This window comes from uncultured Acetobacteroides sp., from assembly GCF_963667355.2.
In the GTDB taxonomy this organism is placed as follows: domain Bacteria; phylum Bacteroidota; class Bacteroidia; order Bacteroidales; family ZOR0009; genus Acetobacteroides.
The window spans coordinates 3406884-3522226 of sequence record NZ_OY763328.2 but is presented as its reverse complement, the minus strand read 5'-3'; the positions used below and the strand labels follow the sequence as shown (position 1 = coordinate 3522226).

Below are 115343 nucleotides of genomic sequence, written 5' to 3'. Positions count from 1 at the left end.
CGATTCAAAAATAGGGAATCATATCAATCACCCAATAAAGAATCTACAACAAAAATGGAAAACACCCTAACAATTCTTATACCAATCAAGGATTATTTAGCTGTTTTGAGTTTCAAGTCCTTCTCTGAAATGATGAAATTGCCACTAACATATGGCCACTCAACCCCAAACGACTTATAGTGAAACCCTGCTTCGCTCTCCTTGCAGTAAACATTATCCACCCTATACTGGAAGATGCAAGTATCGCTCAATACGAGAAATCCATGTGCGAATCCTCGAGGGATGAATAGCTGTCGATGATTTTCGTCGCTAAGTTCGACACCAACATACTTCCCATAGGTTGGCGAACCTTCGCGAACATCAACCGCCACATCGTACACCTTACCAACAACTACTCTTACCAGCTTAGCTTGAGAAAATTCTCCAGTCTGAAGGTGCAAACCACGAAGCACTCCCCTACTCGACATCGACTCATTATCCTGAACCCAGTGAATCTTTCCAATATTCCTATTAAACTCGTCCTCCTTGAAGGATTCCATGAAGTATCCTCGATTATCGGCGAACGCTTTAGGTTCAACAATAAAAACTCCGGGGATTTCAGTCTCTATAAATTGCATTGCTTATAGTTGTAACTAATAAATTATTCCTGCAAGTAACCCTCTATGCGATTTTACTTCACTAAACGAAGAAGGTATTGCCCGTACTGATTTTTAGCCATTGGTTCGGCAAGCGTCTTCACCTGCTCGGCGCTGATATATCCTTTGTTGTAGGCAATTTCTTCGAGGCAGGCAACCTTTAATCCCTGGCGCTCCTCGATGGTTTCGATAAACTGGCTAGCTTCTAGCATGCTCTTGTGCGTACCAGTATCAAGCCAAGCAAAGCCACGCCCCATAAGTTCTACATTGAGCATACCTCTATTCAAGTATTCCTGGTTTACCGAAGTTATCTCGAGTTCTCCACGAGCCGAAGGTTTTACGTTTTTGGCAACCTGAATAACATCGTTAGTATAAAAGTACAATCCGACTACAGCGTAGCTGCTTTTTGGATCTTTAGGTTTTTCCTCTATGCTTAGCACCTTACCGTCTTTGTCGAACTCCACAACGCCATAACGTTCGGGATCGTTTACGTTATAACCAAACACAACGCTTCGGCGCTCCTTCTTCACAATCTCAACACTTCGATGAAGCATGCCCGAAAGTCCGTATCCGTAGAAAATGTTATCGCCAAGAACAAGGCAAACATCGTCGTTTCCGATAAACTCTTCGCCAAGAATAAATGCCTGCGCCAAACCATCTGGCGAAGGCTGCACCTTATACTGAAAGTTTACTCCGAATTGACTACCATCGCCAAGGAGTTCCTGGAAACGAGGCGTATCTTGGGGGGTAGATATAATAAGGATGTCGCGAATTCCGGCAAGCATTAGCACCGAAATGGGATAGTAAACCATCGGCTTATCGTAAATAGGAAGGAGTTGCTTCGATATCGTTTGGGTGATTGGGTAAAGGCGCGTTCCGCTTCCACCTGCGAGTACTATTCCTTTCATGTTTAGGCGTTTTTTTTATCGGTTAGTTCAACATGCACCTCAAGAGCTGCAAATGCGTGCAAAAGTACTCATATCTTTCGATATTGTCTTATGATAAATTACGTTTTCTACCCCAATCAAAAAAAAAAGCCTGATAGGATTGCTATCAGGCTCACAATATCGGACCTAGTGCTTAGCTAAAATTACTCTTGCACCTTCTTGTAGTCTAATAGGAACTGCGCCAAACCGCTATCGGTAAGCGGGTGCTTTAAAAGACCTAGGATTGCACTTAGCGGACAGGTTGCCACATCGGCTCCTACTTCTACGCAGTCGATGATGTGCTGGCTGCTACGAATGGATGCCGCAAGAACCTCGGTAGCGTACCCGTAAATGTTAAACATCTCAACGATCTTACCTACCAGTTCGACGCCATCCGAGCAGATATCGTCTAGGCGACCAACAAACGGAGAAACGTAGGTTGCTCCAGCCTTGGCGGCAAGAAGGGCTTGCCCTACCGAGAAGATAAGGGTGCAGTTGGTTCTAATCCCGTTCGAGGAAAAGTACTTTACTGCCTTAATGCCATCCTTGGTGCAGGGAACCTTAACCACGATGTTGGGATGAAGGTTAGCCAGCTCTTTGCCCTCGCGGATCATACCTTCGTAATCGGTAGCAATAACCTCTGCGCTAACAGGGCCATCAACGATGTTGCAAATTTGCACGTAGTGGCCCTTTACGTTCGCATCGCCCTTAATCCCTTCCTTAGCCATTAGCGATGGGTTGGTGGTTACGCCATCGAGCACCCCCAAATCGTTTGCCTCTTTTATCTGATCGAGATTTGCGGTATCAATAAAAAACTTCATTTCTTTTCTGTTTTGAGAGTTAAAAAAACACGTGAAACACGGCGTGCAAGATAGAAATTGTTTGAGCATCTCCGAAGGGAATAGGCGAATATTACGTTAACCGAATTTAAACACTCGCAACAGAATGCCTTCGGCAGAGGAGGTTCGGGGAGCTAAAGAAACCTCAAGTCGAGCGCATTTCTATCGGCTAAACGCTTAAAGTGGTACTTGGGGTAGCCCACCATCAGCGCGCCTACCACCATCTGCTCCTCCGACAGCCCAAGTAGGTCGTACACCTCCTTGTTATAGGCAGATGAGCACATCTCGAAGAAGCCAGCCCAGCAGGTACCCAACCCAAGCGTTGGGGCAAAGAGCTCGGCATAGGCAAGGCTAAACCGGGCATTGTCGCGTACAATAGGCATCTTGCGAGAACCTACGGCAACCACCAGGGCGGGCGCACCCCGAAAGATAACATCGGTACCCGTTTCGCGGCTGATGCTTATCAGGTTGCTGTACGAGCGCATCGAGGCGTTAACCTTCGACATCTCCGTGATCCAATCGAGCGTTAGCGCCGATAGCTTACCCAGAATTTCGCGCTTGTTGATTACCACGTACGATACGCTCTGGGTATTTCCACCCGATGGGGCGTAGTGGGCAACCTCCAGCAGGCGCGTTAGGTCGGCGGCGGCAACCTCCTTTTTCCGGTAGCTGCGAATAGATCGGCGCGAACGCAGGAACTGCTCAGCACGCTCGGAGTCGATGCCAAGAGTGGCGTCAATTGGCTTCTGGTTGGCAAGGGGGGTAAGGCTTAAGTCGAGCGCGCCAACTGGGCAAACCGCCACGCAATGCCCGCACCGGATGCAGATCTTGGCATTGGGCAGGGTTGGACCATCGGCGGTCATTACGATAATCCCCGAAGGGCATACATGCGAGCAGGCGCTGCACTTGGTGCAGCTGGAGGCTACGTTGAAGGTGTATTCCGATGCTGACATAGCTACTTATTTTACTATTATGGGAAGCAAAGATAGCTCAAATACTCATTGCGCTGCGGCGAGCACCCAAATTGTGATGGGCGAGAGAAAACGCGCTGCGGCGAGCACCAACCACCTGCTGGGGAACCTCGCCGCGCTGTGGTGAGTTCCAAATTGTGGTGGGCGAGAGAAAACGCGCTGTGGCGAGCACCAACCACCTGCTGGGGAGCCTCACCGCGCTGTGGTGAGCGCCAAATTGGGGTGGGCGGAAGAAAACGCGCTGCGGCGAGCACCAACCACCTGCTGGGGAACCTCGCCGCGCTGTGGTGAGTTCCAAATTGTGGTGGGCAAGAGAAAACGCGCTGCGGCGAGCACCAACCACCTGCTGGGGAACCTCGCCGCGCTGTGGTGAGTTCCAAATTGTGGTGGGCGAGAGAAAACGCGCTGCGGCGAGCACCAACCACCTGCTGGGGAACCTCACCGCGCTGTGGTCAGCTCCAAATTGGGGTGGGCGGTGGAAAACGCGCTGCGGCGAGCCGCATAAAACAAAACGCCCGAAGCAATCTTCGGGCGTTTAGCATATCAAAAAGGAATAATCTCCTATGGATACTTTGGGAACTTGTGGAAATCAGGCTTACGCTTTTCGAGGAATGCGTGCTTACCTTCCTGAGCCTCCTCGGTGAGGTAGTAAAGAAGGGTTGCATTACCGGCAAACTCCTGCAAGCCTACCTGTCCGTCCAAATCGGCGTTCATGCCCAGCTTAAGCATGCGAAGCGCCATTGGGCTGTGCTGCATCATGATTTGGCACCACTCTACCACCTCGTCCTCGAGCTTATCGAAAGGAACAACCTTGTTCACCAAGCCCATTTCCAGAGCCTCCTGGGCGCTGTACTGGCGGCAAAGCAACCATATCTCACGAGCCTTCTTCTGTCCTACGATGGACGCCAGGTACGACGAGCCCAATCCGGCATCGAAGCTCCCCACCTTAGGACCTGTTTGCCCGAAGATGGCATTCTCCGAGGCGATGCTTAGGTCGCACACAACGTGTAGCACGTGTCCACCACCAATAGCGTAGCCGTTTACCATGGCCACAACAGGCTTTGGCATCGAGCGGATTTGGCGCTGAACCTCTAGCACATTTAGGCGAGGTACCCCGTCCTTACCCACGTAGCCGCCAACACCCTTAACGTTTTGGTCGCCGCCCGAGCAGAACGCCTTATCGCCGGCGCCGGTAAGCACAATAACGTTGATCTGCTGATCTTCGCGGCAGATGTGTAGCGCATCGCTAATCTCGCTAACCGTGGTTGGGGTAAACGCGTTGTAGTAGCGTGGACGGTTGATGGTAATCTTAGCAATACCCTCGAAGTAATCGAAAAGAATCTCTTCGTACTCCTTAATGGTTGACCATTCTCTTTTCTCAGCCATAGTCGTAGCCTTTATTTAGTTTTTAAATATTCGAAATAGCCCTTATAAACCTCCGAGTTTAGCTCCGAAGGGGTAAATACCTCGAGCAGCATTGGCTTGTTGATGTTCTGATCCATTAGCGTAGCAAACGAATTCTCCAGCTCTTTTTCGTTGGATGCGGATAGGTACTCAACCCAAAACGCTCTTGCGATATTCTCAACCGACTGCCCATGGCGGTACTCGATGTGCTGCTCTAATGCCTCTGATCTTGATGGACCATCAATCAGCCTAAAGATGCCGCCACCGGCATTATTGATGACGATGATTCGAGCCTTGGGCGAAAGATACCGATTCCAAAGCCCGTTGGAGTCGTACAGGAACGAGAGTTCGCCCACAACCAGCAAAGACATCTTATCGTTTTTCGAGGCAAATCCAGCAAAGGTTGAAACAACGCCATCTATGCCGCTGGTGCCCCTGTTGCTGTACACATCAATATCATTTGATAGAGCGAATAGCTGCGCATAGCGCACCGGGGTGCTGTTTCCCAGATGAAGGCTAATCCCCGAGGGCATCCGCTCGAAGATGGTTTTGTAGACGAGCAAATCACAGTAAGGAATACTCTTTAAGTATTCCGCTCCTGCCGATTGAATACGCTCGCTACGATTAGTCCATATATCTTGATATTCCGTAGCGCCAACCTCAACTTTTGCTATTTCATTTACAAACGAAGGAGCATCGACATCAAGCAAATCGGTTAGCGACTGGTATGTATCAACCACATCGCAGCCAATACGCCAATGCTTTGAAGGCTGACACTTGCGAATAAGCTGCTTAAAGCGCTTCGACACGATGTGTCCGCCAATGGTTAACAGTATATCGGGCGCAAATTGAGCCTTTTCTGCTTCGGATAGCGACACCAGCACCTGCTCGAACTGCCGCACGCTAACTGCCGATGGCAAATTTGCTGTATGCTCGGCGATGATTACGGTATCACCACGCCTAGATAATTTCTCGATAGCACCTGCCATTTCTTCACTTGGAAGAAGCTGCCCAACAACCACCATTTTCTTGGTGAAGGTGCCCCATTCCTCGACGTATGCCGTGGGAACATCAGCCTTACCCTCCACCAGCCGAATTTTCCGAGCCAATGGGATAACCTCCTCGGTAAACTCGTATAGCGGCTCGGAGAGCGGGATGTTTACATGAACAGGACCTGCATCAATGCGGGTTAGAGCAACCAGCGCCTCGTTCACCAATCGGTTACACAACCAGAGATCTTCTGCGCTATGAATCTCGGGAAGCGTAACGCTACGCTTCACAAAGTTGGCAAGCACATTCTTTTGGTTGATGGTTTGCCCGTCAGCCTGCCCAACCCAGTGGGCGGGACGATCGGCAGAGATGACCATCAGCGGAAGCTTCTGGTAGTAGGCTTCGGCGGTTGCCGAGCTATAGTTGAGCAGCGCAGTGCCCGACGTGCAGCAAACTGCTACTGGCTTTTGGGTCTTAAGGATTAGTCCAAGGGCAAAGTAGGCAGCGCTTCGCTCGTCCACGATGGTGTAGCACGTAAGCTGTGGATGCTGGCTAAAGGTATGTATAAGCGGCGCATTGCGCGACCCTGGCGATAGAACCACATTGGTTACGCCATGCTCGAGCATGAGCGCCAAAAGCTGCTGAATACTTTTCTTGTTGGAGTACATTTAATCGTCTGCTTCTATTATTGATTGGAGGGTTCGAAGCTTATGGTTGGTTTCCATCCACTCCCTCTCGCCCACCGATTTGGCGGTGATACCACCACCTGCAAAAAGCGAGAACTGCTGCGCCTCCACCTTCATGCAGCGCAAATTTACGTATAATTCGGTTTCCTTGTTCGAGCGAACAACACCGGCAAAACCGGTATAGTACTCCCGATGGTGCTGCTCCGTTTCAGTAATGTACTGCTGCGCCTCCTCCTTGGGCAACCCACATACGGCAGGCGTTGGATGCAGCGTATCAACAAGAGTTCCGACGCCAACATTGCCATCCGCCGTAAACCTAAAGGTTGTTTTAAGGTGTACCACGTTACCAGCCTTTGCGGTTGCAGGGCCCTCTTTTTCCATTTCGACAACCCCGCAAGAGGTAAGACGATCTGAGATATAGTCGGTGACAATCTGCTGCTCCTCGCGGTCCTTTGCGCTCCATGTATACTCCGAAACACCTTCCGATACGGGCATTGTTCCGGCAAGCGCCATGGTTTGAAAGCATCCGGCATCTCCCTTAAGCAGAAGTTCCGGCGTAGCGCCAAGCCACAGACCCGATTTAGGCGCATTCACCAAGTAGGTGAAGGCTGAAAGGTATGCGTCTTTAGCGTTAAGGAAAACCTTACCGATGCTCTTTGCATGCCGATCGACAACCAGCTTACGCGACAGCACCAGCTTAGAAAAGCGACCTCCTTTCAGCTGCTCCATAAAGCGGCTAAAAGTGGCATTGTATATTTCGGATGTTGTAGAATGATCCGAACTATTCCCGTTCGAAACGACACCACCCGTTGGCTTCGAGATCTTATCAACAAAACCGCAGTAAATGCTCTTCGATTTAAACAGCAGCAGCGGTTTCTCGGAACTTAATATAAAAGGAGCAAATACAAAGCCGTCCTCTCCATCAAGATCGCTAAATGAACCCAACTCTATAGGAGCGCTATCTTCTACAATAAGCGTAGGCTCGGTGCTAAAAGGCAGGAAGTAGCAAGCAAAAGCAACTCCCCGAGCAATAAGTTCATCTAGTAAACGGGCATATTGAGTAGGTACAATAGACATCTATCTGCGTTCAATAATCATATTGGTAACACGTATTGATGAGATGAGGCGTTCGCCCTGAAACACATCAACGTTCCATAAATGGGTAGAGGCTCCCTGGTGAATTATGGTTCCAATCCCTTTCACCTCGCCATCGCGAGCACCCGAAATATGGCTGGTGCTTAGCTGCATGCCGCGAACATCACGGGTAGCATTATCAACTAAAAGGAAAGAGCCATGGCCGGCAATCGTCTCTGCAAGCGCTATGGTAGCCCCTCCGTGAAGTATCCCTACAGGCTGCATCGTTCTATGATCAACAGGCATCGTTGCCTCAACCCTACCCTTTTCGATTTTGGTGATTACTATGCCAAGATTCTCCATAAGAGTTCCCTTGAACGACTCGTTGATCTCTTCGAGCGAAGAATCAATGCTTATGCTCTTCATATCCATCTATTCGATTCCTTTTCGTTAACAAGGGAAATACGCCAACCGCCCTCACGTGATTGCAACTTGAAGGGCTTCCACCCTGTAAATTTAAGCGTGCCAAAAATAGCTCCTTGTTTTGAATAATTCTTTGTAAAAGATCAGATAATTGACAGAGGCAGCTTAGGGAAGCACGCCATTGGGTGGAAATAGCGAAGAAAAAGAGGGGTAAAACCAGCGGTAAGCCATCCGCTAAAACAAAGAGACGTGCCTGGTTGCACGTCTCTTTGTTAGTATCATAAATAATGGAAGGCTCTACTTGACGTAGAAGTCGATCATGCGCGAAATGGCCTGCTGGCAAACTGGGCAGAACCCATCCTTGGTGTTTACGCGCATCTGGCACTTGTCGATTGGGCGGTAAATGCCCTTAGCCATGTATCCGCCACCCTCGTAAACGCCCAGTTCGCGGGGCTTGTTGGGGTCGGCAATGGTTGGGATTGGCGTGCCCACTGGGAGCATAGACTTCCACTTGGCATCGAAGTTTACCAGCGTGGTGATGTTGGGCTCCCAAGGCTCCAACTTAAGGTTGTAGAAATCTTCGTAGGCGGTTTCGGAGTTAAAGTACTCGTCGGCTAAGCCGGCAAACGAGTGGCCGAACTCGTGGATCATCACCTCGCCCTTGAACTTGTTGTCCGACGATGCCATGGCGTAGTAGTTGTAGATTCCGCCGCCGCCGTAAACGTCGGTATTGGTTAAGATGAAGATGGCATCGGTAGGAACATCCCAAACGGCATCGCGCACCGCCTTGTAGTCGGATGTGGTGAGGTAGCGATCGGTTCCGAAGGTGTAGAAGGTGGAGGCAAGCGGCGTGCGGCTCCAGTAGCCCTTGCCGGGGTTGTCGGGACCTTCGGTTTCGGAGGGCGCCATTACGGCATAAACGTTGAAATCGCTCTTGCGCGACTTGTAGGGCTCGCGCTGGAACATGTAGTCGACCATTTCGCGAACGTCCTTTTCGAACTTCGCCATCTGCTTTTGGGTGTACCCTTCGGCTACGAATACCAGATCGACCCTCTTATCGGGGGTGCCGTTATCGAGGATCTTCTTCCGGGGGTAGCTGGGCTTTGCCTCGCGGCTGATGAACTTGCTGGTTGGGTCGATTGAGGTCTTCAGCAGCGAGGTCCAGCCGCCAGTGGTGCGGTTGCGCTCGAAGAACTCGACATCGACGATAGCCTTGGGGAAAGGCATGGTTACCACCTGCGGATAGGCGCGGGGCAGCACCTTTGCCTCGGCGGTAGTGCGCCACTCGAAGAAGAGGGTGCTAAACCCAACCTTGAAGATCTCCTTACCAGTAGCCTTGTCGTAGGCCTTAACCTGGTACTCGCCATACTCGAAGGGAGCCACCAAATTGGTGCGCGTACCCGCCCAGGTAGGCTCCTCGGAGTACTTGTCGATGTACACATGCTGCGCGGAGGCATCGCCTGCCAGCAGAAAATCAATCCGTAACGACTTATCCGTAAAGTAGCTACTATACGCATCCTGAGCCTTAACGGCTGGCGTTAAAAAGATGCAAAAGAACAAGAGTATGGCTTGGATTCTTTTCATTTTAATAATTTTGTAGAGAGTCTAAATGTAGGAAAAATATGAACCCGCAGACCCGCAGCGCCAAACATCTTTAAATTATTGCGGCTTGCATTGCGGGGAGCATACCACCATTGAAAAACAACTTAATCCGTATGAATTCGCTAGAAAAGCAGGCCCAAATTGCCACGCACCAGGGTGAGCATATCATCCATCGCCTTCAAGACCTCCTTTCGGGATGGGGGGTGCCCGAAAGCATCATCATCCATACCCGCGTGGCCATAAGCATCATCATCATTTTGCTGGTGGCCTACCTGGCCAAGAAGTTAACCGACTTTATCGTCCTTAGGGTTATCCACCAAGTAGCAGCAAAAACCAAATCGCTTTGGGACGACTTCCTGGTGGAACGCCACGTGTTTCGCCGGCTCAGCAACCTGATCCCTGCGCTAATTGCTTACCACCTGACCGAGGTGGCCCTTGCCGACTTCAGCCACACCTACTACGAGGTGATCCAGATGCTGATCCGGGGCTACTCCGTGTTTGTGGTTGCCTGGACGCTGGATGCCTTCCTGAGCGCGGCCAACGATATCTACAATACCACCGAAATGGCCAAGGATAGATCCATTAAGGGGTACATTCAAATCGGGAAGATCATTGTCTACTTCTTTGCAACCATCGTCATTGTGGGCATCCTGGCCGATAAGGACCCCGCCCGCATCCTCCTAGGCCTCGGCACCTTTGCCGCCGTGCTGATGTTGGTGTTCAAGGATACCATCCTGGGGCTGGTGGCCTCCGTGCAGCTCTCGGCCAACGACCTGGTGAAGATCGGCGACTGGATTGAGATGCCCAACCGCAACATCGACGGCAAGGTGATGGACATCAGCCTGACCTCGGTGAAGGTGCAGAACTGGGACTTCACCATCAACTCCATCCCCACCTACTCGCTGGTAACCGAGTCGTTCCAGAACTGGCGCGGTATGGAGCTGGCACAGGGGCGCAGGCTGAAGAACAGCATCTACATCGACGTGAACTCGGTGCGCCTCTGCTCCGACGAACTGCTCGACCGCCTGGCGAAGTTCCCCGTGCTGAGCGGCTACCTCCAGGAGGTGAAGGCCAACCTCCAGCACGAAACCGCGGCCGCCAACGGCGAGCACGGCATCGCCATTGGGGTACGCCCCTCGAACCTCAACCTGTTTAGGAACTACGTGGAGCTGTCGCTGCGCAGCAACCCCGACATCCACCAGGAGCTGAGCCTGCTGGTGCGCTACCTGCCCGCCATCGACAAGGGGGTGCCGGTGGAGTACATCTGCTTCTCGCGCAAGAAGGACTCCAACGAGTTCGAGAACGTGAAGGCAGGGCTGCTGGAGCACTTCTGGTCGGTGCTGCCCGAGTTCAACCTCACGCCGTTCCAGAACCCAACGGGGGCCGACTTTAGGCGGATGGCAGAGGTGCAGCAGTAGCCCTCCGGCGAAACCCATACGCCGCACTGGCGGCACACCACCGATCACCACACCATTAAATCATACGCTAAAATGACTAAGAACATCAACATGAAAATGCGCCTCGCCCTGCTGCTCGCCCTGCTATCATCGGGGGTAGCCGTTGGGCAAACGCTCCCCGTAGGCGATAAAGGAAAGGTGGCCTACACCACAACGCTCCAGGTGCCGCTGAGCAAGAAGGAGCTGGCCGCGAACGCCATGCAGTGGGTAGCCAAGGTAGCGGGCAACCCGGGCCGATGCGTCCAGCAGCACGACACCGCCACCGGCAAGATGCAGCTTGCGTCTGCCGAAAAGGCGTGCTCGATTAACGGAACCAGCGCTAGGGTTACCTTCTCGGCAGCCATAGCCTACGCCGAGGGGCAGTGCAGCCTAACGATCTACGACATCAAGTCGCGCACCTTTGGGAACTGCTTCCCCGTAAGCTACACCCTCGACGTATCGAAGAACCAAGCGCTAAAGGAGGCCCGTGCGAAGCTGAAGGCCGCCAAATCGGCCAAGGAGAAGAAGGAGTACCAGCAGCAGCTGGCCACCCTCACCCGCGAAATAAACGACTTCAACGCGCTATTCAACCGCTACCTCGATCGGTTTAAGGAGATAATGGCGAAAAAGAGCAACGCCCCAACCCCTGCCGCCCCCCAACCGGTGAGCTGAGCATCGGTTTTAGGCGCTAGATATTAGGTAAACACCTGTCGGCTTGGGCTGGCAGGTGTTTTTTGCATCGGTCAGCCTGCAATTTGCAGGGTACACCCTCCTTTTTGCAGCCTGAACCCTGCAATTTGCAGCCTATACTCTGCAATTTGCAGCCTGAACCCTGCTTTTTGCAGCCTCTACCCTGCTTTTTGCAGCCTCTACCCTGCTTTTTGCAGCCTACACCCTGCTTTTTGCAGCCTGAACCCTGCTTTTTGCAGCCTATACCCTGCAATTTGCAGCCTGCACCCTCCTTTTTGCAGCCTACACCCTGCAATTTGCAGCCTACACCCTGCATTTTGCAGCCTATACCCTCCTTTTTGCAGCCTGAACCCTGCTTTTTGCAGCCTGCACCCTGCTTTTTGCAGCCTGAACCCTGCTTTTTGCAGCCTCGACCCTGCAATTTGCAGCCTGAACCCTGCTTTTTGCAGCCTACTACCCTGCTTTTTGCAGCCTATCACCCTGCTTTTTGCAGCCTATCACCCTGCTTTTTGCAGCCTGCACCCTGGAATTTCGCCTTTAGGGCAAGCTCACCGCCGCATCCCCCTAAATTTCCCAAAGGGGACGTTGCGGCAGCTCAACCACCATGGGCAAGGGCGCCCTGCTCCCTATTCTCTACTCCCTGCACCCTATTCCCCACCCATTAGATTTGACTTAGGAAGCTCTACGGAGCTTTGTTTAGCACTTCGTTCCAACGAATTAATTATAAATTTGCCCCCCTGTAACGATATTCAAAATTGATGAAGAAGAATTGGTTCAATAAGAGCTACCTGGAGAACGAGTACGTGGTGCTCCTCTACCAGTTTGGCGTGCTGCTAACCCTGTACACCGTGTGCCGGCTGCTGTTCTACTGGTTTAACCTGGCGCTGTTCCCCAACGTGAGCTTCGCCGACCTGATGACCATCCTGCGCGGCGGCGTTAAGTTCGATATTGCGGGGCTGCTCTACCTCAACGCGGCCTACATGCTGCTGTACGTTATCCCCCACCCCTGGAAGTACCGCAGCGGCTACCAGAAGTTCCTGCGCTGGTGGTTCATCATCGTCAACTCGCTGGGGCTGGCCCTCAACGCCCTCGACTTTAAGTACTACCCCTTTATACTGAAGCGCACCACCGCCAGCGTGTACGAGATCCTCAAGCACGAGGACAACATGGTGACGCTCTCGTTCCGCTTTATGGTGGACTACTGGTACGTGTACCTGATCTTTGCCGCCCTGGTAGCGGCGCTGGTGTACCTCACCCGCAGGCCCAAGCCGCAGCCCACGCCCATCGGCAAGTGGTACTACGCCTACCCCTTTGCCCTGGCGATGCTGCTCATGTTTAGCGCCTTTACCGTTGCCGGCATCCGCGGCGACTTTAAGCATAGCACCCGCCCCATCACCATCAGCAACGCGGGCGAGTACGTAAAGTCGGCCGAGCAGGTGTACCTGGTGGTGAACACCCCCTTCTGCTTCATCCGCACCTTCGGCAACAAGTCGTTTACCAAGATGAACTTCTTTACTTCGGATAAGGAACTCGCCGAGGGCTTTAATCCGGTGATGAAGTACGACCTGCCCGCCCCTGCCCAGAAGAAGAACGTGGTGGTGATCATCCTCGAAAGCTTCGCCCGCGAGCACTTCGGCGCCTTCAATAAGACTTTAGATGGCGGAAAGTACAAGGGCTTCACCCCCTTCCTCGACTCGCTGGCCCAGCAGAGCCTGGTATTCCCCAACGCCTACGCCAACGGGCGCAAGTCGATTGATGCCATGCCCTCGGTGCTGGCCTCGCTGCCCGCGCTGGTGCAGCCCTACGTGATATCGGAGTACTCCACCAACCGCGTAAACACCCTCGCCAGCCTGCTCGACGGCGAAGGCTACGAGACCTCGTTCTTCCACGGAGCACCCAACGGCTCGATGGGCTTTTTGGCCTTCAGCAAGCTGGCAGGGTTCCAAAAGTACTACGGCAAGACGGAGTTCAACAACGATGCCGAGTTCGACGGCATGTGGGCCATCTGGGACGAGCCCTTCCTGAAGTACTGGGGCGCCCAAATGGGGCAGATGAAGAAGCCCTTCTTCACGGCGCTCTTCTCGGCCTCGTCGCACCACCCCTTTAAGGTTCCCGCCAAGTACGAGGGCGCATTCCCCAAGGGGCAAATCCCGCTGCACCAGTGCGTGGGCTACACCGACCACTCACTTCGCCTATTCTTCAACAGCATCAAAAATCAGCCCTGGTTTAAGAATACGGTATTCGTGATTACCGCCGACCACAGCGTATCGCCGGTGCACGCCGAGTACAAGACCAACGTTAACGCCTTTGCCATCCCGCTGATCTTCTACACCCCCGATGGCTCGCTAAAGGGCGTCGACAACCGCCTTGCCCAGCAGGTAGACATCATGCCAACGCTGATGAGCTACCTCGGCTACAGCAAGCCCTTCGTATCGTTCGGCACCAACCTGTTGGAGAAGAAGAACGACACCTTCGTGCTCAACTACATCGGCGACGCCTACCAGTTTATGATGGATGATATGGTGATCTACTTCGATGGGAAGAAAATAACGCAGGTGTTCGACTACAAGAAGGACCCCGCGCTCAAGAACAACCTCCTGGGTAAGGTCAATATCACCAAGTACGAAACCAAGATGAAGGCCGTACTGCAGCAGTACAACAACCGAATGATTGCAAACGACCTGGTGGCAAAGTAGGCCTCCAGCGCATCCAGCACACTACCATACGAAGAAAGGGCCAACTCTCATTAGAGTTGGCCCTTTCTTCGTTCCACCCCTAGGCATTACTACCTAGCAGCAATGCAGCAACACCCCGCATTACCGTTAAATACACGTTAATTGTTATTAGTGTAACACAAGATTAGCCTCAGCTAATTATATTTGAAATGGGAATGACTACATATTTAAAGGGAAAAGGGAACATGAATAAGCTAAAAAAGATCTACAATGGCTGCAACATCCGAACAAAGATCAATATTTCGATTATTGGAACTGCCGGGATAATTCTTCTCGTAACCATGTCGGTAGCCATGCTACGCTCTAGGAGCATTGTGCTAGACAACGCCGAAACGACCGCCCTAGCCAAGGCTCGCGAAAACGCCTCAAAGGCTACCGCCTACTTCGATAAGAAGATTAGCGTCCTCCACGCCCTTTCGATGTACCTCGAGGATGGCAACCGCCAGAGAACCTCGGTGGTCGAAAAGATGAAGCAACTCGCAGGCGGCAATACCGATGCCTACGCCGTATGGTACGCCACCAAAGGATCGACAGCCGACACCGCCTCGGCCCCATCGCGCCTCATCGTTAATGCCACCGGAGAAGTTGCCACCGCCGAAGCTGCAAGCGCAACCGGCTGCGATAAGGCATTCGAGGAGACCACCAGCAACGGCGAGCCCACGCTATCCGACCCCATCCAGTACGAGGGGGCCTGGCTCACCAACATTGCCGTTCCCATTAAGAAGGGCAACCAGGTGGTAGGCGTAGTGGGCATACTGATAAAGAACGACCAAATATCGAAGTACACCTCTTCCATCATGAATGCAGAAGATGGAACGTGCAAGGTGGTAACCAGCAAGAATATTATTGCCGCACACACCGACCCCCAACGAATTGGCACCGCAAACGACGAAGGGGAACAGACCAATCAAATAGCCGAATGTATTAAGGAGGGTAAAGAGTTCTCGAGCTTCAACTACTCGAAATTCTATAATAGCAACGCCTTCAAGGTGTACTTTCCGGTAGCCATTAGCGGCACGCAAAGCACCTGGTCTACCTGCACCGTTATCCCTACGGCAAAGATAATGTCGGCCAACAACCGGCTAATTATGCTAATGGTGCTCCTAGTGCTGCTAAGCCTAGCGGTGCTAAGCATTGCCACCAGCTACATCTCCAAGCAGCTGGCCACCCCCATCAAGGAGGTGTCGAAGCAGCTGGGGATAATTACCGAAGGACAATTCAACGATGCCCAGCTGCTGGAGCAGAAGACCAACGATGAGATCGGCGACATGGTTGTTGGTCTCAACGAACTATCGTCGAGCCTGAAGAAAATAACTGATTTCACCGTTAACATCGGCAAGGGAAACTTTAACGCCGAATTTAGCGCCAGAAGTGACAAGGATATCCTGGGCAACGCCCTAGTAGAAATGCGGGAAAATATCCTTACAGCCGTTAAGTTGCAGGAGGAGCAGAAGCAGAAGGACAACCTGCACACCTGGGAAGTGGAGGGCAACACTCGCATCAACGAGATCATACGAAAGGAAAATCGGAGCATAAAGCACCTTTGCGATAACACCCTCCGCGAAATCATCAGCTACTCTGGGGCCATTCAGGGAGGAATCTTTGCCATTCAGGGCGAACGCGAAGACGAGAAATACGTTGAGATGGTATCATGCGTGGCCTACAACAGGGAAAAGATGATGGAGAAGAAGCTGGACATCACGGAAGGCCTCATCGGCCGATGCATCTACGAGAAGGCGCCCATCCTGCTCTCGGAGATTCCACAAAACTACCTGGCAATTACCTCGGGCCTTGGTGATAAACGCCCCGACTTTTTGGCCATCATCCCGCTGCTCAACAACGAGGAGATTGTTGGGGTGCTAGAAATTGCCTCCTTCAAGAAATTTGAAGCGCATACCTTAGAGTACCTCAACAAGGCAACCGAAAGCCTCGCCTCTGCCATCGCCAACGTAAAAATCAACGAGCGCACGCAGAAGCTGCTCGATCAGGCTAAGCAGTTCTCCGAGGAGATGAGCGCTCAGGAAGAGGAGCTCCGCCAAAACATGGAGGAGATGCAGGCCGCCCAGGAGGAGATGTACCATAAAACTGAAGATTACGAGAACACAATAGCAGAATTACAAGCTGAAATAGAAAGCCTCAGGCGCAGCTAGAACGAACATAAGAAACCGGTTGTAGAAGGGGAAATAGAAGGGAAGGTTTCTTTATTTTGAATCACCAGTTAAAGGAGGAAACCTAACACGGTACACCTTTAGCACACGAGGGGGGCAGGATCAGCCCCCCTCTTTTCTTAAGCAAGGTAAGAACCAAAGCATCAACGAATCTGCACACCATACCACACCATATTTCATCATATTATGTTGACGCTTTTTATAGATAAATCCACTCCCCTTTCCCAATACCTATTGTTTAGCAATAGGTAATCTTAGCTATTAATTAATGCTACGTTCAGCAAGAGTTAATAGTGCGATCCTTTATTTGCAGTAGAAAAATAACTCAACAACACAGTACCATGTCACAGCTGAAGTCACTTGGTCTTATTCTTGGAATTGCAGCATTCGGCGGAAGCGCATTTGCCCAGTCTAGCAAATTGGACTCATTGGCAAAGGAAGTTTCCCTGCTCAAGAAGCAAACCAGCGCACTCACCAATCTTAAGGTAAGCGGATACATTCAGGCACAATACCAGTATGCCGACACCCTCGGAGCGAAGACCTTCAACGGAGGAAATTTCGCCGACAATGTAGACAACCGCATCTCGGTACGCCGTGCCCGCCTAAAGGTTGGCTACGATATGAGCTTTGGTTCTGCCGTTTTTCTTATCGATGCTACCGAAAGAGGCATCAGCGTTAGGAATGCCTACCTCAACCTAGTTGCCCCTTTCGCCAAATCACTCTCGCTAACGGGCGGGCTCTTCGAACGCCCCTTCGGATATGCCATCGAGTACTCTTCCTCATCGATGGAGGTGGTAGAGCGACCAATGATGTTCCAAACCCTATTCCCCGGCGAGCAGGAAGTAGGTGCAATGGTTACCTACAAAGCGGATGATCAGTCTGCACTAAACGGCTTAACCGTAAAAGGGAGCTTCTTCAACGGAAACGGCATCTATGCCGATATCGATAAGTTTAAAGATTTTATTGGGAAGATATCCTATAGCGGTCTCTCAAACGATAGGATTTACATCAACCTCGGCGCATCGCTATACTCCGGAAATGTTTACAATCCAACCACCACAACTTACAAGATGGGTAATGTAAACGGCATTAAAGCCTTTGTTGGCAGCATCGACAAGGTGGGAGCCGGACTTAAGCGCCAGTACTTAGGGTTCGATGCACAGCTCTCGGTAAAAACACCGATTGGCAAAACCCAGTTGGTATCGGAGTACATCTTTGGCAAGCAGCCCGGAACATCAAAAAGCAGCAAAAGCCCCGACTATGCAGCTCTGCCAACAGGAGCATCGTTTCTTCGTGAGTTTGCGGGAAGCTACATAACCCTAATCCAGCAAATCCACAAGTTCTCGGTATACGGCCGCTACGACTGGTACGACCCCAACACCAAGGTAAAAGGTAACGAAGTTGGTCAATCGGCAACAGACCTAACCGCCACCAATGCAACCGACCTGAAGCTAACCACAACAAGCCTTGGCACCTTCTACGAGCCCAACAAGAACCTACGCTTCACCGCGCAGTACGACTTTAACCGCTACGAGAAAACCGACAACGGTAAGTTCTCGGCAGCAGGGCTCGACAACAACCTATTCACGATTCGCATACAGTACAAGTTCTAACGAGATAAAAGAGTAAAACTTTTTAAAACACAAAACATGAAGAAGACACTTTCAGTTTTAGCAGGAATCCTTCTGATTTCGCAGGTTGGCTTTAGCCAAAAGGTAGTGGTAAAGGGCAGCGACACATGTCTTCCACTCGTTCAAAAAGAGGCAGAAGTCTTTATGAAAACCAATAAGGGCACCAGCATATCGGTAACCGGCGGCGGATCTGGTGTAGGAATTGCCGCACTGCTTAGCGGTTCTACCGACATCGCTATGGCATCCCGCTCGCTAAAGATGGACGAGAAGATGAAGCTAAACGCCACCAAAAAGGCGTACAACGAGACAACCATCGGCTGGGATGCCCTTGCGGTAGTTGTAAACCCATCGAACAAAGTAGGTAAGCTTACCCGCCAGCAACTCGAGGATATCTTTACCGGAAAGGTAACCAACTGGAAGCAGGTTGGCGGTGCCGACCTCAAGATTGTGGTTTACTCCCGTGAGTCTAGCTCTGGAACCTACGAGTTCTTCAAGGAGCACGTAATGCAGAAGAAGAACTTTGCCAACAACGTACTTAGCATGCCTGCAACCGGAGCCATCATCCAGTCGGTAAGCCAAACTAAGGGCGCCATCGGATACGTTGGACTAGCATACCTAGAGAAGAAGGTTAAGGCAGTGGCCGTCGCTTTCGAAGGAGGCAAATATGTGGCTCCAAGTTTTGCCAACGCGCACAACGGCTCCTACCCAATTGTTCGCCCCCTCTACTTCTTTTCGCTAAAGAGCACAGAGAAGCAGGTAACCCCATTCATCAAGTTTATTCTATCGGCTAAGGGACAAGCCATCGTAAGAGAAGTTGGATACATCCCAGTAAAGAAGTAGCAAATACGTACAGCATACCCCATCCCCCACAGATATCCAATTTGTGGGGGATTTTTATTGGCAGCTATAGTGTTCCTGCCCAAGGTTTTCATGTGAAAGAAATTGGCTCTTAATGGTCACATGCAACTCGCATGACAGACTCTTATCTACTTTGGTGAATTCCTGCATTCATGCTCGTTTCGCTTTACCCAGATATGCATTAAACCGGCACGCGTTATTCGCGTATGGAAATAAGCTTAGCAGGGCTGGTCGCTATGCCTATTTCGACCAGCATTGTGCTTATATGCTACTCTTCGGAGGGAAGGCATCGCCCTGTGAATTTCGGCTGTGGCGCTGCTTTTTTACCGCACTGCAAAGGCGATGATGCCAATTTGGCAGCGGGGTGTGTTCGGGGTGCGTTCGGACTCCTTCGCTTTAAAGCGGTAGATGTACGACATAATGTCAGTGATTTCAGGTGAACGTAATTGTTCCCTAATACTACGGTTGCCTGCCGCCATTAAGCGAGCTGATATGAATAAAATCTTTACTTGTGATTCGTTGAGGTTTCTTCAAAGCGAAATCGATGATTCTGACCCATAAACCTAGCCTATTACTACTTAATAATATGGATTTGACATGCTGTACTGTTCGTATTTTTTATACTTTTGAACACTTTTATTGAAAATACACAAAACTTTCACACCCAAAACCTGCGCGTCAATGAGGTTATTTAAAGTTCACCGATGCCTCCTGCTCCTAGCGGCATTGCTTCCAGCCATCTCAGCATTAGCCAGCAGCGCTAGCTCGAACATCGATCGATCTGGATTCTATGCCGCCTACTCGGCAGCATCGCTAGATGGCATCAACAACCTTATTACCAAGCTAGAGAACGGCAGCTCATCATCGGAGAGCAAAGCCTTTTTGGGAGCCCTACTCATGCGGAAGGCGGGTCTTATAAAGGGCAAGAGGGAGCAGCTGAGCCTCTTCAAGAAGGGGCGACTCCTCCTCGAAAAGGAGATTGAGGAATGGCCCGCTAACGCAGAATACCGTTTTTTACGCATAACCATACAGGAACAGGCCCCAAAAATCTTGGGGTACAACAAGAATATCGAACAGGACAAGAAGGTTCTAACCCGAGGATTTAAGGAGCTGAACTCGGAGACTAGAAAAGCGATTGCCACCTACGCCAAGAAATCGCCGCTACTAAAGGATGCCGATCTGAGCTAGCCTCTGGAATCATCGGTAAACCACCCCGTAAAATTTCGCCACTCATGTTCAACATACTCGCAGTAAACTACTCGCAAACCGGACAACTCGACGAGATAATCGACAACCTCGTACAGCCGCTATCAGACCTTTGCGTTGATCGGGTACGGGTAGAGCCGCTTTTTAGCTACCCTTTTCCATGGACGGGCCCTGCCTTCTTCGACCTCATGCCCGACTGCGTGCTGGAGCACACCATACCGCTGAAGCCCCTACAGCTGCCCAAGAAGGAGTACGACCTCATCATCGTAGGCTACCAGCCTTGGTTTCTATCGCCCTCGTTGCCGGCAACGAGCCTCTTCCGTAACGAGGAGTTTAAGGCGCTCGTAAACGGCAAGCCAGTTGTTACCGTAATTGGCGCACGCAATATGTGGATCAACTCGCAGAAATCGGTGATCCGCTTCATCGAGGAGGCCAACGGCTCGCTAGCTGGCAACATCCCCTTAGGCGATAAAACAAACAACTTTGTTAGCGCAGTAACCATCCTACACTGGATGCTCGGCGGAAAGAAGGATAAATTTCTGGGGATCTTCCCTAAACCAGGCATTAGCGACGAAGACATACAAGGCGCATCGATATTTGGGGAAATTATACTAGATTGCCTCCGAAGAAACCAGCTTGGCGAACTTCAGGAGAGGCTACTAGAGGCTGAGACAATAGAGCTGCCCATCTCCATCATATTCATCGAAGAAAGGGCGAAGATGCTCTTCCGGGTTTGGGCAAAAATCATTGACAAGAGAGGGAGAACACCCCGAAAGCGGAAGCTGTACGTAAACCTATTTAAGTACTACCTGGTAGTGGCGCTTTTTGTGGTTGCTCCCATAGTGCTGCTTTTCTACTTTACGATATTCTACCCGCTTAGCCGAAATTCTGCGAAGAAAAAAAGACAATATTACTTAAAGGGAATAATAAAGGCTCACAATGCAAGAAGTTTACATTACGAAGATCGCTAAATTCCTACCCAACGAGCTTATTTCGAACGATGAAATGGAGCAGTATCTGGGACTAATAAACGGTAAGCCATCAAAGTCACGAAGAATAGTACTAAGGAACAACGGGATACAGGGACGCTACTACGCCATTACCAAAGAGGGGAAATCGACCCATACCAACGCCCAAATGGTTTCGCTGGCCATTAGGATGCTTTTTGCGGAACACCCTGAAGATATTAAATCGGTAGAGCTGCTTTGCTGCGGCACCTCTACGCCCGACCAGCTCATGCCGTCGCATGCGGTAATGGTGCACGGCAACCTGCCCGAATCGAGCAGCATCGAGGTTGTTTCGCCATCGGGCGTTTGCTGCTCGGGTATGCATGCCTTTAAGTACGCCTACCTCTCGGTTCTATCGGGCGACAAGCAGAAGGCCGTATGCACCGGCTCGGAGCGCGTATCGCCCCTGCTTAAGGCCGACACGTTCGATGCCGAGGCCGAAAAGATCGAACTGCTCAACAACGACCCCTACATCGCCTTCGAGAAGGACTTCCTTCGGTGGATGCTCTCGGATGGCGCTGGCGCCTTCCTGCTCGAAAACAAGAAGAGCGAGAGCGGCATATCGCTAAAGGTGGAATGGGTGGAGGCCATCTCGTATGCCAACGTAATGGAGTCGTGCATGTACATGGGCGCCGATAAAAACGAGGACGGCACCCTAAAAGGCTACATCGACCACTCGCCCGCAGAAATACTCGACAAGTCGCTGCTAAGCATCAAGCAGGATGTAAAGCTCCTCAGCGAAAACATCGTTAAGCTAGGGTTTACCAAGCTAAAGGATATCCTTGCCAAGAGGACCTTCAACGTTGATGACATCACCCACTTCCTTCCCCACATTTCGAGCTACTTCTTCGAGGATAAAATCGCCAAGATACTCGACGAAAACGAGATATCCATTCCCAAGGAGAAGTGGTTCACCAACCTGCGAACCAAGGGCAACATCGGCTCAGGCTCTATCTACATCATGTGCGAGGAGCTCTTCAACAGCGGCAAGCTGGTAAAAGGCGAAAAGATACTGCTTGCCGTACCCGAAAGCTCGCGCTTCTCCTACGTCTTCTGCTTACTTACAGTTGCATAATGAAGAAATCTGAAGTTCCACAGGACAAGAGTACGCTAGAGAACTTTTCGCGCGAGGTGTGCTACGCCAAGGATGACGATGGCAGCTACAATACTGCGCTTAGCACCGGATGGAGCGTAAAGGCAGAGGCATTAGAAAATGCATGGGAAGAGATTGATCGCCTTAAGGAAGAGGCAAGAAAAGAGGTAGCAGCAGAACTAAAAAGTCCAATATACTACTTTATGCAGCTCAAACTTATGGATGTGGCGCTACTTGCCGCCTACACCGGTTTTTGGAAGATTACCGTTCGCAGGCACTTTAAGCCAAGCGTATTTGAGAAACTAAACCAAAAGAGGCTGGCCATTTACGCTGGAGTATTCGAGATCAGCGTGCAGGAACTAAAAAATTTCAAGGGATAAATGAATATCGATTTTAACCATATACAGTCGGCACACTGCGAGAATGGGGTAACCACCAACCTGCTCCAGTTCCACGGCTACGATTTTATGACCGAACCGCTGGCCTTTGGCTTGGGATCGGGCCTATTCTATATCCATATTCCGTTTATTACCATTAGCAACGGTCCAGGCGTCTCCTTTAGAACCATGCCAGGTGCCATTTTTAAGCGCACCTGCAAATCGCTGGGAATAGCGGTGGAGCATAAGAAGTTTAGCAACCCCGCAAAGGCAAGGCTATTCTTGGACAACCAGCTAGAAACGGGCAATCCGGTGGGATGCCAGGTTGGGGTATTCAACCTCACCTACTTCCCAGTAGAGTACCGCTTCCACTTCAACGCGCACAACCTTATTGTTTATGGAAAGGATGGCAACCGCTACTCCATCAGCGACCCGGTAATGGAAACGGTTACTTCGCTTACCGCGGAGGAGCTAGAACGGGTAAGGTTCGCCAAAGGAGCCTTTGCCCCCAAAGGCCATATCTACTACCCTATTAATGTTCCCAAGCCAAACATCGAGCTGTTGCGCAAGGGCATCATCAAGGGGATTAAGCGCAACACCCGCGATATGCTTCATGTTCCTGGAGGAATTGCCGGCGTTAAGGGAATTAAGTTTACCGCAAACCAGCTAAAGAAATGGCCCTCAAAGCTTGGCGACCGTAGAGCCGCCCTTTACATGGGCCAAATCATACGAATGCAAGAAGAGATTGGCACTGGTGGCGGTGGTTTCCGCTTTATCTATGCGGCCTTTTTGGAGCAGGCGGCTCAGCATCTCCAAATGGACAGGCTGGTACAATCGTCCGACGACTTTACCCGTGCTGGCGACCTATGGCGTACGGCAGCCGTCGAGATGGCTGGCATTTACAAGAACCGACTTGTTGGCCAAGAGGCATACAATAGAATCGCCAATATGCTTGTAGAAATATCGGAGACAGAGAAAATGGCGTTCACCAAGCTTTCTAAAATTAGGTTTTAACATGGGAGTTGGAATAGACATACAGCGTATCGTTAAGCGATACCCCTCGGCTACAAAAAATAGCCTGAATGAGGTTAGCCTCACCATTAACCCAGGAAGCAAGTTTGGCATACTGGGTCCCAACGGGGCTGGTAAAACCACGCTGATATCGATTATCTGCGGAATAATCGACAAAACCGAAGGAAGTATCGCCTACTATAACCGCGAGGGGGAAATCGGCTACAAGGCCTTCAGAAAAACGCTTGGCTTTGTTCCTCAAGATTACGCCCTATTCCAGGAGTTAACCCCACGACAGAACTTGGAGTACTTCGGCGCGCTCTATAACCTTGGCCGAAAAGAAATAGCCCGCCAAACCGACAAACTCCTGGCAAAACTGGGGCTTTCGGCGGTAGCCGATCATCAAGTCTCCACCTTTTCGGGAGGGATGAAGCGAAGAATAAACCTTGCCATTGGGATTATACACCAGCCGCAGATACTGGTTCTCGATGAGCCAACCGTTGGGGTGGATGTCCAAAGCAAAAACGCCATAATGAAGCTGCTCGACGAACTGAATGCTAATGGCACAACCATTATTTACACATCGCACCACCTCTCGGAGGCGCAGGAGTTCTGCAACGAGATTGCGCTAATAGATATGGGCAAGATCATACTCTCCCAAACAATGGCATCGCTCCTAAAAGAGCATCAAACTAACAGCCTGAAAGAAGTCTTCCTAGAACTTACAGGCGAAGAATACCGCGATTCAAATGTATAAGCTTTATATATCCATAAAAAAGGAGATCTTGCAGCTAATCAACGACAAGGTTGGTTTGCTCATCATGTTTGCCATGCCGCTTTTGCTGGTGGTTATCATTACGCTAATACAGGATAGCACCTTTAAGTTGGTTAAGGAAAACAAGATATCCATGCTGGTTGTAAACCGAGACGCTGGCGCTCAAGGTAAAAAGCTTACCGAAATGCTGGCTCACTCGGGCATGTTCACCATCACCACAGATGGCACCATCGCAAAGGCCTCCATTAAGTCGGAACTGCTTAAGCAGAATAGAAACGTGGCGCTTTACATTCCGGAGAACTTCAGCGAAAGCCTACACCAGAAGGCCTCCGAAATCGGAAACCTATTCTTAACCGATTTAGGGGTTAAGGATTCGGCGAGCAAGAGCAAACCGGTAAAGCTAACCTCTATTGATTTTTTCCACGACCCTGTACTTCAAGATAACTACTGCTACTCCATAATTGGGGTGGTTCAGTCGTACCTGCAGCTAATCGAGAACAACCTAATGGTGGAGAACATGTACACCGAAATGGGAGATGGCAAAACCCCAATAAGCATAAAGAGTGTGCTCACCCAAAATCAGGTTACCATAACCAAGACCTCCGCTACCAATGCCAACTTCGATATTATGCCCAATGCAACCCAGCATAACGTACCTGCATGGACCGTGTTTGCCATGTTCTTTATGGTGGTTTCGCTGGGAAGTAATATTGTTACCGAGCGTAAGAACGGCAGCTTTATTCGCTTAAAAACCACGCCTACCAGCTTCTGGTTGGTGCTCACCAGTAAAATGGGGGTTTACCTCCTAGCCGCAATACTTCAGGTGTTGCTGATATTCTCCGTTGGCAGATGGCTATTCCCCCTAATCAACCTTACGCCGCTCATACTTCCTAACGATTTGATAGGTCTCTCGATGGTTGTTGTTTTTAGCGGCTTAGCGGCGGTATCGTATGCGCTAATGGTTGGTTCACTGGCAAAGACTCAGGAGCAAGCCAACGGCTTTGGAGCTGTCTCCATCATTATTTTTGCGGCACTTGGCGGCATTTGGGTTCCGGTATTTGTTATGCCCGGCTACCTCAAAGTAATGAGCCACTTCTCGCCATTGTATTGGTGCTTGGAAGGATTCTACACGGTATTCCTAAAGGGGGGAAACTGGACAGAGCTACTTAAGGTAGCCGCCTTCCTCCTATCGTTTATTGGAGCATGCCTGCTGGTTGTATTCGGCAGCTTAAAACGAAATAAAATCATTTAAATAAAGAACAATGGAATTAGAAGCATTAAAACAGGAGTTAAAGGTTCACCTAATTAGCTACTTGAATCTTCAGGAGATTGAGCCCGAGATGATAAAGGATGACGAACCATTCTTTGCAGGTAACTTGGAACTCGACTCTATAGACTCGCTTGAGATGACGGTTATGATTGAGCGCGAGTACGGCTTGAAGCTAAACAACCCCACCGAGGCTCGCAAGGTATTGGTAAACATCAACACCATGGCGGCATACATTCTTGAGAATTCTAAAAACTAGACATTTGAAACGCGTTGTAGTAACCGGGATTGGTGCAGTTTCGAGCATCGGACTAAGTGCTCAGGAGAACTTGATTAGCCTAAGAAGCGGAATCGGGGGGATTGGGCAAAGCAGCTTTTTTGTATCGAAATATGCCCAAACCCACGCACTTGGTGAAGTAAAAGCTAGCGATGATGAGCTACGGCTTATGCTTGAGATTAGAGACGAGAAAGGTCTAACTCGGAGCGACCTCCTTGCCCTTAAAGCCGTTAAGGAGGCAATTGACGATGCTGGATTGGACGATAAGTCCCTTCGCTCCTTCGATACAGCGCTTATCTCGGCAAGCACCGTTGGCGGGATGTGCCTTACCGATCAACTCTACCAAGATGCAAACAACGCGTCGGAGACATCCGAGTTTATTAGGTCGTACTCGGCAAGCGCGCATACCTTTTGCATTGCCAAGCACTACGGCATAAAGGGAATTACTGACACGCTAAATACTGCATGTTCATCATCGGCGAATGCCATTATGGTAGGATCGAGGCTTATTAAGTCTGGCAGGGCTAAACGGGTAATCGTTGGCGGCGTGGATAGCCTTGCCAAGTACACCGTAAATGGCTTTAACGCCTTGGGAATCCTCTCGCCTACAGCAACCAAACCCTTCGACGCCAACCGGATTGGGCTTTCGCTTGGCGAAGCAGCCGCCTACCTAATACTAGAAGACCTAGAAGAGGTTAAAGAAAAGCAGGTGTATGCCGAGATTAAGGGCTACGGCAATGCCAGCGATGCCTACCACACCTCCTCCATCTCCGATGATGCCGATGGCGTTGTGCTGGCAATTCGCCAAGCGCTGGATAGCGCCAAACTACAGCCAAGCGACATCCACTACATCAACGCGCACGGTACGGGTACTGGCAATAACGACAAGGCTGAGGTAGTCGGCTTCTCGACTGTTTTTGGGGCGGAGGTGCCTCCGTTTAACTCCACCAAGTCGTACACGGGGCATACGCTGGGTGCATCAGGGGCGCTGGAGGCTATCTTCAGCATATTTAGCATCAAATATGGCGAGTTGTACCCTTCGCTCAGCTTCGAGACCCCAATTGAAGCACCGCACGGCCTAATCCCAATTACTCGCTACCAGAAGGATCTTGAGATCAGCAACGTGCTTTCCAACTCGTACGGATTTAGCGGAAGTTGTACCTCGTTAGTCATCTCTAAAGCTTAAGCCATGTATATCAGAGATAGCAAGTGTATTTCACCTCAGCCGACCTATGCCAATGGCATCGAAAGTGAGAATATTGTAGCGCATAGCGGCACCAAGTACTTTGCCATAGAGCCTAAATACTCCAACCTCATTCCTGCTGGGCAGCTTCGCCGTATTGGTAAGGCAGTTCGCATGGGAATAGGCGCTGGGCTACCCTTGCTCAAGAGCAACCCAACGGTTGATGGGATGATTATTGGTTCGGCCAATGGGGGGTTGGAGGATTGTATCAGCTTCCTGAACCAGATTATCGACTACCAGGAGGGTACCCTTACCCCCACCAACTTCGTGCAGAGCACGCCAAACGCAGTTACGGGCTACCTTGCCATCACCGACAAGAATCACGGCTACAGCAACACGCACGTCCAACGGGGGCTTGCCTTCGAGAATGCGCTACTCGATGCCTTCCTGCTCATAGAACAAGAGCAAGCCCAATCGGTACTGGTGGGCAACATCGAGGAGATATCGAGCTTTAACTATAACATCGACGAAAAGGCGGGCTTCTTTAAGGAGGAGGAGGTCGGCTCGTCGCAGCTAATTGGCAGCAATACGCCGGGAACGGCCTGCGGCGAGGGAGCAACCATGTTTATCGTTCAGGCATCGAAGGAGGAGGCCCTTGCTGAAATCGTCGACGTCGATCAGCTGAGCCATCCCGAGGAGGGCGACATCAGCCTTAAACTGGAGCAATTCCTGAGAAGGAACAACCTTCGCGTGTCGGATATCGACACCCTTTTCCTTGGCTACAATGGCGATTGCCGCACCGACCACTACTACGACACCCTCAAGGGGCAGCTGGGTGATGCTTCGGTATACTCCTACAAGAACCTGTCGGGAGAGTTTCCTACCGCTTCGGCCTTTGCGCTTTGGATGGCAGCAGAGGCGTTATCGGGCAAGACGATACCCCAAGAGGCCTTAATACAGAAGGGGAGTCGGAAGATTAATACAATCCTCATCTACAACCACTACATAGGACTTGAGCACGGATTCATCCTAGTTAGAAAAGCATAAGAGCCTAGAGCCCATCGAGCAATTCGGTGGGTTTCCTTTTTGCTTCTCCCCATCCTATACACCCGAATATTTCTACATGATAAGGGCTCTTTTCCCTCTCGTAAAGTAGCGTAACGCCTCCGCTATAGCTATATTGGGGGTCGAGCGCGCAGGCGTCCTCCGAAGTAACGCACCCAATACCCTTATGCCATGAAGAAAATAGGCCTCCTACTCATCATCCTAGCGCTAGTGGGAGCTAACACCGTAAAGGCTCAACCCGCTAAGTTCCGTGAGATCTCACCCAAGGAGATCGAAGGTAACGCCGTTAGGCTATTCCAGGACGACTGGTTTCTGCTTACCGCAGGATCGAAGTCGAAGTTTAACCCCATGACCATCAGCTGGGGGACCATCGGAAGCCTTTGGGGAAAAGCCATCGTAACCGTTTACGTACGCACCGATCGCTTCACCTACACGCTGATGGAGAAGGGCGACTACTTCACGCTATGCGCACTTGCCGATGAGAACCGCTCCATCCTTCAGTACTGTGGGACACGCTCGGGGAGTACGGTAGATAAGGTGAAGGAGTGCGGCCTTAAGCCGTTATTCACCAACACCGGAGCGGTATACTACGAGCAGGCTACCCTGGTGCTGGAATGCAAAAAGATTTACGCCCAGAAGGTAAAGCTCGACCGATTTACCGATGCCAATGTCGCCAAAAGCACCTACACCAAGGGAATGCCCCTGCATAAGATGTACGTCGGCGAGATTGTGAGGTGCTATGTTCGGCAGCAGTAAACGAAAAAAGCGCTAATCAGATGATGATTAGCGCTTTTGTGATCCGGATTGGATTCGAACCAATGACCCACAGATTAGAAATCTGTTGCTCTATCCAACTGAGCTACCGGACCATTCCGTTTTAACGGCTGCAAAGGTAGGAATAATTCGAAATAATGCAAGAGCATCATCAAAAAAGACGCAAGATTTAAGACACAAGACGCGAGGTAACGATGAGCGGCTAAGGCCCCTAGTATCATCTTTCGGACCCGCTGGAGTGAATTCTTTTAGAAGAATAGGGTTGCCTAAACCCTTCGGATAGCTACTTTTGTAGGGAATCAAATAAGCATACTCCGTTGGTCAGCTATCTACTCAAGCGAATCGGCTACAGCATCCTCATCGTGTATGGGGTGATAACGCTAATATTCATGATATTTAACGCCCTTCCCGGCGATCCGGCCCAGATGATGATGGGCCAGCGCTCCGACGAAAAGTCTTTGCAGATTATACGAAAGGACTTGGGGCTCGACAAACCGCTCTCGGTTCAGTACCTGAGCTACCTCAACGACCTATCGCCCGTATCGGTGCACTCGACCGATACCTCATCCGTATTCTACTTCGACAGAGAGAAGTACACCTCGGCCGCGGGGCTGACCATCGGCCGCAGGGTGCTGGCCGTAAAGGTGCCCTACCTGCGCCGCTCGTACCTTACCCAGAAGCCGGTTGGAGAGACCATCCGGGAAACGCTTCCGAACACCTTCATCCTTGCGGTGCTGTCGATGCTGGTGGCATCGGTGATGGGTATTGGCATTGGTATCGGCATCGCCATAAAGAAGGGTACCTGGATCGACAAGACCAGCCTTGCGCTGTGCTCCATGGGGATGTCGCTGCCCTCGTTCTTTGCGGCGGTGCTCATCGGGTGGCTGTTCGCCTACGTGCTGGGCGACATCACGGGGCTGAACCTGACGGGCAACCTCTTTGAGGTGGACCCCTACGGCAACGGCACTACGCTAATGCTCAAAAACATGATCCTGCCGGTGATAACGTTGGCCATCCGCCCGCTGTCGGTGGTGGTGCAGCTCACCCGCAACTCGCTGCTGGAGGTGTTTACGCAGGACTACATCCGCACGGCCAAGGCCAAGGGGCTGTCCACCCGGAAGGTAATCATGCGCCACGCGCTGAAGAACTCGCTGAACCCGGTGGTAGGCGCCATATCGGGTTGGTTTGCCTCGATGATGGCAGGGGTGGTGTTCGTGGAGTACATCTTCGGGTGGAAAGGGCTTGGCTTCGTAATGGTTCAGGCGCTATCGGGGTACGATTTACCCATAGTTATGGGGTGTGTCGTTACCTTTTCTATTATCTTTGTGGTGGTTAATCTGCTAACGGATATCTGCTACGGATTGCTCGACCCTCGGGTTCGGCTAAACGGTTAAGCATACTAGAGAATCAACATAAATTACAGAGCATGAGAAGAAAGATCGTTGCTGGAAACTGGAAGATGAACACCACGCCAGCAGAAGGAAAGGCCCTAATCGCCGACGTACTTGCCAAGGTTGGCGAGGTTCCTGCAGGCGTTGAGCTAATCGTATCGACCCCATTTACCCACCTTATCCCTGCCGCCGAGCAACTGGCCAAAAGCGGCGTTGCCCTTGCATCCCAAAACTGCGCCAACCACGAGAGCGGCGCCTACACCGGCGAGGTGGCTCCTGCCATGGTGGCCGCTACCGGGGCTACCTACGTGATCCTTGGCCACTCGGAAAGAAGAGAGTACTACGGCGAAACCGATGCGCTGCTTCTCGAGAAGACCAAACTTGCCCTTAAGCATAACCTCGCCCCCATCTTCTGCATCGGCGAGAAACTGGACGAGCGCGAGTCGAACATCCACTTCGACGTGGTGAAGACCCAAATCGAGGCCGTTGTTTGCCAGCTTAGCAGCCAGGAACTCACCAAGGTGGTGCTTGCCTACGAGCCCGTTTGGGCGATCGGTACCGGAAAGACCGCTACCAGCGCACAGGCTCAGGAGATGCATGCCTTCATCCGCAGCGTGCTTGCCGCTAAGTTCGGAAAGCAGGCCGAAGAGGTAGCTATCCTCTACGGCGGTAGCTGCAAGCCTTCGAACGCCAACGAAATCTTCGCTCAGCCCGACGTTGACGGCGGTCTGATTGGGGGCGCATCGCTGGTGGCTGCCGACTTTATTGCTATTGCTAAGTCGTTCTAATCCGATTAGGGTTAAACCAGAATACAGAAAGGCGTGGGTTCTCCCACGCCTTTCTGGTTCCCCCCCCTCGCCCATGTTGCCCACTGGGCACCTCCACACCACCAGCGCAGCAGCTGGCGCTAGGAGCCACCGCCCTCGGTTCAGGACATTACCCCTATGGGAAATGAGGCCGATAGGGCTAATCCATAAAGTAGGCCCAGCATACCGTTATCGTTGGAGGTCTTACCCTAGACCGTTGGACCCCTTACCATACACTGCCGGACCCCTTACCTAAGCCCCCAACAGCACCCACCAGTAGGATTCCCGCGCCGCACAGGAGGCATCTGCGCCTATGGCTGCCCAAGCGCCAGCCAACAACGGCACCAACAAGCCTCAACGCCATAGTGGATATCGCACCTTATCCTAGGGGCGTACGCACCCGCTTCGGGGTGCATTAGGACAAGCGCAAAAGGCTCTCGGCCTGCAATAGGGCCATGCGCCAGCCATTTTCAGGAAATGGCGCGCTAAGCGCTCGGTACTTTTGGGTAATCGGAAGGCAAACCCTACCTTTGCGCCAACTTTTTACACAGTACAACTTACCATGGATTACATCGAGCTAAGGGTAAGCCTTACCCCCTACAGCCAGGAGCTGGCCGAGATTCTAGTGGCCGAGCTGGCCGAAGCCGGATTCGAGAGCTTCGACGACATCGAGAACGGCTTCAACGGCTACATTCGGGAGGATCTTTTTAATGATGATATCGCCAGCACCGTAGGGCAGATTGCCCAAGGCTTTGAGACAGCGGCAGCGGTGGCGCACACCAAGATCGTATCGCAGAACTGGAACGCCCTTTGGGAGTCGAACTTCGAGCCCATTGTGGTGGACGATGAGTGCATCCTGCTGGCGCACTTCCACCACGTGGATAAGCCCTACAAGTACCGCATCGTCATGGAGCCCAAGATGGCCTTCGGCACCGGACACCACGAAACCACCTACCTGATGGCATCGGGCATCCTTAAGCACAACTGCGAGGGGAAAACCGTGCTCGACATGGGCACCGGCACCGGCGTGCTGGGCATCCTAGCTGCCATGAGGGGGGCCAAGGAGGTTGACGCCATCGATATCGACAGCTGGTCGTATGAGAGCGCGCTGGAGAACGCCACCTTCAACGGGGTAGCCGACCGCACCAACGTCTTCTGCGGCGATGCCGCGCTGCTCACCACCCCCGAGAAGTACGACCTGGTGCTGGCCAACATCAACCGCAACATCCTCATCAACGATATGCCCACCTACTACCGCAGCATGAAGCCAGGGGCGACCATCTTCTTCAGCGGAATCCTGCTGGAGGATATCCCCTCGATCGAGGTATCGGCGGCAGCGCTTCGCCTGACAAAGGTGGGCGAGAACCGAAGGAACAAGTGGGCGTTCCTGGCCTTCCAGAAGTAGGGCTATTTCAGAAGGTAGAGGAAGGTATAGGAAGAAGCCCAAACCCTGAAAGGGCGTAGTCATAAAGCCTAGCCTGTAGGGGCTTGGCATGAATGGGCAAAGGGTCTAAGACGCTAAAGAGTAACGCCGAATAGCCTCATATAATTATAAAACAAGAGGGAGTCGCAACAGCGACTCCCTCTCTTTTCTTTTACGCCTCGAGCCGCAAGCATTGCGGCTCTACCAGCCTTCATCTATCTTCGTCTAGCTTCGTTTAACTCCTCTAGTAGTAGAACCTCACGCCGAAGCCCAGCGTAAAGTGGTTCATCCACAGCTTCTGGGTTTGCTCATCCGAAGGAGCCATCTTGTCGGTTACCTCCAGGCGGCCAAGCGCCAGCCCGCCGTTAAGGCCAACCCCAACATACTGGTGCACCTTATACTCCAAGCTCAGCCCAAGCTTCGCCCCCAGACCGCTAGCCGAGATGCTGTTCGAAACGCCGGTCTCGAAGGTATCGGAGGTAAACACCTTCTGGTCGTCGGTATACTTGAGGTACCCCCCCGAAACCGACAGGATGGACGAGAAGCGCCCCTTGAACATCAGGTTACGGGCATAGAATGCGGGGCCAACGTATAGGATGTGAATCTGATCGGACAGGTGGCGGGGGGCCGTGTTCGGATCTTCGCTGGTAATGGTTGCCGACTTCTTCGCCGACGTAAAGCTCGATACCGACACCCCAGCCCCGTAGAAGGGCGTAAAGAAGTAGCCGAGCTCGCCCGATAGGGCGGTACCCTTGGTGAGGCTCTCCTTGTAGTCCTTCTCCGAAGGAAGAACGTTGTTGTAGCTGTTGCCGAACATCTTTGCCGTACCGTAGCTTACCGCCGCGTAGTACTTCGACTTGGGGAGCATGGTCTCATCCTCCGTAAGGTAGAAGTCGTTTTCATCGGGTTCCTGCTCCATGCCCGGGGTGATGAGCTCCAGGATCGAGCGCTTGATCTCCTTCTCGGGCGATGGCTTAGTATCGGTGGAGGGGATTGGAGCGCCCTCGTACACCATTGTTACCGCCGAGTCCTTCAGCGACATCCCCTTTAGCCAGAAGCGGAAGAAGGCCGGATCCTTCTCGTTCACCCAGTAGTCCTTGTAGGAGATCACCAGCCCCTTCTTGGGGTTCGACCAACCCTTTTCCACGATCATCGGCCTGTAGCGAAGCGCCTTCAGCTCCTTGTAGAGCGAGCTATCTACCCGGTACAGCGAGGCCACCTGCTTGTCCGGCACCGCCGTAACAATGCTGCCCTCGTTCTGCAGCTGAGCGTCGGAGTAGATGTACGAGCTCCTTGATTTTTCGATGTAGACGGTATCCTTCTTACTCATCTTGTAGTTCGGATTCCTATAAACCTTAGTGGTGGTTACGCACGATACAGCCATCCCTCCCACTAGTAAGATAACAACAACCTTTCTCATTATTCCCTTAATCATTTATGGTTCTAAAGATGTCCACCTTAATTTTAATATGCAAGATGCAGAGTTAACTTTTCCTTGCTATTTTTGATGATTCATAGAATTAAGCGACAAGATGAACGTATCGAAGCTCTGCCTGCTGGTTGCCATGCCCGCCGAGGCAAAACCTTTAATCCAGCACTTCAACCTAGTACCGCAGGACGGCTACTTCGGCAAGCTGCCGCCCCTTGCCTACACCGGCCGCTACAGGAACATCGACATGCTGGTGGTGGTAAACGGCCAAGACCCACAGCACAAGGTCGATTTGGTGGGAACCCAACCCGCAACGCTGGCCGCGCAGGTGGCCATCGAGCGGTTTACCCCCGACCTAATCATCAACGCTGGAACAGCCGGGGCCTTTGCCCGCAACGGCTCGCGCATCGGCGACGTATACCTCAGCCACCAGCACTTCGTATTCCACGACCGCCGCATCCCCATCCCTGGATGGGACACCTACGGCGCTGGCCTCTACCCATCGTTCGACACCACCACCTTGGCTGCGGCGCTGGGCTACAAGCAGGGGATCGTCACCACCGGGAACTCGCTGGACATGCCCCCTATCGACGAGCAAACCATCACCCAGCTAGGCGGAGAGGTAAAGGACATGGAGGCCGCAGCCCTTGCCTGGGTCGCCTCGCTCCACGGCATTCCCTTCTTCAGCGTTAAGTCGATTACCGACCTGATGGACTCCGAGAAGACCACCCAGGAGGAGTTCCTGGAGAACCTCCACGCCGCCTCCGAGGCCCTAAAGGATGCCTGCTTCGCCATTATCGACCACATTGCCGAGGGAGGATTAGAGCGCTGATTATACTGATGGAACCAATCTACACGGATATTTACCACAAAGATCACCAAGGATGGCACAAAGGACTCTACGATTTCCCCAACTCTTTTCGTCTTGCGTCTTAAATCTTGTGTCTTGATACCTGATACTGCAACAGCATGACCACCCAGCGTAAGATAATCCACATCGACATGGATGCCTTTTTTGCCTCCATCGAGCAGCGCGACACCCCCGAGCTGCAGGGCAAGGCTATTGCCGTAGGCAGCGCATCGGAGCGCGGGGTGGTGGCCACCTGCAGCTACGAGGCGCGCAAGTTTGGCGTCCACTCGGCCATGAGCAGCGTGGTGGCCAAGCGCCTCTGCCCCGACCTAATCTTCGTCCCTCCCCACTTCGACGTGTACGAGGCGGTATCGCACCAGATCATGACCATCTTCCGCGAGTTTACCGATAAGATAGAGCCGCTCTCCATCGACGAGGCCTTCCTCGACGTTACCCAGAACCTGGTGCAGCAGACCTCGGCCACCGATATCGCCAAGCTCATAAAAAAAAGAATACTGGAGGAGACCGGGCTAACGGCTTCGGCTGGGGTATCGTTCAACAAGTTTCTGGCAAAGATTGCCTCGGACATGAATAAGCCCAACGGCATTACCGTGGTGCGCCCCGAGGAGGCGGAGGCATTCGTAGAGAGGCTACCCATCGAGAAGTTCTACGGCATCGGCAAGGTAACGGCCGATAAGATGCACCGCTACGGCATCCATACGGGCAAGGATCTTAAGGAGCGCGAGCTGCACGAGCTAACCCGCCTCTTCGGCAAGAGCGGCCTCTTCTTCTACAGCATGGCCCGCGCCATCGACGAGCGCGAGGTGAAGGGCTCGCACATCCGCAAGTCGGTGGGCGCCGAAACCACCTTCGAGAAGGACCTCACCACCAAGTTCGAGCGCATTGCCGAGCTCTACAAGATTGAGCAGGAGGTGTTCGAGCGCGTTAAGGAGGCCAACTTTAAGGGGAAGACCATCACCCTAAAGGTGAAGTTCCATAACTTCGAACAGATTACGCGCAGCAAAACCATCAACGGGTGGTTTACCAGCTTCGACAACATACACAAGTACGCCAAGGAGCTGCTGCTGCAAACCTATCTCGACGATACCAAGGTGCGCCTGCTGGGCCTCTCCATCTCCAACGCCGAGGAGGAGGGCAAGGATGGCATACAGCTGACGCTGAAATTCTAAAAAAGTAAAGCCGCACGGCCGTGCGGCTCTACAGCCCATATCAGCTTACCGCTCCTTCCGCTGCGGCTTCTCCTCGCGAGGCTGCTGGCGAACCTCCCGATTCTCCCTCTGCTGCCGCTGGTCTAAAACCTTTGTCTCCCTAGAACGATCCTTGTTGAACGTTTTCACCTCGGTTCGCTGCTGGCGGATAATGGGCTGACGCTCCTCCTTCGCCTTTGGCTGGCTTAACTGCTCCTGATGGACGTTATCGAGCGTCCTCCGCTGGTTCTCGGCCTGGGAGTTGAACTGCTTTGCCTCCTCGCTATGCCGCTGCCGCGTTTGTTCGGGAGTTTCTCGGACTACCCGCGACTGAGCTGGGTTAACCTCCCGTCCGTTAGGAATCGACCTCCGAGCATCACCCCTCGAAGGTGGCTGCTGAACGCGGGGCTGGTAGATGCGCAGCTCATCATTCCTAGGCGAGAAACCGGCCTCGCCACGCGAGCGAGCCTCCGAAACCCGGTACCGCTCCACCCGCTGGCGGGTAAACCGCTCGGCATCCTCGCGCGAAATGCTGCCATTCATGATTCGGTTGTTATCAGTATGGTAATGTGTCACATTTCGGGAGTTTCGGATGATGGTAACATTACGGGCTGGCACCTCGAGGTAGCCCCGGATATGCCTATCGCAGAAGTGCCGCTCGTTAACAAAGCACCAGGCAAAGCTGCCTATGCCCACTTCGATGTTTACCCCACCAAAGCCTCCCTGAATCGACCAGCGAACCTCCGGTGCCAGCGGCGCCCAGCCTACGTAGCCATCGCCATACCTCCAAGCGACCCACGCAGGGCCCCATTCGTAGCCGGGCACCCAAACCCATCCAAAGCTATTGTCGAAGGCCCAACGCCCGTAGTGGTATACCGCCCAGCCATAGGGAGCGTCCGACTCGTAGGTCCATCCGTAGTCGGTATACACCCAGTAGCCATCGGAGTAGGGACGCCAGCCGTAGGATAAATCCAAGGGCTGCCACACCAGCCCGTAGTGGTTGAGCTGAATCCATCGGCCGTAGGGCGCTAAATCGTCGTAAAACTGGTTCTGCGAAATGCTCTCGTAGGGCTGTGGCGGAGAAGCAACCGTCATCGCTGTACACGAAATACCCAAGGACCCGATGAGCAGCACAACAAGCAACGCTCCTTTCTTCATATTCTATGATTTTAGTAGTCGGTAAAGAATCCTCGTACAAATTACAGCGACGGAGTGGCGGTGTAAATAGCCCAAATCAGAATATAACAGTTCTAAGCACTAACTAAGAGTAGGCCGCCCCCTGCACAACCCCATCGACCCAGTTCCGAACCTCAACGGATACGTTGCATAACCCCGTCGGATACGTTATACAACCACTCCAGATACGTTATACAACCCCAACGGATACGTTCCGAACCGCCTCAGATACGTTATACAACCACTCTGGATACGTTGCATAACCCCAACGGATACGTCCATCGACGCGCCGACCCGGTCCTGAACCCCGTCGGATACGTTGCACAACCACTCCAGATACGTTGTACAACCCCAACGGACACGTTCCGAACCGCCTCAGATACGTTATACAACCACTCCGGATACGTTGCATAACCCCAACGGATACGTCCATCGACGCGCCGACCCGGTCCTGAACCCCGTCGGATACGTTGCACAACCACTCCAGATACGTTGTACAACCCCAACGGATACGTCCCGAACCGCCTCGGATACGTTATACAACCACTCCGGATACGTTGCATAACCCCGACGGATACGTCCATCGACGCGCCGACCCGGTTCTGAACCCCAACGACCCGGTCCTGAACCCCGTCGGATACGTTGCACAACCACTCCCGACACGTTATACAACCCCAACGGATACGTCCCGAACCGCCTCGGATACGTTATATAACCACTCCGGATACGTTGCACAACCCAGTCGAAGCGGCTTATTACCCATCGAGAAGCTCTAAAATCTCCTAATTCTAGCAGCTTTGCCATGCGCGTGCCCTACCTTTAGTAGGAAAAACGAGGCCCCATGTACCGCAAGCAGGCCACATTCCGATTCTACGAGGAACTGAACGACTTCCTTCCGTCCGCGAAGGTGAAGGTGGCGTTTGCCTATTCCTTCAACGGCAGCCCATCGGTAAAGGATGCCGTAGAGGCCCTTGGCGTACCGCATGTGGAGGTGGATCTGATTCTGGTAAACGGGCAGTCGGCCGATTTTGCCTACCGGCTTCAGCATGGCGACTACGTATCGGTGTACCCCACCTTCGAAACGCTGGACATCTCAGGCATCACCCGCCTACGCGAAAAGCCGCTGCGCCACACCAAGCTCATCCTAGATGTACACCTAGGCAAGCTGGCCAGATACCTGCGGATGCTCGGCTTCGACACCCTTTACCGCAACGACTACAGCGATGCGGAGATCGTCCGCCTTGCGGTTGCCGAGCGCCGCATCATCCTCACCCGCGACGTGGGGCTGCTCATGGCAAAGGCGGTAACGCACGGCTACTGGGTGCGCAGCCAAAAGCCACAGGAGCAGGTACGGGAGGTTATGGGCCGCTTCGACCTCTACCGCCAGATCAATCCCTTTTGCCGGTGCATCCGCTGCAACGGCATGCTCGCGGAGGTACCCAAAGCGAGCATCCTCGATCGGCTTGAGCCGCTAACCAGGAGGTGCTACAGCCAATTCTACCAGTGCAGCGGCTGCGGCAACATCTACTGGGAGGGTACGCACTACGAGCGCATGCGCGACTTTATTTGCAACTTGAAGGGGGACATAAAACAGCAATAGCCAAAAAGGATCGTCCTCTTTGGCTATTGTTGTATCTGTATTTGCCGAGCTACAACTGCTCCACGATATCCACCATACTCTTCCGGCTGCCCTTTTTCTCAGCGGTACCTGCGGGATACCCCAGCGGAATTATGGCAACTGGGATAAGGTTTTCGGGCAGCTTCAGCTCCTGCTGGCACAGCGCAGCATCGAAGTTGCACACCCAGCAGGTGCCCAGCCCCTGCTCGGCAGCGGCAAGACAGATATGCTCCACGGCAATGGCCACATCGATATCCATATGATCCTTCCCGTCGTTCCCCCGCTTCCACGATTGGCTGGCATCGCCACAAGCTAGGATGTAGAGCGGTGCCGATGTAAACCACTCGCGGTTGTAGCACCGCTGCAGCACCTGCCTTGCCTCGGCGGCGCTGGCAACAAAGAATCGCCAAGGCTGATAGTTTACCGCCGATGGCGCCAAACGGGCGCACTCGAGCACGTACTCCAGCTTTTCGGGTTCTACCGCCCTCCCCGAGAAAGCGCGAACGGAGCTCCGTTGCTTTACCAATTCCAGAAAGCTCATCTTATAAGGGTTTAAATCAGGGATTTCGCTTTTAAAATAACTGAAGTTAGACGAAGCTACATGGAGTTAAAAGAATGGCTTGCGCCAGCCTTAGAACCCCATGTTTTCGATTATAATATGGCAATAGTTGAGCGTAAGCCCTTCTTTTAACTTCGTCTATCTTCATCTAACTTCGTTTAACTTCTAATCAAGGCAACCTCGAAAATTAAAAGCGATATCCCTGGGGTTTAAATGGTTCATCCAAATTAAGTAACAAATTACGCATGACGATAGCGTATCACCCCAAGGATTTTGCTTTTTAGGATTTACCCAGCGTTGATTGTAGGTTTTATCAGTAAATATTGGGGTAAAATGCATTTTTTATGTTTATTCCGAGACGCGAGCATCGCGTCTCTACCAGCCAGAATCAGCGTTGCAGGAGTAGAGACGCATTGCATGCGTATCGGTGTATTGAAGGAATTAGGTTAAGTTAAATTCCTTCGTATCCACCCTGCTACTCGCCTTTCTGGCTCAGCAGCCTAAGCCGATGCAGCACGTAGATAAACATGATCGGTAGCAGAATTCCCTTGCAGATGCTCGATATGGATATCGCCCACCACACCCCCGAGAGCTGCAGCGAGGTAGCCGTTAGCGCCAGCGCCAGCGGAATACGCGCCCCCGTTAGCGTTATCCCTAAGATGGAAGGGGGTAGCGTTCGTCCAATACCGGTAAAGGCCCCCGAAGAGGTAATCTCGAACACCATTAGCAGCTGCGAGAAGCCGAGAATTCGTAGGTAGATGGCTCCCTCCTTGATAGCTTCCGGCTCTGGAACAAAGAGCCCGAAGATCTCGCCGCCGAAGAAGATGAAGAGCCCTCCGATCAGCGCTCCCCAAATCGCCATTACCCCCATGGTGTTGAAGTAGGCATGCCGTATACGCCCATGCATCTTAGCGCCGTAGTTCTGCCCCACAAAGGCGCTCAACGCCGTGGAGAACCCCTGTGCGGTATTCCACGAGATAGCCTCAATCTGCGCGCCCACGCTTTGCGCCGTAACCCCCAGATAGCCCCACTCGGCGGCAATTCGCGCCAGGTTCATCGAGAAGAAGGCAAAGAGCGAGTTCTGCAAGCTCGCCGGGAAGCCACGCTTCAGCACCATCTTCACGAAGTACCACTGCGGCATAACCAGTATTCTGAAGTGCTTAAACAGCCTGCGTGGACCCGTAATCTCATAGATAAAGATGAAGGTTACCACCCCCTGCGATAGCGTAGTTGCCAGAGCAGCCCCCGCTACCCCCATCTTAGGGAACCCAATCCCAAAAATCAGGAATGGGTCGAGCGCCATATTCGTAAAAAGCCCGATTAGGTTGATGAAGAACGGCACCTTGCTCTGCCCCGTAGCGTTGTAGATGCTCGTAAAGGTTGCGTTGAGCAGGATAAACGGAGCGCTAAAGGCGATGATGCGCAGGAAGGTTACCCCTTCATGCGTAATCGGTGCGCTTAGCCCAAAGAAGCCTATAAGCGAGGGGGCGGCAGTAAAAAGAAACACCCCGTAAACCAGCGCAAGCGCAAGCGCTACCGTTAGGCTGGTTGATGCAAACGTGCGCGCCTTATCAATTAACCCTGCCCCAATTGACTGCGATACGCCTACCTCTGCCCCAATTTTGGTGTTTAGCGCAAGGGCGTTGCCCAGCCATACAAAAAAGCTGGCGGCACCAGCTGCTGCCACGGCAGCGCTACCCAAGCGCCCTAGCCAGGCAATATCCACCATGGTGTATGTCATCTGGATAAAGGAGGTTCCCATAATAGGAAGCGCCAGCTTTACCAGCGGAGACATAATTGGACCTTTCGTAAAATCTTTAATTCGATTCAAAACGATTCCTTCTATTTAGTATTAACATTAAAAAATTCACAGCCAAAGCACCCCAAACCTCGGCAGCAGCGCGCAGCGCTCCCAGGTATAGGGTTAGCGTTAGACATCATCATTGTAGTAAACTTGCACCATCGACGGAATAAAATCTCCTCCCCGGCAGCAAATGCCGTAAGACAAAGAGCCCGAGCTGTTGGTAATCGGCTCGGGCAAATATTCTAGTGCTACGAATTGGCTACTTCAACCTTACCACCTTATACCCTTCGACATGCTTTATTAGGGCGGCATCGGTATTCATATATCCCCCGTCTCCCTCTTTTACGAATCGGAATGGGGTATGAACGTTCTTGCTGCTGAGCTTAGGAAGGCTGTCGACGAAATCGGGACCAAGCTTCCTCATCGCATCTATAAAGAAGTAGGCAACATCGAACCCACGGAAGGCGTAGTTGTTCGGATCGGCCTTGTAGTAGTTCCTAAAGCTGCGAACAAACGATTTGGCACTTTCCTGATTATAGTCTACGTAGTTCTGCACGTACATCTGCACGTTCGATCCGTGCAGGTAGGCAATATCAATGCTGTTAAACTTAAGCCACTTTTGCGTTCCTAAAACCTCCACATCGTACCCCTTAGAGGCCGTGGTTAGGTTTTGAAGGAAGTCGAGCACAAACACCTCGTTGTTCGAAAGCACCACAAAGCGGGTTTTCTTCCCCTCAGCCAGTTTACCTCTCAGCGCCTCACGCTGCGAAGCGGCATTATTTCCCTGACGGTAGCTCAGTTCGGGCAACTTCTCCTTTAGCATGGCTTTAAATTCTTTTACCAGCTTAGCATCCGAGCCATCCGAAGGCACAACAAGAATGGTTTTGCCTTCACCCTTTTTGGCATACTCAACCGATAGCTTGGCTAGCACATCCGCTTCTGATGCAATTTGGATCAGGTAATCGTTATTCTTGACTAACGGTTCGGTGTTGGCTAGCGGCGATACCATTGGAATTCGATGGCTTTGGGCGTACTTGGCTATCGTTGGAATGGCTTCGGGATACACTGGACCAATAATTAGGTTCGCCTCCTTTAGGGCTGGATTCTTTAGCGCCTGAGCAACTGCGCTGGGATCCTTGTCCGATTTGGTGTCGATCACGGTGAGGTTTACCGACACCCCCTTATTCTTGAGCGAGTCTATGGCAACTAATGTGCCCTCGTAGTACTGCATCATATCATCGAATCGGCGAGAGGCGGCGCCTTTACCCAGCGAATCCAGCCCCACATGGGCACCACCAAAGGGCAGCATCATCACCACATTAAAAACGGTAGTCGATTTATACGCATAGGGCTCCTTGCTGACCGCCGATTTTTCGGGTACGCTTTGCGCTGCCGCCACACCCTTGTCCTGCTTTGTTGGGATAGCCAGCACCTGCCCCACCTTCAGCCCTTCGGCTTTAAGGAATGGGTTGTTGCCCACCAACTCGTCAATGGTGATGCCGTACTTCTTGGAGATAGAGGTCAACGTCTCCTTGGGAAGCACCTCGTGGCTTACCAGCTTCACCGGCGAGGCGGCTGCCACCTGCGTTTCGTTGAGAGAGGCAATTAGCTCCTTCTTATGCTGCTTTATGGCATCCCTATCCGTGGAGATGAACAGGCTTTGGTTTTCCTTTACGTTGAAATCCATCAGCTGGTTGATCTCGGCAAGCCTTTCGGTAGGAATGCTGTACTCCTTGGCGATGCTGTAGAGCGTTTCGCCCTTCTTTACGATGTGAAAGGTTCCCTTATTCTTGTTGGGGTTCTTCAGATCCTGCACCACCGGAATCTTGATGGTGTTGCCAACCTTTACCCCCTGGCTGAGTTCGGGGTTGCTCTCGAGGATGGCCTCCTGCGCAATCTGATAGGCTCGGGCAATGTTGTAGAGCGTTTCGCCCGTCCTAACGGTGTGGATATAGTAGAGCTTACCAGAAATCTTAACCTTATCCTTCACAACCTTAACCTGAGCCGAATCGGTTTGCCCAGCTACCGGAGCGTTGATCAAGAAGGCATTAATCAACAAAAATGTAAAAAAGTATCTCATATTACGCATAAATGTAGAGAGCTACAAAACTATAAAAGTATAGCCGAATATGGAAGGGTTACCAATGGTTACCGCAAATAAATGCTAAAACCACGCCCAGCGCCAAAAGAGCGAGCAATCCGCATTTGGTTTTTTCCGTATGTTTGCCTGCTTAAAGGAGTACCAAGAAATGTCACCACTAAACACCGATTCCTCCAATGGCTTCATTGTTGTCCTCACTCACCATAGAGTTTTGGGGAACATCTTCACCCCTATTCTTGTAAAGACCATTGCGGATAAGATATACACCATCGCCGAGAACCTGCACGGCAAGAAGCCCGAAAACTTCGATCTAAACAGCACGGAGCAGGAGATCCTGAAGCTTTGCAACGAGTACTCCGAAAAGGTCCTAGCCAACAAGTTTGCCAAGACGCAAAACACCAAGGAGTTTATCGAAAAGATGGAGGTGGCCAAGTTCGACGAGCATATCCGCCCCTACATCGAGCTGCGGATGGGCAAGGTGGCCAACCTGCTGGCCGCGAACCAGAAGATCAACCTTTACGTTAAGGATAAGAAGTACAACAACGTTTACGAGGATAACCGGATAGCGGTGGAGCCCCACGTGGCAACCCCCATCTTCAACTTTGCCCTTTCGGTGGATGGGCTAAAGTACCATATTGACGCGCAGGCTGGCGACAGGAGCATCTCACTTACCAGCCAGCACGTGGAGGCGATTGCCAACACGCCCGCGCTGATCCTGGTAAACAGCACCCTCTACCGCTTCGAGGGCATCGACAGCAAGAAGCTGACGCCGTTCTTCACCAAGCCGTTTATCACCATCGGCACAGCCACCGTGCGCAAGTACATGGAGTCGTTCGTGCTCAACGCCATCAAGAGCCAGGTGGTAAGGGCAAGCGGGTTTGATATCGTGGAGCCGAAGGTTACCGCTAAGCCGGTGCTGACGCTGGAGAAGGGGCTCGACGGACGGGCAACCCTCTCGCTCAAGTTCAGCTACGAGAACCGCGACTTCTACTCGGGCTCGAAAACCGAGCCGCTGGTAACCTTCCGCGCCGACCAAAAGCGCTTCGTGTTTACCAAGTACGAGCGGGATAGCAAAACGGAATCCCGCATCGAGAAGAAGCTGAGCGGCATTGGGCTGATGCACTACACCGGCGCCTCCTACATCATCCCAAAAAACGAGGAGATGGAGCCCGAGCACTCGATGTACAAAACTGTGGAGTGGCTCAACGAGCATGCGCAAGCGCTCGCCGACTTAGGCATCCAGGTTGGGCAGAAGATCGATGGGCCGCAGCTGCACCTCGGCAGCTGCACCTCGCTACTCATGGCGCAAAGCGATGCTTCGGGCTTCATCGTAAAGGGTGGAATTCGCTTTGGGAGCGACTTTGTATCGCTCCATCAGATTCGGAAATGCGTAATTAAGGGCCAAAAGCTGGTAGACTTGGATAGCGGCCGGCAGGCCATCATCCCCCAGCACTGGTTTAGGGAGCACCGCCAGCTGCTGGTGTTCGGGAGGGAGACTGACGGCTACCTGCACCTCCAGAAGCAGCACTTCTCGCTAGTAGAAGGACTTGAAGGTATCGATCCATCGGAGATAGAATCGCTGAAGCAGTACTCCGAGTCGAACCTGGTGCAGTCGGCCAATACGGTGAAGGGGGTGAACGCCACCCTGCGCGACTACCAGAAGCTGGGTGTGGCCTGGCTAAAGTACCTCCACATGAACGGCTTTGGCGGCTGCCTTGCCGACGATATGGGTTTGGGAAAGACGCTCCAAACCATATCGCTACTCCAGCACTGCAAGGACAGCTTTACCTACGAGCGCGAGGCATCGGTAAAGCCGGCCGTGCCGCTCGACCTGTTTAGCGCCATAGAGGTCGCCAACGAGGAGCCCACCACCACCAGCCATCCGGTGAGCCTGATCGTGCTGCCCACCTCGCTGGTGCACAACTGGCGCAACGAGCTGCGCAAGTTTGCCCCAGCCATCAAAATATACGAGCATACGGGGTCGTCGAGGGCCAAGAGCCCATCGGCATTTGCGCCCTACGATGTGGTGATCACCACCTACGGAACGATTCGCAACGACATCGACATGATCGCCAAGTTCAAGTTCTTCTACCTGATCCTCGACGAAAGCCAGACGATAAAAAACCCCGACTCGGCCACCTACAAGGCCTGCATGCAGGTAAAATCGATGTACCGGCTATCGCTTTCGGGCACGCCCATCGAGAACGGACTCACCGACCTGTGGGCGCAGATGAACTTCCTGAATAAGGGGCTGCTGGGCAACCTGTCGCTCTTTAAGGAGCAGTACGTTATCCCCATCGAGAAGTACAACCACCAGGGCCGCCAGGAGAAGCTGAAAAACCTCATCGAGCCCTTCATCCTTCGCCGCACGAAGGAGAAGGTGGCCGCAGAGCTGCCCGCGGTTACCGAGCTGGAGATTTTCTGCGAGATGACCGACCAGCAGCGCGACCTCTACGAGGAGGAGAAGCGCCTGGCCCGCGAACGGATGCTGGCCGAGCTGAAGGAGGGTAACCACAAGCGCTCGCGCTTCGTGTTCCTGCAGCTGCTCACCAAGCTGCGCCAGCTGGCCAACCACCCCGCGCTGGCCGGATTCGAGGGCTACAACGAGTCGGGCAAGTTCGAGGAGATCACCCGCAACATCGAAAGCGTGATCAACGAGGGCCACAAGGTGCTCGTATTCTCCTCGTTCGTGCAGCACCTGAACCTGGTGGCCAACTACCTGGACGATGCCGGCATCGAGTACAACATGCTCACCGGGAGCACCACCAACCGCCAGCAGGTGGTGGACGAGTTCAAACGGAAGGAGGCCGTTAAGGTATTCCTGATCTCGCTAAAGGCGGGCGGCGTGGGGCTCAACCTCACCGAGGCCGACTACGTCTTCATCATCGACCCCTGGTGGAACCCCGCCGCCGAAAACCAGGCCATCAGCCGATCGCACCGCATTGGGCAGGAGAATAAGGTCTTCGCCTACCGCTTCATCACCACCGACTCCATCGAGGAGCGCATCATGGACCTGCAGCGGCAGAAGTCGGAGCTGGCCGACATCTTCGTCAACTCCAACAACCCCCTCAGCAAGATTTCGGAGGATATCCTGCTGCAGCTCTTCTAGCATTCGGGGTGCCGTAGGTTTGCAGAAGGCTACCTACTGAGTAGGTAGGGCAGCGCAAATTTGCGGGAGGCTAACTACTCAGTAGACAGGGCTGCGCAAGTTTGCAGAAGGCTATCTACTCAGTAGGTAGGGCTGCGCAAGTTTGTGGAAGGCTATCTACTCAGTAGGAAGGGCTCAGCAAGTTTGCTGAAGGTTATCTACTCAGTAGGAAGGGCTCATCAAGTTTGCGGAAGGCTAACTACTCAGTAGGCAGGGCAGCGCAAGTTTGCGGGAGGTTATCTACTCAGTAGGTAGGCTGGCGCAAGTTTGCAGAAGACTATCTACTCAGTAGGCAGGGCGCCGCAAAAATGTTGAGTCCTAAACTTTCGAATAGTAGAGCAGCGCAGGTTTGCGGAGACCTAACGTCAGGCGTTTTTGCCCCTTAAAATTTACGGTAACCCCACCCCAAAAAGCCGAAACGTTAGCTTGCTCCTGCCCAGCAGCCGTCCTCCTCGCCTACACCCTACCGGTACAAGCGGCAACGCTACAGGCGCTCCAGCGCCTATCGGTAGGCCTAAAGCCGCTTTCCAGCAGCCTGCTACAATCCGCGAACGTCAATTTCTAAAAATATCGAGCTAAATAAGATGTATTACTATAAAATATCATTTTCGTGTATATCTTTGCACGCGAAGAAACCCAGTTATATGACAGGACACATTTAGCACATTAACCTAACAATGAAAAAGTAGTCTTATAAAAATAAAAGCCGCAGGGAATGCGGCTTTTATTTTTTACGGCGGGCGGGTACTACAGCAGCCTCTTCAGGAAGTTGTTTACGTTACCCTCGATACGGCTTTCCAGCCCCTCTTCGTCGGTTCCCTTAACGAAGGGTTCGCCCACAATATTTTCGTATAGCTCGATGTACCTCTCCGATACCGAAGCCACAAACGCATCGGTCATCTCGGGCACCTGCTGCCCGGCCTTGCCCATGAACCCGTGCTCCATCAGCCACTCGCGGACGAACTCCTTGGAGAGCTGCTTCTGGGGCTCACCCTTCTCGAAGCGCTCCTGATAGCCTTCGGCGTAGAAGTAGCGCGATGAATCAGGGGTATGCACCTCGTCGATCAGGTAGATTTGGCCATCCTTCTTGCCGAACTCGTACTTGGTATCCACCAGGATAAGGCCACGCTGAGCGGCAATCTCGGTACCGCGGTTAAAAATGGCAATGGCGTACTGCTCGAGCTGCTCGTACTCCTCCTTCGACACCAACCCCTTGGCGATAATCTCCGCCTTCGAGATGTTGGCGTCGTGCTCGCCGATTTCGGCCTTAGTGGTAGGCGTTACCAGCGGTTCAGGAAACTTCTGGTTCTCCACCATACCCTCGGGTAGCTCTATGCCGCAAAGCATTCTATCGCCGGCCTTGTAGTCGCGCCAGGCGCTACCGCAGAGGTACCCGCGAACGATCATCTCAACAGGATAAGTCTCGCACTTGATGCCAACGGTAACCATTGGATCGGGCGTAGCCACCTTCCAGTTGGGGACGATATCCGAAGTGGCATCCAAAAACTTCGCCGCAATCTGGTTTAGGACCTGCCCCTTAAAGGGAATTCCCTTAGGTAGGACTACATCGAACGCCGAGATACGGTCGGACACCACCATCACCATATACTCGTCGTTGATGGTGTACACATCGCGAACCTTGCCCTTATACACGCTGGTTTGCGCTGGAAAGGTAAAATCGGTAGTAACAAGTGCTTTTGCCATTTCTATGCTGTTATAGATTAAATTTCAACATCGCTGCGCCTCAGCTCGGCGTAGCTGGTCGCCGTCTCCCAGAGTTTCACGGCCTCCAGGACGCAGGGCTGCCCCTCGAAGCAGCCGTCGATCTGCTCGAAGATCCACACCACCATGTTTTCGCTGGTAGGGTTAAAGTCGAACACCTCGTTCAGGTACTTGTGGTCGAGCTGGCTGATCACCCTTTCGGTAACCACCTTCTTGAGGATGGAAAAGTCGAACACCATGCCGCTCTCGCCCATCTCGCCCTTAACGGTAACCTCCAGCTTGTAGGTGTGGCCGTGCAGCTGGCGGCACTTGCCCGCGTAGTCCTCCAGCTGGTGGGCGCTATCGAAGCTGAAGATCTTGGTAATTCTTATCGACTTAGCTTTCACCGCGCTCCTCCTCCCTTCTCAGGCGGCGCTGCTCCTCCTCGTGCTCGATCTCGGCCTCGAAGGCATTGACGATGTACTTTACTAAAGGATGCCGAACGATGTCGCGCGTATCGAACTCGATTACGCCAATATTCTTTACTGATTTCAGGATTTTGATGCCACGGGCAAGCCCCGAATCCGACTTGCGGGGGAGGTCCACCTGGGTGATGTCGCCCGTTACGATGAACTTGGCGTTGCGCCCCATGCGGGTGAGGAACATCTTGAGCTGGGTGAAGGTGGTGTTCTGCGCCTCGTCGAGAATCACGAAGGCGTTATCGAGCGTTCTACCGCGCATGTAGGCCAGCGGGGCAATCTGCACCGTGCCATCCTCCATGTAGGTGGTGAGCTTTCGCTGGGGGATCATATCGTTGAGGGCATCGTAGAGCGGCTGCAGGTAGGGGTCGAGCTTCTCCTTCATATCCCCGGGGAGGAAGCCCAGCTTCTCGCCGGCCTCTACCGCCGGACGGGTAAGGATGATGCGCTTCACCTCCTTGTTCTTGAGCGCCCGAACCGCCAGGGCAATGGCCGTGTAGGTTTTGCCCGAACCAGCAGGGCCAACGGCAAAGAGCAGGTCGTTCTTGTCGTAAAGGTCCACCAGCCGCTTTTGGTTGATGGTTCGCGCCTTAATCATCCGGCCGTTGTTGCCGTACACCAGCACGTCACCGTCGATGGTTTCGGCAATACCCAGCTCCTGATCCTCAAAAATCTGCTCGATTAGGGTTTCGTTGATGCGCTGGTACTTGGAGTAGACGTCGATGAGCGTCATCAGCTTATCCTCAAAGCGCTCGATCTCCATCTCTTCACCAAAAACTTTGATGCTGTTGCCGCGGGCCACGACCTTTATTTTGGGGAAATAGCCAATTATCTTGTTGTAGTAGCTGTTGGCAGGCCCGTAGAGCTCTACGGTATCAACGCCTTCTACCAGAATGAGTTTTTCTATGGTCATGTACTGAAAAGTACGAGGTTTGTAATGGCTCAAAGTTAATAATTCGGAAAGCATTCGCCGGGGCCATACAGTTTAATTGTTTTAATTCTAAGGGCAGTAGCAAACTTTATCGCGCTTGCCCGGCCTCGACGGTTGATATCCTCGCCTCCCCCACCATATATTTGCGCTACCAATGCACCCTTAACCTGTTTTACGATGAACGGCAACCTGCTAAAAAAGATGAAGATCAAGGAGGGCATGGTGGGGCGAATACTTAACACCCCTCCAGAATTCGAGGAGCTCGAGGAGTACCTTCAGGAAAATGGATACATCGCCTCTGGGAATGAGGCCGACTTTACCCTCTGCTTCGTCACCAACGAGGATGCGCTGCTGAGCAGCATCCCCTACATCTACGAGCTGAACTTCGACGGCCTGCTCTGGATGATCTTCCCCAAGAAGAGCTCCAAGATTCAGTCCTCCATCAGCAGGGAGGTTGGCTGGGAGCCGCTACACGAGATCGGCTACAAGGAAATAGCCATTGCCAGCGTTGATGAGAATTGGGCTGCGCTCCGCTTCCGAAGCACCAGCCTCATCAAATCGTCAAAAAGGAGGCTAAAGCTGCTCTATAAAATCGCGAACCATCGTCCGGATAGACTTGATCCCAATATCCTCTAGCTTAACATCCTGAAGGTAGAACCACTCAACCCCACAAACATCGTCGGCAGGCTTTATTACGGAGTAGTCGCGGAGGGTACACATAAAGGCGGCATCGTTGGTAAAAACGGTAAGCCCGCTATACTCGTACCTGTTGGGGTAGCTCCTGACGTACCGATACTCCAAAACCTCGGCGCCCAGCTCCTCCTTAATTTCCCGGGCAAGCGCCTCCTCCGACGACTCGTCGACGCTCACAAATCCGCCAGGAAGGTCGAGCGTGCCCTTGCACGGGTCAATCGCCCTACGGGTTAGCAGCAGCCGCCCCTCATCGTCCAGTATGATTGCCGCCACCGACGATGCCGCGTTGTAGTATAAGCGGAAGCCGCAAGCTTCGCACTGAAGCGAATTGTCGTTTTGCGGTGCAAAATGGTTTGAACCACACTTTGGACAAAACTTAAGTACCTGACGAGGATGTGTTGATAGATGCATGCCTACTTTTATTTGCTGCAAAAATAGCAATTACCCGCTACTAACCTGCCGATTTATGCCCAAAACACCCCCGCCCCCTGCTGGCGCCACCGATGCGCTAGTCGCGGAGCCTCGATATTTTGGTCCTGTAGCGGTTGGTTGGGGTGCGGCAGCGCACACTTGGGGTGCTTGGACCCGATCAATAGGTCCGAAGGCGAAGTCTTTCGCCGATTTACCGAATCGTTTAGGTCTACCATCGCGCCGTTTAGGTTCCGAGACCCATCGTTTCGGTTCCGGAATGGTTCGTTTGGGTCCGGGACTGTTCCTTTTAGGTTCGGAACTGAAAAATATCGTCGATTAACCCAAACGAACCGTCGATTGACCTAAACGGATCGTCGTTTGACCCAAACACATCGTCAATGGACCTAAACGCATCGTCGTTTGACCTAAACGGGTCGTCGATGGACCTAAACGCATCGATCTTGAACGTATTCGTTTAGGTTCCGGACCTAATGGAAGGGGTTGTACGGGGGGTGATGGAAAAAACGCAGGGGTTCATTCCGAGTTATACGGCCGAAGTTGCCCGCCTTGGGCCAACCTCTCCCCCTCAACGAGCATCTTGCACCAGCCTCCCGAGCTCCCCCTTAATCGCGAAGCTGGGGTACCTACAAAAAGAAAGGGAGCTTTCTGAGCGTCTAAGCGCCAAGAAAACTCCCTTACGTATCACACATTCGAACTCTATATTCTGCTAGATAAAATGGTCGTACCTCACAAAGCACTCTATTGCCTGATACTCCGCCATTCCAAGCTTATCGTAAAGCTCGGCGGTAGCATGGTTTCTATCTTCCGAGCGCTGCCAGAACTCGCGAGGGTCCTTGCCTGGGAATGGCACCATATCCTTCTGCGATTGGTGGCGATAGATAGCTAGGCGCTTAATCTTCACCTCTTCGGGGCTCAACGGAACGGCCATGTCAACCATATCCAAATCCCACTCCATCCAAGCACCACGGTATAGCCAGATGCGGCAATCCTTAAACCAAGCCTCGTGCTTCAGCTGCTTGCAGGCCTCAATCACCGTCTCAATACACACCCTATGTGTTCCGTGAGGGTCGGCCAAATCGCCTGCTGCATAAATCTGGTGGGGCTGAAGCTCCTGAAGCAGGTTCTTTACGATATCAACATCCGCCTGAGTTTTTGGAGACTTCTTCACCTTTCCGGTTTCGTAGAATGGAAGATCCATGAAATGCACATGCTCCTCGTCGAGCCCAAGGTAGCGGCAAGCCGCACGAGCCTCTCCCCTTCTAATGGCACCTTTCAGCCTCTTAAGCGCATCAGGATCGGCATCGCCCGGCTTCTTCGTGGCAATAATCGACTGCGCATTGGTGTAAACCGAGTTGGCATCAAAATCCTTAATATCGTAGATGTGCTGTACATCCCTCAAGAAATCGAGGAAGCGCAGTGCGTAATCGTCAAATACCGCAATGTTGCCCGATACGTGGTAGGCAACGTGCACATCGTGTCCCTGATTAATTAATCGCGAGAATGTTCCTCCCATCGAGATAACATCATCGTCGGGGTGAGGCGAGAAGATCACCACCTTCTTAGGGAAAGGTAGCGCACGCTCTGGACGAGTTGCATCATCCGAGTTAGGTTTTCCGCCGGGCCATCCCGAAATGGTATGCTGAAGGTCGTTAAATACCTTAATGTTTACGGTGCTAGCGTAGCCGTACTCCTCAAGCAGCTCGCTCAAGCCATGCTCCCTGTAGTCTGCATCGGTAAGCTTCAGAATTGGCTTTCCCAGCTCTTGGCATAGCCAAACTACAGCCTTACGAATCAAACGAGGATGCCAGGTACACGAGCCCACTAACCAAGGATGCTTTACGCGGGTAAGCTCCATTGCAGCACCAAAATCGCAAAGGATATTGACATTTTGATGCAGCTGAAGGAAGGTAGTAGGAATCTGTTCCGAAACAGGACCTTCAACAGCCTTCTTTATTATCTCAGCCTTAGCATCGCCCCAAGCAAAAAGAACAATCTTTTTTGCCTTCATGATGGAAGCAACCCCCATTGTGATTGCCTTTCGAGGCACATTCTCCTCACCTCCAAAATCGGAAGCCGCATCAAAGCGAGTCAGCGGATCGAGCGAAACCATGCGGGTTGGCGAGTTGAGCAGCGAACCAGGCTCGTTGAAGCCAATATGACCTGTACGGCCAATCCCGAGGATTTGAATATCTAAGCCTCCGCAGCTGTCAATCTTGGCATCGTATCCCTTACAAAAATCCGTAGCCTTATCTACAGGAAGCGTTCCATCAGGAATATTGACATTTTCAGGAAGGATATCGATATGATCGAACAGGTTCTCGTTCATAAAACGAACGTAGCTCTGCTTTGCGGTTGGCTCCATTGGATAGTACTCATCCAAGTTAAAAGTCACTACATTCTTAAACGACAGCCCCTCTTCCTTATGCATTCGAACAAGCTCCTTATAAAAAGGAATTGGCGACGATCCTGTAGCAAGTCCAAGTACGCACATCTCACCCTTTTGAGCTCTACTCTTAATCAGGTCTGCAACCTCTTGAGCAACTATTTTTACGGCTTCACTTGCAGTTGGATATATTGCTGTTGGTATTCGCTCGTAACGTTCCCTAATCGACTCAGGTTCCGCCCCATTTCTAAAAGGGGAAGCGTATTCAAATGGATTGTAATACTTCTGTATTACTTCGTCAGTTTTGTTCATGGTTCCTAAATAATATTTCTTGTCCTCCCATCCATGTGCAAACAAAAGAAACTCTCGGTTGCACAACAGACATATCATTCTCTTTCGAATTATGCTGCAAGATAGCATATCATTTTCCTACCCTGAACCAGTAGCGGCAAAGACTTCGTCTAAACTTATTTAAATTCGGCCCCACCCCAGCTAGTCCTACATACGCAAACAACTCATGATAATCCATACAATGCTGTTTTACCAATGTTTACACACACGCCAAACGATCATCAAGACAAATGCAAAAAATTGCGCTACTCATCGAGGAATCACCGTTGAAGGCAACTGCAATAAGCCTATCTCCAGGCACCGCCAGTCAAGACATTAAAAAGTCATTGGTTTTATGTAACTTTGAACAAAATTTAAAGGAATGATAAGAATTGGACAGTTTAATAGGCTAAGGGTGTCCAAGTTGCTCAACTTTGGAGCATATTTGACTGATGGCAATGAAGAAATACTCATGCCAACTAAATTTCTCCCCGAAGACATCAAGGACGGCGACAGCATACGCGTGTTTTTGTACCACGATAACGAAGGTCGTCCTATTGCAACAACCCAAATTCCATATGCATGTGTCAACCAAGTTGCCACGCTAAAAGTCGTAGCCAACGGTTCTGCAGGAGGATTTCTCGACTGGGGTCTCGACAAGGACTTACTAGTTCCCAACTCCGAACAACGAGTTCGACTTTCTGTTGGACAAAATGTAGTTGTATGGATATACGTTGATGATAAAAGCGGGCGTATTGTAGCCACAACTAAGCTCAACAAATTTATCAAGGATCAAGGCAGCAGCTACAAGTCGGGAGACGAGGTAGAGGTTGTTATAGCCGAAACCACCAACTTAGGCTACAAGGTCGTAGTTGATAACGAATATTGGGGATTGCTATTCAAAAACGAGGTGTTTAAGCCTATCGAAATTGGCGACAGGTTAGATGCCTACATCAAGGAGGTTCGCCCCGATGGCAAGTTGGATATTACACTTCACTCACCCGAGAAGAATGAGGTTGAAGACCTTGGACAAGCCATACTAAAGCGTCTTGAAGAAAACAACGGCACGCTTCCATTCGGAGACAAGTCAGATGCAGACATTATCTATCGCGAATTTGGAGTAAGTAAGAAGGTCTTTAAAAGAACGCTGGGAATGCTGTTTAAAGAGGGTAAGATCACTCTCGAAAACGAACGAATTATTCAAAACAAGCAATAAAAAAGGGAACCAAGAGGTTCCCTTTTTTATTAAGTATTCTTTGAAAAACTATTTAGCGTAACTAATTGCTCTAGTCTCACGAATTACAGTAATCTTAACCTGTCCTGGATAGGTCATTTCATCCTGAATCTTCTTCGCAATTTCAAACGACATCTTTTCAGAATCTGCATCGCTAACCTTTTCGCTTCCTACGATTACACGAAGTTCTCTACCCGCCTGAATGGCATAAGTCTTAAGCACACCTGGATACGAAAGTGCAAGATCTTCCATCTCCTTTAGGCGCTTAATGTACGATTCAACAACCTCTCGACGAGCACCAGGACGAGCACCTGAAATAGCATCGCAAACCTGAATAATCGGAGCAATCATCGTAGTCATCTCCACCTCGTCATGGTGAGCACCAATCGCATTGCAGATATCTGGTTTTTCCTTGAACTTCTCGGCAAGCTTCATACCAAGAATTGCGTGTGGCAATTCTGGTTCATCATCAGGCACCTTACCAATATCGTGCAGCAAACCGGCACGCTTAGCTAACTTTGGATTAAGGCCTAACTCAGTTGCCATTATTGAGCATAAGTTGGCAACCTCACGTGAGTGCTGTAGCAAGTTTTGTCCGTAAGAAGAACGATACTTCATCTTTCCAATTAAACGGATAAGTTCTGGATGCAAACCATGAACCCCAAGGTCGATAGTGGTACGTTTACCAACTTCTACGATTTCCTCCTCGATTTGCTTTTTAACCTTTTCTACAACCTCTTCGATACGAGCAGGATGAATACGGCCATCGGTAACCAGTTGATGAAGTGCAAGACGAGCAATTTCTCGACGAACAGGATCGAATGCCGAAAGGATAATCGCCTCTGGAGTATCATCTACAATAATTTCAACTCCTGTAGCCGCTTCGAGCGCCCTAATATTACGACCTTCGCGTCCAATGATACGTCCCTTTATCTCGTCACTATCAATGTTAAATACAGTAACCGAGTTTTCGATAGCAGTTTCGGTAGCCACTCTTTGAATAGACTGGATAACAATACGCTTAGCTTCCTTGTTCGCAGTCATCTTTGCCTCATCAACGATTTCGTTGATGTAGGACATCGCTTGCGATTTTGCTTCATTTTTAAGCGTATCTACCAGCATATTCTTAGCTTCCTCTGCCGACATGCTCGAAATTTGCTCAAGTTTTTCGATATGCTGCTTATGCATCTTATCGAGTTCTTCAGTACGTTTCTCAACAAGTTCCATTTGAGAAGCAAGATTGTCGCGAAGAACATTGAGTTCCTTTTGCTTACGCTGATATTCTTCTAAACGTTGATTTACCTGAAGTTCTTTTTGCTTGTTTCTATTTTCAGCTTGTAAGATCTTCGTATTCTTTTCGTTTACAACTTTCTCGTGCTCAGCACGCATAAGCAGGAATTTCTCCTTTGCCTGAAGGATTTTATCCTTTTTAATAACCTCTGCCTCAGTTTCGGCCTCTCTTATAATCTTATCTTTTCGCTTCGTAATTACCTTGCTAAAGAGAATATAGGAGATAACTCCACCAATGGCAAAGGCGGCTATTGCAACTATAATGTCAGTTATCATGCCTTTGTGTATATAGTGTTTAAAATTTCACAAAAAAGCCCGCGCAGCTTTCTTACCTATTTTGACGAAAACCCCGTATTTCAAGGGCGGAGCAACCAGTTGATTTGCGACTTCCAACGTCTTCCAAAGAAGACTTCAGCGAACTGAAGTAAGGCCTGTCCTACGTCAACAAAGCGAATGCTCCTAACTAATTAGTGTTGAGTTTCGCAAAGTGTTAAGAGAGCCGTGCGGGCTAATATTTTTCTCAAAGATCGTGTGCTATTCTACTTTACTTAAGTATACGTCAATTTCCCTATTTAGCTCATCTAATTCCCCCATTATTGGAGAATTTTCAAACTTACTTTCACTATCTAGCATCCTGATAACAAACTGTAATGCAGCCATTGCTAATAGATCTTGAGTATCCTTATCAGCATAGCGTTGCTGGTACTGAGCAAGCCTTTCGTTTATCATCTTGGCAGCCTTACGAATCTTCTCCTCATCCAATCTATCGATTTTAAGAGGGTAGAATCTATCAGCAACATTCACACGAATTGAAAGTTTGTCGTCCATATCAGGGGTTAAATGCGTCTTTTACTTATTGAGTAAGGCAATGCACTTGTCTATTTCCCGCACAATTTTGCTTATTTGAAGTTTTGCCTCTTTTGATTCGTCAGAAGAAGTGAAGGCTTTAGCAATCTTCAACTTTTCATTCTCATTCCTCAGCACCTTTAATTCTTTTTCCTTTGAGGACAACTCCATCTCGAGTTGGGCTACCCGGTTCAAGGCTTCGGCATGCTTCTCCTTTAAGCTTTCATAGGTTGATATGAGACGGTAAATCTTCGCCTTTAGCTTAAAAACTATGTCGATTCGATTTTCGCTCATTCTCCCAATGTTTGGTTACAAAACTACAACTACAATGGTAAAAATAAAAATTTAGTTTGATTTATTTGCTCTTTGACCGATCTTAATAAGTAAAAAAGGTTTCTTTTGTACTACAAAAACAGCATAATCGCCACGTTGATTAATAGAAAGCATGATGCCTTGTGCTTTTAGACATTAAAATATCCATCTGTTAAACAAGCAGATTCCATGCGACAACCATATCAAAAATGAAGTTTTTTTCAGTAATAGCAGTAGCATTATCTTTTATTTCACACAGCAACCTTGCTAGCGGACAAGCCCCTTACTCTTTTGCACCTCCTATGCAGATTAAACCTAAACTTTCGGCAAACTTTGGAGAACTGCGAAAAAACCACTTTCACTCAGGACTAGACTACCGTACAGAATCTCGAACGGGGATTCCTGTATATGCTGTAGAAAACGGCTATGTTGTAAGAGTATTCATTAGCCCTTTTGGTTTTGGAAGAGCATTGTACATAAACCATGGATATAAGTACACCTCAGTTTATGCGCATCTTGACAGTTTTACGCCTGAGATAGAAAAATACGTTAAAGAGCAACAGTATGCTGCAGAAAGTTTCTCCCTAAATATTTTCCCAGACAAAACGCTCTTCCCCGTTAAAAAGGGGGATTTTATCGGCTACAGTGGCAACTCAGGCTCATCTGGAGGTCCTCATCTGCATTTTGAAATACGTGACCAGCAATCAGAAGAGCCTCTAAACCCTCTTGACTATAAGTTCATCTCTATTGAAGATAATATTCCTCCCAAAATTAAGAGTCTAATCATTTACCTGCCCGATTCGACCAAAGACATCCCTACTCCTCGCATATACAAGGAAATCTTGCTCAAAGAAGATTTCCCTAGCGATACCATTTCGGTTCCGTCCAAGTTCTTCCTAGGTGTTGAATCATACGACAGCATGCCCAACTCAACCAACGAATACCTTGTTAAACGTATTGAAATAAAAGTTGACAGCGCTACCTTATTTGATTTCAACATGACCCGATTTGCATTCGACGAATCGAGGTACATCAACTCTGTAATTGACTACGAACTTTTCTGTACAAAAAGAAGAGAGATAATACGTGCATTCAAAGATCCGAACAACAAGTTTTCCCTTCTATCGAAAATGAATGGGAATGGAGAGATTGCCATTTACGACAATAAGCCCCATCTAGTAACGTTGAAAGCCATCGACAGCAACAGCAACGAGACAAGTGCAGCAGTTTGGGTACGGAAGGGCAGTAAAAAGCCTTCTAGAAGGAGTGTGACTGAAGGGCAAACACCCATCTACTTCTTCAAGAAACAGAACGATCTTATTCGAACTAATGCTACTGTAACCATCCCCGGCAGCTCGATTTACAATAGTATGCTGATATACTACAAAGAAGAACCAAACCCCAAGGCATTTAGCCAGACCATTATCGTTAGGAACAACGGTCAACCGTTGAAATCTGAGATTAAACTAAAGATAAAAACCAACGTGCCGGAAAAGTTTGCGGAGAAAGCATTCGTTGCACGAGGCTACAACACCTCCTTTTCGTGCATCGGAGGCGACTACAGCAATGGCGTCATCAGCACGACCAGCAGCGAGTTCGGACAATTCTTTGTTGACATCGACTCTATTGCCCCAAAAGCGGAACCTCTACTAAAAATAAAGGGGGCAATAACTCCTACAAACGGGGCACTCTACTTCTCAATTAGCGACGACAAAACGGGCATCGACACCTTCGACACCTACATCGATGGGAAGTGGGCAACTGCCGAATACGACACCAAAAGCAACCTTGCCATCGTAAGGCTGGATAAGGAACGGATCAGCAAAGGACGAAAACACGAAATAGAATTTTATATCGCAGACAAGATGGGGAACATCCGGTTTCTCAAAAGTTTATTTTACTTTTAAGCACTAAACAACAAAGAATTCCGCATGAAAAAGTTTGCATTACTGGCATTAACGGTTGCGTTAGCAACCCAAGCATTTTCTTACGACTTTACGAATAAAGAACTCGCGCTGAACAACTTAAACATCGACTTGAAAAAGGAGATTAGGGAGATGATGGACAAGTCAGACCCATCCTTTCTTGCATCACCAAAGGGAGAAAACAAGTTCCACTTTCTCTGCTACTACACAGTGGAAAGCAGCATGAAGGCTAAAGGAATAAACGTCTTTCCGCTTCAATGCTTTGGCTCCAAGGCGGCTATCGATGCGTACGGCTTCCCCGACATTGCCACATCAAAAGCTGTAAAAACCAACGTTGCCAAATATTACTACAAACTCGATATAGAGATCGCGCTACTCCAAATGGTTAATCACTCCAAAGCTAAAATATCCGTAAAAATGATTCTCACCCCCTTCCGCAGCCCATCCATCATCCCAATGGAAAAAATAGATGTTAATGTGGAATCAGAGGTTGCACTAAACGAAGCATTCCTTGAAGGATTCACCGCAAATGCCGATGAGGTTAAGGAAGGTTCGCTAATGTGGGCCATATGCAGGGCATCGGACAAACTATCCAAAATAATGGTTCAGAAGTAACCAGAAAGCCGCCGCGGAGAAAAAAATGAGATGCGCTCCCGCTAAAGGAAAACCTGCACGTTTGATCTGCAGCCACGAATGCGAGTGACTGCAACAGAGACTTACCTGAAATCCACGTCCAGGCTTCCAAAAAACGAAAGTACAAGAAACTCGTAATCTGCACATAACTAAAACTGGAAGGCGAAACCTTAGAGTTCAACGTCGTGACAAACACAGCCTAACAGCATACGCTCATTTACTACAAGAACGAAGAGTAATTTTCATCCAATTTTATACATTTGTCCCTATTCTAAAAACACGACACATGAACGTTAAAGCTTTAGCACTTCTTTTGGCAGGGGCTGCGCTCACCACCAACGTAGCCGATGCATGTACCAACTACATCGTTACCAAGGGAGCCTCGAAGGATGGCTCGTGCATCCTCTCCTACTCTGCCGACTCGCATACCCTTTTTGGGGAGCTCTACTTCTACGCCAGAGGCAGCCATGCCCCAGGCACAATGCGTACAATCCACGAGTGGGATACGGGGAGGCTCCTGGGCCAGATTCCGGAAGCACCGCAGACCTACCAAGTTGTAGGCAACATGAATGAGCATCAGCTGGTAATTGGCGAATCGACCTACGGAGGACGCGAAGGTCTTGCCGACACCACCGGGCTGGTTGACTACGGCACCCTGATCTACGCCACGCTGCAACGCGCAAAAAATGCCCGCGAGGCCATTAAGACGATGGCGGAGCTGGTGGAAAAGTACGGCTACTACTCCGAGGGCGAGTCAATTTCTATTGTTGATCCGAACGAAGCCTGGATTTTCGAGATCATCGGGAAAGGCACCCAAATGGTACCCGACAAGAAAACCAACCTACCCTACAATAAGTACAAGGGAGCGATATGGGTTGCCGTCCGAATTCCGGATGGATACATATCCGGCCATGCCAACCATGCGCGCATCACCACCTTCCCCCTCGAGAAAGGAAGCAAGAACTCGATCAGCTCAAAGAACCTTAAGAAGATCTTTGACCCCAATATCGAATACGTTTACGCCAGCGACGTCATCAGCTTCGCCCGCGAAAAGGGATTCTTCAAAGGCACCGATGCCGAATTCAGCTTCTCCGACACCTACGCACCCCTCGATTTCGGAGGTGCCCGTGGGTGTGAAGCGCGCGTTTGGTCGTTCTTCAGGGCATTCGCCCCTGAGATGGGCAAGTACGAGGATTACGCGCTAGGCCACAACCTTAAAAACAGAATGCCACTGTACGTTAAGCCAAATCAAAAAGTTTCGGCTCAAGATGTGATGCAGGCCATGCGCAACCACTACGAAGGCACATCAATGGACATGACCAAGGATTGCGGTTCGGGCCCATACGCGAACCCCTACCGCTGGCGCCCGATGACGTGGAAGGTTGACGGGAAAGAGTACACCAACGAGCGTGCTACTGCAACCCAGCAAACTGGATGGGCCTACGTTGCCCAATGCCGCTCTTGGCTACCCGACGAAATTGGAGGTCTTTTCTGGTTTACCGTTGATGATGTTGCCAACGCACCGTTTACCCCAATCTACCCCTGTACAAACCAAATTCCCAACAACTACAAGGTAGGCAACGGAAGCATGGTTAAGTACAGCCCAATATCGGCATTCTGGCTTTTCAACCGGGTAACCAACTTCGTTTATGGCAGATATAGCCTTATGTTCCCCGACCTCTTAAAGGTTCAACAAGAATTGGAGAATAGCCACCTAGCCACCACCGCAAATGCTGAGAACAAAGCGCTAGAGTTATACAAAGAAAGCCCTGCTAAAGCGGTAGAACTGCTTACAGAATATACGATCAGCACTTCTTCTAAAACATTCAACCGCTGGAAAGAACTAGATGAGTACCTCCTTGTTAAGTACATCGATGGTAATGTGAAGAAAGAAAAGGATGACAAGTTCGAAACCAACGGATACGACGCCAACATCCCAGCCTTCCCAATGCAGCCAGGCTACCCCGAATGGTGGAAAAAAGCCGTTAAAGATCAGGCCGGAGAAAAGCTGAAAGTTGTAGAATAGCAAATACCAAAAAGAACAAGGCTTAAAGTCAGTCCTTTTATTATAAAATGGCTCTCAACTAATTGCTTGAGTATAAAAAAATAATCACTATCTTTGCAACCTCTGTGCGCAATCTCTTACCAGAACATAGGCGTCAGTAATATTGCCGCAGGTAATCTTTAAAGTACTTTAAACGATGGATTTAATTAAAATTGCTGAGGAAGCATTCCTTCAAAAAAAGGAATACCCAGATTTTAAGAGTGGTGACACTATCACCGTTACCTACAAGATTAAAGAAGGTAACAAGGAAAGACTTCAAAACTTCCGCGGTGTAGTGCTACAACGCAGAGGTTCTGGCACCACCCAAACCTTTACCGTTCGTAAGATCTCTGACGGCATTGGGGTAGAAAGAATTTTTCCTTACTTCTCTCCTTTCATTGATAGCATCGAGATCAACAAGTACGGTAAGGTACGCAGAGCTAGAATCTTCTATCTACGCGGTCTAACTGGAAAGAAGGCTAGAATCAAGGAAAGAAGAGTTAACCTCGGCTAAGAAAAGACTAAAACCGGATTTTTCATCCGGTTTTTCTTTTAAAACCCTTGCAGAATCGAAAAAGTTGCGTACTTTTGCAACGCAATCGCGAAAAACGGTTCCGTAGCTCAACTGAATAGAGCATCTGACTACGGATCAGAAGGTTACAGGTTTGAATCCTGTCGGAATCACAAAAGGCATCCATTATAGATGCCTTTTCTCGTTATATGAGAGATCTTAGTTTTGTCGAGAGTCTTGTTAATAGTTTTTGACAATGTAAAGTCTAGGAAATTCGGTTGCAAAATTTACCTTTGCAACGCAATCGCGAAAAACGGTTCCGTAGCTCAACTGAATAGAGCATCTGACTACGGATCAGAAGGTTACAGGTTTGAATCCTGTCGGAATCACAAAAGGCATCCATTAAGGGTGCCTTTTTTCATTTAATGTGTTCACGGCCAAACAAGCCGTTAAAATCGAGTTAAAACAATCTCCAAGAGCAGTCATCGGAAATAAGAAAGCTGCATAAAGAGTACTTTTGCAAAACTCAATAGGCAACCCTACTTACTAACGAATTTAGCAGCCAATGTTTGTTTTCCCCCGATACGATACTTTTATCAAAAAAGCCAAGAATGGATTTATCTCGCTAAGTTCGCCCAACTTCCGTAAGTTCTTTCTGGGACAAACCACTTCGTTCATCGGCTCATGGGTTCAAAACATCGGGATGGGATGGCTGGTTTACCGACTAACCGGCTCTATAGCCCTACTTGGAGTAGTTGGCTTTAGTTCGCAAATACCTGCTCTGCTGATTACACCATTTGCCGGAGTCTTTGCAGACAAGCTTAACCGAAAGAAGGTGATGCTATTTACGCAGCTAACCATGATGGTAATTGCCCTGCTCTTTGCCACGCTAACCCTCACCAATACCATTACTGTAGGGATGATTGTTTTTCTATCGGTTATAAACGGATTGGTGGTTGCCTTCGATACTCCTTTTCGCCATTCCATCCTATCAGACCTTCTTGACAACAAGGAGCACCTATCCAATGCGGTAGCCCTAAACTCCATCATGGTAAACACCTCTCGGTTGGTAGGACCTGCCATAGCGGGCTTTCTTATATCAGCATTTGGCGAAGGAATCTGCTTCCTAGTAAATAGCCTCAGTTTCTTAGCCATTATTGTTGCATTGCTTTCGATAAGGATAAAGATACCGCATCAGCCCAAGGTAAGCTATAGCCCCAAGGTAATAACCGACGAACTCCTAAATGGAATACGATACGCCAAGAGTAACGCAGGGTTCAGGCAGATATTTCTCATCGTGTTTCTTAGTAGCTTGCTTTGCCTACCCTTTCAAAACCTAATGCCAGCCTTTGCCAAGGATGTCTTTAGCGGCGATTCAAAGACCCTTGGACTACTATCGGGAGCATTTGGACTTGGTGCACTAATTGGCGCATTCGTGCTTGGACAGATATCTACACCTCTTAAGCTCGTACGACTAATAGGCTATGCAGGTGTAATGCTAAGTGGAGGTATTATTCTCTTTTCTTCATCAAACATGATAGGCATAGCCTATGTTGCGCTAGCAATTGCCGGATTTGGAATGATTTCGCTGTTTGCCTCATCGAACACAATTATTCAGGTGTACTCCAAAAACGAATTTCGAGGCCGCATGATATCGCTTTACAATGTCTCCTTTCTAGGATTAACGCCAATAGGTAGCCTTTTACTTGGACTTGCAGCACAACATATCGGGCTACAACCAACAATTATCATTTCGAGCGTTATCTTTATGGCAATGTCCATAAATTACCTTTTTAGGTATAAATTTGTGCAACGAAAAATACAATCTTAACAAATACCAATGAAACTTTACCTCGCCCCCATTCAAGGCTTCACGAATAGCACATTCCGCTCATATGTTGTACAAGCAAACGGCAACGTAACCAAAGTATTCAGTCCGTTTGTTGATGCCAAGCGCTACCGTAAAGAGGGAGAAAAGGTATTAAAGGATATTGCAAAATCGATAGGTAGCAACCAGCCTCTTATTCCTCAAGTCTTGGGCAGCAATAGTGAGGATATTTGTGCCGTTCTAACCCACTTTAAAGAACTAGGATTCGAAGAGGCTAACATCAACATGGGATGCCCCTTCCCACCTGTTGCCACAAAGCAGATGGGTAGCGGACTGATTCCTTTCCCCGAAAAGATTGATGAGATACTTAACGCAGCACTTCAGGTTGGCATTAAGATATCCGTTAAGATTAGGTTGGGCTGGACAAGCAGCGAGGAACTCGAGGTTACTATTCCTATCCTCAACAAGTACGACCTTACAGAGGTAATTATCCACCCAAGGATTGGCAAGCAGCAGTACAAAGGCGATGTAGACATGGATGCTTTTGAGCGATATGGAAAGATGCTAATGGCTCCTGTTGGCTACAGCGGCGACATCAACTCCGTAGAACAACTGGTAAATCTAAAAGAAAAGTTCCCCTTCGTAGACTCGTGGATGATTGGCAGAGGTGCCATATCTAATCCTATAATATTTAAAACTATTGAAGGCGCAGAGCCAAGCAGAAAAGAGGTTGCACTAGCGGTAAAACAGCTGCACAACCTCCTTTTCGACGAGTTCTCGGCAACGCTTAGCGGACCAAGCCATCTTATGAATAAAATGAAGCCCTACTGGGACTACTTTGAGGTGGTATTCCTACCCGACCTGAGGCAGCTTGTGAAAAAGACCGTGAAAGCAGGAACTGTAGCCAACTACCAAGCCGCCGCCAACGATCTTTTTGCCAAGGCTTCTAGAGAATTCGAATAGGCTAACGCTTTACTGTTGTTCCATCGTAGCATGGAACAACAGAGCGCTTATTAAGCTGTAGGCAGAACTGCACATCCTTTTCGAAACCATGTGCAACCAGCGCTTTGTAGTGTTCTCCTTTAGAGAGGAAACCGTTTAAGTCATCTTTTTTATCGTCGAACAGCGTTTTAAGCATGTATGCCGCATCCGTCCATTCTATGGATGCTAAAGATTCCAAAGAGTACATTATTGCGCCTGCACAAATCGAATCCTCGAGAGATACGGTATTCTCGGAACCGCTACAAACAAGGACCAGATGTTTAGCATTGGATACTTTACGGGCAACTGCCGATGCGTTTAAGAATGAGCCCAGGTATACGGCTGATGCCCCTGCAACTCCTTTTAGGGCTCTGGTGCCGTTGGTTGTTGTAAGAACAACCTCACGGCTCTTTACGCTTTCTGCCGTGTAGTTGAGCGGAGAGTTATCGATATCAAACCCATCAATTAAAACACCATCCCTTTCGCCACCTAAAATGACTGCTGGGCTTGTGGACTTAAGCGCCAGTGCCTCCTCTACGCTTTCTACCGGAATTACCGATTTAGCACCGTTGTGCAACCCTTCGACAATGACGCTAGTTGCTCTAAAAGCGTCAATAACAACAACCTCTTTACCTTCGAAATCGTAACCATCAAGAAGGCCTGCATGTAAGATAACTTCTACGTTCATATTCTCTCTCTTCAAATGACATCTAAAAATACTAAAAGGAGGCCTTACAAGCAATCGTAAGGCCTCCTTCAATAAGCTAAGCTAGTATATTTCTACTTTTGCTCCTCGATACGAATGTTGGAAAACTCCGAAACATCAAGCTGTACCCCTAGAAGCCCTTTCTCCTTGATGGTATCAATGTAGAAAGGCATCTTGGTCGTCTTTAGCATTTTGGTTTCTCCACTATCGGTGTGCTCTTCGTGAACGTATGTTTTAGCCTCACCCTCCATAACCTCGAGCTCGGCTTGGTACACCTTCATTGCTTCATCGTGATTGTAGAAGTCGAAGTCGCTCTTGCCAATCAGCTCGTCTGGCTTTAGGCCGTGCGCCTTTGCAACGGCAGAGTTTACGACAACAAGTTTTCCAGAGTGATCCTTGACAAATACCTTTAATGGCAGGTTGTTGATGATCTTATTGTACATCAGCTTTACGTTCTCGGCATCGGCGGAAGTCTTCTCCATATTGTCTAGGTGCTCCTTCATCGCTTCGTTTTGATGCTTCATTTCGAGTTCCATCATCTTGATGTCGGTAATCACCTTCGAGATGCCAAAGGTTCCTACGATGCGGCCATCAGTGCCAACAAGCGGCATTTTAGTGGTAGATACCCACTGCTCGCGGCCATCTTCCCAAACCTCGTGATCCACCTGGTTAAGGATTCGTTTCCCGGTTCTAATGATCTCCATTTCCTCCTGGAATGCGCTGTTGGCATGTTCGGCAGCATGGAAGTCGAAGTCGGACTTACCGATAAGATCGGAGCCGTTACTGGTGTTGAACAAGGGAGCCATGGATTCGCTAACTCGAATAAAGCGGCTCTGCTCATCCTTAAAGTAGATGTAGTCGGGGATGTTGGTAAGCAGCGCATCCAGCAGGTACTTTTCCTTCTCCAAATCGCCTGTCATCTGCTCGTTTTCGCGAGCGCGCTTTTCGAGTTCTTCCTGGGTGGCCTGTAGCTCCTCTAGGTTCTGGCGCATCTCCTCTTCCTGGGCAGCCATCATCTCGGCCTGTTGCTGCGAGCGCTCCAAGAGGGCAGATGTACGCTCGTTAACGCGAACGCTGGTGATGGTCGACGATATGCTTTCGGCCACCTTTTCGATAAACTGGATTTGGTACTCCTCGAGCTCGTTGAACGAAGCAATCTCGAGCACTCCGTTGATGGTATCGTTGATTTTAAGCGGAACAAGAATGAGGTTTTCCGGATTCTTCTGGCCCAAGCCAGAGGTAATTTCGAGGTAGTCGTCAGGAATTTCCTTCAGCAGGATTGACTGCTTCTCGAAGAAGCAGCGGCCTACCAGCCCCTCGCCTATCTCTACGCGCTTCTGATGCATCTTGCGGCGATCGTAGGCGAAGCAGGCGCTCATCTCCAGAAATTGGTCATCTTCCACGTCGTCGTTGAGGACGAACACGCCGCCCTGTATGGCTCCAACGTACTTCACCAGGTTCTTGATGACGTTAAACGACATCTCCTTAAGGTTATCGTGGTTGTTGCGGAGGATTTCGGCAAACTTGGCAGCCCCCTCGTTGGACCAATGCGACTTTTGGTTGGCCTCCTTTTGGGCTACCTCCAGTTCCTTCGCCTTGGTGAGGCTTCCCTGCATGCCCACTAGGGCAATACCCAACTTGTCGTCAGTGCCACGGGGCTCGTAACTGCACGCGAGGTTGCCTTCCCCGATCTCCTTGGCAAATCGGGCGGTCTCGGTGAGGTTGGCGACCAGCCCGTTTACGGACGCGGATATTGCGCCGATCTCATCGTTCAGCAAGTACTCCACCTTCAGATCCTCGGAAACCCTTCCTTGGGCAATCTCCTTTAGGGAGTTCGTCAGCTGCTCCAGCGGGCTTAGGATTCGGACGCAGAAAACCTTCAGCAATATAGCCGCAAGGATGGTCCAAACACCCATCACCACAAGAAGGATCGTGGCTAGCAGCCCTAGCGGGCTTCCGCTACGAGGCGAGAGGAATAGGATTCCGCCATCGGCGTTTACCTTCGATAGGGGGAGGTAGTTAGCAATGTACGCATCGCCATCGAAGCTCGCCCGCTCGGCCTTACCGCTATGCTGGGCAGCTGCAAGGAGCTGCTCGCCATCGGCTAGCGACGAGAGCTTCTTCCCCTGGTACTTCTCCACGTTAGTCGAGACAACGTCTCCGCTACCGTTTACCAGCAGAACGCTGAGCGTATCGGCCTCCACGTTTTTGTTTACCAATGCCACCAGCTCCTTTAAAGGTAGCATCAGCCCAACCACCACCGTTTTTCCGTTGGATGGGGTTCCCTTTGTAGCAACCTTTAGAAAGGCCTGCTTATCGGCAGAGGTAACCAGCGCAACCTCCTTGTCCGAGCTTACATCGGCAGCGGCAAAGCGGCTATCGGAAAAAGCTCCGGCACCAACCGCAGGCTCTCCGCTTGCGGTGAAGTGGTACACCTTGGTGGTGCCTGCGCCTGCATCGGTAACGGCGGCGTAAATATTTTTGGCATTATCGCCGGCAACGCCTTTCAGCCATTTTAGAATAGCGGTATCGCCAACGCTGGCGCTGCTACCCAACAGGTTGTCCAAGCTGGCCGAGGCGATTTTGGCAACCTGTGCCGACGAGGCAATGCTTCGCTGGGTTGCACTCTCGAATGCGGTTGCCTGAGCCTCCAGCCGCTTCGTCTCGCTATTGTACAGTACCTTCCTCATCTGAAAGTGAAGGAGGCCTCCAATAACCATCATAAATAGCACGGAAGCGACAACGACCGCATTGGTGATTTTCTTCTTCAAAGAAAAATTGACGTAATCAAACTTTACCCTCATATCCCCTTGTTTTCGTGATTCAAACAGAACTATTTCAGCCACTATTAAGTCTGCGAAAGTACTACTTTCCCCGACTTAACAACATCCACCTTGCACAAATGCGCACAGCCGTTCCCCCTTACAACCTACCCAAATCAACCAAAGCGTTGAGGCAGGCAGAGAATAGCCCACGCGTTTTTTTTGCAACAGGATTATTCCGAGCAATACTTTTACTATATTTACCAATCTTTAAGATACACCCCAAGGTCGGGACATGCCTGTAGCGCAGGCCTACCACCCCAACCGGTAGGGAATAACCGTAACCAACAACAGCCTCCTAACGGAGGCATTACCCACTACTTAAAACCTACTATGACCAATGAAAAGTACAATTAGCGACAAGCTGGTGAAGGACCACAAAACCGAAATCGAAGCTGCCCTCGCCACACTAGAAAGCTTAATTAACCCTAATACCCCGGTGCTCACATCGGAGGAGCGCACGCTCTACGGGAAAGGAGGAGGAGACTCCAACAAGCTGCTGGTGGACGATGTGAAAACCTTATCGGCCACCCAGCCCCAGCTGAACTCTCCGCTTATCGACTGGACCGAGTTCAACTCCGACAACGCTACCGCCAACATGTGCAAGAGCTGGATTAGCCGAATGGAATCGATAGCCTACAAGCTCGAAAGCGCCAAAATGATGCACGATTACGACAACTACATGGATGCCATCGACCAGTACTCGCACCTCGACTACCTCAGCCGCAACAACGTGCAGGGGGCTTCCGAGGCGCACGCCAAGCTGAAGGGGCACTTTAAGCGCGCTAAGGCCAAAAAAGAAGAGCCTAAAAAGTAGCCCATCCCAACTCTACATAATAGGGTGCCCGCAATCGGGCACCTTTTTTTGCCTCCGTCGGTGGCCTATGCCTCCGATGGAGCTGGCTTATGCCTCCGACGGAGCTGGCTTGTGCCACCGACGGAGCTGGCTTACGCCCCCGACGGAGCTGGCTTACGCCACCGACGGAGCTGGCTTACGCCCCCGACGGAGCTGGCTTACGCCCCCGACGGAGCTGGCTTACGCCCCCGACGGAGCTGGCTTATGCCCCCCCAACCAACAGCAAAAGCCACACCCGAGCTAGGATGTGGCCTTTACGCCTACGCCTGTAGGAGGGCTACAGCCGCGAGGCAACCTCGTCGAGGAACTCCTCGGAGTGCACCACCTTCTCGGCGCGGGGGCTGCAGATGGCGGCTAGGTCGCCCGTCATCACCCCCTCCTCGATGGTTTCGATCACCACCCGCTCGAGCTTGCGGGCAAAGGCCACCAGCTCGGGGATACCGTCGAGCTCGCCGCGCTTGGCCAGCGCCCCGGTCCACGCGTAGATGAGCGCCACCGCGTTGGTGGAGGTCTTCTCGCCCTTCAGGTGCTTGTAGTAGTGGCGCTGCACGGTGCCGTGGGCGGCCTCGTACTCGAAGTACCCTTTAGGTGATACCAGCACGGAGGTCATCATGGCCAGCGAGCCGAACGACGAGGCCACCATGTCGCTCATCACATCGCCGTCGTAGTTCTTGCAGGCCCACAGGATGCCGCCCTCGTGCTTCATGATGCGGGCCACCACATCGTCAATCAGCGTGTAGAAGTAGGTGATGCCGGCCTCGGCGAAGCGCTGCTTGTACGCGCCCTCGAAGATCTCCTCGAAGATGTTCTTGAAGCGCTGGTCGTAGATCTTGGAGATGGTATCCTTGGTGGCAAACCAGCAGTCGATCTTCTGGTCGAGCGCGTACTCGAAGCACGAGCGGGCGAAGCTGCCGATCGATTCGTCGGTGTTGTGCAGCCCCTGGATCACCCCGGGCGAGTCGAACTCGTGGATGAGCGTGCGGCGCTCCACCCCCGCCCTGTCGGTGTACACCAGCTCGGCCCGGCCCGGCCCGTCGATGTACATCTCGGTGTTCTTGTACACGTCGCCGTAGGCGTGGCGCCCCACCACGATGGGCTTCACCCACGAGCGCACCGAGGGCTGCACGTTCTTCACCAGGATGGGCTTGCGGAATACCGTGCCGTCGAGCATGGCGCGGATGGTGCCGTTGGGCGACTTCCACTGCTTCTTCAGGCCGTACTCCGCCACGCGGTCGGCGTTGGGCGTGATGGTGGCGTTCTTCACCCCCACCCCGTACTTGATGATGGCGCTGGCGGCATCCGTGGTAACCTTGTCGTCGGTCTTATCGCGGTTCATGATGCCCAAGTCGTAGTACTCCACCTTCAGGTCGACGTACGGCAGGATGAGCTTCTCCTTGATGATGGGCCATAGAACTCGGGTCATCTCGTCGCCGTCGAGTTCCACCAGCGGCGTTTTCATTGCTATTTTGGTCATTGTTGTAGACTTTTAGATGATGGACAAAAGATGTTAGACTTTAGACATTAGATGCTAGACTTTAGACATTAGATGCTAGACTTTAGGGGAAGAGGATCATAGAGATGCCCGAGGGCTGATTTGCGCTACCGGAAAACAGGATTTGCAGCAAGGTTGATGGAGGCACTGAGAGATTTTAGAGTTGCTTCATCCTACTAACAAACCAGATTAGAGGTAATGCAGCATCGAAGTACGTTATCCCCTCCTCGGGAGGGGTAGGGGTGGGTTGCTAACCGAAAGATCAACCATCCAACCCTCCTCTTTGCCACATAGATTTAAGCTTATCATCAGTACTGCTTTACGGCTCTAAACCCACCCCCTGCCCTCCCGCCTAAAACGGGAGGATAACGAGCGCTGATTCAGGTTTCTTCCATTTAACTCCAGTATACTTCTTTCCTGCAAGCCTTGCCCCCTACCCCCGTTCATTTAGCGGGATATACGGCGCCTCCTCGGCCAGCGTTTTGTACGCAGGGCGGATGATGCGCTTGGCGCTGATGAGCTCCTCCAGGCGGTGGGCGCACCAGCCGGCGATGCGGGCCATGGCAAACAGCGGGGTGTACACCGCCACGGGGATGTCGAGCATGCAGTACACGAATCCCGAGTAGAAGTCGACGTTGGGCGAGATCACCTTTTCGCCCTTAATCTCGGCGAACACCTTTGGGGCCAAGCGCTCGATGGCATCGTAGAGGTTGAACTCGTGGAGCCGGTCCTTTTCGATGGCCACCTCGCGGGCCTTCTTCTTGAGCACCACCGCGCGCGGATCGGAGACGGTGTACACCGCGTGGCCCATCCCGTAGATCTTGCCCGAGCGGTCGTAGACCTCCTTGCGGAGGATCTTTCGCAGGTACTCCTCAATCTCCTGGTCGTTGCCCCAGTCCTTCACGTTGCGCTTGATGTTGTCCATCATGGCCATCACCTCGCTGTTGGCCCCGCCGTGCAGCGGCCCCTTCAGCGAGCCAATGGCGGCGGCAATGGCCGAGTAGGTGTCGGTTTGCGACGACGATACCACGTGAACCGTAAACGAGGAGTTGTTGCCCCCCTCGTGCTCGGCGTGCAGCACCAGCGCCAGGTCGAGGATCTCCACCTCCAGCGGCGTGTAGCGGGTCGCCCCCTTTAGCATGTACAGGAAGTTCTCGGCATGCCCCAACCCGGAATGCGGATGGCGGATAACCAGCGACTTGTTCAGGTAGTGGTAGCGCATGCCGTGGAAGGCGTGCGCAATAATCTCGGGGAACTTGGCAATAAGGCTGATGGACTGGCGCAGCACGTTCTCGGTACTGGTGTCGTCGGCATTATCGTCGGTGGTGTAGAGCGCCAGCACCGATCGGGCCAGCATGTTCATGATGTCCTTACCGCGAAACGACAGGATGATATCCTTGGTGAAGTACTCGGGTAGCTTGCGCTGCTCCTTCAGGTACTCGCTGAATTGCTCCAGCTCGTCGCGGGTGGGTAGCTTGCCGAAAAGCAGCAGGTAGGCCGTCTCCTCGTAGCCCACGCGCTTCTCAGCGAGGTAGCCCTCGGCCAAATCCTTAATGTCGATGCCGCGATAGGTAAGCTTCCCCTCAGCAGGAACGTTCACGCCATCAACCTTCTTAACGCCCGACACCGAACCGATATTCGACAGCCCCACAAGCACGCCGGTATGGTCGGCGTTGCGCAAACCACGCTTAACATCGTACTTCACGTATAGGTCATTGTCGATTTCGGCAGCCTTCTCGGCCAAATGCGTCCAGTTAGAAAACTCGCTCATAAATATTGGTTTAGACTGTTATACATTACTTCTGATTTTACCTGATGAGGTTGAGCGCCGAGCCTGCTTTAAACCACTCGAACTGGTTGTCGTTGTAGGTTTGCACCGCCTCAAACGATTCGGTGCTTCCATCGGCATGATGGAGAAGAACGGTGAGGTTCCTGCCCACCTCAAACGACTCCAACCCTAGGATATCCACCACATCGTCCTCGTGAATCCTATCGTAGTCGCTCTTATAGGCAAACGTAAGGGCAAGCACGCCCTGCTTTTTTAGGTTAGTTTGATGGATGCGGGCAAACGACTTGGCCAGAATCACGGCTACGCCCATAAAGCGGGGCTCCATGGCGGCATGCTCGCGCGACGAGCCTTCGCCGTAGTTCTCATCGCCAACCACTATAGACAGGAAGCCTGCATCGCGGTATGTCTTAGCCGCATCGGGCACGGGCATATACTTGTGGGTGATTAGATTTTTTACGCTATTGGTGTGGCCATTGAAGAAGTTCGTAGCGCCGATGAGCATGTTTTGGGAGATATTCTCCAGATGCCCGCGATACTTCAGCCAAGGGCCTGCCATCGATATGTGGTCGGTAGTACATTTCCCTTTTACCTTGATGAGCAGCTTTAGCCCCTTCAGGTTCTTACCATTCCAAGCATGGAAAGGCTTTAGCTCCTGCAGGCGCTTTGATGCAGGATCAATGCTAACCACCAAGCCAGAGCCATCCTCAGCAGGAGCCTGGTAGCCGTTATCGGCAACATCAAACCCGTTGACGGGTAGCTCAAAGCCGGCAGGCTCATCCAGCATTACCTCTTCGCCACTCGCATTCTTCAGCGTATCGGTTAGCGGATTAAACTTCAGGCTACCGGCAATGGTAAGCGCGGTTACAACCTCGGGCGATGCCACAAAGGCAAACGTATTGGGATTGCCATCGTTACGCTTGGCGAAGTTGCGGTTAAACGAGGTGATGATGGAGTTACGCTCTCCCTTTTCGGCCCCATGGCGCGCCCACTGACCAATACATGGGCCACAGGCATTCGCCAGCACAACACCGCCAATATTGTTGAATACATCAACCAAGCCATCGCGCTGCATGGTATAGCGAATCATCTCAGAACCGGGAGTAATGGTAAACTGGCTGCTTACCTTGATATGCTTAGCCCCCGCCTGCTTTGCCACCGATGCAGCACGGGTAATATCCTCGTACGACGAGTTGGTGCACGAGCCAATCAGCCCCACATCCAACCTCTCTGGATAATCATTTTCCTCAACCGCCTTGGCAAACTCGGAGATTGTCCAAGCCTTATCGGGCGTAAACGGCCCGTTGATGTATGGCTCCAGCGCCGATAGGTTAATCTCTATAACCTTATCGAAGTACTTTTCAGGATTGGCAACCACCTCTGGATCGGTTCTCAGGTAGTCCTTAATACCATTTGCCAGCGATGCCACCTGCGAGCGCCCGGTAGCATCGAGGTAGCGAGCCATATTATCGTCGTAGCCAAAGATGGATGTTGTTGCACCAATCTCTGCTCCCATATTGCAGATGGTTCCCTTACCGGTCGCAGAGATAGAGTCGGCTCCCTCGCCAAAGTACTCGACAATGGCATCGGTTCCCCCCGAAACGGTAAGCATCCCAGCAATCTTGAGTATCACATCCTTTGCCGACGTCCAGCCATTCATCTTTCCAGTTAACTTAACACCTATCAGTTTGGGAAATTTCAACTCCCAAGGCATGCCAACCATCACGTCTACTGCATCGGCACCGCCAACGCCAATTGCCACCATACCCAAGCCACCTGCATTAACGGTATGCGAATCGGTTCCAACCATCATCCCTCCAGGGAAAGCGTAGTTCTCGAGCACAATCTGGTGGATAATTCCCGCACCTGGCTTCCAGAACCCAATGCCATACTTGTTGGAAACAGAGGCAAGAAAGTCGTACACCTCCTTATTGGTAATCTCAGCCTCTTTAAGGTCGGCAACAGCACCATCCTTTGCCTGAATAAGGTGGTCGCAATGCACCGTCGATGGCACTGCCACCCTCGATTTTCCTGCACTCATAAACTGCAGCAAAGCCATCTGAGCGGTAGCATCCTGCATGGCAACCCTATCGGGATTGAAATCTACGTAAGAATTTCCCCGTTCGAAGGGCATCCGAGGAAATGCACCATCAATATGCGCATACAGAATTTTCTCGGTCAGCGTAAGAGGACGACCAAGTAATGCTCTAGCACCATCCACCTTCTCTGGCAGATTTGCATACACCGATTTAATGAGGTTAAGATCGAATAGCATTGCGTTGTGATTTATTTGTGTTCGTAGTTCGTTACATAACCTAACAACCCTCAAACCGTAATGTTTAAGGATCTTACGCCTGATATGCAAATAGGTAAAACGCCCCTATTCGCACTGTCTACAGGCGATTAATTAAGTCAGCAAAAGGTTATAGATGGAAATTTCAGAAGTTTCCCAGAAGGCTATATACAGGAGGAAGAACCCTAGGAAACCTAAAAGCAATTATGCCGCCGCCGGAACAGGCAATACCAATATGAGTAAAGGTAGTATCCCATGCTTGTTTGAAATGTTCGGATGCAATATAGCAGGATCGAGGAATAAAACCGAATCCATTCAAAGTCATTAGGGAAATGAAAGGCCTTTCGTGCTTAAGCATTTGGACTAGTCCAACTATTTACACTTACAATCTGAATTTACTTTCGGAAGAATGCACCTGCTGGGCTAACCAAACAACCGGCTATCATTCCAAGTTATAACTACAGAATCACTCCGTTAAATTACACCAAATGCACTATTCCTCTGATTTGGATTCTTTCAACAACAATCTTATCGGGCATATCGTATAAAACTAGGATTGCCCTCCAACCAACGTTTTAACACTTACTATCGAGTGTTATATTACTATATTATGGTGGAAAATTAACAGCGACGCATTTCACATACAGCTAATACAATTAAGAAAGGTTTTCCTTTGTACAAACTTCAAATACATGTGCGATTATGTTTAACAAACCAGCACTACATTCATTCCACATACCAGTCATGGGAGTTGCCTACACGATAGACTCCCCCTTGAGAGTTGCGGAATATGGCATTTCATCGGTTATTTCGCTGGTAGATGATTTGCTCATGGAGAAGATGCGCGAGCTTTACAGCAAAAAGTTTGAGCTTCCCTTCTCTCCTATCTCTTCAAGCGATATCGATGCACGAGCAAAGCGAATTACCTCCTACCTAAATATGGTAGATAGCATTGTTAAGGCTAAGATAGAGGAGTTGCTCAACAAAAAATCGAAGGTAGATCTACGCCGTTTTTCCGACCTTCTTCCCAACACCTCAACAATCAAGTTAGAGCTTAATAGGGTAATCGAAAATAAGACAAACTCCACAAAAGAGTTTTGGAACAAGTTGAAGGAAAGCCTCACCAGTGGTCTTATCGATGTAAACATAATGACCAAAGTCGATAAGGAGAACTACCATAACGGCGAAAAGCTTAGCGACGAATACAACGATGCCCACGCTGCATTACGAGGATTTGCTCAAAGCAGCCTAAAATCATCCATCGTGCTATCGGCTGGAATGAACCCAAAGCTTTACGGCTACATTGAATCTTTCGACGACTTCTACCCTAACGCCAACTTTGAGCTAAAGAAGAAGGTTATCTTGAAGGTGTCGGATTTCCGTTCGGCACTTATTCAGGGAAAGTTTCTTGCCAAAAAAGGTATCTGGATTTCGGAGTACCGCATCGAATCTGGGCTAAACTGCGGAGGTCACGCCTTTGCAAGTGACGGCTTGCTGCTTGGACCAATTCTCCAAGAGTTTGCCGACAACCGCGAGATGCTGATATCATCAAACTTCGAGATGTACATCAAAGCGTTAGCCGATAAAGGCAAGAACGTACCATCGACACCTCCAGAGCTTAAGATCAGCGTCCAAGGTGGAGTAGGTACCCACGAAGAGCATCAAATGCTTCTCGACAAGTATAAAGTTGATTCTGTGGGTTGGGGGTCGCCATTTCTACTGGTTAAAGAAGCAACCTGCGTTGACGATGGCACCCGAAAAAGGCTTGCTGATGCGCGCGAAGAAGACCTATACCTCAGCAACATCTCTCCACTTGGGGTTATGTTCAACAACCTCCGTGGAAGTTCGAAAGAACTGGAGCGCGACATGCTTATTGCAAAGGGGAAACCAGGCAGCTACTGTCCCAAACGTTTCCTTGCGCTAAACAAGGAGTATAGCGAGCGAGGAGAGTGTACCGCATCAATATCCTTCATAAAAAAGAAGGTAGACGAGCTTAAGGCAAAGAATCTTCCCCAAGAAGAATTCGATAAGGAGTACAAGAAGATAACTGAAAAATCGTGCCTATGCATCGGCTTAGTTACCTCTGCCTTTATAGAGCATGGTATTGATGGAGGAAAGGACTACAACGGAATTACAATTTGTCCTGGTCCCAATACCGCCTACTTTACTAAGGAAGTTTCGCTTAAGGAAATGGTTAGGCACATCTATGGTACCAACAATGTAATTGAACGAACTGACCGCCCTCATATGTTTATTAAGGAGTTGACACTATACGTAAGCTACCTTAAGGACAAGGTTGCCGAAAGCGCGGCTGAACTTAGCACCAAAGAAGCCAAGTTCTTTAACACCTTTAAGGAAAACCTTCTGAAAGGTATTGAGTACTACAAATCGTTCTTTACAGAGGCAACAGCCGAGGGCAAGCAGTCGCTAGATCGTCTGTTCAACATTGAGAAAGAAGTTGATCGAATTTGCTAAAAGAGTTACACAATAAAGAAAAGGGACGCACAGAGCGTCCCTTTTTTATTCTATGCTAATGCCGTACTTAGACAAAAGCCCCAATACCCCTGGGTAAGAGAATTTGGCTCCTTTAGCCTTATTCATCTCAAGATCTAAAGAGTATTCCGTAGATGTTCGGAAGTCAGCCTTTTGTAGGTTGTTCTGGATAAAAGTAGTATTTGCAAGATTGCAGCCATCAAAGGTTGCATTAGTAAGATTACACTCCTCGAAAATGGCTGATTTTACAGAGGAGTTTCTAAAAGAAGTCCCCTTCATGTTCTTTTTTAGAAAGATGGAATAGTCGAGTTGACAATCTGCGAAGCTTACGGCAAATAGGAAATTGCTTGCAACAGAGAAGTCAACTCCCATAAGCTTACAGCCTGAAAACGAAATGTTCTTTAAACCTGCGCCATAGAACTTAACCTGGCTAAAATTACAATTCACGAATTGGCAATCGAGAAGTTCTACCCCCCGAAATGATACTCCCGAAAAATCGCAACTCTCGAAACGACATCCTTCGTACTCAACACCATCTAAACCATTGGCTGCATAGCAAATGTTAGTAAAGACCTCATCATCATACACCATCATAACACACGTTGTTAATCCTCGGCATCCTCTAGTATCTCCTTAATACGACCAACTTCGCCTGTTTCCAAACGCACCTTTATTCCATGAGGATGGACTCCCGATTTGGTAAGTATATTCTTAATCACACCCTCGGTTAACTCGCCAGTGCGCTGGTGCTCCTTAAGTACAATATTCACCAGCTGACCTACCTTCACATCACTTCTTTTTCTTCCATCCATAGCTTTTCTTTTTGTTGGGCGCAAAGAAAGCAAAAAGGGTCGACAATATGCCGACCCTCAATATTTAAGAAAGAGCTTATCTTACTTTGGAAGTTGTGGACCCGATGGGATAAGTGCGATAGCCGCATCGTTGTCGCAGTACTGCTCAAAGTTCTTGATGTACATACCAGCAAGCTTAACAGCCTTAGTTTCCCACTCCTTAACATCAGTATAAGTGCTACGAGGATCTAGGATATCTGATACATTCTTAAGAGTCTTAGGAGCAGTAAGGTTCATGATTGGTACATGAATGGTTTCTGTCTTATCAATAGAACCGTCGATGATAGCATCGATGATAGCACGGGTATCCTTTAGCGAGATACGCTTTCCTGTACCATTCCATCCAGTGTTTACTAAGTAAGCCTTAGCGCCATGCTCGTGCATCTTGCCTACAAGGGTCTTAGCATACATGGTTGGGTGAAGGGTAAGGAATGCCTCACCGAATGCTGGAGAGAATGATGGAACTGGTTCGGTAATACCACGCTCAGTACCTGCTAGCTTAGAGGTAAAGCCGCATAGGAAGTGGTATTGAGCTTGCTTCTCATCAAGAATAGAAACTGGAGGAAGTACACCAAATGCATCAGCAGATAGGTAGATAACCTTCTTTGCATGACCTGCACGCGATGGAAGAACAATCTTGTTGATGAAGTAGATTGGGTAAGAAACACGGGTATTCTCAGTCTTCGAATCATCTGAGAAATCGGGTGTTCCATCGGCTTTAATAACAACATTCTCTAGAAGTGCATCGCGACGGATTGCTCTCCAGATATCAGGCTCGTTTTCCTTGCTTAGGTTGATAACCTTTGCGTAGCAACCACCTTCGAGGTTAAATACGCCCTTGTCATCCCATCCGTGCTCATCGTCTCCGATTAGGAAGCGCTTAGGATCGGCTGAAAGGGTAGTCTTACCAGTTCCCGATAGACCGAAGAAAATAGAAACATCACCAGCTTCGCCAACGTTAGCAGAGCAGTGCATAGAAGCGATACCGCGAAGTGGTAGGTAGTAGTTCTGCATTGCAAACATACCCTTCTTCATTTCGCCACCATACCAGGTACCACCAATAACCTGCATGCGCTCGGTTAGGTTAAAGCAAACAAATACTTCTGAGTTAAGTCCTTGTTCCTTCCACTTTGGATTGGTAGCCTTAGAAGCATTTAGCACTACGAAATCTGGCTCGCCGTAGTTCTCCAATTCGTAAAGAGATGGACGAATAAACATATTGGTAACGAAGTGTGCTTGCCAAGCAACTTCCATTACGAAACGCACCTTCAAGCGAGTATTCTCGTTAGTTCCGCAGAATGTATCAACCACGTAAAGCTTCTTTGAAGAAGAAAGCTGGCTGATAGAAATTGCCTTTAAGTCGTTCCAAATTCCGGTAGATACTGGCTTGTTGATTGTGCCATCCCACCAAATTGTATCTTGGGTAGTAGCATCCTTAACAATGTATCTATCTTTTGGAGAGCGACCAGTGAACTTTCCGGTATCAACAGCAACTGCTCCTGTGGTTGTAACAACGCCTTTGTCGAATCCTTCGTTTTTGGAATCGGTTTCGGCCTTAAACAATTCTTCGTAACCAGGATTATGAACAATCTCAAAGTTGCCCTTAATACCATACTTGCTTAAGTCAATTTGCTTACTCATGTGAAAATTATTAATTATTAAACTTTAGCCTTACTCCTTCAACCGTGATGATTGTCTGCCCGAGATGGCATCATAGAAGAGCCCCTTTTTACGGGGTGAAGAGCCGCAGTGTTATTGCTAAAACAATCGCGGCATATTACTAATCGCTTGTTACAAAACACATCACAAACGCATTTTGGCTGCCATCTCTGTTAAAATCGACACCGCAAATTACTACTTTTTTGCCAAACGGGGCAGCTAGATTTGCCCCATATGGCCTATTAGCCCAAATGACTGCGTTAAATTTCGATAAACCTAAATAGCAGGCTACTTGATTTTTTTGGTTTTAAAAGACTTACCAGTGCTCTGACTAAAGCATCGTATAAATTACACATTCTGCCCACAAAAAGGCGATACCTAACGAGGTGCAGACACATGAAGAATCTCTTCGATAAGTAACGGAGATAAATTGCCTCGGCAAATTTCGGAGGAAAAGCCCTCCTACAATGCTACCAAAGCTGCTATCTCGACAAAATAACGATGTTCTTCGAAAAAAAACGACTCGTTATTTTTCAACCTATTAGGAACACTTTACATGCAGCATCCATCCAAATATGGTTCTCCAATCGAAAAAAAATTGTAACGATACTGGTCGATTAGCGTCATATGTGCGAATCAAACCAAAATCAAATGATGAAAACAATTCGAAAGCAGGGATTCCTCCTGTTAGGAATTCTAGCGATTGCCCTTAACTCGTTTGGAGTAGCGGGAAAGTATTCAATTAAAGGTAGGGTAGTAGATGATGACACCAAGAAGCCTATAGAGTTTGCTTCTGTGATGCTGATTGCCTTGCCTGACTCAACCATAAAGAGCTCCGCGCTTACCGATCCTCAGGGCAACTACTCGTTTGCCAACGTTGCCGAAGGCAAGTTTGTAGTAAAAGCGCAAATAGTTGGCTACAGTTCCAACCGCTCCAAAAGCTTCGCATCGTCCCCCAACACCAGCGTTGCCGACATCGCCATTAAGCCATCGGCCGTCATTAAGGAGGTAACAGTGGTGGGCAAGAAGCCCTACATCGAGAAAAAGGCCGACCGAACGGTGCTGAATATCGAAAGCAGCGCTACGGCTTCGGCAGAATCAGCCTACGAGGTGCTGAAAAAGGCGCCCAACATCAATATCGACAAGGACGACAACATCAACATCAACGGAAAGCAGGGCGTTACGGTGATGATTAACGACAGACCTACCCATCTTTCGGGAACCGACCTGGCCAACTACCTGAAAAGCGTGCAGGGCGGCGAGATCGAGAAGGTAGAGATCATCACAACCCGCCTGCCCGCTACGAGGCGGCAGGCAACACCGGCATCATCAACATACGAACCAAGCGCAGCTTTAAGCCTGGGCTAAACGGTAACGTAAACGGCGGGATGACCTACAACGGCAGGATGAGCGGCTACGGCGGCATCAACCTAAACGTGCGAAACGGCAAAACCAACGTTTACGCCAACTACAACCCCGGCAGCTACGCCAGCGAAAACACCAACAAGATGAACCGCCGCATCGGCAGCGACGACAAGCTGCTGGTGCTCGACCAGAAGACCAACGGCAGCTCACGCTACAACGCCAACAGCTTTAAGGCGGGGGTCGACTACGACATCAACAAGAAGAACACCATCGGCGTTATGGTGAGCGGCTACGGCAACAGCAACTCGCGAAACATGAAGGGAACCACCTACTTCATCAGCAATAGAACGCTGCCCGACTCGTCGCTGTTCAGCAACAACCCAACGGATGGCACCTTCAGGAACATGAGCTACAACCTCAACTACAAGTCGGTGCTGGACACCAACGGCCGGGAGCTGAACGTTGACATGGACTACGCGCGCTTTAACAACGACAGCGACGCCAACAACGACGCCTTCTACTACAACGCCAGCGGTACGCAATCGAGAACCCCCAAGCAGCTGAAGAGCGAAGCCCCATCGGAGATCACCATCAAGTCGGCCAAGGTGGACTACGTGCATCCGCTGGGCAAGATCTTCCGCCTGGAGACTGGCGCAAAGGCCAGCACCGTGAAAACGGACAACAACCTGAAGTACTACATCAGCAACAACAGCGGGTGGAGCTTCGACCCTAGCCGATCGAACCACTTTATCTACGACGAGGATGTGGCCGCTGGCTACGCGAGCCTCTCCTTCGACAAGAACAGCACCAGCATTAAGGGGGGGCTTCGCGTGGAGCACACCTGGAGCAAGGGCAACTCCGTTACCACGAAGAAGGTGGTGAAACGCTCGTACACCGACCTCTTCCCCACCTTCTTCATCCAGCAGAAGCTCGACGAGAAGAACTCCATTGGCCTTAGCTACAACCGCCGCATCGACCGCCCCGATTACGAGCAGCTAAACCCCTTCCTGTTCTACGTAGACGAGTACACCTACCGGAAGGGCAACCCCTTCCTCAACCCACAGTACACCCACAACCTGTCGGCCAACTACTCGTGGAATAACATGATCTTTACCGAGCTTACCTACTCGTACACCACCGATGTGATGGCCGAAATCCTCAAGCAGGACGATGCCACCAAGGTGATCGAGCAGGTGCCGATGAACCTGAGCAGCCTGAGCTCGCTTACCTTTACCGGCAGCATCAACCTTAACCCGACCAAATGGTGGAGGAGCAACAGCAACATCTCGGTGTACAACAACAGCTACAAGAAAACCGATGGCAACCAGGATCAGACCAACAGCAAGGTAACCACCAACATCTCCTCGTCCAACAGCTTTACGCTACCCAAGAGCTTCACCCTCGAGCTGATGGGCTGGTACCAGTCGCCACAGGTGTACGGGATGTTCCAAATTAAGGACATGTACTCGGTAAACCTGGGCATTCAGAAGTCATTTCTTGCCGGCAAGGCCCGCGTTAAGGTTTCGGTCGACGACATTTTCAACTCGATGAAGAGCCGGGTAACCTCGAAGTACGATAACGTCGACTTCAGGGCGCGCAACACCTGGAGCTCGCAGAAGGTGGGCATCAGCTTCTCGTACCGCTTCGGCAAGGACGACCTGAAGCCTTCGCGCCAGCGCCGCTCGGGCCTCGACGACGAGAGCAGACGCATCGGCGGCGGCAATAAGTAGCAGCCTCCGCACCAACAATAGTAAGGCAAGCGCATACAAGCCGCGACGCCCAAGGGTAAGCAAAGTGGGGAACGACAAAGGGGAAACGGGTGGCAGAAGAGCTATCCTCGAGACTGTTCATGCAACTGTGTCTGCAAAATGATAACGATAACTTTGCAGACAATGAAAGAGGAAGAAAAAGTAGCGAGCTTCAGCTACGAGGAATTTGAGAAGGAGGCCATCAAAGGCCTTTACGAGCGCAAGAGCCTAAGCGGCGAGAATGGGGTGTTCGCCCCGCTGCTCAAGCACTTTTTGGAGAAGGCCCTAGCGCTGGAGCTGGAGCAGCACCTGAAGGATTCGGAGGGCAACAAGCGCAACGGCGCTACCACCAAAACGGTTAAGAGCTCGAACGGCGAGTTTGAGCTCAGCCCCCCCAGAGACCGTAACGGATCCTTTACCCCAGAGATCGTGGCCAAGCGGCAGGTGCTGCTGGACGACGAGCTCTGCGAGAAGGTGCTCTCGCTCTACGCCAAGGGGATGAGCTACGCCGACATTCGGAAGCTGCTGATGGAGGTTTACGGGCTTTCGCTCTCGCCCGCCCAGATGAGCGAGCTCACCGATCGGCTCATCCCCGAGCTGCAGGAGTGGCAGCAGCGCCCGCTGAGCCCGCTCTACGCGATAGTCTGGTTCGACGCCATCCACTTCAAGTGCCGCGAGGGCGGTGCAGTGCAGGGCAAGGCGCTCTACAACGTCTACGCGGTCAGCCAGGAGGGCTTTCGGGAGCTGCTGGGCATCTACATTGCCGGGAGCGAGTCGGCCCGCTTCTGGCTGGAGGTGCTGCAGGATCTGCGCCTTCGGGGCGTGGAGGACATCCTGATCGCCTGCACGGATAACCTCAAGGGCTTCAGCGAGGCCATCAGCAGCACCTTTCCCGAGACGGTCATCCAGAGCTGCATCGTCCACCAGGTGCGCAGCACGCTCAAGTACGTGGTTAAAAAAGACTACAAGGCCATCACCGCCGACATGCGGGCCATCTACGGCAGCCCCACGCTGGAGGCGGGCGAGGCGGAGCTCGAGCGCTTCGCCGAGCGCTGGGGGACGAAGTACCCCACCGCCGTCAAGAGCTGGCGGGAAAACTGGTACAAGCTGAGCTCCTTCTTCGACTTCGGCAGGGAGATCCGCCGGCTCATGTACACCACCAACCCCATCGAGGGCATCCACCGGCGCATGCGGAAGGTGACCAAGACCAAGGGGTGCTTCTCCTCCGACATGGCCATCAAGAAGCTGATATACCTCGTTATTCGGGATATCAACTCGAGCCCAAAGCGGGAAGTTGCGGGGTGGAAGCTCATCTACGGGCAGCTTTGCATTAAATTTGCCGAGCGGATGGCCAAGTTTGGAGCATGAAGAACACCCGCGAAGGAAGGCCAGGCCTCCTAGCGGGGCAAGGGTATACAAGTGGCTCCGTTCCTCCGCCACCCTTGCCCCGCTAGCAGCCCTAACCTAAAAGGCAGGCGTAATTCCTGCTTCCGAAAAAATAGGGTAGACACAGTTCCGTGAATAATCCCCTTTCCCGTGGATAACTCTTATACTTCTGTGGTTAACTCTTTCCCACTCGAGGATAACTCTTTCCCACGCATGGATAACTCTTCCCCACGCATGGTTAACTCTTATCTGCGTTCAGCAATACATGAAAGAAGAAAGGATAATGCCATAAGCCACCGCCCCTACTCTTAATGGTTTTAACTATTAGTGTATGGTTTGATTTTTTTCTTACCTTTGCACGCAATGCTAAAAGGACGACTATACCTTGCCATAACCGCCTACGTGCTTCTCATTAAGCGGTACGTAAACAAGACGTTCGACCGCGTATTTGGGCTATGCTACCGGGCCAACCAGCTTTTCCGGCTTCTCCGAAAGGCTACTTCATCCTCAGCTAATACCGTTAACCAATCGGCCATCGGAAAGGTAAAAATCCCCCTACACACCCATTCGACCCTTGGCACCTCCAAGGGCTTCCAGATTCGAGTGCTCCTTATTTGATCCGCCCTAGGGCGCCCCGATTCCCCCCGCAAAACAATTGCACGTATTCTTCGTTTAATGCGGAGAGTACCCATTAATAACGCTAATCAACCATCATTACTCTACTATGAGAAGAATAGTTCTGCTACTAGCGCTAGCCTGTGGTGCTGCGACCACCAATGCAGGTGGTATCTTAACCAGCTCCAATCAAAGCGCCTCGTACATGCGCGTACTTTCGCGCAATGCGTCAACCGACATGGATGCCGTTTACTACAACCCCGCCGGCCTGACGCTGCTTAAGGATGGCTTCCACCTATCGCTTAACAACCAAACGCTCTTCCAGAAGCGCACCATCCAAAGCGACTACCCCTACCTGAACAACAATAGCTACTCGGGCGATGTAACTACCCCCTTCTTCCCCACCTTCTTTGCGGCCTACAAGAAGGATAAGCTCGCCATTTTCGGCGGCTTTGGGCCAGTTGGAGGTGGCGGAGGGGCAACGTTCAACAACGGACTCCCCTCCTTCGAAACCGATGCCGCCAGCATCCCCACATCCCTTAGCCAAAAAGGGATACCAACAACCAGGTATGCCCTAGACATGTCGTTCGATGGTTCTTCTGTAATTTACGGCGGGCAGCTCGGGGCCAGCTACAAGGTTAACGACTGGCTCAGCGTCTCGGGAGGAGCTCGCCTGATTTACGCCAGAAACACCTACGACGGCTACATCCACGACATCAGAATTAACCCAATAAGCGCCGCAAATCCTGGGGGAGGTTTTGTAAACGCCAACCTGTTTTTTAAGACATTAGCCACCAGCGCAGCTAACGCGGCAACCTCGCTACAACCGCTTATTACCAACAACGCAGGAGGGTTAACCCTCGCACAGGCTCAGGCAGCAGGTGCGCTAACGCCAGCTCAAGTTGCACAAATTCAGGGAGGACTAGGCAGTAACTACAATGCCGCTATGACCATTGCCCAAATCCAGGCAACCTATAACGGCATCAGCAGCGCCTTTACCACAAACGCAGCCAAGGTGGCCGACAAGAACGTAGACGTCACCCAAACGGGCACGGGCGTAACCCCCATCATCGGCGTAAACATCACCCCATCGAGCAAGCTCAACATCGGCGTTCGCTACGAGTTTGCCACCAAGCTTAAGCTGAAAAACGATACTAAGGTTGATGATACAGGCAACTACACCGATGGCAAGGAGACGAATAGCGATCTTCCAGCCATCCTCGCCATCGGCATCGACTACCGAATCATTCCCGACCTAAAGCTAACGGCATCGCTTACCCACTACTTCGATAAGGATGCCAACTGGGATGGAAAGGAGAAGTTTATCACCGATAACCTCTACGAATTCGCCGTTGGCATGGAGTGCAACGTGTCGGAGCGAATCCTGTTCAGCGGAGGCTTTATGTACATACAAACAGGCGCAGGACAAGGCTACCAATCGGACATCAGCTACAGCTTGTCGTCCCACTCAGTGGGCTTCGGTGCAGGGTACAAGATTACCGATCAGCTAACCATAAACTCCGGGATGATGTACACCCAGTACGTAGAGGGAACCCGAATGATAAACTACACCAACGTGGGAAATATAAAGGAGACCTATAAGAAAAGTAACATTGGCTTCTCCATCGGCTTCGACTACCGCTTCTAACTGCTGATTTTATACAAGCATCATAAACCTAAACGCTCCGAATCTTTTCGGGGCGTTTTCTTTTCACCACTCAAAATTAGAGTTGCCCTCACTTTTCCGCAGGATTAACAGGTTATTTACATCTTATCGGGATACCTTTTTATACATTTGCTAACCTAAACCAACAAATTGCCATGAAACTTGCAAACCTAAAGGCTAAGCTTCCCCAGCTGGTAGTTCTCCTTTTCATTGTAATCCTCATCGGAATCCGAACAGCCGAAAATGGCAGCGATGCAAAATCGAAAATAGCATCAGCACCTAACAACGAAGTTTTATCCTGCATTAAGGGAATCCTCCCCGAAGCAGCCTCCATTCAAGATGATGGCATCGAACAATGGATCATAAAGGATAAGAATAATGGCTCGATAGGTAAAGCCATAGTCGCACAGCAAACCACCAGCAAGATCATCGGCTACAGCGGACCAGTTCCAATGGTCATTGTTCTCGACAAAAACGATAAGGTTCGATGCCTAGGTTTACTCCCCAACAGCGAAACTCCCTCTTTTATTGATAGAGTAAAGAACGAAGGACTGCTCAAGAAGTGGGAAGGGCTAGCTGCCGAACAGGTGGTGGGCAAAAATATGGATGCCGTATCGGGCGCCACCTACTCGTCGACAGCCATCAACGAAACGGTAAAGCAGCGCCTAGCCGAATACTGCAAAACTGCAGCCGTTGCCCAGAAAGCCAGCATGAAAAAGATTATCACCTACATTTCCATCTTCCTAGTGCTTCTGTGTGCTCTAGTCTTCTACGGCTTCCCCAAGCAGATGAAGAAGTACCGCATCCCCCTACTGTTACTCTCCATTGGCGTTTTGGGGGTTGCCTACGGCTCATTCCTCTCCATTAAGCTCATTGGAGGATGGTTCATCCAGGGGATATCGCTGAAGAACCAGATCATCTTCCTCACCTTGGCAGCGCTGGCCATTCTGCTGCCGTTTTTCTTCGGGAAGAACTTCTACTGCACCTATGTGTGCCCCTTTGGCGCATCGCAGGAGCTGCTGGGCAAGGTTAACCCCAAGAAGTTGGAGCTGCCCAAAGGCGTAACCAGCATACTCGCCCGCACCCGAACCAAGGTAATGCTCATCGTGCTAGGCATCGCCATCTTTGGATCCACCATCGACGTTACCGGGGCTGAACCATTTACGCTCTTCTTCTTCGCCTCGGCATCGAAGGGAGTGGTGGTAATGGCAGTAGCCTTCCTGCTGCTCTCCATTGCCATTCCGCGCGCCTGGTGCCGCTTCTTCTGCCCTACTGGAGCACTCATCGACTTCTTCCGCAAGGAGGCGAAGGACATCTTCCCCAAAAAGGTACCCTTCCAAACCCACCTGATTGCCCTTGTAGTTGCAGCATTAGTAGTGCTACTTTTTCTTGCATCAGCAATATTTGCATAGGCAATTCGGCATAGTGTACAAGCACATTCCTTATTAGGATGCGCTTTTAGTAAAGAGCTATTTCAACGATGAAATGTGCCTACTGTAAGCCGATACAAGTAAAAAATATACTTTTGATGGCTAAATAATTTCGAGCAGATGGAAAAGTTCCGAGTTGCCCTATTCTTCGACCTCTTGCGGCAGTAAAATCGTAATGAAGTTCAGGATATCATCAACTTTGCGAAAGAGATACATCGATGAGATATCTTTGGAGAAACACCAAACAACCTCGAAAAAGTTAAGTTCCAAAGGTCAACCTTTGGTTAAAACGACCCCTAAATGAAAAAAATAAAGGATCAATGAGAAGATATGCCATTGGAGCCGATATTGGAGGAAGCCATATTAGCTGCGCCGTTATCGATTTGAACAGCAAAACCATTATTACGGAAACTTATGCATCCGAAGAGGTAAATAATAAGGCTGAAGCAAAAGATATTCATGATAGATGGGCGACCGCAATAAATCGTTCGTTGGCTCACATCAGTGCTGATGAAGTGGCAGGTATTGGCTTTGCAATGCCAGGTCCATTTAGCTACGACAAGGGAGTTGCCCTTTTTACTGCTCAAAACGACAAGCTTGAGAAGCTTTACGGCATTAACGTAGGCGATGAGCTAAGAACGCGATTAAGCATAAACGCAGCTAGCGACATTCGATTTATGAACGATGCTACCGCCTTTGCAGTTGGAGAGGCTTGGTTTGGCATGGGCAAAGATTACTGCCGTTCATTATCGATAACCCTTGGTACTGGCTTTGGTTCGGCCTTTATTGCCGACGGTATTCCGGTTGTTGATGGTAATGAAGTTCCTGATATGGGCTGCGTTTGGCACCTACCATACAAGGGCAGCATTGCTGATAACAACTTTTCGACACGCTGGTGCATCAGGCGCTATAAAGAATTAAGCGGTGTAGAGGCAAATGGCGTAAAGCAAATTGCCGAAGAGGCAGAAAGCAGCAAGGTAGCCAAGCTGGTATTCGAGGAACTTGGTTCCAATTTAGGCGAATTCCTTGCCCCTTGGATGATCAAATTTGGTGCAGAAGCGCTTATTATTGGAGGCAACATCTCTAAGGCATATAGGCACTTTGGACAATCATTAGAAAAAGCATTCAAGAACAGCGGCTGCCAAGTTGCAGTTCATCAATCCGAGTTAATGGAAGATGCAGCACTAGTAGGTGCTGCCCGTCTTTTTGATGAGGATTTTTGGAGTCACGTACAGCCTCTTCTATCCAAAATGTAGATGTAAATAGTAATATACTACCATAAAAAAAGTGTAGAAGAAACTGCCTTTACATAGAGAATACGTAGCATAGGCTATTATTCAAACAAGCAAGCCCCCCGATCGCGTCTTTACGATGGCATCGGGGATTTTTTTGTAACCCAGAAGTAGTATCTTGCCCGCCGAATTTATTCCAAGCCCAGCTGGCACCATAAAATAGATAGCAATGCAGCATAAAACAATAGCACAAGCAGCCTCTAACGGGAGAGCCGACATCGTTTACCCCATTGCAGCCTACAGCCTCTGGGGAATCCTCCCAATCTACTGGAAGGTGATGAAGCAGCTACCAGCTGGCGATATTCTTGCCCACCGCATCTTTTGGTCTTTCCTATTTTTGGCGGTTATTATCAGCGGCATGAGGCGATGGAAAGAGTTTCGACAGGCTTTTACATCAATCAGGAGCCTGCTAACCATATCTGTTGCTGCCATTCTTATTAGCGTCAACTGGCTTATTTACATTTGGGCTGTAAACAACAACCACATTGTAGAGGCAAGCTTAGGCTACTACATCAATCCGCTGCTTACCATTCTGCTGGGTGTGGTGGTGCTACACGAACGAAGCGATGTGTGGCAAATTGTAGCCATTGCTCTTGCATTTGTCGGGGTTGCGCTCCTCACCTATCAGTTTGGAGAGGTACCTTGGGTTGCAGTTTCCCTAGCCGTTTCATTTGCCCTATATGGTCTTGTCAAAAAGCTCTCTAAGCTTTCGCCATTAACGGGACTAGCCGCCGAAACCATGATGGTAACGCCGTTGGCTCTTGGTTATTTATACATGCAGGTTAGCGGAACTGTAAATAACTATAGCTCCATCTCCTACGGGATGTCGATAATGATTCTTCTTACAGGCGTGGTTACCTCTATTCCCCTTCTGCTCTTTGCACAAGGAGCCAAACGGGTGTCACTTACAACAATGGGGTTTGTTCAGTACCTCTCGCCCAGCTTAAGCCTCCTAATAGGTATCTTCATCTATAAAGAACCCTTTACGCTTGCCTACCAAATTAGCTTTGGACTTATATGGGTAGCGCTTGCCATTTACTCCTTTAGCCGAAAAGAGGTACTATCGAAGCTGAAGATATCCAAATAGCTTAACCGTTATTCTTTAGGTTTTCTTGGTATTCGTCAGCAATTTGCTTTGCCCTACTGTAATCCGAACTAGCAACAAACACCTTTACGGCACCTGCACCTCCAGGCGCGGTATACCATGGATTGAGTGTGCCCATAATTCCGTCCATCAAAAAGGCTTCAACTTCGGCATTTTCCAGTAGACTTTTTACCATTTCGGCCTGCCATGTTGTTCCTGCAAAGATTTCAACAGGCTCTCTGTCTTTTGTATCCTTCATTAGTATTCGTTTTTGATTAACTATATCACAATATTACAAATAAGATAAGAGTTACAGCATGATTCTGATCCTAAATATAAAAGGGGAAAGGAATATTCATCTGAAACAAACGATACTCCTTCCCCACTTTCCAATAATGAAGCCAACTAAAAAAGATTGGTGTGGAGTGGCTTCATTAATTATAAGATAGCGGCCTTAAAACCACCAGGAAGCTACCTTATTCTCTCTTATTTAGCAGTTAGACACATGCCCTTTTCTAATTTACTACTTAAAGATCCGTTTAAAAAGTACTAACCATCGACTTCTTCTAATGTCTTAATTCGCTCAGATTGATAGAAGTTCATCTTTACGGCCAACCACTAAACTTTGGCGTAAAGACTTACAAAAACACTGTCCGAAATTATTCAAGTATGCACAAAACAGAAACAGCTCCTGCAGGATATGCATCTATCCTGCAAGAACTGCCCCCTATTCGGTAATAAATACCAACTAAATGGTTGAAAAATGTACTGTGATGTAGATGAAGGACTCTATATGAAGCTAAACTTCTCCTGCAATGCGCTAAAGTATGCCCGCGAGATGGTTAAATCATTTGCCCAATCGAAAGGAGGGTAAAGCTTGCATTGCTTACCCTGAATCATGGCCAAGTAGCTGATGTTGATGATCTGATTTTGGCTTATCGCCACGAATGAGGAGGAGTGGTTAAGTATGTCCTTAGAGTTGGTGTGCCGCCTTAGGAATTGCTGGCTTTGATCGCTTAGGTGCACCGCCCATTGCTTCCGCTCGTTTACGTAGGTAAAGAAGCCGATCTGCTCCAAATGCAATATCTGAAATCCGGTAATGGTTGCAACCATAAAGGTAGAGTCTCCAGGTAACAGCTGGGAGAGAGAGCTCCGAAAGGATAGGCTTGTCCGATTGCTCTGCGCATACTCGAAGAAACGGCTCATAACAACATTAAGATCGTCTGCGTCGAAAGGCTTTAGCAAATAGTCGAAGGCGGATGAGCGCAGCGCTTCTAATAGGTACTTCTCGTAGGAGGTGTAAAAGACAACCTGCATGGACCAGTCTATCTGATCGCGCATTTCGCGAAGCAGCTCCAACCCGGTAGTGCCAGGGAGCTCCACATCTAGGAAGAGCAAATCGGGGCGCTGTGCCAGGATTACCTTTTTTGCTGTGGTTGGGGTTTCCGCCTCACCCGTTATCTGAATGCTATCGTACTTAGAAAGAGAGTCTCTGAGAATCTTCACATGAAAATCTTCATCATCGACAATTACTACATTAAATTTTCTCATTTAGGTATGGTTTACTCTAGTATTTCGCCTTTAAGATTTATACTACTCTATTTCGAAGGATATCCCCCGCTGGCGGGGGTTAGGGGGTGGATTTTTAGAAGTGTATAGCGACCATTGGCATCAAGTTTTGACCTCTAGCGTCTACTTTCCTCCCCCGTCCCCCTCCAAAGGGGGATACGCTTTGTGCTACGACTTGCTGATTCCTTTACGTCTAACTCTATTATGATTGATGTTTACTTTTTTTTAGCGATATCCCTGATGGTTTTCTATTCTATAATAGCTTGAAGCTGTAGATTTCTTAGTGCATCGGACATCGCTACATATCGAATGAGTAATGCTTTGGTATGTAAACATCTACTCGTGTGCCATTAGCGCCATCCTTTGATAGGTTGGCGATGGTAAAGGCTATTTGCTGCTCGTTTTTTTCATTGAGCAGCTGAATGGTTTGGTAGATAACCTTAAGCCCTGTACCTGTTCCCTTATGGCTGCTCATACCAGGGAAATATCCTGATCCATTATCCTGAATCTGAATATTTACTCCATCATTCTGCTCCTTTACGGATACGCTCAGCATTTTATGCCCCTTCATGCCGCGTAATGCGTGCTTAATGGCATTCTCGACTGGGATTTGTACGATCATGGCGGGAACAAAGATGCTGCTACAGCTTACGCCTGCCTCCACATTCCAATCGAGGCTGAAGTCTTCGCCAAGGCTTTGCCGTTCGAGGTTAATGTAGGTCTGCACAAACTCCAGCTCCTGCTCTAGGGATACGCTTAGGGATTCCGAAATCTCCAAGCTCTTCCGAAGCAGCTTAACTAATCCGCGAAGCTCGGCCTGCTCCTTTTCACTCTCGGCAGTTATCAGCTGCCGATTGAGCACATTAAAGATAAAATGCGGAGAGATGCGGTTGCGAATACTCTGCATACGCAGCTTTGCCACCTGGTTGAAGTACCGAATGTGCTGCAGGTCGCGTTGCTTTCGCATGTAGAAGTATATGAATGCGGCAATGGCAAGAATTATCAGCAAAGCTAGCCCCCAGAGGTATCTTGCCAGCAGTAAATTCTTCACCCGACTCTGCTGAGCCTGAATAAGCATGTCGCGATGGAGTAAAGAGGTATCCTGCCGATAGCGCATATCGTGCTCGGCCACCCTATTCTTCACCCTTTCCGACTGAACCTTATTTTCTATCGCTATATTCTTCTTTAGGAATAGGTACGCCTGCCTATAATCGCCGGTACGATCGTAGTAATCCTGTAGAAATTTATGCCGAATGGAGATGATCGAGGGCTCGATGCCTGTGGTATCGCTGTAGCTCGTCAGTAGCAAGCGGGCTTGCTCCTTTCGGTTTTGCTTTAGGGCAATGCCGGCCTTTACGGTCGCTAGGTAGTAGAGCGCCGTTGGCTGCTTGATGGAGGAGAAGAAGCGAAAGCTTCTATCGGCATAGTACTGCGCGGAGTCGAGCCGGTTTAACTTTAGATAGATGTCGCTCATGTTGAGCTCGCAGACGTAAATCGAGTAGTCGACATGCCGGGGGAGCACCAATGCCCTTGCCTTCGTAAACCAGGGAAGCGCCCGTGCGTATTCCTCCTTATAGTAGTAGTAGTTGCCCCTATTGTTGCAGAAGGAGAACTGTTCGCCCAACCTTCTTTTGTTCAGCGTCTTCTCGGCCATGCGGAAGTACGTGTCGGAGAGATCGAAATCGCGCAGCCCCATGTAAACCTGTCCGAGACCAAAGTAGATGGGGAACCCCATGTTGCCGGTAAGCTGCAACGAATCGCTCACAAAGAGCGCCCTTCTGAAGTAGCAGGCGGCATTCGTGAGATCTCCCTTCATCATATAGGTATCCGCAAGGTTTATCAGGACGTTGGGGACAATCTCCTTTAGGTTACCCGAAGGCTTCAGCGCGTAGGCCTTGGCAAAGTAGACAATCGACGAGTCGAACGAGCCCAATCGCTGATGGTATATCCCGTAGGAGTTATACGCCGAGGCCAACAGGAACGTAACACGTGGTGATGCAGCGCTCTTCCGGCAGAATCTTACGATTTGGTTGATGTAGCTGCGTGCAGTATCGTAGGAATCGACCATGAGGTAGCAGCTGACCTTTACCTGTAGAACCTCGTGGTACTGCAGGCTATCCTTTACCAGCTTCATTGCCGAATCGGCCTGCGCTCGGGCAAATGGTACATTGCCCGACAACGAATCGCGGGCTACAGCAATGAGCGATTCTATTTTTGGCTGGTTTTGCCCATCGGCATATTCCTTTGATTTACCGCACGACAGCAGCAACAGGAGTGGTAGTAGAAAACAGGCACCTTTAAGCAATACTTTATCCGATATTTTTGGTTCCATAATACTTTACTCCTATACTAAGGTAAATCGATACTATAAAGCTTCCTTCTTGTTTTGCAGCAGAAGGCAACATTCTAACGAGCAGCGCTCTGCATCAAGGATACTATCTTGATAAATAATCGTCACGAAATGCCACAAAGCTAGCATTCGAGCTGCAATTTAGCTATAATTTACACCACACTATACCGGATAGGAACTTTTTTCTGCACGTTACCTACAAATACGGTATCCCTAATCCAAAATTGGCAATTAACCCGTATTTATCACCATTCGAATCAACGATTAATCGGATTGCACGAATCTCACCGATTGCTTGGCCCCACTTTATAGCTGCAGAATTAGGAGGACGCGGAATATACGCTTCCAAATATCGATGTAAACGCCATCGCAGACAAGCCTACTGCCTAAACCATGCCGTGTTGAATGAAGGAGCTATAGCTCCTTCAATATTTTCACCCGCTCCTTTATGCTTTCCAGATGTTTTTCCTCGCTATAGGATGGATCGCGGGTATCAATGTATAGCTGGCAGGGCAGCTGGTTGCACTTACCGCAATGCTCGTGCTTCTTCTTGTCCTTGCAGCAGCGGTATATGGGGCAGCAGTCCAATTCCATATACGGAGCCCAAAATACTTTTCCTTGAATGGCTTCGCACCCATTACAGGTTTTGCCGTACTCATCACAGGTAGTGCAATCTACCCCACAGAGACTAATTACGCTCATTATATCTACTTATTTGTACTGATTAATAAAACAGATTCTTTTCTACCACTCTACTTGAGTAGCAATACCAGCTACTTCAGCTGTAGGAAGTCGCCATCGATTATCATTACCTTTACGCCATTGGTGGTGTGCGAGCGATGCGAGCTAAGGTCGTCGGAAACAACGTAGGTCATTCCCTTCGAGAGGGTAAACTTCTCGCCAGTTTGCATTTCGCTTACAAATTCGCCCTCGAGGCAGTGCACAATGTGCCCTTTCTTACACCAATGGTCTGCCAGGTATCCCTTGGTGTATTCTACCATTCTAATTCTTAATCCGGGGAACTGAACCGTTTGCCATAGCGCAACACCCTCCTCGCCCTTATGCTCGGTGGTAGGAATTGTCGACCAATCGATGGTCTGAAATGGAATATTTTTTTCGTCCATAGCTTTATGTAGGTGATGTTACCATTAGCTTCTTTTTAATGCTGATACCTATTATTAGACGAGGACTCCGGCTTTCATCTGTTCTATCATTGCAGGCTATAGCTTGTAGAATAGATTTGTCTGAGGCGAGAGTTTCAACCGAACGGGGCATCGTTATTCTTCGCAAAAACGAAAGTTGCTCCTTCGCTAATCACATAATTGCAAACTATTGCTTACAGAATAAGATCAATAGAGCCATTAGCTATTGCCATAATAGAGAAACATTACTCAATATCAGCTCTTTTTATCCATCCTTCAACAGTCGCAGATCCGTAATATCTAATTTTAATCCATTCGTTATTCTTTTCCAAGATTTCAATAGCACTACCTTGTGGAATAATAACACTGCTCCTCTGATAGCTAGAGCTGTAAATATACGTTTGAGTTTTTGATGTTTTAGTCAGTGATCTTTTTTTCAAATTCTTAATAAACTCTTGAACAAACTTTGGTGGATTAATTACTCTACGAAACTCAACTATGTTTTCAGGAGAAGGATTAATGCCATTCCCTAAAATAAAATTATCAGGCTTATCTTTATAGATCACTAGAGGATCACTACCTCGGTTATAGAACTGAGTGTCGTTAACAAAATCGACAAGCGTATTAATAAAGTTAGTTTCAAAAGAAGAACTTAACGTACCTGATGCTGTATCGAAACAAATATTTACATCCTTAAGTAATGAATCTACAGAAACTTTTATTCGATTCATTTCATCGTCCCACAAACTTTTAGAACAGTAGTAGTACCTATAACTATTTGAAGGATACCCCTTGGGTAATAAGCCCAAATCTCCTTGAGTATAGTATGTATAGATACAGTTATTATAGAATATCTCATAGTTTTGGTCTGCATTAGCATGATCTTCATCTTTTACCTGTACCCAAGCATATCCATCTAAAAAATCGTTCATTGTTTTATAATGCCAATTCTTTTCTGAAGATTGGCATTGTACATCAACACTAGCAATGCAGATTATTAAAAGTAAAAAATATCTCATTTTGAATTCTACTCTATTAATACTTTATGTGTTTTAAGGTAAAATCTCGTTTGATAAACACTTCCTTCGTTAGGCTAAAACTTCTTCCTTCGTTAGTTCTAACATTGCAGGCTATAGCATGCAAAATAGATTCGATTGAAGCGATAGCGTCAGTCGAACGAAAGTTATTAATACAATTCCTTCATTAAGTCAATCGTTTTTTGAGGTATGGGAATTTTCTTCTTTTTTTCCATTAATGTATTTCTATCAAATTCAATGGTATTTGTTTTTCCAATCAAATGAAAAATGTAAACGTTTTCATTGAAAGTTCTTTCTCTTCCTCTTGATAATGAATGATCCAACTTGCCATTAATTTTAATTTCAATTGGAACGCCTAACTCTAAGTTGCACAATTTAAAGTTCTCTCGTTTTGGTTGGCCTATTTCATAGTAATCATATTCCAAATGAAGTTCAATGGTACTATCAGCCATGCTCAACCTGAATATTAAGAATTTTCTTGAACTTCCAATTAAGTTTAAATATTGAATATTTTTTAGTGTACGCCATATTTGTCCACTAGGTTTTTCTTCAGCTTCGATTAAGTCTTTATTCCATCTTTTGTATTGTAGTACTAATGCGTCATTTTCACTGTCAGAATTGTAATCATTTAATATTATTAGATTACAATTATATAAATCAGGACCTTTATCTTTTTCTGAGACAACTAATTTGTTGTCGATTAAAAATCCTGATCTTGAATTAATATCTGTTTTCCATTCTGTGGCTTTCTTTCTATCAGTAAAAGATTTTTGATCTTTCGTATATGAATAGTAATTATGAAAAACTTGCAATACAAACTTTTCATTTTTCAGTATTATTTGGTTGTTTTTCATTTTACAAATTGCTGGTAACTTGTTTACATATACACATAAAACAAACAATATATCTCAATATGGTATAATATGTATACCCTTTATTCGAATCAAGCGTAATCATATCACAATAGCCATATAACCAAGTAGTTTTAACCTCATTTGGTAAAAACATTCACTTTCTCTAAACCCATCATTTTAGGTATTAGCCTAATCTACGAGTCCATTAAGTCGTCTAAACCAAATCGACAGTAGGTTTCGTTCTGCTAATTAATAAATAAATCCGCTCCGTTAAGCAATATGTAGGCATATTTTTAGGCTTAGCGGGTTACATTAGGGTACTATAGGGTAGCTATAAGCGCATTACACCGTTTTTTTATATCTCGGTCTTGCTATTCTTGTAAAATAGTTATAGCTTTATTATGTCTTTCTTAGCTAATGTAGAGAAAGCAGAGGCGGAAGAGGTAAATGGGCTTAAGCCGCATTGTATAAAAAGGAGAATACAGCTACCGGAATGCCCATAGCACTATTTACACCAGAAGGAAGGGATGCTTCGTGATAGGAAATGCATTTTTTACCAGCCGAAGCGAATACCTACCTAACAGAATCACCGTTCACACTTTTGCGAATGAATACTTCGACAGTGATTGTACCATTTACACTTTTTGGAATGAGCCTTTTGCTCGGCATATCCTCATTTACACTTATCGGAATGGTACTTTTCGGTTCAATTCCCCTATTTACACTTATTGATATAGTGCTTTTAGGTTCGTTTCCTTTATTTACATTTTGGGAAATGGTACTCTTCGGTTCGATTCATCGATTTACACTTTTGGGAATGGTACTATTCGCCATATACCACCCATTTACACTTTGGAAAATGGTACTTGCCGAATCGGTTGACCTATCTGCACCTGTAGGCAGGGCAATAGGGTGGTCGATGGTACGCATCAGCCAAATGCACAGGGTACAACTGAGCGTAGTAAAGGAAAACATCTGCATACGGAGGGCAATAGCTACCGCCAACCTTAAGTAAAACCAAATATGCTAACTAGTAATGGCTAAATTTCAAACCTTTCTTCGGAGCTGCCTGCTCGATTCGCTAATGGGATATGCAAGCAGGCTGGATTATATCCTAATTTCGGCGAAGCTAGACGAGCTTTCGGCGTCGAAAATCTACCAAACGTTCCGCTACTCCCTAACCAAAATGGAGGAGGGCTATATGCAGAGCCAGAAAAACCCCTTTACCGAGGCGCTGGGCGATATTGTGCTGCGCAGGAGCCGAACGTTCAAGTCCATCCACCATGTCATACAGAGCTACCTCTACTCCGACGTTGATGCCGAGAGGGAGGCGGCGCAGAAGCTGCTGCTGCTCTTTAAGAGGTACAAGGCGGAGTTCTCGAAGACGAGCAGCAGGGGTGTAACCGGTATAGTGTCGAGCTTTATTGAGGATGTAAAGCAGCCGGATTACGCCGATGCCGTGGCAACGCTGCTGCTAAACGCCAAGCTACAGCAGCTGCTGCGGAATCAGACCGAATACGAGGAGGTTTTTCTAAAGAGCATTGCCACGGATGTCGAGAGCAGCAAAACGGTGGTTGCCTCCAGTATCCGCAAGGCGTTTACGATGGAGATGCGCGACCTGCTGCTTTTCGTGGGGACAAAGGCGAAAGAGTATCCCGATAGCAAATGGAGCGAGCTGAACGGACAAATCGCCATTCACAACACCAAGTTCGTAAAGGGCGAGGGGCTGCGCCAAGCTGCTCTGAAGAAGAAGCGGGAGAGCAAGAAGGGTAAGGAGTAGCGGAGGGGGATGGGCGAAGGATGGAGGCTATTGCCAATTCTATTTAAAAAGGCTGTAGCTGTTATGATAGATCCAGCTGTGGCAGGAGCACATAGCCGTAAGGGTTAGAAATATATAGTATTACGTTTTTGAAAGAAAGGGTTCGATAGCTAGCATCGAATCAAGATATAGGCACGTAATCCCCTCCGTGGAGGGGTAGGGGTGGGTTAAGGACGCAAAAAAGGAGTGAAAGACATTGATTTAAACGAGTAAACCCACCCCCTACCCTAGATATTTTGCTTTTAAGAATTAGACAGACTCCATTTCGAAGGTTATCCCCCGCCGGCGGGGGTTAGGGGGGGGATTTTCGGCAGTGTATAGTCACTATAAGCTTTGCATTTTCATCATAAAACCGCATTTTCCACCCCCTGCCCCCGCCAGCGGGGGATATGCTTTGTGCTGCGATATGCTGATTACTTTATGTCTACCTCTTTTATGAAAAATAGGCTCCCCCCGTTTCGTCTTTTCCTATTATGAACGATGGAATCTTCAGAGAGAAATCGGCAGATAGCGATATCCCTGCAGCTTATCGGCAGCTGCACCAAAAAAGAAGAAGGTATGCCAGCTACGATTCGCCAGCATACCTTCCTATACGATTGTTGCTTTCGGATTAGCTCATTGCATAGGCAATAAACGAGATATTACCGCCACGTTCGCTGTCCGAAACAAGAGTTGCCTGAATGTCTGTAGCCCGCCTATCGCCAGCAATAAGGGTAAACATGCCCGACACCACCCCGTTAACCTTGGCATTGGCAACAGCAGCGGTAAGCAGCGACCTATCGCTCTCTTGCACCCAGCTCGTAAGGGATTTTCCAATGGCGGAGCCAGCCTCGTGCCCAAGAATCGCCTTAGCCTTATCGTTCAGGTCGAGGACAACCAAATCGGGGTCCACCATCATCGTAATAAAGCTATGGTCAATGGCATCCTGCAAGCGCTCGGCGCTGGTAGCTTTCCGCTTCATCTCCTCCTGGGTGGCATGGAGCTCCTCGATGTTCTGCCGCATCTCCTCCTCCTGGGCCTTCATCTCCTCTGCCTGCATCTGCGATAGGGAGAGGAGCTCGTTGGTACGGGCATTTACCCGTATCGACAGGATGGACGATGCAAAGGTCTCGGAGATACGGGCGAGGTAGGATTTCACATGCTCGTCGAAGCGCTTAAACGAGGCGACCTCGACGATGCCAACAATCTCCGCGTTATGGATCAGCGGGAAGAGCAATAGCATCTGGGGCTTCGAGGCGCCCAAGCCGGAGGTGATTCGGAGGTAATCCTGGGGTATCTCGGTAAGCTCGATTGGTGCTTGTTCGAAGTAGCAGGAGCCAAGCAAACCCTCCTCCAGCAAGAAGGTTTTCTTCTGCAGCTTCATCCTATCCCATGCCATGCAGGCCACCATCTCGAAGTATTTTTGGTCATCGGCATCTTCGTGCACCAGGTAAAGCGCCCCCTGGTTTGCACCGATGTAGGTAACTATCTGCCGAACCACCTGCTGGTATAAGGAGTTAACGCTTGCATGATCCTGTTGAATCACCCTACCAAAGAGGGTGACTCCCCGCTCAATCCAGCTCAGCTTTTCGTCGGCAAGCTTCCGTAGTGCCTCCTCTTCGTCGGCCTTTACCAGGCTATCCCTCATCGACAAAAGAGAATTACCAAGGATATCGCCTTCGCCCTTAGAGGTCAGCGCTGCCGAGAGGTTCCCCTCGCCTATAGACTTTGTAAAATCGACCACCTCCTCGATGGAGCGGTGGAGGTTGTTGAACGAATGTGCCATCTCCTCGATCTCATCGCCCGATTGGATGTTCACGCTCGACACTTTAGCGTAGTTGCCTCGGGCAAGATCCTTCAGCGCCACGCTAACCATATTAATAGGGTCGATAATCCTTTTGATAATGTAGGAGGTAAGCCGGTAGAAGATCAGCAAGCCCAACCCGAAAAGGATAAAGAAGGCAATGAAGAAGATCTTTAGGTTGGCCGATGTTAGAAAGTTGCCCGGTATAAGCAGAATGCTTACGTCGTCACTTTTTAGGATATTCGACTGGTTGTTGATGTAGGCTAGGTACTCCTTGCCATCGCTATCCACAAAGTCGTAGAAGCCAGCCGCCTTGCTTTTAATCGCCTCAATCAGCTCCTCGTTCTTGCTGTAGCTGTTCGAGAGCACCTCCGAGGCCTCCTTTCCTACCCCATCTTCCTTATCGTAGACCAGCAGCTTGTGGCCGGAACCAACAATAAAGAATCGGCCCCCTTCGTCCTTGAGCCCGTTTATAATTTCCTGGTTCAGCTGCGATATATTAATGTCAGCCCCAACAACACCAACAACTTGGTTCTTCAAAATGACGGGAAGCCCCATGGTAATCACAAGGTAGTCGGTGCTGGCCTCGTAATTTTCGACGTAGGGCGAGGTGATATGCAGCTGGCGGGTGTCTTTGGGGATGGTGTAGTAATCGCCCTCCTCATCGTCGGTGGCGGTATAGTCGGCCAGCTCAATGGCGCTATCCTTTCGGTATACGGTTGCGCAAAACTTTCCCGTGATGGTAGCCCCAGGAGTATTCAGCAGCTTAGCATCCAAGCTATCAACGGCCAAAGGCTCCCAATCGGCCCATATAGATGTCAATTCGGGGTTACTCTTAAGAAGGCCCGTAAGATTATTAATGATGATGGATCGCCTTTCCGATCGGGGGTACCGATGGACGTACTCTAGCGACTCCCTTTCGGTTATGAGGAGCTTCTCGGTCTTGCCTAAGCTGGAGGATAGCTGGGTGGATATCTGCTCGGACAACGCTTTTATCGTGTTGTACTTCTCCTTGAGCAGAAGAGATTTAACGCTCTGGGTAGAGACAATGCCGGTAAGGGTGAAGAATAGGAATACACCTCCCACAATAGCCACCATTACCTTTTTTTTCAAGCTTTTACCCAAAGTAAAGCTTATACTTTTCATAGATTCAAAAATGTTAGAGTGGTATAATACATGGCCAACGCGACAATCAAGCTAATTCGGCTAAATATTCATCCACCAATTTCAAACTTGCTGCTCCACCCTAAGAAAACACTACCGGTAGGAGGTAAAAATGAAAAGAGTAAAACAATACGGAACCTTACTTGAAGAGGGTTTCTAGTCGAAACCATTCGCTACAGCGCGGTATACACTTAGCGATCCGTTTAGTGTACGACCCGTGCAAAAATAAATATTCGACGATGCGTTCAAGAGATATTGCACACATTATAGTTAAACTTATTTAATGGTCGTTCTACTTTTTTTAGATAATTCGAGGCGTAAAAAAAAGGTCAGTCCAAATTAAAACGGCGAGCAGCATCAAAAGAAGCATAAAGATAAATCCGTCATCATTTCCACATCATAAAACAGCTGGCACATAACGATATAAACGAACAGCCATACCTTTCAATCTAAATAAGACACAGAATATCAGTCCCAGCATGGGGGTAAAAATCGAGCATTTTACAAGTACAAACAGATGACAAATAACAGCTAACCTTAAGTATTTATGAGCTCAACTCTCAGCTCCATAACAATTTTGGAGGGGAAGACCTTCCAGCAGCCCATCATTATAGCGTTTCGCGGTAGCAGCCTCGTAGGCCATCGCTCTCAGGGTTATCTCTTCTACAGATTAAACTCTACTCGCCAGTATAGCCAGAGATGTCGCTTTTAAAAGAAATATCGATCATAATGGAGGTAGACGTAAAGGAATCAGCAGATCGTAGCACAAAGCGTATCCCCCTTTGGAGGCAATGTCGTTAACTTAAGGGCCAAACTGCTATAAAATTGCATATTATATATCTCCTACGGAGAAAAAAGGAGTGGCGTAGGAATGATGCTACAAGTCTCTAACCGCTATGCGGTATTCTGGCCGTTATAAATTTGTCCGTAGGACATTACGATTTGTAGAAACCATCCATCTCCTGCCTATTTACCTCGTAGAGGTTAAACTGGTAATGACTATGGTCGTTTTCTTTATGGTATAGGACCTTCCGCTCTAGGTGGAGGTTTATGCCCCATGGCATCAACTTAATGATCAACTTAATGATCAACTTTTCTTAACTTAACGACATTGCCCTTTGGAGGGGGAAGGGGGAGGAAAGTAGACGTTATAGGTAAAAGCTTGAAGCCAATTGTAGCTATACACTTCTAAAAATCCACCCCCTTTTCCCCCGCCGGCGGGGGAAATCCTTCGAATTAGAGTAGTGTAGATCTTAAAGGTGAAATCCCTGCCAATATAGATCTCCACTCAGCACAACAATCCCCATTTCGAGGCCATCGTGCCCATAAAAAGAAGCTTATTTTAGTATACATCAAAAATAACAGGCATAACCATTGCTTGTTTAGTGTTATTTCTATATTTTTAGCATACCTAATCTTTAATCACTCGTATAGGCATGGCAAAAAATAAAAAAAAGAAAAGCGGCGCGCAGCAGCCAAAGTTCACCGCTAAAGACATTATTCAGAACCAGGAGAACGAGTACCGCAAAGGGCTAACGGAATTTCTGCAACGGATAGATCTGCTGGAACCATTTAACCGCCTTCCTCCTATAACCATCAACACCTTAATTAAGGTTCGAATATCCTCTGTAAGAATAGAACCAATCGGCAAAGACAAGCTAAACAAAGAGGACTCGGAATACGTAAAGAGCTATCTTTCTCACATCCTACAGATGGAGCACAAAACACGCTACCCCAATGGTGCAGCGTTAACAAACAAAGAGTTTGCAATTTACCTGATGACCTTACACCTCCACATCAGCTCGTACCTCGAGAAGAGCAACGACGAAGAGGCAAGAAAAGCGTTTAGCGAAATGATCAGCTATATAGAGGAGCAACGCGACAGTGTCTTTGGTACGCTTCAGTACCACATCAACTTTTCGTCATCGTGGATGTCCAACCCCATCGACGGGTATGTCGAATACGAATCAGTAGACTTCGACGTTAAGGATGACGATAAAAGAACTGTTTACGACTCGTGGTGTTCGCCGGTTATTTTCCGATACAAAACCATAGCGCCTCGAAAGCAGCATGTCGTTATCGATGGAAAAAAGAGGGAGGTATTCGAGATGGCCTATGCTTCGTTTGAAGGCGAGTTAAGGTGGTGCGCCATTCCGCCAAAGCTCCTTAAAAAAGAAGGGGAAGCACCTGTACGCCTATTCATTCAAAAGCACGCGCTGAACCGAATGAACGAGCGCCTAGACTATATCCTCAACGAAATGCAGTACTTTTTCTCGGCAAAATCGGTAGTAGAAACAACCAAGGTAAAGCATATAGGCGACGACAGATACCTCATCCCCGTCGTATTCTACGGACGAAAGCTGGGCTACCTTGTAGCCAACTACGTGGACTCCATCCTAGTGGTAACCACCTTCCTATTTATCACGCAGGAGGGAACACCCGAAGGGATGCTTCTAAATAAGCTCACCGGATTTAAGAAGCTCGACAAGAAGTACCTCTGCATCGACAAGCTGAGCACCTTTATCAACTCCGACATAGCATCGAAACCCGAGTTGGTTAAGCTGCTCGAGGATGCCAACCTGGGCCACCTCGTTGATCTTTACGAAGAAATCAAGTGCGTATGCCTCGATCAGGAGGAGAACCTGCACGATCCGTCGTTCATAATGGAGTACATCCAGAAGAAGCAGGAGGAGGAACAGCTCAGCCTTACCGAGCAGCAGGAGCAGAAAGAGGCCGAAGAGGAGATGCTTACCCCCATACCCAACCTAGTGGAGGAGTTGCCGATGCTACTCCCCCTTGCAAGCAAGCAGGCGCAAGTAACTGGGCAGCAACTAGTCTAACTCCACCACCCCATCGTGGTCGAAGTACCAGATGTACCCCTTCACATTGGGATACCCCATCTTGCGTAGCGTGTTGATGTAGCCAAACACCTGGTAGCGATGTTTGGGGTCTTCCACCTCGCCAAACTTAAAGTCTACCACAACGGTTTCGCGGTCGTTCATCATCACGCGATCGGGACGACGAACCCGGTAGTCGTCGCCAGGGAGGATAATATCACCCTCGGCAACAATGGCATGCCTTCCGTCAAACCATTCGGCAATGGTGGGGTTGTTGAGCTTGGCAAGAACCTGTTTCTTGATAGAAACCTGCTCGTCGACCACCATAAGTCCCTCCTCAACCATTGTATCGAGCGCAGAATCAATATCAGTAGGGGTATTGATGAGCGAGAAGAGCCTATGCATCAGCAGCCCTTTCTTCAGATTGCCGCTACCCTCTGCCAACGTGGTGGAATAGCTCTGCTTTATCTTAGAGAGCGGCCTACCGATCCTATAGGTAGTAAGCGAAATGGTATTGTCGGAACTCTCCTTTGCAGATGTTCCCGCTCCACTCCCCCTTTCTCCTAAGGTGATGGTGGTTGGCTCCTCGCCCTCGGCAGGCTCCACAATCGTTGCGCCAGGGATAAGAACAGCCGCGTCAAAGAGCAACGTTCCGATGTGCTCCTTCTTGTGCGATTTGGGAATGTAGAGGTACAGCTCCTGTTCGGCGCGCGTAAGCGCAACGTAGGCAAGGTTGATGTTGTCGATGTAGCTCTGCAGCTGTTCCGTGAAGGCATCCTCGGCAAAAGCACTCTTCTTCAACGATGAACCGTACTCTACGGGTATTGCTTCTAGGTACTCATCATCTACCGACACAGCCTTGCCGCTCACCCATAGCGTAGTCTTGCGGCTGCCGGTTGCCGGCTCGTAGTCCCAATTGAAAAATGGAATTAAAATCACCTTATACTGTAGCCCCTTAGACTTATGTACGGTCATAATGGTAATTGCCTCCTCCTGATTGGGCAGGTACAGTTCGGTACGCAATCCACGCTCGTCCCACCACTCCACAAACGAGGTTGCATCCGACACCTTTTGGGTGGCAAAGCCCAACACCACATCTGCAAAGCCCCCAATAAAGGGCAACTCGTCCACAATTTCGTTTAGGTGATACTCGGCGATGATCGCTTCTACCGCTTCGGGCAGCGGAAGGTTAGCAATGCGCTCGATGAGTGCTGTTACACGCTCGCTGATTGCACTCTCGAAGTATCCGTGAGCAATGGGCACATTCTTTTCCAGCTTCTCGATGTAGGAAACCAGCGCTGCGCTAATCGCATCGGTAGGATTAATGGAAAGGCGAAGGATGGAAACGATAAGTTTAACCGCATTCGACGACGAAAGGTAAAGCGCACCTTGCGAGATGAAGCTAAAGCGGTTGGCCTTCTCTGGCACACTTGCATTACGCGCCTCCAGCAGCGCCTCGGCAACCATTTGCCCCTCGCTTTGCCTACGCACGAGGATGGCAATGTCCGAAGGATTGTAGCCCTGCACATCCTGCAGCTCCGTGATCCTCTCCACCAGCTTCTGCATCACCAATTGCGCCCTGTCGGAGGAGTTGAGCTCGTTAGCCGAGCCATCGGGCAAAGCGGAATCACCGTTAACCTTTTCCATATGGATATATCCACCGCGCTTGCTCTCGACATCGGGAACGTTTTGGGAAACGTCCTCGTAAACCTTGGAGATAACGTCGCTATCAATCCCCTCTGCCGCCATCTTCTGCTGCAGCGAGTTTGCCATAATGGGGAACACCGCGTTGTTGAACTCCACCACGTTGCGCTTGCTGCGGAAATTGGTGTCGAGCGATATCTTTTCGGGTGCAAAATCCTCAAATACGCTGATGCCCAAGGTGCGCCAATCGCCATTACGCCAGCGGTAGATATTTTGCTTTACGTCGCCCACCACCATGGCGTACCCTCCCTCGCCAATGCTGTTTTCCAACAATGGTTTAAAGTTGGCGTACTGCTGCTTGGAGGTGTCTTGGAATTCATCAATGAGGTACGAGCCGAAACGGTTGCCCATTTTCTCGTAGATGAAGGGCGCGTCGCTCCCCTCAATCAGCTTATTGATGATGTGGTTGGTATCCGATATAAGAAGCAAGTTATCCTCCGATGCCAGCTCGCGCACCTGCCTGTCGATGTCGGCCAGCACGCCTAGCGTACGGAAGTTTTTGATGGCAACGGCGTAGGTGTTACGCTCGTGCTCTATATAATGGAGTATATTTCCAAGTAAAGGATTAAGCTGGCTGTAAACCGCATCGGCCATCTTGGGCTTCGACTTGCCCATCCACTTATCGGGGTTGTTAAAGGCATCGATAGCCGCTTTGTACGACGATGGCACAACGCCCTCCATTGCCTTAAAGAAGATGGTGGCAAAGCTGCGACTGCCACCAGGGATATCCTCCAGCTTTATGCCGTTGTTCTCGAGGTAGCGAACGGCCTTCTCGCCGGTTGCCTTGTACTCCTGCTCTGCCGCCTTGCTCTTGGCGGTTAGCTTGCGGTAGTAGCTATCGAGAAACTCCTTGTCGCCAATCTTCTCGTAGAACGATTCGGGCTGCTGGCGGAAGTCCTCGCGCATCAGCTGGCGCCCTAGGTCGGTAAGGATGCCCGAAAGCTCCCAGCTGTCACCCTCGTTCAGACGCTCCTCCACCAAGTCGAAGAGCCAGCGCTGCAGCTGCTCGTCCTCGTGCAGGCTCTCCAGCACCTTATCAACGGCTAAGGAGAGAACCCTGTCTCCATCCAGCTCCAGTGCATACCCCGGCTGGATGTTGAGCTCGCGAACAAAGTTGCGCACCACCTTTTGGAAGAACTTGTCGATGGTGGAGATGGCAAAGTTGGAGTAGTCGTGCAGGATACTGGTAAGCACCAGCTGAGCGCGCTTGCTTACCTCACGTTCGTATTCCATTCGAGAGCTATCATCATCCCAAAGCGATTGCTGCTGCCCCTGCTCGCCTTTTAGCATATCAACAAGCACCGAAAGGTAGTTGGGCTCGCGTCCATCGCCCCTTCTGTACTTCGCAAGGGCGTGCAATTCCTCAATGATGCGCGTTTTCATCTCCTCCGTTGCCTTGTTGGTAAAAGTTACCGCCAATATGGCGCGGTACTCCATCGGACGACGAATAATTTGGAGGATATACTCGCGAGCAAGGGTGTAGGTTTTCCCCGATCCTGCTGAGGCGTTGTAAACTACGAGCTTCGACATACTTGTTGAATATAAATTTTCGAATGGGATTTAAAGATAGCAATTTAGATGTTAGATAGTAGACGCTAGATAATAGACAAAAAGCATTCAACCACAAAGGGCACAAAGTAATTCCTTTGCGCCCTTTGTGATAGCCTTTGAGTACTTTGTGGTAAATAAAGTCTAGCCTCTATTTCTGTGATCTCTGTACCTCAGGGTCTCTGTGTTGAAAGAGACTAAAACCCCTGCAAGTTAATATCGTCGGTATAGGTAAAGTTTACCCACCTCCCCATCTTCTTCTGGATTACCTTAAAGTGATGACGATCCTCCTCGCACACTAAGGATATGGCTGTTCCGGGGGCTTCGGCACGTCCCGTACGCCCAATCCTATGGATGTAGTCTTTTGGCGAGCGGGGCAGTTCGTAGTTTATTACGTAGGGAAGGAATTCGATATCGATACCGCGCGAGGCGAGGTCGGTAGCCACCAATACGGTAATGCGTCCTGCCTTAAAGTCGGCTAACGCTTGTGTTCGGGCGCCCTGACTCTTCTTGCCATGCAGTGCAGCTGCTTTAATACCATTCTGCCTTAGCTTAACAACCACCGCATCCGCGCGAATAGTTTCGGAGACGAAGATGAGCACCTGCTCCATGTTCTCCTGATCGATAAGGTAGCGAAGTAGAGGCCCTTTTCGCTCGGGCGTTACGTAGTAGGCTAGCTGGGTGATGTTGTCAAGGTTTTGCTCCTCTGCCTCCACCTTTACCACTACCGGATCACGCAGCAGAATGTCGTTAAGCGTGGTTACATCCTTGCTTAGCGTTGCCGAAAAGAGCAAGTTCTGACGCTTAACAGGTAGCAGCTTAAAGATATCAGCCATCTCGTCGCGGAAGCCGAGGTTGAGCATCTTATCCGCCTCGTCGAGGACGAGCACCTGCACCTCCGAAAGGCTAACGGCATTCGAATCCACCAAGTCGAGCAAACGTCCAGGCGTTGCCACAAGTATCTCCACCCCCTGCATCTTTATCATCTGCGGGTTAATGGATACACCTCCATATACGGCTAGGCTCTTTACACGCTCGGGCAGTGCATCGCTAAAGAGGCGAAACACCTCCTCCACCTGAATAGCCAACTCCCTTGTAGGAACAAGCACCAGCGCACGAACATGACGGTTCTTCGAAGGTGCAGCCTTTCGCATCTGCTCCAGAATGGGAAGCACGAAGCTAGCCGTTTTCCCCGAACCCGTCTGGGCAATGCCTAGCATATCGCGTCCCTGAAGCACAACAGGTATTGCCTGCTTCTGAATAGGGTAAGGCTTTGCATAGTTCTGCTGTTCGAGTGCTTTAAGCAACGATTCCGATAAACCAAGGGAGGTAAAGGGCATATATGAGCTTTTAAATAAGATTGTGCCAAACTAAACGGCTGGCAAATATAACATTTATATGCGTCAACTATTGTTGGTGGCGGGTAGAGGCAGGTTTAAACCCCATCTCTACCTTGCCATTCCCCTCTCCTGCTTTACTCTATCAATAACCCAATTCAATTCAGGGTCGTTCCCCTTCAACACATCATCAAGAGTTGGGGTGATAGCAACATCGGGGATAATCCCTCTCCCCTCCTGCTCGGTTTGGTACTCTGGACGCATGCAAAGTAACCCGATGCGCGCATTTAACTTCGAGTTAGGTAGCTCGAATAGGTGCATTCGTCCAGCAACATTTCCGTTGAAAGCACCACCGGTCTCCTCCCCAACAAAGTAGGCCCGCTTCGCCCCTTTAAGATTGGACGATATGATGCACGAGGCAGAAAAGCTCGCCCCGTTAATTAGCATGTAAACCTTTCCCCTGAATCGAGTCTCCCTAGGTTTCTCAACCTTCTTCCCCAATCGGAAGTAGTACTTGCCATCGTCGCCCTTACTCATGTGCGAAAGCGCATAGGTAAAGTAAACGGGATAAAATGGCAGAATAAATGGGTCCAAAACAAGAGGGACATCCTTAAAGTAAGTAGTAAATAGGATGCTCTTAGGTGTGGTTACCTCCATCTTTTTTATAAAGCAAAAGCTGGTATCGGCGAGGTACGAGTAGAGACAACGAACATCAAACAAGCTACCTCCAGTATTATTCCTCAAATCGATTACAAGGGTTTTCACCTTCAACGAGTCGAGCTTCTTGAACGCACTCTTGTAGAACTTCTCGTACTGCCCTCCCGTAAAGTCGTTCAGTTTCATAATGGCAATGCTGCTATCCGACTTGTAGAACGAGAGGTTCTTACTGTAGGTCTTTTCGTCGCTGTTGTAGCCCAGCAGCAGGCGCCTCTTCCTTTCGCTGCGGGCGCTATCGCGCTGGGCAGCCGTAAGCGTAACCTTTACCTTCTTCACATTAGCGTTCCCCTTAGCCGTATCCTTTGGAGCAGCCCGTCTAAGCAGCACATTACGTAGGGTATCGTTATGGCGTAGCTCGCAGGCGAGGCTATCGGCAAAGTCGAAGTCGTTGTAGAAGAAGGTGGGGAAGCGATTGCCAAGTAACCTATCCGTAAAGGTGGTTACGTAGCCATCAGCGGTTAGGGTGGTCCGATACTTTGTAAGGAGATGTTGAGCGCTAATGCCATTTACCGAAACCACCTCCGAACCCTCCTTAATAGTCTTATTCCACGAGTTATTCTTCACCACGTAAAGACGGTTGTCGAATATCCCAAACTTCAACTTCGAGAAGGGCGTATAGCCAAACTCCTTTACCCTTAGGCTGTCCTTCTCCCTCGACTTATATTCCTTATTCAGCGGAAGCATTCGCGTATGCCCCTCCCTGATACTCGACACCACCGGCGCCACCTTATAGTAGAACTCCCCGCTGGTCATCGGCTCGGTAATGGATGACTTTAGGCTATCGAACTTATAGTCGAGTTCCTTTTTGCTGATATACCAGTACAGCTGCGGATGGTAAGCCTGCAGCTTGCGGTAGAGGTAGTCGACATCCTCCTGTAGATCTTTGGGATTTTTCTTCTCAGCAAGTTGCTGGTTGTACTGCTTCACCGAGGTACAACTGCCAAGAATAAGAGCGATTAGCAGGGCAAGAGCTGGTTTTGTCATATCGTATAGCGTAATAGGTTAGTATTATCCGATACAAATGTATTTTTTTAGGCTTACAAGTAAAAATACAACCCTCATATATAAAGGAAAAGCATCTTTGCCACCAATACCCTACCCGATAGCAGGGATTTCGCCTTTAAGATTCTTGTTTTAGAGGAGTCCTCTATGAACCACAGAATAAAAAGGTTTCCCATATTAGCTCGCTTAACAACGGCAGGCAAACATAGTATCACCGAACAACCTTCTTCCGTAGACACCATGGCGCAGCCATACCAGACTGGCACGAATCCCTGTTTGAGCGAGGTCGCCTCCACAATGATCCTCAACGCTGTAATGGTCTTAGGGCTATTACCACATTTGAAGCGGTGCCATTCCTCCGCGACTGAGCGAGTTAATTCGTGCCAAGGCCTTTTGGTTCTTTTGGGCCAGCCAAAAGAACAGAAAAGAATAAAAGCTCGCGGCTAAAATCATAAGCAGCATTCAAGGTTTAGCGGAATTTTGTGCTTATATTTTTAAAAGCGATATCCCTGCCAAATAGAAGCCATAAAACAGAATCTCTTTTTTTTCGTATCTGCTGTAACATATCTCCAAGTCGAGCGTCTTATCATCAAAACTTACTACACTATGAGAATACATAAGCTTGCAGCGCTAATAGCACTTACCCTTGCAGCTGTTGCAGTAAACGCACAAATCTTTTCCAGAGGAATAGTTGGAAACGGAGAAATGGGCAAACGAGTTTTCAAGCTCAACGAATTTAAGAACATATCGGTTTCTTCAGGCATCGATATTTACCTCGATCCAACCGGAAAGAACCTAGCTGAGCTGGTAACCGACAAGAATGTTATCAACGCTGTAATAGTCGAACAAGATGGCAATACCCTTACCTTTAAGTTAAAGGAAAACGTTCGTAAAACGACCAAAGGCATTAAGATATACCTTTCGTATAAAACCATCGAAGGCATTGGCGCCTCGGGCGGCAGCGATGTTTACATGATAAATAAAAGCGCCATACTTAAGTCTAGGTCCTTAAGCATAGATGCTAGCGGAGGCTCCGACTTACGCCTCGACATCAGCGTAGAGTTGCTTAAATGCGAAAGCTCTGGCGGAAGCGATATCTTCCTAAATGGCACCGCCAATACGGCAGTCTTTAGCTGTAGCGGTGGAAGCGACGTGAAGGCAAAAGAGCTAACTACTCACACCTGCAGCATCGAATCGTCAGGTGGCTCAGATGCCATAGTTACAGCAACCCAATCAATCAAGGTAGATGCTTCAGGTGCATCAGATGTAACCTACTACGGAAATCCTAAAAGCATCTCTGTTTCGAAGTCTGGTGCATCCGACGTTTACAGAAAATAGGCAACACAACCAAACCTCATAATCAGCAGCAAAAAGGTCATCAACCCGGGTACCCGGCGATGACCTTTTTCTTTTAGCCTGCCATTGGCAATTCGCTTAACGCTCCATCCAGTAATCGTACGCCGCTTTAGCTGCGCTTGCCACCACTCTTCGCGAATGGTTATTACTTTGCGCATTCCACGTTAGCATCGAAAAGATGAAGTCGCCCTTAGGGGTATAGAATATGCCTACATCGTGATTGCTGCAATCTAAGTCGCCTGTTTTATGCGCCACCTCCACATCGTCGGGGATATCTACATACACCATCGACCTATCGAGCTGCTGCTTCATAATGTCCACCATTAGCGCATCATAGGTATCATCAACAACCTTTCCATTATATAGCCGTTCCAGAAAGAGAGCCATATCGTAGGCAGAGGTAAAGTTGTCGCGACCTTCGCTTTTGGCAACAAAGTCGAGCATTCTACGCTGCAATCTGGTATCCTTCATTCCCTGCTGCTCGATATTCCTATTTACGGAATCCATTCCAACCAAATCGATAAGAATGTTGGCGGCAGTATTATCGCTTTGAATGATCATGAGCGTTACCACATCAAGCAACGAGTAGGTGTTGCCCGTTTCGAGCAGCTGCAGGATACTGTAGCCAACCTTATCCGCTTCCTTAACCGTAATTCGCTGCCCTAGGCTAAGCATTCCGCTCTTCACCTGCGACATCACCTCCGCCATTACCGGCAGCTTTATGGTGCTAGCCGACGATACCACCTCGTGCTCGTTATGGCCATAGTTTTCACCTGTACGTAAATCCTTTACAAGAAAGGAGTAGCATATATCTTCGGAGCCAATACGCTCTACAATGCGCTGTTGTAACAACATAAATATTTTCAGTAATACGTTGATGGTTTACCTCCCTTGCACAGAATACCTTTGCAAAAGATTGCCGCAAGATATATACTTTTTAGGCATTCGGATTGCGAAGTACACGTTTTTGTACACCTCAACAGGTGGTAAACAATGCAACATTCTACACAAACTCTTCATCTGGAAGTGGAGTATTTCCCGTCTCGCAAATCACCACCACAAAGCCCTGAAAGGGCGCCATCCCCGAACATGGGGTGAAGCCCCTATGAAGAGGCGAAACCTCGTAATGAAGCGAAGATATGTGATAAGACGAAGCCTCTTCGTGAAGTAAAGCCTCCTGAGAAGGCGAAGCCCCCTCCTCCTCCCACACATTCCATTCGTCATCCCCCCATGCCAACATAGGACAGCGCGATACTCATCAGGTTTAGCGCTTCGTCATGCTATTCGAATCTTCAGGTATATACCATACATTCTTTTTCAGGTCTACCCCGCCGCCCAAATGTTCCTGCACAACGCGATCGACTATATAAACACCCTTTGTAGCCATATTCTCAAAATTGTCAATGCCGTTATTCGGAAAGCCAATCCTAGTTCTGTGGATATTATACTTATCGGAAAACTTTCTATTAAAGGCCTTCTCAACGCCATCTTTTCCAATCATAAAGCCCAACATTCCACCCCAAGTTGCCGCAGGATTATCGGAATCCCATCCGGCTAGTACCGCAATTTTTATGGTCGCTACAATATCACCCTCTCCGTAGAAGAGGCTAATTAAGCTCGAAGCAAAGTTAATCCCTGCGGCAAAGCAACCATTACAGTACCTGTTCTGAGAGGTAATATTGTAGCCATCAACTTGCGAAACTTGGTATCGTTGGTAAACCTCATCTCGTGCTTGTTCCCAAGGGATATTGGCCAGATACCTGCTTTTGACAAAATCATACATCTTTGCAGAATAGGAATCGTTGGGTAGCACTTTTCGTGATTCATCGGCCATCCAAAGAATGTTTTCCTTCTTCGACTTCTTTTTATCAACAGCAGATGCCAATGAATACATCGAGACATAAAACTCCGAGATCCACTGCGAATTAAACCTTGCAGTAGTCCGTATTGGTAGATCAGCCATCTTTAGCGCAAAATCGGGACGTGTTGGGGCAAATAGACCAAATATCTCGGTGGTTAGCTGCGCATCAATCATCTCGTATTCCGGATTATTTACAGGATCGCCTGTTGCAGGAGGAACCATTCCCTTGTTCATCAAATCAAAGGCTTTCTGATTAGATACCCACAAGTAGTTCTCCTCTTCTTTCTTTATATGCTTCTGCCAGCCATCCCTGATTTGCTCACCCGTTAGTATCGGTTGCTTATTCGATGCCAAAAGATCCTGATAGATGTACTCCATATCAGTATCATCATCAGCCCCCCATACCCCATCTGGATTAACAAAAACAAAGTCGATGGTAGCCGACAAGTTGCTTGGCACACCCTGCCCCCAGATGCTTGGCTGATCTGACTTTCCCCAATCTTCGCGAGTATAAAACTTACCCGTTTTTATCTCGCCTATCGAGCCTATC

Annotated in this window: 91 protein-coding genes and 3 tRNA genes (1 of these 94 only partly in view); 48 read left to right on the top strand and 46 right to left on the bottom strand. The window is 49.6% G+C overall.

The annotated features are described in order from the left end of the window. Positions 1-92: 92 nt before the first annotated feature. From rfbC to ACHZA1_RS14500, 9 genes are all read right to left on the bottom strand, one after another. Positions 93-617, bottom strand: coding sequence for a dTDP-4-dehydrorhamnose 3,5-epimerase (rfbC, locus tag ACHZA1_RS14540; RefSeq protein WP_320052587.1), 525 nt, complete (start codon positions 615-617; stop codon positions 93-95). 53 nt (positions 618-670) lie between these two features. After that, a complete protein-coding gene (rfbA, locus tag ACHZA1_RS14535) occupies positions 671-1543 on the bottom strand; it encodes a glucose-1-phosphate thymidylyltransferase RfbA (RefSeq protein WP_320052586.1) in 873 nt (290 codons plus the stop codon). A gap of 182 nt (positions 1544-1725) precedes the next feature. Continuing rightward, positions 1726-2382 (bottom strand): fructose-6-phosphate aldolase, encoded by a 657-nt coding sequence (gene fsa / locus ACHZA1_RS14530; protein WP_320052585.1) that lies wholly within the window; start codon positions 2380-2382, stop codon positions 1726-1728. 152 nt (positions 2383-2534) lie between these two features. Then, positions 2535-3353: a nitroreductase family protein gene (locus tag ACHZA1_RS14525; protein ID WP_320052584.1), complete on the bottom strand. Its 819-nt coding sequence runs from the start codon at positions 3351-3353 to the stop codon at positions 2535-2537. Between the two features lie 579 nt (positions 3354-3932). Next, entirely contained in the window at positions 3933-4757 is an 825-nt protein-coding gene (gene menB / locus ACHZA1_RS14520) for a 1,4-dihydroxy-2-naphthoyl-CoA synthase (RefSeq protein WP_320052583.1), read from the bottom strand. A gap of 11 nt (positions 4758-4768) precedes the next feature. Further along, complete coding sequence (gene menD, locus ACHZA1_RS14515; protein WP_320052582.1) at positions 4769-6433, bottom strand: 2-succinyl-5-enolpyruvyl-6-hydroxy-3-cyclohexene-1-carboxylic-acid synthase; 1665 nt, start codon at positions 6431-6433, stop codon at positions 4769-4771. After that, positions 6434-7528, bottom strand: a complete 1095-nt coding sequence (locus ACHZA1_RS14510) for an isochorismate synthase (protein WP_320052581.1) — start codon at positions 7526-7528, stop codon at positions 6434-6436. Beyond that, on the bottom strand, positions 7529-7957 hold the full coding sequence (locus ACHZA1_RS14505; RefSeq protein ID WP_320052580.1) for a hotdog fold thioesterase: 429 nt from the start codon (positions 7955-7957) through the stop codon (positions 7529-7531). Between the two features lie 288 nt (positions 7958-8245). Then, positions 8246-9532 (bottom strand): M64 family metallopeptidase, encoded by a 1287-nt coding sequence (locus ACHZA1_RS14500; protein WP_320052579.1) that lies wholly within the window; start codon positions 9530-9532, stop codon positions 8246-8248. Between the two features lie 131 nt (positions 9533-9663). Here ACHZA1_RS14500 and ACHZA1_RS14495 point away from each other — a divergent pair, with 131 nt between their 5' ends. The 17 genes from ACHZA1_RS14495 (at position 9664) to ACHZA1_RS14415 (ending at position 29085) form a co-directional block, all read left to right on the top strand. Further along, a complete protein-coding gene (locus ACHZA1_RS14495) occupies positions 9664-10968 on the top strand; it encodes a mechanosensitive ion channel domain-containing protein (RefSeq protein ID WP_320052578.1) in 1305 nt (434 codons plus the stop codon). 72 nt (positions 10969-11040) lie between these two features. After that, on the top strand, positions 11041-11658 hold the full coding sequence (locus ACHZA1_RS14490; RefSeq protein WP_320052577.1) for a hypothetical protein: 618 nt from the start codon (positions 11041-11043) through the stop codon (positions 11656-11658). A gap of 776 nt (positions 11659-12434) precedes the next feature. Next, positions 12435-14372 (top strand): sulfatase-like hydrolase/transferase, encoded by a 1938-nt coding sequence (locus tag ACHZA1_RS14485; protein ID WP_320052576.1) that lies wholly within the window; start codon positions 12435-12437, stop codon positions 14370-14372. A gap of 224 nt (positions 14373-14596) precedes the next feature. Next, positions 14597-16561, top strand: a complete 1965-nt coding sequence (locus tag ACHZA1_RS14480) for a GAF domain-containing protein (protein ID WP_320052575.1) — start codon at positions 14597-14599, stop codon at positions 16559-16561. Between the two features lie 359 nt (positions 16562-16920). Next, positions 16921-18192 carry a hypothetical protein gene (locus ACHZA1_RS14475; RefSeq protein WP_320052574.1) on the top strand — a complete coding sequence of 424 codons (1272 nt, stop codon included), beginning with the start codon at positions 16921-16923 and terminating at the stop codon, positions 18190-18192. Positions 18193-18228: 36 nt separating this feature from the next. Continuing rightward, on the top strand, positions 18229-19050 hold the full coding sequence (locus ACHZA1_RS14470) for a phosphate ABC transporter substrate-binding protein (RefSeq protein WP_320052573.1): 822 nt from the start codon (positions 18229-18231) through the stop codon (positions 19048-19050). A 699-nt stretch (positions 19051-19749) separates the two neighbouring features. Further along, positions 19750-20256, top strand: a complete 507-nt coding sequence (locus tag ACHZA1_RS14465) for a hypothetical protein (protein WP_320052572.1) — start codon at positions 19750-19752, stop codon at positions 20254-20256. Between the two features lie 44 nt (positions 20257-20300). Further along, positions 20301-21245 carry a hypothetical protein gene (locus ACHZA1_RS14460; RefSeq protein ID WP_320052571.1) on the top strand — a complete coding sequence of 315 codons (945 nt, stop codon included), beginning with the start codon at positions 20301-20303 and terminating at the stop codon, positions 21243-21245. Next, entirely contained in the window at positions 21214-22356 is a 1143-nt protein-coding gene (locus tag ACHZA1_RS14455; RefSeq protein WP_320052570.1) for a beta-ketoacyl-ACP synthase III, read from the top strand. Before ACHZA1_RS14460 ends, ACHZA1_RS14455 begins: the two co-directional genes overlap by 32 nt. Beyond that, positions 22356-22754, top strand: coding sequence for a hypothetical protein (locus ACHZA1_RS14450; RefSeq protein WP_320052569.1), 399 nt, complete (start codon positions 22356-22358; stop codon positions 22752-22754). The genes ACHZA1_RS14455 and ACHZA1_RS14450 overlap by 1 nt, the downstream gene beginning before the upstream one ends. After that, on the top strand, positions 22755-23765 hold the full coding sequence (locus ACHZA1_RS14445; RefSeq protein WP_320052568.1) for a BtrH N-terminal domain-containing protein: 1011 nt from the start codon (positions 22755-22757) through the stop codon (positions 23763-23765). It begins immediately after the preceding gene. A gap of 1 nt (position 23766) precedes the next feature. Further along, a complete protein-coding gene (locus ACHZA1_RS14440) occupies positions 23767-24519 on the top strand; it encodes an ABC transporter ATP-binding protein (RefSeq protein WP_320052567.1) in 753 nt (250 codons plus the stop codon). Continuing rightward, complete coding sequence (locus ACHZA1_RS14435; protein WP_320052566.1) at positions 24512-25789, top strand: ABC transporter permease; 1278 nt, start codon at positions 24512-24514, stop codon at positions 25787-25789. The genes ACHZA1_RS14440 and ACHZA1_RS14435 overlap by 8 nt, the downstream gene beginning before the upstream one ends. Positions 25790-25799: 10 nt before the next feature. Further along, entirely contained in the window at positions 25800-26063 is a 264-nt protein-coding gene (locus tag ACHZA1_RS14430) for a phosphopantetheine-binding protein (RefSeq protein ID WP_320052565.1), read from the top strand. Positions 26064-26067: 4 nt separating this feature from the next. Next, complete coding sequence (locus ACHZA1_RS14425) at positions 26068-27267, top strand: beta-ketoacyl-[acyl-carrier-protein] synthase family protein (protein WP_320052564.1); 1200 nt, start codon at positions 26068-26070, stop codon at positions 27265-27267. Between the two features lie 3 nt (positions 27268-27270). Further along, complete coding sequence (locus ACHZA1_RS14420) at positions 27271-28311, top strand: beta-ketoacyl synthase chain length factor (RefSeq protein ID WP_320052563.1); 1041 nt, start codon at positions 27271-27273, stop codon at positions 28309-28311. 189 nt (positions 28312-28500) lie between these two features. Then, on the top strand, positions 28501-29085 hold the full coding sequence (locus ACHZA1_RS14415) for a flavin reductase family protein (protein WP_320052562.1): 585 nt from the start codon (positions 28501-28503) through the stop codon (positions 29083-29085). Between the two features lie 39 nt (positions 29086-29124). On the opposite strand, the gene ACHZA1_RS14410 is transcribed toward ACHZA1_RS14415, so the two are convergent. Continuing rightward, a tRNA-Arg gene (locus ACHZA1_RS14410) sits at positions 29125-29198 on the bottom strand. Between the two features lie 222 nt (positions 29199-29420). Between ACHZA1_RS14410 and ACHZA1_RS14405 the strand changes: the two genes are divergently transcribed. The 3 genes from ACHZA1_RS14405 (at position 29421) to prmA (ending at position 32705) form a co-directional block, all read left to right on the top strand. Continuing rightward, positions 29421-30497, top strand: a complete 1077-nt coding sequence (locus ACHZA1_RS14405) for an ABC transporter permease (protein ID WP_320052561.1) — start codon at positions 29421-29423, stop codon at positions 30495-30497. 32 nt (positions 30498-30529) lie between these two features. Then, positions 30530-31282, top strand: a complete 753-nt coding sequence (gene tpiA / locus ACHZA1_RS14400) for a triose-phosphate isomerase (protein ID WP_320052560.1) — start codon at positions 30530-30532, stop codon at positions 31280-31282. 580 nt (positions 31283-31862) lie between these two features. Then, the gene (prmA, locus tag ACHZA1_RS14395) at positions 31863-32705 is read left to right on the top strand and encodes a 50S ribosomal protein L11 methyltransferase (protein ID WP_320052559.1); all 843 of its coding nucleotides are present in this window, start codon (positions 31863-31865) and stop codon (positions 32703-32705) included. A gap of 262 nt (positions 32706-32967) precedes the next feature. Here the strand turns inward: prmA and ACHZA1_RS14390 are convergent, their stop codons facing one another. After that, positions 32968-34143, bottom strand: a complete 1176-nt coding sequence (locus ACHZA1_RS14390; protein WP_320052558.1) for a hypothetical protein — start codon at positions 34141-34143, stop codon at positions 32968-32970. A 112-nt stretch (positions 34144-34255) separates the two neighbouring features. Here ACHZA1_RS14390 and ACHZA1_RS14385 point away from each other — a divergent pair, with 112 nt between their 5' ends. Both ACHZA1_RS14385 and dinB read left to right on the top strand, forming a co-directional pair. After that, entirely contained in the window at positions 34256-34984 is a 729-nt protein-coding gene (locus tag ACHZA1_RS14385; protein ID WP_320052557.1) for a hypothetical protein, read from the top strand. A gap of 137 nt (positions 34985-35121) precedes the next feature. Further along, a complete protein-coding gene (gene dinB, locus ACHZA1_RS14380) occupies positions 35122-36192 on the top strand; it encodes a DNA polymerase IV (RefSeq protein ID WP_320052556.1) in 1071 nt (356 codons plus the stop codon). A 45-nt stretch (positions 36193-36237) separates the two neighbouring features. Here dinB and ACHZA1_RS14375 read toward each other — a convergent pair whose 3' ends face one another. Beyond that, positions 36238-37368: a DUF6600 domain-containing protein gene (locus ACHZA1_RS14375; protein WP_320052555.1), complete on the bottom strand. Its 1131-nt coding sequence runs from the start codon at positions 37366-37368 to the stop codon at positions 36238-36240. An 859-nt stretch (positions 37369-38227) separates the two neighbouring features. Here ACHZA1_RS14375 and ACHZA1_RS14370 point away from each other — a divergent pair. Beyond that, positions 38228-38986, top strand: a complete 759-nt coding sequence (locus tag ACHZA1_RS14370; protein WP_320052554.1) for a Mut7-C RNAse domain-containing protein — start codon at positions 38228-38230, stop codon at positions 38984-38986. A gap of 49 nt (positions 38987-39035) precedes the next feature. Here ACHZA1_RS14370 and ACHZA1_RS14365 read toward each other — a convergent pair whose 3' ends face one another. The 3 genes from ACHZA1_RS14365 to ACHZA1_RS14355 form a co-directional block, all read right to left on the bottom strand. After that, positions 39036-39545, bottom strand: coding sequence for a nitroreductase family protein (locus ACHZA1_RS14365; RefSeq protein ID WP_320052553.1), 510 nt, complete (start codon positions 39543-39545; stop codon positions 39036-39038). Positions 39546-40038: 493 nt separating this feature from the next. Then, positions 40039-41394, bottom strand: a complete 1356-nt coding sequence (locus tag ACHZA1_RS14360; RefSeq protein WP_320052552.1) for an MATE family efflux transporter — start codon at positions 41392-41394, stop codon at positions 40039-40041. Between the two features lie 232 nt (positions 41395-41626). Then, positions 41627-43447: a LysM peptidoglycan-binding domain-containing protein gene (locus ACHZA1_RS14355; protein WP_320052551.1), complete on the bottom strand. Its 1821-nt coding sequence runs from the start codon at positions 43445-43447 to the stop codon at positions 41627-41629. Positions 43448-43616: 169 nt separating this feature from the next. Between ACHZA1_RS14355 and ACHZA1_RS14350 the strand changes: the two genes are divergently transcribed. Then, positions 43617-46577, top strand: a complete 2961-nt coding sequence (locus ACHZA1_RS14350; RefSeq protein WP_320052550.1) for a DEAD/DEAH box helicase — start codon at positions 43617-43619, stop codon at positions 46575-46577. Positions 46578-47363: 786 nt separating this feature from the next. Here ACHZA1_RS14350 and ACHZA1_RS14345 read toward each other — a convergent pair. Genes ACHZA1_RS14345 through ACHZA1_RS14335 form a run of 3 tightly spaced genes read right to left on the bottom strand, consistent with a single transcriptional unit; the run spans position 47364 to position 49709 of the window. Next, positions 47364-48320: a phosphoribosylaminoimidazolesuccinocarboxamide synthase gene (locus tag ACHZA1_RS14345; RefSeq protein ID WP_320052549.1), complete on the bottom strand. Its 957-nt coding sequence runs from the start codon at positions 48318-48320 to the stop codon at positions 47364-47366. A 17-nt stretch (positions 48321-48337) separates the two neighbouring features. Then, positions 48338-48724 carry a 6-carboxytetrahydropterin synthase QueD gene (gene queD, locus ACHZA1_RS14340; protein WP_320052548.1) on the bottom strand — a complete coding sequence of 129 codons (387 nt, stop codon included), beginning with the start codon at positions 48722-48724 and terminating at the stop codon, positions 48338-48340. Beyond that, on the bottom strand, positions 48714-49709 hold the full coding sequence (locus tag ACHZA1_RS14335; RefSeq protein ID WP_320052547.1) for a PhoH family protein: 996 nt from the start codon (positions 49707-49709) through the stop codon (positions 48714-48716). Before ACHZA1_RS14335 ends, queD begins: the two co-directional genes overlap by 11 nt. Positions 49710-49904: 195 nt before the next feature. Here ACHZA1_RS14335 and ACHZA1_RS14330 point away from each other — a divergent pair, with 195 nt between their 5' ends. Further along, positions 49905-50363 (top strand): hypothetical protein, encoded by a 459-nt coding sequence (locus ACHZA1_RS14330; RefSeq protein ID WP_320052546.1) that lies wholly within the window; start codon positions 49905-49907, stop codon positions 50361-50363. Here the strand turns inward: ACHZA1_RS14330 and ACHZA1_RS14325 are convergent. Further along, positions 50301-50831 carry an NUDIX domain-containing protein gene (locus ACHZA1_RS14325; protein WP_320052545.1) on the bottom strand — a complete coding sequence of 177 codons (531 nt, stop codon included), beginning with the start codon at positions 50829-50831 and terminating at the stop codon, positions 50301-50303. The two genes, ACHZA1_RS14330 and ACHZA1_RS14325, sit on opposite strands and share 63 nt — an antisense overlap. 727 nt (positions 50832-51558) lie before the next feature. Next, a complete protein-coding gene (gene nagB / locus ACHZA1_RS14320) occupies positions 51559-53547 on the bottom strand; it encodes a glucosamine-6-phosphate deaminase (protein WP_320052544.1) in 1989 nt (662 codons plus the stop codon). 400 nt (positions 53548-53947) lie between these two features. On the opposite strand from nagB, the gene ACHZA1_RS14315 reads away from it, so the two are divergent. Next, positions 53948-54781, top strand: coding sequence for a S1-like domain-containing RNA-binding protein (locus tag ACHZA1_RS14315; RefSeq protein WP_320052543.1), 834 nt, complete (start codon positions 53948-53950; stop codon positions 54779-54781). 48 nt (positions 54782-54829) lie between these two features. Here the strand turns inward: ACHZA1_RS14315 and rny are convergent, their stop codons facing one another. The 3 genes from rny to ACHZA1_RS14300 form a co-directional block, all read right to left on the bottom strand. Next, complete coding sequence (rny, locus tag ACHZA1_RS14310; RefSeq protein WP_320052542.1) at positions 54830-56365, bottom strand: ribonuclease Y; 1536 nt, start codon at positions 56363-56365, stop codon at positions 54830-54832. Positions 56366-56623: 258 nt separating this feature from the next. After that, positions 56624-56917, bottom strand: a complete 294-nt coding sequence (locus ACHZA1_RS14305; protein ID WP_320052541.1) for a cell division protein ZapA — start codon at positions 56915-56917, stop codon at positions 56624-56626. A gap of 21 nt (positions 56918-56938) precedes the next feature. Then, entirely contained in the window at positions 56939-57229 is a 291-nt protein-coding gene (locus ACHZA1_RS14300) for a hypothetical protein (RefSeq protein ID WP_320052540.1), read from the bottom strand. 227 nt (positions 57230-57456) lie between these two features. Here ACHZA1_RS14300 and ACHZA1_RS14295 point away from each other — a divergent pair, with 227 nt between their 5' ends. The 8 genes from ACHZA1_RS14295 to ACHZA1_RS14260 all read left to right on the top strand — a co-directional run bounded on the left by ACHZA1_RS14295 (position 57457) and on the right by ACHZA1_RS14260 (position 65151). Next, complete coding sequence (locus ACHZA1_RS14295; RefSeq protein ID WP_320052539.1) at positions 57457-59154, top strand: M23 family metallopeptidase; 1698 nt, start codon at positions 57457-57459, stop codon at positions 59152-59154. Between the two features lie 24 nt (positions 59155-59178). After that, on the top strand, positions 59179-59787 hold the full coding sequence (locus ACHZA1_RS14290; RefSeq protein WP_320052538.1) for a hypothetical protein: 609 nt from the start codon (positions 59179-59181) through the stop codon (positions 59785-59787). 304 nt (positions 59788-60091) lie between these two features. Further along, positions 60092-61831 (top strand): C69 family dipeptidase, encoded by a 1740-nt coding sequence (locus tag ACHZA1_RS14285; protein WP_320052537.1) that lies wholly within the window; start codon positions 60092-60094, stop codon positions 61829-61831. A gap of 175 nt (positions 61832-62006) precedes the next feature. Next, on the top strand, positions 62007-62363 hold the full coding sequence (gene rplS, locus ACHZA1_RS14280) for a 50S ribosomal protein L19 (protein ID WP_320052536.1): 357 nt from the start codon (positions 62007-62009) through the stop codon (positions 62361-62363). A 96-nt stretch (positions 62364-62459) separates the two neighbouring features. Next, a tRNA-Arg gene (locus ACHZA1_RS14275) sits at positions 62460-62533 on the top strand. Positions 62534-62675: 142 nt separating this feature from the next. After that, positions 62676-62749, top strand: a tRNA-Arg gene (locus ACHZA1_RS14270). Between the two features lie 176 nt (positions 62750-62925). Then, entirely contained in the window at positions 62926-64191 is a 1266-nt protein-coding gene (locus tag ACHZA1_RS14265) for an MFS transporter (RefSeq protein WP_320052535.1), read from the top strand. A gap of 9 nt (positions 64192-64200) precedes the next feature. Beyond that, on the top strand, positions 64201-65151 hold the full coding sequence (locus ACHZA1_RS14260) for a tRNA-dihydrouridine synthase family protein (protein WP_320052534.1): 951 nt from the start codon (positions 64201-64203) through the stop codon (positions 65149-65151). A gap of 1 nt (position 65152) precedes the next feature. Here ACHZA1_RS14260 and ACHZA1_RS14255 read toward each other — a convergent pair whose 3' ends face one another. Together ACHZA1_RS14255 and ACHZA1_RS14250 are read right to left on the bottom strand one after the other, a co-directional pair. After that, positions 65153-65857 carry a 2-phosphosulfolactate phosphatase gene (locus tag ACHZA1_RS14255; RefSeq protein WP_320052533.1) on the bottom strand — a complete coding sequence of 235 codons (705 nt, stop codon included), beginning with the start codon at positions 65855-65857 and terminating at the stop codon, positions 65153-65155. Positions 65858-65949: 92 nt separating this feature from the next. Continuing rightward, positions 65950-68679 (bottom strand): PAS domain-containing protein, encoded by a 2730-nt coding sequence (locus ACHZA1_RS14250; RefSeq protein ID WP_320052532.1) that lies wholly within the window; start codon positions 68677-68679, stop codon positions 65950-65952. Between the two features lie 358 nt (positions 68680-69037). Here ACHZA1_RS14250 and ACHZA1_RS14245 point away from each other — a divergent pair, with 358 nt between their 5' ends. Then, a complete protein-coding gene (locus tag ACHZA1_RS14245; protein ID WP_320052531.1) occupies positions 69038-69514 on the top strand; it encodes a hypothetical protein in 477 nt (158 codons plus the stop codon). Positions 69515-69830: 316 nt separating this feature from the next. Here ACHZA1_RS14245 and ACHZA1_RS14240 read toward each other — a convergent pair whose 3' ends face one another. The 3 genes from ACHZA1_RS14240 to ACHZA1_RS14230 form a co-directional block, all read right to left on the bottom strand. Continuing rightward, positions 69831-71027 carry an NADP-dependent isocitrate dehydrogenase gene (locus ACHZA1_RS14240; protein ID WP_320052530.1) on the bottom strand — a complete coding sequence of 399 codons (1197 nt, stop codon included), beginning with the start codon at positions 71025-71027 and terminating at the stop codon, positions 69831-69833. A 451-nt stretch (positions 71028-71478) separates the two neighbouring features. After that, a complete protein-coding gene (locus ACHZA1_RS14235; protein ID WP_320052529.1) occupies positions 71479-72816 on the bottom strand; it encodes a citrate/2-methylcitrate synthase in 1338 nt (445 codons plus the stop codon). A 37-nt stretch (positions 72817-72853) separates the two neighbouring features. Next, the gene (locus ACHZA1_RS14230; protein WP_320052528.1) at positions 72854-75106 is read right to left on the bottom strand and encodes an aconitate hydratase; all 2253 of its coding nucleotides are present in this window, start codon (positions 75104-75106) and stop codon (positions 72854-72856) included. Between the two features lie 720 nt (positions 75107-75826). On the opposite strand from ACHZA1_RS14230, the gene ACHZA1_RS14225 reads away from it, so the two are divergent. Beyond that, positions 75827-77599, top strand: coding sequence for a hypothetical protein (locus ACHZA1_RS14225; RefSeq protein WP_320052527.1), 1773 nt, complete (start codon positions 75827-75829; stop codon positions 77597-77599). Positions 77600-77644: 45 nt separating this feature from the next. On the opposite strand, the gene ACHZA1_RS14220 is transcribed toward ACHZA1_RS14225, so the two are convergent. The 3 genes from ACHZA1_RS14220 to pckA form a co-directional block, all read right to left on the bottom strand. Continuing rightward, a complete protein-coding gene (locus ACHZA1_RS14220) occupies positions 77645-78211 on the bottom strand; it encodes a pentapeptide repeat-containing protein (RefSeq protein ID WP_320052526.1) in 567 nt (188 codons plus the stop codon). An 11-nt stretch (positions 78212-78222) separates the two neighbouring features. Next, complete coding sequence (locus ACHZA1_RS14215; RefSeq protein WP_320052525.1) at positions 78223-78429, bottom strand: YwbE family protein; 207 nt, start codon at positions 78427-78429, stop codon at positions 78223-78225. An 81-nt stretch (positions 78430-78510) separates the two neighbouring features. Continuing rightward, positions 78511-80109: a phosphoenolpyruvate carboxykinase (ATP) gene (gene pckA, locus ACHZA1_RS14210; protein WP_320052524.1), complete on the bottom strand. Its 1599-nt coding sequence runs from the start codon at positions 80107-80109 to the stop codon at positions 78511-78513. A gap of 669 nt (positions 80110-80778) precedes the next feature. Here pckA and ACHZA1_RS14205 point away from each other — a divergent pair. The 8 genes from ACHZA1_RS14205 to rarD all read left to right on the top strand — a co-directional run bounded on the left by ACHZA1_RS14205 (position 80779) and on the right by rarD (position 90716). Beyond that, positions 80779-81495: a carboxypeptidase regulatory-like domain-containing protein gene (locus tag ACHZA1_RS14205; RefSeq protein ID WP_320052523.1), complete on the top strand. Its 717-nt coding sequence runs from the start codon at positions 80779-80781 to the stop codon at positions 81493-81495. Between the two features lie 20 nt (positions 81496-81515). After that, complete coding sequence (locus ACHZA1_RS14200; protein ID WP_320052522.1) at positions 81516-83222, top strand: outer membrane beta-barrel family protein; 1707 nt, start codon at positions 81516-81518, stop codon at positions 83220-83222. Between the two features lie 162 nt (positions 83223-83384). Next, a complete protein-coding gene (locus tag ACHZA1_RS14195; RefSeq protein WP_320052030.1) occupies positions 83385-84608 on the top strand; it encodes an IS256 family transposase in 1224 nt (407 codons plus the stop codon). 381 nt (positions 84609-84989) lie between these two features. Continuing rightward, the gene (locus tag ACHZA1_RS14190; protein ID WP_320052521.1) at positions 84990-85244 is read left to right on the top strand and encodes a hypothetical protein; all 255 of its coding nucleotides are present in this window, start codon (positions 84990-84992) and stop codon (positions 85242-85244) included. Positions 85245-85350: 106 nt separating this feature from the next. After that, positions 85351-86889: an aromatic hydrocarbon degradation protein gene (locus ACHZA1_RS14185; RefSeq protein ID WP_320052520.1), complete on the top strand. Its 1539-nt coding sequence runs from the start codon at positions 85351-85353 to the stop codon at positions 86887-86889. A 173-nt stretch (positions 86890-87062) separates the two neighbouring features. After that, positions 87063-88319: a 4Fe-4S binding protein gene (locus tag ACHZA1_RS14180; protein WP_320052519.1), complete on the top strand. Its 1257-nt coding sequence runs from the start codon at positions 87063-87065 to the stop codon at positions 88317-88319. A gap of 338 nt (positions 88320-88657) precedes the next feature. Then, complete coding sequence (locus tag ACHZA1_RS14175) at positions 88658-89593, top strand: ROK family protein (protein WP_320052518.1); 936 nt, start codon at positions 88658-88660, stop codon at positions 89591-89593. Between the two features lie 205 nt (positions 89594-89798). Continuing rightward, a complete protein-coding gene (gene rarD, locus ACHZA1_RS14170) occupies positions 89799-90716 on the top strand; it encodes an EamA family transporter RarD (protein WP_320052517.1) in 918 nt (305 codons plus the stop codon). A gap of 1 nt (position 90717) precedes the next feature. On the opposite strand, the gene ACHZA1_RS14165 is transcribed toward rarD, so the two are convergent. The 7 genes from ACHZA1_RS14165 to ACHZA1_RS14135 form a co-directional block, all read right to left on the bottom strand. Next, complete coding sequence (locus tag ACHZA1_RS14165; RefSeq protein WP_320052516.1) at positions 90718-90972, bottom strand: DUF2007-related protein; 255 nt, start codon at positions 90970-90972, stop codon at positions 90718-90720. A 530-nt stretch (positions 90973-91502) separates the two neighbouring features. Continuing rightward, complete coding sequence (locus ACHZA1_RS14160; protein ID WP_320052515.1) at positions 91503-92264, bottom strand: response regulator transcription factor; 762 nt, start codon at positions 92262-92264, stop codon at positions 91503-91505. Positions 92265-92580: 316 nt separating this feature from the next. Next, positions 92581-94614, bottom strand: coding sequence for a histidine kinase (locus ACHZA1_RS14155; protein ID WP_320052514.1), 2034 nt, complete (start codon positions 94612-94614; stop codon positions 92581-92583). Between the two features lie 432 nt (positions 94615-95046). Beyond that, on the bottom strand, positions 95047-95334 hold the full coding sequence (locus ACHZA1_RS14150) for a DUF3795 domain-containing protein (RefSeq protein WP_320052513.1): 288 nt from the start codon (positions 95332-95334) through the stop codon (positions 95047-95049). A gap of 71 nt (positions 95335-95405) precedes the next feature. Then, positions 95406-95756: a DHCW motif cupin fold protein gene (locus tag ACHZA1_RS14145; protein ID WP_320052512.1), complete on the bottom strand. Its 351-nt coding sequence runs from the start codon at positions 95754-95756 to the stop codon at positions 95406-95408. A gap of 263 nt (positions 95757-96019) precedes the next feature. After that, positions 96020-96793 carry an SH3 domain-containing protein gene (locus ACHZA1_RS14140; protein ID WP_320052511.1) on the bottom strand — a complete coding sequence of 258 codons (774 nt, stop codon included), beginning with the start codon at positions 96791-96793 and terminating at the stop codon, positions 96020-96022. A gap of 167 nt (positions 96794-96960) precedes the next feature. Further along, positions 96961-97665, bottom strand: a complete 705-nt coding sequence (locus ACHZA1_RS14135; RefSeq protein ID WP_320052510.1) for a hypothetical protein — start codon at positions 97663-97665, stop codon at positions 96961-96963. Between the two features lie 817 nt (positions 97666-98482). Between ACHZA1_RS14135 and ACHZA1_RS14130 the strand changes: the two genes are divergently transcribed. Both ACHZA1_RS14130 and ACHZA1_RS14125 read left to right on the top strand, forming a co-directional pair. Beyond that, complete coding sequence (locus tag ACHZA1_RS14130) at positions 98483-98680, top strand: hypothetical protein (RefSeq protein ID WP_320052509.1); 198 nt, start codon at positions 98483-98485, stop codon at positions 98678-98680. A 21-nt stretch (positions 98681-98701) separates the two neighbouring features. Next, positions 98702-99445 (top strand): DUF6261 family protein, encoded by a 744-nt coding sequence (locus ACHZA1_RS14125; protein ID WP_320052508.1) that lies wholly within the window; start codon positions 98702-98704, stop codon positions 99443-99445. A gap of 649 nt (positions 99446-100094) precedes the next feature. Here the strand turns inward: ACHZA1_RS14125 and ACHZA1_RS14120 are convergent. Further along, a complete protein-coding gene (locus ACHZA1_RS14120; RefSeq protein WP_320052507.1) occupies positions 100095-102413 on the bottom strand; it encodes a GAF domain-containing protein in 2319 nt (772 codons plus the stop codon). A gap of 953 nt (positions 102414-103366) precedes the next feature. Further along, positions 103367-103522, bottom strand: coding sequence for a hypothetical protein (locus tag ACHZA1_RS14115; protein ID WP_320052506.1), 156 nt, complete (start codon positions 103520-103522; stop codon positions 103367-103369). Positions 103523-103867: 345 nt separating this feature from the next. On the opposite strand from ACHZA1_RS14115, the gene ACHZA1_RS14110 reads away from it, so the two are divergent. After that, positions 103868-105271, top strand: a complete 1404-nt coding sequence (locus tag ACHZA1_RS14110) for a hypothetical protein (RefSeq protein ID WP_320052505.1) — start codon at positions 103868-103870, stop codon at positions 105269-105271. Here the strand turns inward: ACHZA1_RS14110 and ACHZA1_RS14105 are convergent. The 3 genes from ACHZA1_RS14105 to ACHZA1_RS14095 form a co-directional block, all read right to left on the bottom strand. After that, positions 105263-108502, bottom strand: a complete 3240-nt coding sequence (locus ACHZA1_RS14105) for a UvrD-helicase domain-containing protein (protein WP_320052504.1) — start codon at positions 108500-108502, stop codon at positions 105263-105265. The genes ACHZA1_RS14110 and ACHZA1_RS14105 overlap by 9 nt on opposite strands. A gap of 215 nt (positions 108503-108717) precedes the next feature. Then, positions 108718-109860, bottom strand: a complete 1143-nt coding sequence (locus tag ACHZA1_RS14100; protein WP_320052503.1) for a DEAD/DEAH box helicase — start codon at positions 109858-109860, stop codon at positions 108718-108720. Between the two features lie 108 nt (positions 109861-109968). After that, a complete protein-coding gene (locus ACHZA1_RS14095) occupies positions 109969-111558 on the bottom strand; it encodes a S41 family peptidase (RefSeq protein ID WP_320052502.1) in 1590 nt (529 codons plus the stop codon). A 624-nt stretch (positions 111559-112182) separates the two neighbouring features. On the opposite strand from ACHZA1_RS14095, the gene ACHZA1_RS14090 reads away from it, so the two are divergent. After that, entirely contained in the window at positions 112183-112914 is a 732-nt protein-coding gene (locus ACHZA1_RS14090; protein ID WP_320052501.1) for a head GIN domain-containing protein, read from the top strand. Positions 112915-113010: 96 nt separating this feature from the next. On the opposite strand, the gene ACHZA1_RS14085 is transcribed toward ACHZA1_RS14090, so the two are convergent. The 3 genes from ACHZA1_RS14085 to ACHZA1_RS14075 form a co-directional block, all read right to left on the bottom strand. Beyond that, the gene (locus ACHZA1_RS14085) at positions 113011-113787 is read right to left on the bottom strand and encodes a serine hydrolase (RefSeq protein ID WP_320052500.1); all 777 of its coding nucleotides are present in this window, start codon (positions 113785-113787) and stop codon (positions 113011-113013) included. Positions 113788-113935: 148 nt separating this feature from the next. Beyond that, positions 113936-114172, bottom strand: a complete 237-nt coding sequence (locus ACHZA1_RS14080; protein ID WP_320052499.1) for a hypothetical protein — start codon at positions 114170-114172, stop codon at positions 113936-113938. A gap of 24 nt (positions 114173-114196) precedes the next feature. Further along, positions 114197-115343, bottom strand: the 3' portion of a protein-coding gene (locus ACHZA1_RS14075; protein ID WP_320052498.1) for an ADP-ribosylglycohydrolase family protein. It continues 242 nt past the right edge of the window; 1147 of the gene's 1389 nt are visible here — the last part of the coding sequence; its start codon lies beyond the right edge, outside the window; its stop codon occupies positions 114197-114199.

Coding starts and splice junctions, on each gene's coding strand:
- rfbC (WP_320052587.1), bottom strand. CDS start 617: ATGCAATTTATAGAGACTGAAATCCCCGGAGTTTTTATTGTTGAACCT.
- rfbA (WP_320052586.1), bottom strand. CDS start 1,543: ATGAAAGGAATAGTACTCGCAGGTGGAAGCGGAACGCGCCTTTACCCA.
- fsa (WP_320052585.1), bottom strand. CDS start 2,382: ATGAAGTTTTTTATTGATACCGCAAATCTCGATCAGATAAAAGAGGCA.
- ACHZA1_RS14525 (WP_320052584.1), bottom strand. CDS start 3,353: ATGTCAGCATCGGAATACACCTTCAACGTAGCCTCCAGCTGCACCAAG.
- menB (WP_320052583.1), bottom strand. CDS start 4,757: ATGGCTGAGAAAAGAGAATGGTCAACCATTAAGGAGTACGAAGAGATT.
- menD (WP_320052582.1), bottom strand. CDS start 6,433: ATGTACTCCAACAAGAAAAGTATTCAGCAGCTTTTGGCGCTCATGCTC.
- ACHZA1_RS14510 (WP_320052581.1), bottom strand. CDS start 7,528: ATGTCTATTGTACCTACTCAATATGCCCGTTTACTAGATGAACTTATT.
- ACHZA1_RS14505 (WP_320052580.1), bottom strand. CDS start 7,957: ATGGATATGAAGAGCATAAGCATTGATTCTTCGCTCGAAGAGATCAAC.
- ACHZA1_RS14500 (WP_320052579.1), bottom strand. CDS start 9,532: ATGAAAAGAATCCAAGCCATACTCTTGTTCTTTTGCATCTTTTTAACG.
- ACHZA1_RS14495 (WP_320052578.1), top strand. CDS start 9,664: ATGAATTCGCTAGAAAAGCAGGCCCAAATTGCCACGCACCAGGGTGAG.
- ACHZA1_RS14490 (WP_320052577.1), top strand. CDS start 11,041: ATGACTAAGAACATCAACATGAAAATGCGCCTCGCCCTGCTGCTCGCC.
- ACHZA1_RS14485 (WP_320052576.1), top strand. CDS start 12,435: ATGAAGAAGAATTGGTTCAATAAGAGCTACCTGGAGAACGAGTACGTG.
- ACHZA1_RS14480 (WP_320052575.1), top strand. CDS start 14,597: ATGAATAAGCTAAAAAAGATCTACAATGGCTGCAACATCCGAACAAAG.
- ACHZA1_RS14475 (WP_320052574.1), top strand. CDS start 16,921: ATGTCACAGCTGAAGTCACTTGGTCTTATTCTTGGAATTGCAGCATTC.
- ACHZA1_RS14470 (WP_320052573.1), top strand. CDS start 18,229: ATGAAGAAGACACTTTCAGTTTTAGCAGGAATCCTTCTGATTTCGCAG.
- ACHZA1_RS14465 (WP_320052572.1), top strand. CDS start 19,750: ATGAGGTTATTTAAAGTTCACCGATGCCTCCTGCTCCTAGCGGCATTG.
- ACHZA1_RS14460 (WP_320052571.1), top strand. CDS start 20,301: ATGTTCAACATACTCGCAGTAAACTACTCGCAAACCGGACAACTCGAC.
- ACHZA1_RS14455 (WP_320052570.1), top strand. CDS start 21,214: ATGCAAGAAGTTTACATTACGAAGATCGCTAAATTCCTACCCAACGAG.
- ACHZA1_RS14450 (WP_320052569.1), top strand. CDS start 22,356: ATGAAGAAATCTGAAGTTCCACAGGACAAGAGTACGCTAGAGAACTTT.
- ACHZA1_RS14445 (WP_320052568.1), top strand. CDS start 22,755: ATGAATATCGATTTTAACCATATACAGTCGGCACACTGCGAGAATGGG.
- ACHZA1_RS14440 (WP_320052567.1), top strand. CDS start 23,767: ATGGGAGTTGGAATAGACATACAGCGTATCGTTAAGCGATACCCCTCG.
- ACHZA1_RS14435 (WP_320052566.1), top strand. CDS start 24,512: ATGTATAAGCTTTATATATCCATAAAAAAGGAGATCTTGCAGCTAATC.
- ACHZA1_RS14430 (WP_320052565.1), top strand. CDS start 25,800: ATGGAATTAGAAGCATTAAAACAGGAGTTAAAGGTTCACCTAATTAGC.
- ACHZA1_RS14420 (WP_320052563.1), top strand. CDS start 27,271: ATGTATATCAGAGATAGCAAGTGTATTTCACCTCAGCCGACCTATGCC.
- ACHZA1_RS14415 (WP_320052562.1), top strand. CDS start 28,501: ATGAAGAAAATAGGCCTCCTACTCATCATCCTAGCGCTAGTGGGAGCT.
- tpiA (WP_320052560.1), top strand. CDS start 30,530: ATGAGAAGAAAGATCGTTGCTGGAAACTGGAAGATGAACACCACGCCA.
- prmA (WP_320052559.1), top strand. CDS start 31,863: ATGGATTACATCGAGCTAAGGGTAAGCCTTACCCCCTACAGCCAGGAG.
- ACHZA1_RS14390 (WP_320052558.1), bottom strand. CDS start 34,143: ATGAGAAAGGTTGTTGTTATCTTACTAGTGGGAGGGATGGCTGTATCG.
- ACHZA1_RS14385 (WP_320052557.1), top strand. CDS start 34,256: ATGAACGTATCGAAGCTCTGCCTGCTGGTTGCCATGCCCGCCGAGGCA.
- dinB (WP_320052556.1), top strand. CDS start 35,122: ATGACCACCCAGCGTAAGATAATCCACATCGACATGGATGCCTTTTTT.
- ACHZA1_RS14375 (WP_320052555.1), bottom strand. CDS start 37,368: ATGAAGAAAGGAGCGTTGCTTGTTGTGCTGCTCATCGGGTCCTTGGGT.
- ACHZA1_RS14370 (WP_320052554.1), top strand. CDS start 38,228: ATGTACCGCAAGCAGGCCACATTCCGATTCTACGAGGAACTGAACGAC.
- ACHZA1_RS14365 (WP_320052553.1), bottom strand. CDS start 39,545: ATGAGCTTTCTGGAATTGGTAAAGCAACGGAGCTCCGTTCGCGCTTTC.
- ACHZA1_RS14355 (WP_320052551.1), bottom strand. CDS start 43,447: ATGAGATACTTTTTTACATTTTTGTTGATTAATGCCTTCTTGATCAAC.
- ACHZA1_RS14350 (WP_320052550.1), top strand. CDS start 43,617: ATGTCACCACTAAACACCGATTCCTCCAATGGCTTCATTGTTGTCCTC.
- ACHZA1_RS14345 (WP_320052549.1), bottom strand. CDS start 48,320: ATGGCAAAAGCACTTGTTACTACCGATTTTACCTTTCCAGCGCAAACC.
- ACHZA1_RS14335 (WP_320052547.1), bottom strand. CDS start 49,709: ATGACCATAGAAAAACTCATTCTGGTAGAAGGCGTTGATACCGTAGAG.
- ACHZA1_RS14330 (WP_320052546.1), top strand. CDS start 49,905: ATGAACGGCAACCTGCTAAAAAAGATGAAGATCAAGGAGGGCATGGTG.
- ACHZA1_RS14325 (WP_320052545.1), bottom strand. CDS start 50,831: ATGCATCTATCAACACATCCTCGTCAGGTACTTAAGTTTTGTCCAAAG.
- nagB (WP_320052544.1), bottom strand. CDS start 53,547: ATGAACAAAACTGACGAAGTAATACAGAAGTATTACAATCCATTTGAA.
- ACHZA1_RS14315 (WP_320052543.1), top strand. CDS start 53,948: ATGATAAGAATTGGACAGTTTAATAGGCTAAGGGTGTCCAAGTTGCTC.
- rny (WP_320052542.1), bottom strand. CDS start 56,365: ATGATAACTGACATTATAGTTGCAATAGCCGCCTTTGCCATTGGTGGA.
- ACHZA1_RS14305 (WP_320052541.1), bottom strand. CDS start 56,917: ATGGACGACAAACTTTCAATTCGTGTGAATGTTGCTGATAGATTCTAC.
- ACHZA1_RS14300 (WP_320052540.1), bottom strand. CDS start 57,229: ATGAGCGAAAATCGAATCGACATAGTTTTTAAGCTAAAGGCGAAGATT.
- ACHZA1_RS14295 (WP_320052539.1), top strand. CDS start 57,457: ATGAAGTTTTTTTCAGTAATAGCAGTAGCATTATCTTTTATTTCACAC.
- ACHZA1_RS14290 (WP_320052538.1), top strand. CDS start 59,179: ATGAAAAAGTTTGCATTACTGGCATTAACGGTTGCGTTAGCAACCCAA.
- ACHZA1_RS14285 (WP_320052537.1), top strand. CDS start 60,092: ATGAACGTTAAAGCTTTAGCACTTCTTTTGGCAGGGGCTGCGCTCACC.
- rplS (WP_320052536.1), top strand. CDS start 62,007: ATGGATTTAATTAAAATTGCTGAGGAAGCATTCCTTCAAAAAAAGGAA.
- ACHZA1_RS14265 (WP_320052535.1), top strand. CDS start 62,926: ATGTTTGTTTTCCCCCGATACGATACTTTTATCAAAAAAGCCAAGAAT.
- ACHZA1_RS14260 (WP_320052534.1), top strand. CDS start 64,201: ATGAAACTTTACCTCGCCCCCATTCAAGGCTTCACGAATAGCACATTC.
- ACHZA1_RS14255 (WP_320052533.1), bottom strand. CDS start 65,857: ATGAACGTAGAAGTTATCTTACATGCAGGCCTTCTTGATGGTTACGAT.
- ACHZA1_RS14250 (WP_320052532.1), bottom strand. CDS start 68,679: ATGAGGGTAAAGTTTGATTACGTCAATTTTTCTTTGAAGAAGAAAATC.
- ACHZA1_RS14245 (WP_320052531.1), top strand. CDS start 69,038: ATGAAAAGTACAATTAGCGACAAGCTGGTGAAGGACCACAAAACCGAA.
- ACHZA1_RS14240 (WP_320052530.1), bottom strand. CDS start 71,027: ATGACCAAAATAGCAATGAAAACGCCGCTGGTGGAACTCGACGGCGAC.
- ACHZA1_RS14235 (WP_320052529.1), bottom strand. CDS start 72,816: ATGAGCGAGTTTTCTAACTGGACGCATTTGGCCGAGAAGGCTGCCGAA.
- ACHZA1_RS14230 (WP_320052528.1), bottom strand. CDS start 75,106: ATGCTATTCGATCTTAACCTCATTAAATCGGTGTATGCAAATCTGCCA.
- ACHZA1_RS14225 (WP_320052527.1), top strand. CDS start 75,827: ATGTTTAACAAACCAGCACTACATTCATTCCACATACCAGTCATGGGA.
- ACHZA1_RS14220 (WP_320052526.1), bottom strand. CDS start 78,211: ATGATGGTGTATGATGATGAGGTCTTTACTAACATTTGCTATGCAGCC.
- ACHZA1_RS14215 (WP_320052525.1), bottom strand. CDS start 78,429: ATGGATGGAAGAAAAAGAAGTGATGTGAAGGTAGGTCAGCTGGTGAAT.
- pckA (WP_320052524.1), bottom strand. CDS start 80,109: ATGAGTAAGCAAATTGACTTAAGCAAGTATGGTATTAAGGGCAACTTT.
- ACHZA1_RS14205 (WP_320052523.1), top strand. CDS start 80,779: ATGATGAAAACAATTCGAAAGCAGGGATTCCTCCTGTTAGGAATTCTA.
- ACHZA1_RS14200 (WP_320052522.1), top strand. CDS start 81,516: ATGACCTACAACGGCAGGATGAGCGGCTACGGCGGCATCAACCTAAAC.
- ACHZA1_RS14195 (WP_320052030.1), top strand. CDS start 83,385: ATGAAAGAGGAAGAAAAAGTAGCGAGCTTCAGCTACGAGGAATTTGAG.
- ACHZA1_RS14190 (WP_320052521.1), top strand. CDS start 84,990: ATGCTAAAAGGACGACTATACCTTGCCATAACCGCCTACGTGCTTCTC.
- ACHZA1_RS14185 (WP_320052520.1), top strand. CDS start 85,351: ATGAGAAGAATAGTTCTGCTACTAGCGCTAGCCTGTGGTGCTGCGACC.
- ACHZA1_RS14180 (WP_320052519.1), top strand. CDS start 87,063: ATGAAACTTGCAAACCTAAAGGCTAAGCTTCCCCAGCTGGTAGTTCTC.
- ACHZA1_RS14175 (WP_320052518.1), top strand. CDS start 88,658: ATGAGAAGATATGCCATTGGAGCCGATATTGGAGGAAGCCATATTAGC.
- rarD (WP_320052517.1), top strand. CDS start 89,799: ATGCAGCATAAAACAATAGCACAAGCAGCCTCTAACGGGAGAGCCGAC.
- ACHZA1_RS14165 (WP_320052516.1), bottom strand. CDS start 90,972: ATGAAGGATACAAAAGACAGAGAGCCTGTTGAAATCTTTGCAGGAACA.
- ACHZA1_RS14160 (WP_320052515.1), bottom strand. CDS start 92,264: ATGAGAAAATTTAATGTAGTAATTGTCGATGATGAAGATTTTCATGTG.
- ACHZA1_RS14155 (WP_320052514.1), bottom strand. CDS start 94,614: ATGGAACCAAAAATATCGGATAAAGTATTGCTTAAAGGTGCCTGTTTT.
- ACHZA1_RS14150 (WP_320052513.1), bottom strand. CDS start 95,334: ATGAGCGTAATTAGTCTCTGTGGGGTAGATTGCACTACCTGTGATGAG.
- ACHZA1_RS14145 (WP_320052512.1), bottom strand. CDS start 95,756: ATGGACGAAAAAAATATTCCATTTCAGACCATCGATTGGTCGACAATT.
- ACHZA1_RS14140 (WP_320052511.1), bottom strand. CDS start 96,793: ATGAGATATTTTTTACTTTTAATAATCTGCATTGCTAGTGTTGATGTA.
- ACHZA1_RS14135 (WP_320052510.1), bottom strand. CDS start 97,665: ATGAAAAACAACCAAATAATACTGAAAAATGAAAAGTTTGTATTGCAA.
- ACHZA1_RS14130 (WP_320052509.1), top strand. CDS start 98,483: ATGGTACTATTCGCCATATACCACCCATTTACACTTTGGAAAATGGTA.
- ACHZA1_RS14125 (WP_320052508.1), top strand. CDS start 98,702: ATGGCTAAATTTCAAACCTTTCTTCGGAGCTGCCTGCTCGATTCGCTA.
- ACHZA1_RS14120 (WP_320052507.1), bottom strand. CDS start 102,413: ATGAAAAGTATAAGCTTTACTTTGGGTAAAAGCTTGAAAAAAAAGGTA.
- ACHZA1_RS14110 (WP_320052505.1), top strand. CDS start 103,868: ATGGCAAAAAATAAAAAAAAGAAAAGCGGCGCGCAGCAGCCAAAGTTC.
- ACHZA1_RS14105 (WP_320052504.1), bottom strand. CDS start 108,502: ATGTCGAAGCTCGTAGTTTACAACGCCTCAGCAGGATCGGGGAAAACC.
- ACHZA1_RS14100 (WP_320052503.1), bottom strand. CDS start 109,860: ATGCCCTTTACCTCCCTTGGTTTATCGGAATCGTTGCTTAAAGCACTC.
- ACHZA1_RS14095 (WP_320052502.1), bottom strand. CDS start 111,558: ATGACAAAACCAGCTCTTGCCCTGCTAATCGCTCTTATTCTTGGCAGT.
- ACHZA1_RS14090 (WP_320052501.1), top strand. CDS start 112,183: ATGAGAATACATAAGCTTGCAGCGCTAATAGCACTTACCCTTGCAGCT.
- ACHZA1_RS14085 (WP_320052500.1), bottom strand. CDS start 113,787: ATGTTGTTACAACAGCGCATTGTAGAGCGTATTGGCTCCGAAGATATA.
- ACHZA1_RS14080 (WP_320052499.1), bottom strand. CDS start 114,172: ATGTTGGCATGGGGGGATGACGAATGGAATGTGTGGGAGGAGGAGGGG.